This is a genomic window from Amycolatopsis deserti, from assembly GCF_014653945.1.
Lineage (GTDB): Bacteria > Actinomycetota > Actinomycetes > Mycobacteriales > Pseudonocardiaceae > Amycolatopsis_E > Amycolatopsis_E deserti.
In genome coordinates this window covers 394428-509037 of the sequence record NZ_BNAU01000004.1, presented here as the reverse complement: position 1 = coordinate 509037, position 114610 = coordinate 394428, and the positions used below count along the sequence as shown (strand labels likewise).

Genomic DNA, 114610 nt, shown 5'->3' with positions numbered 1-114610 from the left:
TGGGGACTCACCCCTGGCCGCGGCCGCAGGGCCCCGCTGCGTGGCGCACCAGCGACCCAACTCCCCGCGGCGGTCGCATACGGGACGGTCGCGATCCGATTCCTTGCCGCAGCCGCAGCCGCAGGCGCAGCCGCAGCCGCAGCCGCAGGCTCTTTGGCGATGCGTCAGCTCTGCCAAACCCCGGTCCCCGGCCAGCTTCCCCGCCCAGGTGCAGTCGGGTGCTTCCGGGGAAGTGCGAATCCCGGTCCCGGCCTAGTTTTGCTGCCCAGGTGCAGTCGGGTGCTTCCGGGGTAGTGCGAACCCGGGCCGCGGCCTAGTTTTGTTGCCCAGGTGCAGTCGGGTGCTTCCGGGGTAGTGCGAACCCGGGCCGCGGCCTAGTTTTGCCGCCCAGGCGAACCCCGGTCCCGGCCTAGTTTTGCCGCCCAGGTGCAGTCGCGTGATTCCGGGGAAGTGCGACGCTCCCAGCGCACCTCCCCGGGACCGCGCGACCTCAGGTCGTCGCGCAGGCGAGCAGTGCCTCCCGCACGTGCCCACCGTTCGCGGCCAGCATCTCGGCCGCCGTCGCCGCGTCGACCCCGCACAGCAGGTGCACCAGCGCGACCTTCAGGTCACCGCCGGCCTCGGCGAGGGCTTCGGCGGCCTCCCGCTCGTCCGCGCCCGTCGCCTCCATCAGGATCCGCAGCGTCCGGCCGCGCAGCTTCGCGTTGGTCGCCCGCAGGCTGACCATCAGGTTCGAGTACGTCCGGCCGAGCTTGATCATCGTGGCCGTGGAGAACGCGGTCAGCAGGATCTTCTGCGCCGAGCCCGCCTTCATCCGCGTCGACCCCGCGATCACCTCCGGCCCGGTGTCCACCGCGATGAACACGTCGACTCCCGCCGGCCGCACCGCACGCGCGTTGCCCGACACCAAGCCGGTCGACGCGCCGAGCCGGCCGGCCGCCTGCAGCGCACCCAGCACGAACGGAGTGCGGCCGGACGCGGTCAGACCCAGCACGAAGTCGCCGGCCCGCACCGAAGCCGCCATTTCCGCGGCGCCCGCCGCCGCGTCGTCCTCGGCGTTTTCGACCGCTTCACGCAGCGCCCGGTCGCCGCCCGCGTGGTGCGCGACGAACCAGTCGGCGGGCACGTTGAACGTCGGCACCAGCTCGGCGGCGTCCAGCGTCGCCAGACGACCGGACGTCCCCGCGCCGACGTAGTGCACACGATGGCCGGTGCGCAGCGCCTCCACCGCGTGATCGACCGCGTCCGCCAGCTCGGGCAGGATCTTGGCGACGGCATCCGGGACCCGGCGGTCCTCGTCGTTGATCATGGTCAGGATGCCCAGCGTCGACATCCGGTCGATCTCGGTGGTGCGGGGGTTGCGCTGCTCGGTCGGGGAATCGACGTGGACCACCTGACTCGGCACCGTCATCATGCGTCTCACCGTTTCCTTCGTGCTCACTTTCCGGTCTCTCGCGGACGCCTCCGGCCGTCCGGTCGCACGCCGAGGCGGTGGCCGCCGACGGCGTCGCGAGTGGCTTCCAGCGCGGCGGACGCGCTCTCCATGTGGCGCTGCGCGACCCCGATGAACAGGCAGTCGATGACCGTGAGCTGGGCGATCCGGCTCGCCGTCGCGCCCGAGCGGAAGGTCGTCTCGCGGGCGGCGGTGGTCAGGACGTAGTCGGCGACCTCGGTGATCGGCGAACGCGGGAAGTTGGTCAGCGCCACCGTGGTCGCGCCGTGCTCGCGGGCCACCCGCAGCGCCTCGACGGTGTCGGTGGTCGCGCCCGTGTGCGAGACGCCGATGGCGACGTCGCCGGCGCCGAGCACCGCGGCCGAGGTCAGCATGATGTGGGTGTCCGACCAGGCGAAGCAGACGCGGCCGATGCGGTGCAGCTTCTGCTGCAGGTCGGCGGCGACGAACGCGCTCGCGCCCACGCCGTAGACGTCGGTGCGGCCGGCGTTCGCCAGCAGGTCGATCACGCGCTGCAGGGTCGCGATGTCGAGCTGGTCGGCGGTTTCCTCGACCGCGCGCGCGTCGGCGAAGCTGACCTTGCCGACCACCGCGGCCAGGTCGTCGTCCACGGCGATCTCGCCGCCGAGGTTGCGGGTGGACCGCGCCTCGGTGCGGGCCGTGTCGGCGGCCAGCGCGATGCGCAGCTGCGGGTAGCCGCCCACGCCGACGGCCTTGCAGAACCGGGTCACCGTGGTCTCGCTGGTGTTCGCGGCCAGGGCGACCTCGGTGATGGAGCGGCGCGCTACTGCGGACGGGTCATCGAGGACGACCTTGGCTACGCGCTGTTCCGCCCGGGCCAGCCCGGGCAGCAGCGAGCGGATCCGGACCAGGGGGCTGGTTTCGGACTCGCGTGCGGCCGAACCGATCCCGTTCGGTGCCTGCTCGGTTACGGAATCGGTATCCGTTTCCGTGGGAAAGTTACTAACCGTAGGCATTTGAGACAAGGTTACCCACATCCTTAGGGATGATCGCAACTCGTCCGCCCCTGCACGGCCGAGTCGCGGTGACTCAGTTGCCCGGAAAGTCGCCAACTACGTCGTGGTTGTTAACGTCATCAAGTTAACGACTTGGCAACTTCCGGTGGTTCCCGAAACAGCCGACGATCGCCGGTGGCTCCCGCTCGCGTCCCAGTGATAGGGACTCGTCTGCCTCGATGGTATGACGCGAGACGTCACACTTTCAGTACCGATGGAGCAGCCGGCAGGTAGCTCAGCGTGATGGACGCCGGTGTCCGAAATTCGTTGGTGCTGGTTACTCGCACACCGACCGGTTACCCGGGGCACGTCGCTCGCGCAAAGATCACCTGTCCGGCCGCGGGCAAATCTGCCGACAGCCGGCGCTCACATCGCTTCGGCCAGCGCGCTCGCCCACTTCTCGCGGGCCGGGTTGATCGAACCCCAGTTCCGAGTCGGGTGGACGCGGTTGGTCAGCAGGATCGCGAACGACCGGGACACCGGGTCGATGACCAGCGAGGTGCCGGTGAAGCCGGTGTGACCGGCGGTCGTGGGTGCGGACAGCGCGCCCATGTAGAACCGCTGGTCCAGCTCGAACCCGAGGCCGTGGGCGTGACCGGGGAAGGCCTGGTTGTAGTCGGTCAGCATGTCCCGCACGGTTTCCGGGCGCAGGATCCGGGCGCCGCGGTAGGCGCCGCCGTTGAGGATCGCCTGCGCGAGCACCGCCATGTCCGGTGCTGTGGAGAAGATCCCGGCGTGACCGGAGACCCCGCCGAGCGCCCACGCGTTCTCGTCGTGGACCTGGCCGCGAACCATGCCCCGCGGCGGATCCGCCTGGAACTCGGTGGCCGCGATCCGGTCGAGCTTCTCGGCGGGCGGGTTGAACGCCGTGTCGGTCATCCCGAGCGGCTGCGTGATCCGGTCGCGCACCACGACGTCGAGCGGTTGTCCGCTGAGCCGCTCGACGAGGAAGCCGAGGGTCATCAGGTTGATGTCCGAGTAGAGGTACGTCGTGCCCGGCTGGTTCGTCAGCGGGCTGTCGAGCACGGCCTTCCGGCGGGACGGAATGTCCGGGTAGCCCTGCCACAGCGACGGACGCGGGTCGGCGGCCAGGCCCGAGGTGTGCGTGAGGAGCTGCCGCACGGTGACGGACTGTTTGCCGTTCGCCGCGAACTCGGGCAGGTACTGGGCGACCGGCCGGTCCAGCGCGACCTTGCCGTCCTCGACGAGCTGCATCACCGCGAGCGAGGTGAACAGCTTCGTGATCGAGGCCATGTCGAAGATCGTGTCGGCGCGCATCGGGACCTGCTGTGCTGGCGGCAGCTCGGCGCCCGCGGCGTCGGCGTACCGGAGCGCGCCGCCGGCCACGGTCTCGTCGACGATCACCCCGTCGTGCGCGAGGATCCCGACCGCGCCGGCGAAGTGCGGGTGCCCCGTGGCCGGGTCCGGCTTGGTCCAGTCGGTCACGAACTGCTCGGCGGCGCGCAGTGGCGCGGGATCGAGCCCGACGTCGCCGGGCAGCCCCGGACGCAGCACCGTGTCGGGCGGTGCGAACTCGTACTGCGGACGATCGATCCGCCCGGTGTAGGCCTGCTCGGTGATGGTGGTACTCGCTCCGGGAACGGTCAGGGCGGATACGGTCAGCACCGCCGCGACCAGTAGTTTGCCCGTTCGCATGCCGCCCTCACCAGTAGAGCAGGTGGGGACGGCGGCGGACGGTGAACTCGTCGAGCTCGGCCTGCCAGGACCCGACGATCTCGTCCACTCCGGCGCCGCGGTCGACCATCGTGCGCACCCGGTCGGAGCCGGTCAGCTTGTCGATCCCGTTGTCCGCGCGCCAGCCGAAGATGTCCGGGTGCAGCTTCTTGGCCGTCACGAGCATCCCGACCGCCGTGCGGATGGCGTCGAACGCGGCCGGGTCGGTGACTGTCACCTGCACGCCGCCGCAGGTCTGGTTGACGAACTTGCTGAACGTCGGCACGAAGTAGGTCTCCCGGAACCGCACGCCCGCGAGCCCGAGCGCCGTCAGCTCGTCTCGCCACCGCCAGTCGATGCCGGGCGCGCCGATGATCTCGAAGGGCCGGGTCGTGCCACGTCCCTCGGAGAACACCGTGCCCTCGAACATGCCCGTGCCCGGGTAGACCAGCGCGGTGTCCGCGGTGGGCATGTTCGGACTCGGCGGCGTCCAGGTCAGCCCGGTACCGGCGAAGAACGTGTCCCGGCGCCAGCCCTCGACCTGCACCACCTGCAGGTCGGCCAGCCGCACACCCTCGGCGGGCAGCAACTCGGCGGCGAAGTACTTCGCCAGCTCGCCGACGGTCATGCCGTGCTGCTGCACGATCGGTTTGAGCCCGACACCGGAGGCGAACTCCGGGCGCAGCATCGGGCCGTAGGCCTTGCCGCCGATAGGGTTCGGCCGGTCGAGGACGACGAAGGCGGCCCCGGTCCGGCCGGCCGCGACCATCGCCGTGTACATGGACCAGATGTAGGTGTAGAAGCGGGCGCCGACGTCGGCGATGTCGAAGACCACCGTGTCCACACCGGCCTTGGTGAACATCCCGGCCAGCTTCGCCGCGTCCGCGCCGTACGCGTCGTACACCGGGATGCCGGTGCGCGGATCCGTGTAGTCGCCCTCCGAGCCGCCGGCCTGGGCGCTGCCCCGGAACCCGTGCTCCGGCCCGAACACGGCGACCGGCCGGACACCGGCGGCGATCATCGAGTCGACGATGTGATCGCCGTTCTCCAGCACACCCGTCGGGTTCGACAGCACCCCGACCTTGCGCCCGGCCAGGGAGCGCCAGCCCCGCCGGGCGAGCGCGTCGGCGCCGGTGACGACCGGTCCGCGCGCCCCGGACCGGATCGCGGGCGCAGGTTCCGCGAGAGCGGACCCGCCGGTCAGCAGGGGTGTCGCGAGGGCGCCGGTGACCAGGAACCCGCGCCGGTTGAGCCTCACCATGTCAGTCCTGTGCCGAAGGGGTAGCGGATCTGGCCGGCGTCGTCGCCCGCCGGGACGTCGACGGGCAGCTTGCCCTGTGGTGCGATCTCACCCTTGAGCACCTTGGCCAGCGAACCCATCGTCACATCCCGCCAGTCGTACGTCGCCACCCAGGTCGGTACGTCGGCGTAGCCCGGGTCGTACGGCTCCTGGATGCTCACGGCGATCACCGGTTTCCCGGTCGCGAGCAGTTCACGCACGAGGTCACCCTGGCCGGTGTCGCTGCGCAGGCCGTTGGTCAGGACGACGACCGTGTCCGCTTCGCCCGCCGCCGCGACCGCCTCGGCGATCTTGGCCGCGGTCGGCTTGGCACCCGTCGAGACGGCCGTGCCGCCGAGCCGTTCGGCCAGCGCCCGCACCGGCTCCGCCGGGTAGCCGGGGTAGTTCGGGTTGTTCCAGCCGGTCACCAGGACCTTCCCGGGGTTGCGCAGGGGGAGCAGTCCGGCGTCGTTGCGGAGCACGGTGGTGGTGCGGTCGGTGAGGGCCTGGACCTTCTCGCGGTTGGCCGCGCTGCCGACGACCTGCTTCACGGCTCGCGTGTTGACCAGGGGGCTGGCGACGATGCCGCGCTTGTCCTTGAGCTTGAGGATCCGCAGCACGCTCTGGTCGATCCGGTCTTCGGTCAGCCGCCCGTTCTTGACCGCGTCGAGCACGCTGTTGATCGCCAGCGCCAGGTCCGGCGGCATCAGCATCTGGTCCACCCCGGCCTCCAGCGCCAGCACGGGGATCTCCGCGTCGCTGTGCATCTGCCGCACCCCGGCCATCTGCAGCGAGTCGGTGACGACCACACCGTCGTAGTGCAGCTCGTCGCGCAGGATCCCGGTCAGGATCGGCTTGGACAGCGTCGCGGGCTCGCCGGAGGGGTCGAGGCTGGGCACGGTGATGTGCGCGGACATGATCACGTCGGTGCCCGCGTCGATCGCCGCCCGGAACGGCGGCAGGTCGATCTGCCGCCACTGGTCCGCGGTCCGGTTGATGACGGGCAGCCCGGTGTGGCTGTCCGTGGCGGCGTCACCGTGGCCGGGGAAGTGCTTGGCCGCGGCGGAGACGGTCTCCGTCGCCGGCCCGGAGTTCTGGTAGCCGTCGACCTCGGCTGCCACCAGCTCGCTGGTCAGCGCCGGATCGGCCGAGAACGACCTGGAGCCGATGACCGGGTTGAGCGGGTTGGAGTTGACGTCCGCGTCCGGCGCGAAGTCCTGGTTGATGCCCATCGCCCGCAGCTCGTGACCGTTCACGGTGGCCAGCGTCCGCGCGTCTTCGGCGCTGCGACCGGCGCCGACGGCCATGTTCGAGGGGTACTCCGTGGCCGGCGCGGCGATGCGGGTGACCCGGCCGCCCTCCTGGTCCGTCGAGACGATCAACGGGACCTTCGCGCCCGAGGCGAGCGCGGCTCGCTGCAGTCCGTTCGAGAAGCGCGCGACCTGCGCCGGGTCGTCCACGTTGTCGGTGCCGGAGTTGTTGAAGTAGATGACGCCGCCCGGGTGGAACCGCTGGACGACCTCCGCGGGCGTGTCCACCCCGTACTTCTTGCGGTTGCCCTCGTCGGCCTGGTCGGCGGACTTGCCCCAGACGTCGGCGACGAAGAGCTGCCCCACCTTCTCCTCGAGCGACATCCGCCGCAGCGTCTGCTCGGCCCAGCCCTCCTGCCGTCCGCCGGGTGCGGCGGAGGCCGCGCTGACCGCGCTCACGCCGAGAACACCGACGACGATCGCGGCAAGCACATGATTCCTCCGGCGCATCGCGAAACCTCCCCTGAAGACGATCACCGGCGGATGGAGCCGGCATTGGGGGAAGCTACTCAGTCGCTCCGGAGCAGGTCAACGATTGCCTTACTTTCGGAGGAGCCCGAAAGTGGCTTTCGGCCGCTGTCACTCTGGCGGGCTAATCCCTTGGACATAAAAATGTGCGGGCGCCGCCAGCGACATCGCTAGCGGCGCCCGCCCGCGCGGACCGCTCGGGTGACCAAGCTGCAACTCATGTCGTACCCACGGGGACTCGGCGTCCGGCGTCCCGGTACGCAGTCCCTCGACGACAAGCCTCCCGCGGCGCGCTGCGCGTGGGTGCCCGGAGTCCGCGCACGGAGGTCTTCGGGGAGGAACGAGACTTCTCTTCGTCTCATCCTTGGCCGAACAACGTCCGCACTTCACTTTGTACCCAGTGACCGTCGTCACTTCAAGGGGTTGGACGGGTGCACCGGTACAGACGCTCGATCCGGTGATGCGGGCACCCTGAGCGACTAGACTTCTATGCTCCGCCACGGCGTTTGCGCGTCAGCCCGTACCACGTCACGCCCGCGGCGGCGACCGCCCCGAGGCCCAGGCCGACCGCCAGAGTCGCCGGTGTCGGCGCCGGGAAGCGGCTCCGCAGCGAGACCGGCTTGCTGAACTCCAGCACCGGCCAGCCGCGCTCGAGCGCGGTCCGGCGGAGCAGCCGGTCCGGGTTCACCGCGTGCGGCTTCCCGACCGTCTCCAGCAGTGGGACGTCCGTGCTGGAATCGGAATAGGCATAACACGCGGCGAGGTCGTACCCGTTTTCCGCGGCCAATTGTTTCGCGGCTACCGCTTTTTGTTCGCCGTAGCAGTAGAAAGCGATTTCGCCGGAATAGCGGCCGTCCACCACGCCCATTCTCGTCGCGACGCTGCCGGTCGCGCCGAGCATCGCCGCGATCGGGGTCACCACCTCGTCGCCTGCGGCCGAGAGCACGATCACGTCGTGGCCCTCCGACTGGTGCCACGCGATCAGCTCGGCGGCCTCGGCGTAGACGAGCGGGTCGACGATGTCGTGCAGCGTCTCGTTCACGATCGCCCGCACCTGGGCGACGTCCCAGCCCGTGCACAACGCGGAGATCTCGGCGCGCATCCGCTCGGTCCGGTCCTCGTCCGCGCCGGAGAGCGAGAAGACCAACTGCGCGTACGCGCTCTTCAGCGCCGCCCGCTTGCTGATCAGCCCCTCGCGCAGCAGCGGCTTGCTGAAGGCCAGCGCGCTGGAGGACGCGATGATCGTCTTGTCCAGGTCGAAGAAGGCCGCGACACCGGTTCCGGTCGCGGCGGGCTGTTCGCTCGGCGGCGAGCTGGGAGGTTCTGCCACGGCTTCAGGATAGGAGCAGGCCGTCCGGCGGGCGGTGAGGTGACCACCAATGGTGTCGTCCGGTCGGAAATTCGTTGCCGGCGCGGGAAATCGATTGCCTGGGCCGTTACCGAATTGTGGGTGCCGCGGGAGGAGTTCCGGGCCGGTTCCCGGAGTTACAGTGGAGCGCATCCGGTGTTCCCACCGGCGGTTCAGTCCAACCCCCCGGGGCTGAACCCTCGGCGACCCCCGCCCCTCCCCCCTGGCGGGGGTCGCCCCTTTCTCCGCGCGCGGGCGCGGATCCTGCCACAGCGCACCGACGATTCCGCTCGCCCGAGCCGATCCGGGCGCGAGTTGTCCACATGACCCCAGTTGTCCACAGGCGCCGCCGGAGCTCCTTGTCGCGGCACGGCGCGAGCACGACCGTGGAGTCAGGTCAATCACCGATCACTCCTGGGGGCCGTCATGGACCACGCTCGACCGCTCGTCGTCGCCCACGACGAAGTCATGCTCGACGAAATCCTGCGCGTCGCCGCAGCCGTGGGCTGCGAGACCCAGCGCGAACCCGACCTGCTCGCCGCGCGGCCGCGCTGGCCGGACGCGCCGCTGGTGCTGGTCGACGAGCAAGCCGTCGACGGTGACGTCGAGCTGCCACGGCGTCCGGGCGTCCTGCTCGTCACCAAGGGCGCGCCGGATTCCCGTACCTGGCAACGAGCTTTCCGGGCCGGTGTCGAGGGTGTCGTGTCGCTGCCGGACGACGAGACGACGCTGGCCGCCGCACTCGCCGACGTCGTCGACGGGCCGGGGCTGCCGGGCGGGCGGATCATCGGCGTGCTCGGCGGCCGCGGCGGTGCCGGGGCGTCCGTCCTGGCGGCGGCCACCGCGCTGGCCGCGTGCCGCACCGATCCCGGCGGACTGCTGGTGGACTGCGATCCGCTGGCCGGCGGCATCGACGCGTTGCTCGGCGCCGAGAACACCGAGGGGCTCCGCTGGCCCGAGCTGCGGCCCGGAGCCGGGCGGCTGTCGATGCCCGCGCTGCTGAAGTCACTGCCCGAGTTCCGGTACCGCGGTGCGCGGTTGCCGTTCCTGTCCTGCCACCGCAACGGTGACGGGCCGACCGGGCAGGGCGTGGCTGCGGTGATCGAGGCCGGGCGCCGGGCCGGGCGGACGGTGGTGTGCGATCTGCCGCGCCACCTCGACGGACCGGGCCTGGCGGTCATCGCGCGAGCGGACCTGGTGGTCGTGGTGATCCCGGCGGAGATGCGGGCCTGCCTGGCCGCCCGGCGGGTGGTGAAGCAGCTCGGTGATCCGGCCGGCCGCGTCCGGCTCGTCGTGCGCGGACCGGCGCCGGGCGACCTCGAGCCCGGCGTCGCGGCCGGGGCGGTCGGGCTGCCGCTGCTCACCTCCATGGCGGCCGAGCGCCAGCTGGACCGGGAAGTCGAACGGGGCAACTTCAACCCGCGGCCGGGCGGTGCGCTGCTGGAGACCGCGCGGCTGATCCTGGCGCAGACCCAGCCGAAGCAGGTGCTGGCGGCGTGAACACCGAGCTGGTCGAACGGGTCCGTCATCGGCTGGCGGGTGCCGGTGCCGGCATGGACCCGGTGACGGTGGCGGACGCCGTCCGCGCCGAGGCCGGACGTCCGATCGGGCACACGGAACTGCTCGAAGCCCTGCGGCTGGTCCGGCAGGAGCTGGCCGGCGCTGGTCCACTGGAACCGCTGCTCGCCCTGCCCGGCGTCACCGATGTGCTGGTCACCGGCCCGCACGAGGTGTGGGTCGACGGCTCGACCGGGTTGCGCCGCGTCGACGTCCACTTCTCCGGCGAGGAGTCGGTGCGCCGTCTCGCGCAGCGGCTCGCGCTGGCCGCCGGGCGGCGGCTCGACGACGCCCAGCCCTACGTCGACGGCTGGCTTCCGGGGCTCGGGCCGCACGGCCGCGTCCGCCTGCACGCCGTGCTGCCCCCGATCGCGGCGGACGGGACGTGCGTGTCGCTGCGGATCCTTCGTCCCGCCGTGCATGACCTGGCCGCGTTGCGAGAGCTGGGCACGTTCGGGGCCGAGGGTGCGGAGCTGGTGGAGTCGGTGGTCGCCGCCCGGCTGGCGTTCCTCGTCACCGGCGGCACCGGGGCGGGCAAGAGCACCCTGCTCGCGGCGATGCTCGGGGCGGTGTCCCCGGGCGAACGGATCGTGTGTGTCGAGGACGCGGCCGAACTCCAGCCCGCGCACCCGCAGTTCGTGCGGCTGACCGCGCGGCCGCCGAACGTCGAGGGCGCCGGCGAAGTCAGCCTGCGGGACCTGGTGCGGCAGGCGTTGCGGATGCGGCCCGACCGGCTCGTGGTCGGTGAGGTGCGTGGCCACGAAGTGTGTGAGCTCCTCAATGCGTTGAACACCGGTCATGACGGCAGCGCCGGAACGCTGCACGCCAACTCCACGGCGGAGGTGCCCGCCCGCCTGGAAGCGCTTGCCGCGCTGGGTGGTCTGTCCCGCTCCGCCCTGCACAGCCAGCTCGCCGCCGCGGTTCAGGTCGTGCTCCACATGCGCCGGTCCGCGTCGGGACAACGGGAGCTGGCCGAGGTCGGTGTGCTGAGCCGGAGCGACAACGGCGATGTACGCGTGCTTCCCGTTTGGAAGGACGGCGGGTGGACCAAGCGGCGGGTGCTGTTCTCCGCATTGCTGTCCCACGGAGGCGGGCCGTGCTGACCCAGTCTCTGGCCTGCGCTGCCGCGGCTGCCTTGTGCTGGCCTCCGGTGAGGGGCTCGGTCGTCCGGCTGCGCGCGCTCGCTCCGTCGGTGCGGCGCCGCGGCATGCCGAAGCCGCGGAAGGCTTTCGCCCTCGGGCTGGTGCCACTGCTTTTCGTCATGCCGCCGATGGTGTGGGCGGCAGGCGCCCTGCTGGGCTGGGCCGGCTGGCGCCACTGGCACGCACGCCGGCGATCGAAGTCCGGCCTGGCGATACGGCGCGCGATGGCTGAGGCGCTGCACGCGATGGTGGTGGACCTCCGCGCCGGCGCCCCACCCGCACTGGCCGCCGAGTCCGCCGCGGCCGACGCAACCCGCCCGGTCGCGGAGATCCTCGACGCGGTGGCCGGTGCCGCGCGCCTCGGCGGGAACGTCGCGGAAACGCTGGCAACGGTCCCGACGGCCGAGCCGTTGTCCGCGGCCCGGGCGCGACTGGTGCGGGCGTGGTCGCTGAGCCAACGGCATGGCCTCCCACTGGCCGACCTGCTCGACGCGGTGCGTCGGGACATCGTCGCGGAGCTGAGGTTCACCAGCCAGGCGGAGGCAGCGATGTCCGGTCCCCGCGCGAGCGCGATGGTCCTCGCCGCCCTACCCGGATTCGGGCTGCTGCTCGGCGAAGGCATGGGCGCCCACCCGGTCCACGTCCTGTTCGCCACCAGCAGCGGCAACGCGCTCCTCCTGCTCGGCACCGCGCTGATCATCGCCGGCAGCACGTGGAGCGCGCACCTCACAAGACGAGGAGCCCTGCGATGAACACATTCGCCCGCCTTGCCCCCACTGCCGGACGTAGCACCGACCGGCCGAGACGCCCTCTCTTCCGCCACAACCCTTCTTCGCCCCGAGCGCTGCTGCCTTCATTCACCACCGCGAGTGCCGTCGCACAGATCGTGAGCCGGGGAGTGCGGCGATGAGCACGGCCGCCGTCGTGGTCGCGTTGCTCGGCGCGGCCTTGCTGACCTTGCCGGGCAGGCCGATCCCCGGTCTGCGGCTGGCCCACCTCTTCCCGTCGCCGAGAGCGCCCGCCCGGATCCGCTCGCGCCGGCCGAGAAGCGATCCGCTCGACCTGGCCGCGACGTGGGACCTGCTGGCCGCCTGCCTGCGGTCCGGGCAACCCGTGCCGGCCGCGCTGCGCGCCGTGACCGACGACGTGACAGGTCCGGAAGCAGACGCACTCCGCGCCACAGCCGGCCTGCTCGAACTCGGCGCTGACGCGGCCGAGGCATGGGCCCCCGCGCTCGACTGTCCCGGGACGGCGGAGTTCGCGCGTGCGGCCAAGCGAACCGCGCGCAGCGGAACCACCCTCGCCGACGCGGCCACCGGCCTCGCCCGGGGAATCCGCGCCTCCCTCGGCGACCGAGCCGAGGCGCGGGCGCAGCGCGCGGGCGTGCTGATCGCCGGCCCGCTGGGGCTCTGCTTCCTCCCGGCCTTCGTGTGCCTCGGGGTCGTCCCCGTGGTCCTCGGCCTGGCCGGACGTCTCAACGTGTTCTGACCCTCCACAACAGACAAAGGAGAACTCTCGTGTTGTTCCGCACCAAGCCCACCGGCCGCCACGCCGCCCCGGCCCGCCCGCGGTGGTGGCGCCGCTGGTTCCGTCCGTTCGTGGCCGCTGACGACGGCATGAGCACCGCCGAGTACGCGATCGGCACGATCGCGGCCGCGGCGTTCGGCGCTTTGCTGTATTCCGTGGTCACCGGAGACTCGGTCGTTGCGGCGTTGACCGGGTTGGTCGAGCAAGCGCTGACGGCGGAGTTCTGATGACCACCCGTCCCCGGGCCGGCCCGGGGGACCGCGGAGCGGTGACCGTCGAAGCGGCGATCGCACTGTGTGCCCTGACCGTCGTGGTCGGACTGGTGCTGGCGGGCTTCACAGCCATCGCGAGCCAGCTCCGCTGCGCCGACGCCGCCCGGGAGGCCGCACGCCTCCTCGCCCGGGGCGAACCCCAACTGGCCGCGCAGGCCGTCGAGCAGATCGCCCCACCCGGCGCGTCGCTCGCGGTGAAGACAGAGGGCGAAAGCATCACCGTCGAAATCCGGGCCGCACCGGCGGGCGGCTTCCTCCCCGGCCTCCACCTCACGGCCAATGCGTTCGCCATCCTCGAACCAGGAGTAGCCGATGCACCTCCCTGACCTGATCCGAACGCCCGGTCAAGGGGAAGGCGCCGCCCCGAGCAGCCCGGACCGGCCCCGCCCGAGCGAGGCGGGGATCCCGCCACGAACAGAAGGGGAAGGCGCCGCCCCGAGCCCGGACCGGCCCCGCCTGAGCGAGGCAAGGATCCCGCCACAAACGGACCGAGGTGCGGCGACCGTCTGGGCCGCCTGCGCCATCGCCGCGCTGGTGGCCGTCGCGGGGTTGCTGTGGGGACTCGGCTCGGCGGCGATCGCCCGGCACCGGGCTGGCGGGGCGGCCGACCTCGCGGCCCTCGCGGCCGCCGGACAGGCCGGCCACGGAACCGACGCAGCCTGTGGGCGGGCCCATTGGGTCGCCGACCGGATGGGGGCGCGGATGGTGAGTTGCCGCTTCGAGGGGTGGGACGCCCTCGTCGAGGTAACCGTCGACACCGGCCTCGGCCCCGCAGCAGGGCGAGCCCGAGCCGGCCCCTGAGAACGGCTCGGCCCGGCGGCGGGGCTGGCCCGCTCCGGCTCCTGAGGACGGCTCGGCCCGCGGGGCTGGCCCGCTCGGGGCCCTGAGGACGGCTCGGACTCGTGCGGGTTCGCATGGGTTTAAAGGGTGCGTTCCTACACCCTGCGCCTTTGAGCCCTGCGGCCCTGGGCCGTGCGCCTCTGCCCCCTGGGGCCAGTGCGCCCCTACGCCCCTGCACCTCTGGGCCCTGCGCTTCTGGGTCCTGCGGCTCTGGGCCGTGCGCCTCTGGCCCCTGGGGCCTGTGAGGCCTTGCAGCCCTGCGCTCCTGGGGCTCTGGGCTCTGGGGTCCTTGCGGCCCTGCATCCCCTGCGGCCCCCGCCCCCTCGGGCCCTGTGCCCCTCCGCCCATCCAGCGCTGCGCCCCCAACCCCTCGCCCCTGTGCCCTCACTCTCCAGCCCTGCGCCTCTGCGGCCCTCAACGGGCCGGCTCCCGCCGGGCGCCGAGGGGCCTGCCGGGCCGTGGTGCGACGAGCGGTCGGTTCCGCGCCGAACGGTCGGTGTGCTGCCGGAGGTTGGGCGGTCGCCCTCGCGCGCCGAGCGGTCACGGCGCGTGTTCGGGGCTAGGGGCGATCCCGGGTCGGAAACCGTTGGTATGCAGGAGAAACGTGTGCTGGAGATCACGATTGACGATCAGCCCGGTCGGCCGCTCGTCGTCCGGCGTCATCCGCCGAGCGGCGTTCGGCCGGGCCGAGCAGGGGCTCGTCACTCGTCGCCTCGGAGCGGCCGGTTGTCGCGCGGCGGGTTCCGGCACTTTGCAACTTGCCGTTTATTGGACACCAGACAGCCACCCGGAGCGGTGGAACGAGCAAGGAGTTGTGGACGGAAATGTTGGACACGGATTGGTCGGACAGCTGGCGGGGCGCCTTCCGCATCGAGCTACGTGCGGAGGCCATCGGTCTCGCCTGGCACGGGTGGCCGGTGCTGCCCGGCACCTTTCCGGCGCAGGCGGACGCCGCGGGCCCCTGGACCGGCCCGGTGCCCGTCCACGAGGACTGGGCCGACCGGCTCGGCGCCCACCCGAACGAGGTGGCCGGCTGGTGGACCGGTCAGCCCTACAGCCTGCTCGTCGCGACCGGCACCGTGCTGGACGCCGTCGAGGTCCCGGATGAGCTGGGCAAGCGCGCGGCCCGGCTGCTCCGCGCCACCGGCCACCCCGCGCCGATCGTCGCGACGCCGGATGGTCGCTGGCTGTTCCTGACCACGGTCGCCGACCGCATCCCGGAGGAGCTCGTCACCGACGGCGAGGTCCGCTGGCACGGCCAGGGCAGCTGGATCCCGCTCCCGCCCACCCCGTTCCAGCACGGCGTCGTGCACTGGCGGGTCAAGCCGGACGTGTGGGGCTGGCGGCTGCCGTCCGCCAAGGCCGTGCACTCCGTGCTCGCCCGCGCGCTCGACCAGCGGGGTGCCGACCGGACTGCCCTCGTCGGCGCCGGTCAGTTCGCCGCAGCCTGAGCCACCCCGTGGTCGTGCCGGGCACTGTGACGACTCACCGCCCCGAGCACGGTTTCCAGCACGGCCACCGCCCCCGCCTTGTCCAGTGGGTCGTTACCGTTCCCGCACTTCGGTGACTGCACACAGGACGGGCATCCCGCCGGGCACTCGCAGGAGATGATGGCCTCCCGCGTAGCGGCCAGCCAGGGGACAACAGCAGCGAAACCGCGATCGGCGAATCCCGCGCCTCCGGGATGGCCGTCGTGCACGAACACCGTCGCCTCCCCGGTGTCAGCGTGCAACGCGGTCGATACGCCGCCGATGTCCCACCGGTCGCACGTAGCGAAGAGCGGTAGCAGGCCGATCGCCGCGTGCTCGGCGGCGTGCAGGGCGCCGGGGATGCGCGCCGGATCCAAACCGGCGCCCCCCGGCGCCCCGCCGACCTCCCAAGTCCCGGCACCCTCCGACGGGGCCTCCGGCACCCCGCTGGCTACCCGGGCGCTGGTGGCCCGGCGCCCCCCGCTGGCTTTGCGGGCGGCGGAGACCTGCCGCGCCGCGGGGGTCTCTCGGGCGCTGGTGGCTTCCCGCGCTTCGGCGATGGCAGAGGGGCCGGGGAGTTCTCCGGTCCCATGGGGTTGCTGGGAGTTGGTGTCTTCCCGCGGCAGGCTGGTTTCCCGGGCGTCGGCGATTTCTGCGGGCGGGGAAATCTCGCTCGCTTCGGCGATAGCCGAGGGCTCGACGGCTTCTCCGGCCCCGCGGGAGTCTTGGGAGTTGGTGCCTTCCCGGGGCCCGCCGGCCTCCCACGCACCGGTGGCTTCCCGCGCTTCGGCGATGGCCGAGGGGCCGGAGAGTTTGCCGGCCCTGCGGGCCTTTTGGAAGCTGGCGCCTTCCCTTGTCCCGCCTGCCTCCGAGCCGCCGCTCGGCCCGCCAGGCTCTGGTGCCCCGGCGATTTGCGGAGGGCCGGCTACCTCTGGTGCCCGGCGGGCTTCGAGGAGCTCGGGGCTGATTGTGTACCAGACCGCCCGCGTTTCCAGCGTTTGCGCCGGTAGGTCCAGCGCTACCTGGTCCAGCACCTCACCCGAGGGGCGGCGCCGCAGGTAGCCCACCACCTGCGACGTCACCGCGACCTCGCCCAGGCACACCGTCACGCCGCCGTAGTCCAGCCTCTCCTGCGTGTTCAGCACCGCGATGTCCGCGACCTCCCTGGCGGACGTCGTCCACTCCGGGTCTTCCGCGTGCACCAGCGCGATGCCCGCCTCCAGGTCCAGCTCGTCCACCACGTACGACGAACCCTGGTGCAGGTACACCGCCCCCGGGTGCACCGTCGTGCACGCCGAACCCGGGTCGACCGTTCCCAGCAGCCTCGACGTGTCCGCCTCGACCACCGCGATCTGCTCGCCGCCCGAACCGCGGATGTCCACCTCGTAGTGCGGGCGGTCCCGCGACGTCCAGTACCAGCCGCTCGGCCGGCGGCGCAGCAACCTGTCCGCCACCAGCCGGTCCAGCACCTCGCGCGCCGCCGCGCCGCCGAACGTCTCCAGCTCGCCCGTCGTCAACGGCAACTCCGCCGCCGCGCACGCCAGCTGCGGCGCCAGCACATACGGGTTCGACGGGTCAAGCACCGCCGCCTCCACCGGCCGCTCCAGCACCGCCTCCGGGTGGTGCACGAGATACGTGTCCAGCGGATCGTCCCGCGCCACGAACACCACCAGCGCGTCGTCACCCGACCGGCCGGCCCGGCCCGCCTGCTGCCAGAACGACGCCAGCGTGCCCGGATACCCGGCCAGCACCACCGCGTCCAGCCCCGCGATGTCCACCCCCAGCTCGAGCGCGTTCGTCGTCGCCACGCCCTTGAGCTCGCCCGACAACAGCGCCCGCTCCAGCGCCCGCCGCTCCTCCGGCAGGAACCCCGCCCGGTAGGCCGCCACCTGACGCGGCAGCTCACCGTCCACTTCAGACAACAACCGTCGCGCGCCCAGCGCCGTCAGCTCCGCGCCCCGCCGCGACCGCACGAACGCCAGCGTCCGGGCGCCCTCGATGACCAGCTCCGCCAGGATCCGGCTCGCCTCCGCCCCGGCCGACCGGCGCACCGGCGCGCCGTGCTCCCCGCGGTGGTCCTCCATCAACGGCGGCTCCCACAGCGCCACCGTCCGCGCCCCGCGCGGCGACGCGTCCTCGACCACCGGCACGCAGTCCGCGCCGACCAGACGGCAGGCGAACTCGCCCGGCTCGGCCGTGGTCGCCGACGCCAGGATGAACACCGGCGACGACCCGTAGTGCCGCGCCACCCGCTGCAGCCGCCGTAGCAGCAGCGCGACGTGCGACCCGAACACGCCCCGGTAGCTGTGGCACTCGTCGATCACGACGTAGGAGAGCTTGCGGAACAGCCGCGCCCACCGCGAGTGCGCGGCCAGGATGCCGCGGTGCAGCATGTCCGGGTTCGTGAACACCCACCGTGCGTGCGCCCGCACCCAGTCGCGCTCGGCCATCGGCGTGTCCCCGTCGTAGGAGGCCGCCCGCACGCCCGGGATGTCCAATGCGGACACCGACCGCAGCTGGTCGGCACCCAGCGCCTTGGTCGGCGACAGGTACAGCGCGCACGCTTTGTCGTCGGCCGCCAGCGTCGAGAGCACCGGCAGCTGGTAGCACAGCGACTTGCCCGAAGCCGTGCCCGTGGACACCACGACGTGCCGCCCCGCGAAGGCCAGCGACGCCGCCTCCGTCTGGTGCGCCCACGGCCGCTCCACCCCGCCCGACCGCAGGGCATCCACCACGCGCGGATCCGCCCACGACGGCCACTCGGTGTGCCGCGCCTCGCGGGCGGGCAGATCGGCCACGTGGGTCACCGGGTTCTCCGGGATCCCGGCGGTGACCCGGTGCAGCAACCGCCGCGCACGCTCGGTTTCCGCCATGACTTCCACGGTATCCAGCTTCGCACAGGTGTACGACAGAACCGCTCTCGTGTGAAAAGATCATGAACCGTGAGCAGGCTCACATGTACCCAGCGTGATCGTTACGGGACGCCCTGACCGCGCCGGATCCAATACCAATACACTCCGGGCAACCGGCACCACTTGTGGTGTAGATCCCATGCCAGCGTCGGCACGGCTTCCCCTAGGCGGGCTGTCACTGGCGACAGGAACGTTTCCAGGAGGACGGATGTCCCGGCAGACCCTCGCGGAGGGCCTCGAGTTTTCCGGAGGTGACTACGGCATCGCGGCCGTAGTCGCCGTCATCGCCCTGGCCGCTCTGGTCATCGGCTGGTTCCTGCTCAAGGAGGTGCTGGCCGCCGGCCAGGGCACCACGAAGATGCAGGACATCGCCAAGGCCGTGCAGGAAGGGGCGGCCGCGTATCTGAAGCGGCAGCGCAACACCCTCTCGATCTTCGGTGTCGTGGTGTTCCTGCTGCTGCTCGCGCTCCCGGCGGAGGACTGGAACGAGCGCATCGGCCGCTCGCTGTTCTTCCTGGTCGGCGCGGTGTTCTCGTTCCTCATCGGCTACACCGGCATGTGGCTGGCGACGCGGGCCAACCTGCGGGTCGCCGCCGCCTCCCGGGAGCCGGGCGGCCGGGAGAAGGCGATGCGCGCCGCGTTCCGCACCGGTGGCGCGGTCGGCATGTTCACCGTCGGCCTGGGCCTGTTCGGCGCCGCGGTCGTCGTGCTCGTCTACACCGGCCAGGCGCCGAAGGTGCTCGAGGGCTTCGGCTTCGGCGCCGCGCTGATCGCGATGTTCATGCGTGTCGGTGGCGGCATCTTCACCAAGGCCGCCGATGTGGGCGCGGACCTGGTCGGCAAGGTCGAGCAGAACATCCCCGAGGACGACCCGCGCAACGCGGCCACCATCGCCGACAACGTCGGTGACAACGTGGGTGACTGCGCCGGCATGGCGGCCGACCTGTTCGAGTCCTACGCGGTGACCCTGGTCGCCGCGCTGATCCTGGGCAGCACCGCCTTCGGTGTGGACGGCCTGCTGTTCCCGCTGATCGTGCCTGCCATCGGTGTGATCACCGCGGTCATCGGCGTCTACATCACGCGGGCCCGCTCCGGCGAGAACGGCCTGGTCACGATCAACCGCTCGTTCTACATCTCCGCCGGCATCTCGGCGGTGCTGTGCGCGGTCGCCGCGTTCGTCTACCTGCCCGGCTCGTTCGCCGAGTTCGGCGCGGACCAGGCCGGCATCGACGGCAACCCGGCGCTGATCGCGTTCATCGCGGTGATCATCGGCATCGTGCTGGCCGGCGTCATCCTTAAGCTGACCGGCTACTACACCGGCACCGAGCACGGCCCCGTGAAGAACGTCGGAGAGACCTCGCGCACCGGCGCCGCGACGGTGATCCTGTCCGGTATCTCGGTCGGTTTCGAGTCGGCCGTCTACACCGCGCTGGTGATCGGCGCGGCGGTGTTCGGCGCCTACCTGCTGGGCGGCACGGTCGCGCTGTTCGCGGTCGCGCTGGCCGGCACCGGCCTGCTGACCACGGTCGGTGTCATCGTCGCGATGGACACCTTCGGCCCGGTCTCGGACAACGCGCAGGGCATCGCGGAGATGTCCGGCGAGGTCGACGAGAACGCCGCGCAGATCCTGACCGAGCTGGACGCGGTCGGCAACACCACCAAGGCGATCACCAAGGGCATCGCGATCGCGACGGCCGTGCTGGCCGCGACCGCGCTGTTCGGGTCCTACCAGGACTCGATCTCCAAGGCGCTGGCCGACATCGGCGAGTCCGCCGCGGGCGTGAAGTCGTTCGTGGACACGATCGTCAGCCCGAACACGCTGGTCGGCGTCATCGTCGGCGCCGCGGTGGTCTTCCTGTTCTCCGGTCTCGCGGTCAACGCGGTGTCCCGTGCCGCGGGCGCGGTGGTGTACGAGGTGCGCCGCCAGTTCCGCGACATCCCGGGGATCATGGAGGGCACCACGCGGCCCGAGTACGGCAAGGTCGTCGACATCGTCACCCGCGACTCGCTGCGTGAGCTGGCCACCCCGGGTCTGCTCGCGGTGTTCGCGCCGATCGCCGTCGGCTTCGGCCTCGGCACCGGCGCGCTGGCCGGGTACCTGGCCGGCGCGATCGCGACCGGCACCCTGATGGCGATCTTCCTGGCCAACTCCGGTGGCGCCTGGGACAACGCGAAGAAGCTGGTCGAGGACGGCTACCACGGTGGCAAGGGCTCCGAGGCGCACGCCGCGACGGTCATCGGCGACACCGTCGGCGACCCGTTCAAGGATACCGCGGGCCCGGCGATCAACCCGCTGATCAAGGTGATGAACCTGGTCTCGGTGCTGATCGCGCCCGCCGTCGTGCAGTTCTCGATCGGCCCGGACGCCTCCGCCGGTGTGCGGATCGCGATCTCGCTGGTCGCGGTGGCGATCATCGTCGCCGCGATCGTGGTGTCGAAGCGCCGCGCGAGCGTCATGACCGAGACGCCGAGCGAGGACGCCACCCCGGCGAAGACCGCCTGATTTCTCCCGGAGGGCCGGGCTCGTCGCGCACGGAGCGTGACGGGTCCGGCCTTTCCCATGCCCGGCGGTTGCGATCCGCAATCGTCTCGGTACCGTCGGGAAAGAGCTTCGCGTCGGCAGCTGGAGGTGTGTGGGTGCGGCCCGGGCAGTCCGTGTTCCTGGTGGTACTGACCGGGCTCTGCGTGAGCCTTTCCGGATGTGGCCAGCAACCCGCGAGAACCGTCGAGCCGGGCGGCCCCGGTCTGTCGCGCGAGGAGGTCCAGCTGCAGGACGCCGCCGCGCGGTGGGCCGACGACTACTGCGTCGCGGTCGGCTCGCTCGTCCAGGGGCTGGCGACGATGCCGAGCGTGGACCCGAGCAGCCCGCAGCGCGCCGTGCGCACGTCGAGCGAGCTGCTCGGGTCGGTGATCAACGGCCTGGACCGCGCCCTGGACGGGCTGCACCGGCTGCCGCCGTCCCCGGTTCCCGGGGGTGACCAGGTGCGCGCCCAGGCCGTGACCGACTTCCAGGGCGTGCGTGACCGCGCCTCCGCCGCCCGGCAGCGGCTGGATTCGACCGAGCCGGGCGCCATCGACGAGGCCACGCTCGGGCAGGCGCACGGCCCGCTGGACGAGGTGGCCCGCCTCGACCTGCTGAACCGCTTCGACGCCGTGCCCGAGCTGGCCACCGCGGTCGCGCACGCCCCGGTGTGCCGGCAGCTCACCGTGCAGGCGACCGCGGCGCCCCGCTAGCTCATGCGGGCGCGGGCGTAGGCGGCCATGGCGTCACGCAGGTACTCGGCGAATCCGGGCTGGATGGCGTCGTACTGGCTGCGGAAACGCTCGTCGTCGGTGTACAGGCGGCCCAGGCCGGTGTAGGACGCGGCGTCGGGCGTCCAGAAGTTCTCCAGCCAGGCCCGGTGCGCCGCGACCGCGTCGAGCGCGCGCTCGTCGTCGGCCGGGACGCCCTCGCGGGCCAGTTCGGCCAGGCGCTCGGCGGCCTCGCCGCCCTGCCGCTTGACCGCGGCCCACTTCTCGTCCGACCAGCGCTTGCTGCGCTCGTGCGACGCCACAGCGTTCTCACCCCAACGTTCGGCCGCTTCCTGTGCCAGCCACTTCGCCTTGTCCGAGTGCGGTGAAAACCCCTCGAACAGTTCCTTGGCGGACATGTGTTCCCCTCCTTCCAGTTCTTCGATGGTCCGGGCGACGGTGGCGGCGAGCCGGTCCAGCCGATCGCGCTCCGCCAGCAGCCATTTCCGGTGCAGCCGCAGCGCCTCGGCCCTGGACACGGATCCGTCGAGGATCTCGCCGATCGTGTCCAGGCCGAGGCCCAGTTCCCGCAGCAGCAGGATCTGCTGCAGCCGGATGAGCTGTTCCCGCTGGTAGTAGCGCCTCCCGCTGGTGTCGGCGAAGGCCGGTGGCAGCAGGCCGACGTCGTCGTAGTGCCGCAGGGTCCGGGAGGTCACCCCGGAGGCCTTCGACACCTGAGCGATCGACAGCGGTTCGTCCATCTCGTCTCCGTTCTCGCCCGTGAAAACCACGGTAGAGGTTGACGCCGCGTCAACTTCAAGAACTTTTTCGACGCGACGACTCGCGGGAAATCGAACGGGTGTTCTACCCTGTCCGCTGTGGATCAGATGTCGCTCTTCTCGGCGGAGGCGAGCGGCCCGGACATCGCCGACCTGAGCGGCGTCCTGTGCGGGCAGGGCCAGATCACCGGCTTCGCGCGCACGGCCGCCCGCCTCACCGTGGAGGTGGACGAGGTGTGGCGCGCGCGGGTGCTGGCCGCCGAGTTCGGCAGGCGCGGGGTGTCCGCCGAGCTGGGCCGGACCGAGGACGGCAGGCCGATGATCCGCACCGCATTCCGGTCCGATCTGATCGGGCTGGCCAGGGCGTGGCTCGACGACGAGGGGAAGTCGCTGCCGGGACGGTTCCGGCTGACCGGTGCGGCCCTGCGGCTGTGGGCGCTGGCGGCGGGCCGGCCCGGCGTCCAGGGGTACCTGCTGGCCGTCGACGAGCGGGCGCCGGACACGCACGAACCGCTCGCCGAGGCGTTCCGGCAGCTCGGCGTGCCGGCGCAGCTGGTCGGGCCGAAGGGCGGCGGGCCCGCGGTCCGGGTCACCGGCCGCCGCAGGCTCGCGACGCTGGCCGAGCTGATCGGCATGCCGCCGCCGGGCGCCGAGCCGGTGTGGCCGCGGCACGCACCGGCCCGGCAGGCGGTGTGATCAGGCGGGGATGGGCACCGGAACGGGCAGCGCGGCGGCCGGCTTGGGCAGCATGCACCCGTCCCGGACCAGGCTGAGCTGGTTGTTCTTGGCGAAGCAGGCCGGGATCCGGTAGGTCTGCTGGCCGTAGGTGAGGCCGCGCCGCGCGAACACCACGCCGTTCTCGTCGACCTCGCACGGGTTGTTGAACGTGCAGACCTCGCCGTCGTCGTTGCCCGTGTTGTTGATGCCGACGATCTCCCGGCTGCCGTGGTCGATGATCGGCGAGCCGGAGGTGCCGTGGATGGTGTCGCAGCCGGGCGCGTACCGGATCGAGTCCTTCCAGGTCCAGTCCGCCTCGCGCACCGAGTACACGACCCGCTCGATCGAGCAGTTCCACGTGCGGGTGAAGAAGCCGGAGACGACGCTGACCGGCGTGCCCACGTCGGCCGGCGAGGCCGCCAGCGTCAGCGGGTGGCCGCCGAGTTCGCGGGCGATCTGCCGGTAGGACGAGTCGAGCGCGTAGAGCGCGACGTCGGTGTCGGTCATCGTGGCGTAGACGAGCTTCGTCGCGCGGATGCCGCCCAGCTCGCGGCCGTCGGCGCCGAGCAGCACCATCTTCCGGTTGGCCGGCTGGTTGACCAGGACCTCGCCCGCCTCCGGCATGCCCGACTCCAGGCAGTGACCGTTGGTGAGGACGAGCGCCCGGTCGGACTCGTCGGACTGGGGCAGCCGGACGAGCGAACCGGAGCAGTTGCTGAGCTTGACGATCCCGCTGTAGTCGGCGGCGGGAGCGGCGGACGCGGTGCTGACCCCGGCCAACGCGGGACCGGTCAGCAGGACGGCCAGGACTGTGAGCAGGCGGCGGAACATAGCGCGGAGCGTAGCGGAACGGCTACTCACAAGCCCCGCGAAGCATGTGTCCGGCATCACGTGCTAGGTGTGGAAAGGGGGAGATGACGCACGCCGGCGCCCATCCCGGACGGGAAGCGCGGCGGCGTGTTACGTCACCTCGGGGGACATTACCGGCAGGCAACGTGCACACTTGCTGGTTGAACAGGCGCCGCTGCTTTGGCGGCGGGACGAAGCAGGAGAGCGGACAGCGTGGCTGGATCGACGAAGACGAAGAAGAACGACGCCGGGGCGAACGGCGCCGGTCGTCGACGGTTGGTGATCGTCGAGTCGCCCGCCAAGGCCCGCAAGATCGCGTCCTACCTCGGTCCGGGTTACGTCGTGGAGTCCTCGGTCGGGCACATCCGGGACCTGCCGTCGAAGGCCGACGACGTCCCCGCCAAGTACAAGGGTGAGCCCTGGGCGAAGCTCGGCGTGAACGTCGACCACGACTTCGAGCCGCTCTACGTCGTCTCCGCGGACAAGAAGTCCAAGGTCACCGAGCTGAAGAGCCTGCTCAAGGACGTCGACGAGCTGTTCCTCGCCACCGACCCCGACCGCGAGGGCGAGGCCATCGCCTGGCACCTGCTGGAGACCCTCAAGCCGAAGGTCCCGGTGCGCCGGATGGTCTTCCACGAGGTGACCGAGCAGGCCGTCCGCGCGGCCGCCGAGGACACCCGCGAGCTGGACGGCGACCTCGTCGACGCGCAGGAGACCCGCCGCATCCTGGACCGGCTCTACGGCTACGAGGTTTCGCCGGTGCTGTGGAAGAAGGTCATGCCGCGGCTGTCGGCGGGCCGGGTGCAGTCGGTGGCGACGCGGCTGGTCGTCGAGCGCGAGCGGGAGCGCATCAAGTTCACCTCGGCCTCCTACTGGGACATCTCCGCCACGATGGACGCCGGCGAAGACGCCTCACCGCGGCAGTTCCCGGCGCGTCTGGTGTCGGTCGACGGCGCGCGCCTGGCCACCGGCAAGGACTTCGACGCCGCCGGGCAGCTCAAGGCGAACTCCCAGGACGTCCGGGTGCTCGAGGAGGCGGCGGCGCGGGCGCTGGCCGAGGGGCTGCAGCAGCGCGACTTCAAGGTCACCAGCGTCGAGGAGAAGCCGTACACGCGGCGGCCGTACGCGCCGTTCATGACCTCCACGCTGCAGCAGGAGGCCGGCCGCAAGCTGCGCTTCAACGCCGAGACGACGATGCAGATCGCGCAGCGGCTGTACCAGAACGGGTACATCACCTACATGCGTACCGACTCCACGACGCTGTCGGAGTCGGCGCTCGCGGCGGCCCGCAGCCAGGCCACCGAGCTGTACGGCAAGGACTACGTCTCGCCGACGCCGCGGCAGTACACGCGCAAGGTGAAGAACGCGCAGGAGGCCCACGAGGCGATCCGTCCCGCCGGTGAGGTGTTCCGGACGCCCGGCCAGGTCGCGGGCGAGCTGCAGGCCGACGAGTTCCGGCTCTACGAGCTGATCTGGCAGCGCACGATCGCCTCGCAGATGGCCGACGCCAAGGGCACCACGATGTCGGTGCGCATCACCGGCACCGCGAGCACCGGCGAAGAGTGCGTGTTCGCCGCGTCCGGCCGCACGATCACCTTCGCCGGCTTCCTCAAGGCCTACGTGGAGGCGGTGGACGCCGACTCCGGCGCCGAGGCCGACGACAAGCAGAGCCGTCTGCCGCAGCTGGTCAAGGACCAGGCGCTGACCGCGTCCGAGCTGTCCCCGGACGGCCACGCGACCACGCCGCCGGCGCGCTACAACGAGCCGAGCCTGGTCAGCAAGCTGGAGGAGCTGGGCATCGGCCGCCCGTCGACGTACGCGTCGATCATCAAGACCATCCAGGACCGCGGGTACGTCTGGAAGAAGGGCTCCGCGCTGGTCCCGTCGTGGGTCGCCTTCGCCGTGGTGGGGCTGCTGGAGCGGCACTTCGAGCGGCTGGTCGACTACGACTTCACCGCGGCCATGGAGGACGAGCTCGACCGCATCGCGGCCGGGAACGAGCAGCGCACCCGCTGGCTGTCGCGGTTCTACTTCGGCGGCGAGCAGGGCGTGGACGGCTCGGTGGGCCGCCTGGGCGGGTTGAAGAAGCTGGTCAGCGGCGGGGTCGAGGACATCGACCCGCGCGAGATCAACTCCATCCCGATGTTCGAGGACGGCGAGGGCCGCACCGTGCACGTGCGGGTCGGCCGTTACGGCCCGTACCTCGAACGCGAGGTGGACGGCAAGCCGCAGCGCGCGAACCTGCCCGAGGACCTGCCGCCGGACGAGCTGACCGTGGAGATCGCGGAGCGGCTGTTCGCGACCCCGCAGGAAGGTCGTGACCTGGGCGTCGACCCGGTCACGAACCACCGGATCGTCGCCAAGGAGGGCCGGTTCGGCCCGTACGTCACCGAGGTGCTCGAGGAGCCCGAGGAAGCCGAGGGCGGCAAGAAGACCAGCAAGGCGAAGAAGCCGAAGCCGCGCACCGGTTCGCTGTTCCAGTCGATGTCGATCGAGACGGTGACGCTGGAGGACGCGCTCAAGCTGCTGTCGCTGCCGCGCGTGGTGGGCAAGGACCCGGAGTCCGGCGAGGAGATCACCGCGCAGAACGGTCGCTACGGGCCGTACCTGAAGAAGGGCACCGACTCGCGGTCGCTGTCCAGCGAGGACCAGATCTTCTCGATCACGCTGGAAGAGGCGCTGAAGATCTACTCCGAGCCGAAGCAGCGCGGCCGGCGTGGTGCGGCGAAGCCGCCGCTGAAGGAGCTGGGCGAGGACCCGGTGTCCAAGAAGCCGATGGTGGTCAAGGACGGCCGGTTCGGTCCGTACGTGACCGACGGGGAGTACAACGCGACCCTGCGCAAGGGCGACAGCATCGAGGGGCTGACCCCGGAGCGGGCGTCCGAGCTGCTCGCCGAGAAGCGGGCGAAGGGTCCGGCGCCGAAGAAGAAGGCGCCGGCGCGCAAGGCCCCGGCGAAGAAGGCGGCCGCCAAGAAGTAGACCTCGAACAGCAGTTCGAGCAAAACTGTCGTACCCCCGGGGCACACTGCCCCCGTGACGACGATCGACGAACTGCTGACCGAGGCCGCCCGGCCGGTGCTGGACACCGTCCCGATGCGGGCCAGCACCTGGGACCTGTACGCGCCGTTCGCGACGGACGAGGACGTCGAGCGGATCCGGTACCCGCTGAGCCGCTCGAGCGATCCGGCCGACCTGGTGGCCGAGGTCGAGGAACACAACGCGTGGATGGCGCAGCTGCGGGACTCGCCGTTCGTCGAGGGCGGCGACCTGACCGACGACGCGATGCGGGCGTTCGCGCTGATGCTGCGCGGGCCGATCCGGATGGTGCTCACCGGCGTGCACGCCGGGCTGCCCGGGCCGCTGGACGTGCGGGTCTACGCCGACACCGCGGCCGGCGTGCTGTGGAGCTGGCGGCCGGACACCACGCAGGTGGGCGGCTGGGGCTTCCGCGAGCTGCGCACCCTGTTCGACCAGGTGGTCGGGTTCGTGCCCGAGCAGCGCCGGGGCCGGTTCGAGTCGGTGATGCTGCAGGCCGGCCCGTCCGGCGAGGTGACCGGCCGGGACGCCGAGCAGGCGGCGCGGGTGCGGGAGTTCCTGCGGCGGCCGCGCACCGGCACCACGGTGGTCGACCTGATGGCGTTCGACCGCCGCTGCGCGCAGTTCCCGCGGCTGGGCTACGTCGTGGTGGACAACGACCTGGGCCGCCACGTGCTGGCCACGGTCACCGAGCCGGGTGAGGGCACCCAGCTGTTCCTGGTCCCGTCCGACCGCGACCGGCTGGCTCAGTGGATGACCGACGCGGTCGAGGCGGCGATGACCTGTGCCTGATCCGGTTGCGCACAGTGATCGTGAGGTTGCCCGGATGGGCGCGTGCGAGCCGCGAAATGCCCACTACCCTGGGTCGAGGTGTTTCCGAACGCACGGGAGTGGTCACCATGAGTCCGGCGAAGGACGACGGGCGCTTCGACGGGGACGGCACGCAGTCCGGCCTGCCGCCGCTGACGTTCAGCGACGCCGTCTCGGGGTCGGTCAGCGATTCCGAGGGCTACCAGCCGTTGAAGGTGGCCAAGCCGGTCGAGCCGGACCCGGAGAAGGTCCGCCAGATGATCGAGGCGATGTCCGACAAGCCGGCCGCGCCGGCCGAGGTGCCGGTGGACGACACCCCACCCGCGGCCCCCGCCCCGGCGGTGCCGCCCGCGCCGCCGCTGGGCATCCTGCCCCGGCAGCGCACCTGGTCCGGGCGCAAGAAGCTCGCCTCGTGGTCGAAGCCGTCGTTCCGCCTGCCGCGGCCGGGCCAGGTCGGCTCGGTCCGCCGGGCGAAGCCGTCCAGCGGGTCGACGGCGTTCCTGGTCGCGATCCTGCTGATGGTCGTGTTCGGCGTGCTCGCGATCCAGTTCCTGTCCAGCCTGATCGACACGCTCAGCGGCATCTTCGACTAGCCCCCGACGGGACGATCTTCCCATTCCGGACACGTACTGCCCACCACGACGGGCACTCTCCGACCGGCAGAGCTACCCTGGCCCCACGGTTGGGGGATACCGGTGTGTCGCGCGAGGGGTTCCCCAGCGCCACGGGAGTGAGTGGGGTGGGTCCGATCAGCGAGGTCGTGCACGTGGAACCCGGCGCAGGAAGTGAGGCGCCGGCAGGGCGTGACGCCTCGACGATCCACCGGGCGCGTCGGGTGCTGGCGATCCGGCCGTTCCGGCGGCTGTGGGGGGTCACGTATCTCTGCAGCGTCGCCGACTGGCTGACCATCCTGGGCCTGACCAGCCTCGCCACCCAGCTGACCACGAACTACACCGCGCAGAACTTCGCCTTCACCGGCGTCCTGCTCTCCGCGCTGCTGCCCGGCCTGATCTTCGCGCCGCTGGGTGGCCTGCTCGCCGACCGCTTCGACCGGCGCAAGGTCATGTTCGTCGCCGACCTGTTCCGCTGCGGTTTCCTGCTGTCGGTGGCGTTCGTCGGCACGTCCTGGTGGCTCTACATCGCGAACTTCCTGGCCAGCGCGAGCGCGATGATGTGGATCCCGTCCAAGGAGGCGGCGGTCCCGAACCTGCTCAAGCGCCCGGACCAGGTGGAGACGGCCAACCAGCTCGGGCTGGTGATGACCTACGGGCTCGCCACGGTCACCGCGGGCGGTCTCTACGCCGTGGTGACGCGGATCGCGGCGTCGGTGGGCCTGCCGTCCGGGTTCTTCGGCGAGCTGGGCGTCGCCAAGGTCATCGTCGTGCTCATCGCGCTGCTGTACCTCGCCAGCGCGATCCTGGTGCTGACCCGCATCCCGGAGCTGTCGATCCGCAAGCCGCGCATGGCCGGGATCTCGCACGAGCAGGCCGAGAAGGCCGCGAAGCCGGTCAAGGAGGCGGACCAGCCTGGCCTCGGCACGCTGATCAAGGACGCCGGCAAGTACGTGCGGAGCACGCCCCTGGTCCGCGGACTGCTCATCGGCGCGGCCGGGGCGTTCGCCGCGGGCGGCGCGGTGGTCGGTTCGGCCAAGCCGTATTCGGCGAGCCTGCTGGCCGGCGACTCCGCGTGGGGCCTGCTGGTGGTGGCCGTGTTCATCGGCCTGGCCACCTGGATGGGCGGGGCGCCGAAGCTGGCCCGGCGGTTGCCGCACGACCGGCTGTTCGGCATCTCGATCGTGCTCGCCGGGCTGGCGTTGATCCTGGTGGCGCTCTCGCCGCACCTGACCGTGTCGCTCGTCGCGGTGGCGATCGTCGGCGCGTGTGCCGGTGCGGCGTTCCTGACCGGGGTGACGATCATCGGCTCGCAGGTCGACGACGCGATCCGCGGCCGGATCAACGCGATCTACCAGTCGATGATGAAGATCATCGTGTTCGGGTCGGTCTCGGTGGTGCCGCTGCTGATCGGTCTGACCAAGCCGCGGACGATCATGGCCTGGGGCAACCCGATCATCATCGACGGCACCCGGCCGGTGATGCTCGGCGGCGGCGCGCTGGCCGCGGTCGTCGGCATCATCGCCTACCGGCAGATGGACTCGCGCCGGTCCGAGCCGATCATGGCCGACCTGCGCAACGCGATCCGGCGCCGCCCGCGCCGGGTGAACGGCCTGCTCATCGCACTGGAGGGCACCACGGCCGCGGACACCGCCGTGCAGGCGTCGAAGCTCGCCGAGTGGCTGCGGTCGGTCAGCCCGCGCCCGGTGGTGCTGGCCGCGGATCCGGCGCTGGACGACGAGCGCCTGGCCACGATCATCGGCAACGCCTCGCTGTCCGGGGCGCGGGCGCAGGCGCTCGCGGCCGCCGCGGTGCGCGCCGACATCGTGGAGCGCAACGTCAACCCCGCGCTGGACGGCGGTTCGATCGTGGTGATGGAACGCTTCGTCGACTCGCCGCTCGCGCACCTGTCCGCCGTCGCCGGGCTGGACGCGAAGGAACTCGAAGGCCTCGCCGACTGGGCCACCGGCCGCCTGCGGCCCGACGTGACCGTGCTGCTGGACGCCGACCCCGGCGCCAACGTGCCCGGCCCGATCTCGGTCGAGGACCAGTGGCGCGTGCAGAACCTGCTCAGCGAGATGGCCGCGGCCGACCCGGACCACTACGTCGTGGTGGACGCGGACGGTCCCGCGGACGAGGTCGGCGACCGGGTGCGCACCGCCGTCGCGGCCGTGCTCGCCCAGCGCAAGCTCGGGCTGGCGCCGCTGGCCGAGGAGGCCAGGTGACCGCTGTCGTCGCGCCGGCCGGGGTGTGGGCCCAGCTGGTCGGCCAGGACCACGCCGTCGACGTGCTGTCCTCCGCCGCCCGCGCGGCGGCGCAGATCGTCGCCGGGGAACCGGCTCCGGCGGGGGCGATGACGCACGCGTGGCTGCTCACCGGCCCGCCGGGTTCGGGCCGGTCGGTGGCCGCCCGGGCGTTCGCGGCGGCCCTGCAGTGCATCACCGGCACCGGCTGCGGCCAGTGCCCCGGCTGCCGCACCGCGATGCACGGCACCCACGCCGACGTCCGGCTGGTCATCCCGGAGGGGCTGTCGATCTCGGTCGCCGAGATGCGCGCGCTGGTCCAGGCCGCGGCCCGTCGGCCGACCACCGGCCAGTGGCAGGTCGTGATCATCGAGGACGCCGACCGGCTGACCGAGGGCGCGTCGAACGCCCTGCTCAAGGCGGTCGAGGAGCCGCCGGAGCGGACGGTGTTCCTGCTCTGCGCGCCCTCGGACCACCCCGAGGACATCTCGGTCACCATCCGCTCGCGGTGCCGTCTGGTCACCTTGCGGACGCCGGCCGCGGAGGCGATCGCCCGGGTGCTGGTCGACCGGGACGGCGTCGATCCGGAGCTGGCCGAGTGGGCGGCGTCGGTGTGCGGCGGTCACGTGGGCCGGGCCCGGCGCCTGGCCACGGACGACAACGCCCGCAAGCGCCGGGCCGCCGTGCTGCGGATCCCGCTGGGCCTGTCCCGGCCCGGCGACGTGTTCCGGTGCGCCGACGACCTGATCGCCGCGGCCGAAGCGGACGCGACGGAGGAGAGCAAGGTCCGCGACGAGGCCGAGAAGGCCGAGCTGCGCAACGCGATGGGCGGTGACGCGACCGGCAAGGGCGTCGCGGGCGCCAAGCGGGCGGCCGAAGCGGCGGTCAAGCAGCTGGAGAAGCGCCAGAAGTCCCGGGCGACCCGCACCCAGCGCGACACCCTGGACCTGGCGCTGGTCGACCTGGCCGGCTTCTACCGGGACGTGCTGGTGGCGATCAGCGGCGCCGACGCCCGCTACAACCACCCGGACCACGCCCAGGACATCGAACAGGCCGCCCGCCAGTGGACGGCCGAATCCACGCTGAAGCGCCTGGAAGCCGTGCTCGCCTGCCGCGAAGCGATCCTGTGGAACGTCAAGCCGCGGATCGCGGTGGAAGCGATGCTCACGGCCCTGCGCCACGGCTGAAAAAAAGGGGGGCGGTGCCGCGGCACCGCCCCCCTTCATCGTTCGAGTGTCAGTTCCGCGGCCGCGGCGACGGCTTCACCGGAACCGCCTTCATCCGCTTGCGGGCCGGGAACGCCGCCACGAGCACGACCCCGAGCAGCAGCATCGCGGTGCCGGTCCAGAACATCGGCACCGCCGAGTAGGCGCCGGCCGTGTAGGCGAGCTTCTGCGGCACACCCGGGGGAGCCGCGTTGCCCGCCGGCGGCGGGGTCGTCGTGGTGCCGCACACGACACCGCCCTCCGGCGCGTACGCCCGCCCGATCTGCTCGCCCAGGGAGAGCTGCGCCAGCGACGACGGCAGGGAGTCCTTGCCGTCCGGGAGCAGGTCCTTCAGCCCGGCCGTCGGCAGGATCTGCAGGTCGAGCATCCGCGCGGAGGCGCCCAGCTGGTAGCCCTGGAACGGGTCGGTGAGGTTCTGGCCCTTCTGGGTCAGCTCGGCGATGCTCAGCCGCAGGACGCCGAGGTCGAGCACCTTGCCCGCGGTGTCCGAGACCGGCTGCAGGCCCTTCTGCGCGGTCGCGACCAGGCCGCCGACCACCGGCAGGTCCTCCAGCGGACCGAACTGCTGGGACAGGCCGGACAGCGGCAGCCCGATCGGGATGTCCTTCGTCGGGTTGGTCGCGTCGAGCGTGTAGAGCACCTTGCCCTGCCGCTCGATCGTGATCACCGGTGCCGTGTACTCGACCTTGGAGGTCTTCTCGTCGCCGGTCGAGGTGACCTTGAGCGTCGGCTGGCTGACGACCTTCAGCGTCAGCTCGAGCGGGGTGCCCTTGAGGATCTCGATGTCGGCGGCCTGCAGCGTCGAGATCGACTGGACCGCCTTGTTCGGCGAACCCGGGATGTCGACCAGCTGCACCACCGACCGCGAGGACAGCGTGTTCGGCAGGCTGAGCACGGCGTTCGTGCCGTCGGACTTGGTCTGGGCGCCGCCGCTGAGCAAGCCGCCGAGGGTCTGCAGGCCCTTGGTCGGGTCGAAGCCGTCGGCCAGCTGCACGTTCTGCAGGTCCAGGCCGTCGATCGGCAGGTTCGGCAGCGACGGGATGACGTTGAGCAGCGACAGGCTCGCCACGGAGGTGCTGGCGTCGGCGATCGTGCCGACGCACGGGCCGAGCGTCGGGCTGTAGCGCGCGTGCACCTTGCCGTTCAGAAGGCCCACGTTGAGCAGCGGGTTCTCCGGCCCGTTGAGGCCGCCGGTGAGCGGCTTCTCGTTGTCCGGCAGCGCGGTCTGCACCAGGCTGCCCGGCGCCTGCGGCGCGTTGCCGCCCACCGCGAGCCCGAACGGGGAGGACTGGGCGATCGCCTTCTCGTAGCTGAGCAGCGCCTCGGAGTTCGCCTGCGCGCTGGACAGGCCCATGCCGGCCTCGAGCGCGGACTGCTTCGGCAGCTGGTCGCCGTAGCCGGGCAGGATCGTGCTGGTCGGGACCGAATTCGGCAGCAGGCGCAGCACCCCGAGCGCGGCGGCCGCGTCGGCGACGGCGTGGCCGAGCGGCTGCGGGCCCTCCTGGCCGATGAACGGCGGCTGCCCCGGGTTGGCCGGCTGCGGGGTCGGGGTGGTGGGGATCGTGCTCTGCGCCACGGCGGGCGTGGCCGACAGGACGAGCACGGCCGCGGCGACCGGCAGCGCCAGCGCGCGAGGCATGCGTCGACGCATGTGGAAGGTCCTCCCAGTACGACGGGCCGATCCCGTGTGATCGGCGTCGCACAGCCTAACGACGCGGGGGGTGCTCAAGTGACGCGAGAGGGGTCGCTACACTAGTTCGTGTTGCCGCCTTAGCTCAGTCGGCCAGAGCGGCTCACTCGTAATGAGCAGGTCAGGGGTTCGATTCCCCTAGGCGGCTCCGGCAACGGTCGGGGGCTCTCCACTCGGAGGGCCCCCGACGTCGTTCCCGGCCTAGGCTCTCCGGCCATGGCCCGTGGCTCCGAGACGATCAGTCCGACCGCCCACTACACCGGTTACGTGTGGGTGCGGCACGGGCTCTCCGATCCCGCCTTCGCGACCGGCGAGGGCCGCGTGCTGCACCGGCTCCTGCGGCCGTTCATGGCGGTCAGCGGCGCGCTCGGCGGGCCGACGCTGGAGGGGTTCCTGCTGGCCCGGCACCGCCTGATCGACGACCTGCTCACCGGCGCCATAGAACGGGACGGGATCACCCAGGTCGTCGAGATCGCGGCCGGGCTGTCCGCCCGCGGCTGGCGCTTCACCCGCCGCCACCCCGGCCTGACCTACCTCGAGGCGGACCTGCCGGCCATGGCCGAGCGCAAGCGCCGCACCCTGCGCCGCGCGAGTCCCGCCGGGCCCGGGCACCGCGTGACCGAACTGGACGTCCTCGACGAGACGGCCCTGGACCGGCTGGTGGCCGGCCTCGACCCGGCGCGTGGGCTGGTGATCGTCACCGAGGGGCTGGTCAACTACTTCGACGAGCCGACCGTGCGGGCGATGTGGGCGCGCTTCGCTCGGGCGCTGCGGCGCTTCGACCGCGGCCGGTACTTCTCCGACCTGCACCTGGCGACCGCCGACCTCCCGGTGCGGGCGTTCGTCCAGGCGCTGTCGGCGTTCGTGCGCGGCCGCGTGCACCTGCACTTCGCCGACGAGACCGCGGCCCGCGAGGCGCTACTCGCGGCTGGGTTCGGCCGGGCGGTGCTGCACGTCCCGCCGGCCACCGGGCTCGTCCGGGTCGTCGAGGCCGCGTCCTAGCAGCCGGTCGAGCAGCATCGCGCCGAACGCCAGCGCGAGGAACAACACCGCGATCACCAGGCAGTTCACCGCCACCCGCGGGTACCCGAGGGCGGTCACGTCGATGAACGGGTACGGGTAGAAGCCGTCGATCGCGCCCCGCACGAGCGTGAACGCCACCCACGCGAGGGGGTAGACCACCGACCAGCCGATGATCCGCGGGGAGATCGCGCCGCGCGGCCCGAACAGCAGCCAGCCGAGCACGCCGAGCAGCGGGGACACGGTGTGCAGCAGCAGGTTCGCGACCCACGCCAGCCCGGTGAGGTCCTGCAGCCCGGCCAGCACCAGGTGGAACACGATGCCGGTGACCGCGATCGCGAGCACCCCGTCCAGCCGCAGCGTCCGGAACGGTGTGGACGTCCGCAGTGGACGGATCGCCAGCAGCAGGCTGGTGAATCCCACGATCAGGTTGGACTGGATGGTGAAGTAGGCGAACACGTTCGCCATGCGCGCGGCGGCCGACTCGTAGCGGCCGCCCATCACGCCGGAGGTGACGAACAGCTGCATCACCACGCCGGCCAGCACCACCAGGGCGTGCAGCCCGAACCACCCACGCGCGATCTTCATGGCAGGACGGTAAACGTCCCGGCCCCGGCCCGCACCCGAGCAGGCCGTTGGGACAGCGGTCCTGACAGGTAGGCTGACCGTCCGCAATCCCAGTCAGGAGGACATCGCAGTGGCCGTCACCCCGCCGGGGCAGCGCGAGCGGCTCTCTCCTAACCAGCTCGCCAAGCAGGAGCAGATCGTCGAAGCCGCGCGCCAGGTGCTCGCGCGGGACGGACTGGCCGGGTGCACGGCACGGGCGATCGCCGACGCGAGCCCGCTCACCAAAAGCGCCATCCACTACTACTTCACCGACATCGACGTGCTCGTCGACCGGGCGATGGCCGCGCACGTGACCGCCTTCCTGGACGAGCTGCGCGAGGTCGCCGCCCGGCACGCGGATCCGCGGGAGAAGCTGTGGGCCGTCCTCGAGGCCTACCTCGACAGCTTCGCCAAGGAGGCCGACTCGGCGTTCCTGTGGTTCGAGTACTGGATCGCGGTCAGCCGCGCCGACCACCCGGAGGCGATCGAGGCGATGCTCCGCTCGGTCACCGAGCTGCTCACCGAACTGCTCGCCGGGGTCGGGGTCATCGACCCGCGGGCGCGGGCCAGGGCCCTGATGTCCTACCTGCTCGGCGCGGTCGTGCAGCAGCGCGTCCGGCGGCGCCCGTTCGCGACCCTCCGTGAGGAGATCGAGTCGCTCTGCCTGGCCTAAGGTTCCGGGTATGCCTCTGTTCTCCTTCGAGGGCGTGAGCCCCACCGTGCACCCGGACGCCTGGATCGCGCCCACCGCGACCCTGATCGGCGACGTCGTCATCGAAAAGGACGTCTCCATCTGGTACGGCGCGGTGCTCCGGGCCGACTTCGGCAAGATCATCGTGCGCGAGGGCGCCAACATCCAGGACAACTCCGTCGTCCACGTCAACACCGGGGTGTGCGAGATCGGCCGCAACGTCACGGTCGGGCACATGTGCCTGGTGCACGACTGCACGGTCGGCGAGCAGGCCCTGATCGGCAACGGCTCGACCGTGCTGGACCAGTCGGTGATCGGCGAGCGCGCGCTGATCGCCGCCGGTTCCACGGTCACCCCGGCCACCCAGGTGCCGCCGGAGGTCATCGCGATGGGCAGCCCGGCCAAGAAGTTCGTCCCGCTGACCGACTCCGCGCGGGGCTGGGTCGACCACAACGCGGCCATCTACCAGCAGCTGGCCCGGCGGCACGCGGAAGGTGTCGCACCCGTCGACTAAGCTGGGCGCACAGCAACTTGCGACTGGCGCCGTAGAGGTGGAGCACCACCGGGAAGCGACCGACGAGGCCGGCACCGCGCGCCTGGGTGTGGCCAGTGTCAGGAGTAGGAAGATGACGCACCAGCCAGCCATCCCCACGCTCACCGCGGCCGACCCGCAGATCGCCGGTCTCGTCGAGGACGAGGCGCGCCGCCAGGCGGAGAAGATCCGCCTCATCGCCTCGGAGAACTACGTGTCCGAGGCGGTCCTGGAGGCCACCGGCTCCGTCCTCACCAACAAGTACTCCGAGGGCTACGCCGGCAAGCGGTACTACGAGGGCCAGCAGTTCATCGACCAGGTCGAGCAGGTCGCGATCGAGCGCGCCAAGGCGCTGTTCGGCGTCGACCACGCGAACGTGCAGCCGTACTCCGGCTCGCCCGCGAACCTGGCCGCCTACCTGGCCTTCGCCAGCCCCGGCGACACCGTGATGGGCATGGCGCTGCCCGACGGCGGCCACCTCACGCACGGCTGGTCGGTCTCGGCCACCGGCAAGTGGTTCAACCCGGTCCGCTACGGCGTGCGCAAGGAGACCGGCCGCGTCGACCTCGACCAGGTCCGCGAGCTGGCGCTGGAGCACCGGCCGAAGCTGATCTTCGCCGGTGGCACCGCGATCCCGCGCACCATCGACTTCCCGGCCTTCGCGGAGATCGCCAACGAGGTCGGCGCCGTGCTGGTGGCCGACATCGCGCACATCGCCGGCCTGGTCGCCGGTGGCGCGCACCCGTCGCCGGTCGGCCACGCGCCGGTCATCACCACCACCACGCACAAGACCCTGCGCGGCCCGCGCGGCGCGATGATCATGACCGACGCCGACCACGCGAAGGCGATCGACAAGGCGGTGTTCCCCGGCCTGCAGGGCGGCCCGCACAACCACACCACCGCCGCGATCGCGGTCGCGCTGGGCGAGGCGTCCAAGCCGGAGTTCCGCGACTACGCCCACGCGATCGTCGCCAACGCCAAGGCGCTGGCCGAGGCCCTGATCGAGCGCGGTTTCGACCTGGTGTCCGGCGGCACCGACAACCACCTGCTGCTGGTCGACCTGACCAGCAAGCAGATCGGCGGCAAGCCGGCCGCGCAGGCGCTGGACCGCGCCGGCATCGAGCTGAACTACAACACGGTGCCGTTCGACCCGCGCAAGCCGTTCGACCCGTCCGGCATCCGGCTGGGCACCGCGGCGATCACCACGCGCGGCCTCAAGCCGGAGCACCAGCCGCAGATCGCCGAGTGGATCGACCGCTCGATCGCCGCGGCCGCCGCGAACGACGAGGCCGCGATCAGCAAGATCGCCGGCGAGGTGCGCGACCTGCTCGCCGCCTACCCGATCCCCGGCTACCGGGCCTGATCAGAACGAGAAACGCCCCTTCCCCGCGCGGGGAAGGGGCGTTCTTCGTTGTGCGCACTCAGTGGTGCTCGCCGCCCTCGGCGGCCTCCTTCGCGAGCCGGTCGATCTCACGCTGGTAGGAGCGCTTGATCTCGGCCTCCGCCTCGGTGCGGCCCACCCACTGCGAGCCCTCGACGCTCTTGGCCGGCTCCAGGTCCTTGTACACCTGGAAGAAGTGCTCGATCTCCAGCTTGTGGAACTCGTTCAGGTGGTGGATGTCACGCAGGTGCTCCAGCCGCGGGTCGTCCGACGGCACCGCGAGGACCTTGTCGTCCGGCCCCTTCTCGTCCGTCATGCGGAACATGCCGATCGCGCGGCAGCGGATCAGGCAGCCCGGGAACGTCGGCTCCTGGACGAGCACCAGCACGTCGAGCGGATCGCCGTCCTGTCCGAGGGTGTCGTCGATGAAGCCGTAGTCGGCCGGGTACTGGGTGGCCGTGAACAGGGTCCGGTCCAGGCGGATGCGGCCCGTCTTGTGGTCCACCTCGTACTTGTTGCGCTCCCCCTTGGGGATTTCGATCGTGGCGTCGAACTCCACGGCGTCCTCGCTGACCTCGTCTTTTCCCGCCGGAATCGGCGGCTTACGGTATCGCTAACTTGTTCTCACTAGTGTGGACCACGCGCCGTTGGGAAGTCGCACTGATGTCGTCTTGACAACAGTGAGTTTGCCCGGCGGCGTGTCGCCGGTGAGGAGGAGGGGTGCGTGCCGAGCAACGACCAGCCCGAGTGGCCGTCCGAAGACGCTGACGTCGCTGACGTCTCCGCCGAGGCGAAGCCCACTGACGGTGGCGCGACGGCCCAGCTGCCGGTGCCCGGCGAGGTCTCGCTGCCCGAGTCGCCGACGCTGTTCGTGCCGGTGCCGAAGCCGCCCGAGCCGGACGCCGAGAGCACGCAGGTGATCGACCTGCGGCAGGAGCAGAAGACCGAGCCGCACCAGCTTCCGAAACCGGAGCCCCGGCCGGCCCCGGCGCCGCCCGAACAGGCCGCACAGCCGGAGCGTCCCCGCCCGCAGCCCGCCGCGCCGAACCCCGAACGCCGGCAGAGCCCGCAGCCCGCGCCGAACGCCGAGCACCCGCAGGGCGAGCCCAGCCCCCGGCCGCAGCCGGTGCCACCCGCCGCGGCTCCGCTCATGCAGCCGATGCGCATCGAGCCCAGCGGCGAAATCCACCCCGCCGAGGCGACCACCGGCGAGGAGAAGCCGCCGGCCGAGCCCGAGGCGAAGCCCAAGCGCCGCCGCAAGCGTGTGCTGGTCAGCAGTGCCCTGGCACTGATCCTGGTCATCGCGGTGGGCGCCGCGCTCGCCACGCCGTACGTCTCCAACCGCCTCGGCCTGCCCTGGGCGCCGAACCTGCCCAAGGGCGACACCCCGGAGCCGGTCCCGGTGGCCCTGTCGCTGAAGGCGCCCAGCGAGTCGGCGCCCCAACCGTCGTCGTCCGGGGTGTCCGGGGCGCTGGCCGGTCCCGCCGCCAGCCCCGCACTGGGCACGCTCACCGGCGCGGTGATCGACCCCGAGACCGGCGAGCTGCTGTGGGACCGCAACTCCGGCCAGTTCCGCACCCCGGCCTCGACCACCAAGCTGCTGACCACCGCCGCCGCGCTGCTCGCGATGGACCCGGGCACGCAGCTGAGCACCAAGGTCGTGCAGGGCGCCTCGCCGGACACCGCGGTGATCGTCGCGGGCGGGGACATCACGCTGTCCTCGCTGCCGGCCGGGCGGCAGTCGGTGTACTCCGGCGCCGCCCACCTCGACGACCTCGTCGCGCAGGTCGAGCGCGCCAGCGGTGGCGCGATCAAGAAGGTGCAGATCGACACCTCGATCTGGTCCGGTGCCCAGACCGCACCGGGCTGGGCGCCCGACGACGCGCCGATCTACACCGCCGCGATGACGCCGGTGATGCTCGACGGCGGCCTCACCGACCCGGCCAACGACCACTCGATGCGCGTCGCCCAGCCGGCGAACACCGTGCTGCAGACCTTCGCCCAGCGCCTCGGCGCGAGCGCGGCCGGTCCGGCGAAGGCGTCCCAGGGCGCGAAGGTGCTCGGCGAGGTGAAGTCGGCGCCGCTGAGCGAGCTGATCGCGCACGCGCTGGAGGCCTCGGACAACACCCTCGCCGACGCGATCGGCCGGATGACCGCGATCGCCACCGGCGCCGAGGCGTCGTTCGCCGGCGCCGCGCAGGCGACGCTGTCCGTGTTGTCCCAGAACGGGTTCGACGTGTCGCAGGTCAAGCTGAGCGACAACAGCGGACTGTCCCCGCAGAACAGCGTCCCGGCGAAGCTGCTCGCGCAGGTCCTGGCGGTCGCCGCCGGGCCGGACGACAAGGACCCGCGCACCGCGAAGCTGCGCCCGATGCTGGCCGGGCTGCCGGTGGCCGGCGGCAGCGGCACCCTCGCCGGCCGCTACAACGCGGCGAACTCCCGCTCCGGCAAGGGGTGGGTTCGCGCGAAGACGGGCACTCTGTCCGGGGTCCACACGTTGGCAGGGGTAGTGCTGGACGAGGACGGCCGGGTCCTGGTGTTCGCGTTGATGTCCGACGGCGCCGACCAGGATCCCGCGCGGGCGGCACTGGACGTCGTCGCGGCCTCGCTGCGGGGCTGTGGCTGCCGATAGCTTCGGAAAGGTGTGAACACCATGAGCGAGGTCGCGTCCCGGCCGGTCGTGGACTGGTCGCTGGCCGCCGCAACGGGCGCGTTCCTCGCCCGCGGCGGGCCGGTGGTCTCCCGCGAGGAGGCCGGACTGGCCGTGACCGAGCTGCGTGAGCTGACGGTCGACGCCGAGGCCCACGTCCGCGACCTGACCGGGCTGGGCGCCGGGCTGCCGCTGCTCCCCGGTGACGTGGTGGACCGGCCCGGCTGGGTGCGCTCGGCCGCGGCCGGGCTCGACGCGCTCACCGCGAAGGCGTTGCCGCCGAACCCGGCCGGCCCGCTCGGGCCCGTCCTGGCCGGTGGCGCCGGCGTGCAGACCGGTGTGGTGCTGGCCTTCCTGGCCTCCCGCGTGCTGGGCCAGTACGACCCGTTCGGCGGGCCGGACGGCGCCGGGCGGCTGCTGCTGGTGGCGCCGAACGTGGTCACCGCCCAGCAGGCGCTGCAGGTGCCGGGCCGCGACTTCCGGCTGTGGGTGTGCCTGCACGAGAGCACGCACCGGCTGCAGTTCACCGCCGTGGACTGGCTGCGCGACTACTTCGCCGACGAGGTGGAACGGCTGGTCAGCGGCCTCACCAGCGACACCGACGGGATGACCGACCTGCTCGGTCGTCTGCCGGACGCGCTGCGCGAGGCCCGGCGCGCCAAGGCCGACGGGCTGGTGGCGGTCGGGCAGCTGCTGCGCTCGCCGGAGCAGCGTGAGGTGTTCGACCGCCTGCTGGCGCTGTCCACCCTCCTGGAAGGGCACGCGGACTACGTGATGGACGCGGTGGGGCCGAGCGTGGTGCCCAGCGTCGAGACCATCCGCGCGCGGTTCACCGAGCGGCGCAAGGGCGGCGGCCTGCTGGACCGGCTGCTGCGGGCGCTGCTCGGCGTGGACGCCAAGATCCGCCAGTACGCGCAGGGCGCGGCCTTCACCCGGCACGTGGTCGGCCGGGTCGGGATGGCCGGGTTCAACGCCGTCTGGACCTCGCCGAACACGCTGCCGACCCGGGCCGAGATCGCCGATCCCGAGGCGTGGGTGCGGCGCGTCCACCCGTGACCGGCCCGCACCCCGCGGTCGCCGCGGTGCGCCGCGCGGTGCGGAACTTCCTGGCGGGGTGCCCCGAGGTGCCCGCGATCGACGTCGCGTTGTCCGGTGGGGCGGATTCCCTGGCGCTCACCGAGGCCGCCGTCTTCACCGGGCGAGCGCTCGGGCTGCCGGTGCGCGCGCTGGTCGTGGACCACGGGCTGCAGCCGGATTCGGCACGCGTGGCCGCGGAGGCGGCCGGGGTCGCGCGCAAGCTCGGGGTCGACTCCGCCGAGGTGCTGACCGTCGAGGTGACCGGCCCGGGCGGGCCCGAGGCGGCGGCCCGGAACGCCCGGTACGCCGCACTGCGCGCGCACCACCGCGGGATCGTCCTCCTCGGGCACACCCGGGACGACCAGGCCGAGACCGTGCTCCTCGGGCTCGGCCGCGGCTCCGGCCCGCGCTCGATCGCCGGGATGCGTGCTGTGGATCTCCCGTGGGGTAGGCCACTTCTCGACCTGCCCCGCGCGACCACGCGGGAGGCGTGCCACGCGCTCGGCCTGACCCCGTGGGAGGACCCGCACAACAGCGATCCGCGCTACACCCGGGTGCGCCTGCGCACGGAAGTGCTGCCACTGCTGGAAGACGTCCTCAACGGCGGGGTCGCGGCCGCGCTCGCCCGCACCGCCGCCCAGCTCAGGGAGGATTCCGAGGCGCTCGACTCGCTCGCCACGGACTTCCTGGCGCGGCACGGAAAACCGGACATCGCGGCCCTGTCCCCGCTGCCGGCATCCCTCCGGCGGAGGATCCTGCGGAACTGGCTCACCGCGCACGGCGCGCGCGGCCTCACCGACGCCCACCTGCGGTCCGTCGACGCGTTGGTCGGCGACTGGCGTGGTCAGGGCGGAGTTTGGCTACCCGGCGGCTTGGTGGTGACCCGGACGCATGGCAGGCTTGCCATGAATCCACCGGAAACAAGAGGGGACTGACCCGTGTACGAAGGCGAGATCGCCTCCGTCCTCATCACCGAGCAGCAGATCAACGACAAGATCACCGAGCTCGCCAAGCAGATCGCCGCGGACTACGAGCGCGAAACGACTGCCGGCGACCTGCTGCTGGTGGGGGTGCTCAAGGGCGCCGTCATGTTCATGACCGACTTCGCCCGGGCGCTGCCGATGCCGGCGCAGCTGGAGTTCATGGCCGTCTCCTCGTACGGTTCGTCCACGTCGTCCTCCGGCGTGGTGCGGATCCTCAAGGACCTCGACCGGGACATCACCGGGCGGCACGTGCTGATCGTCGAGGACATCGTCGATTCCGGACTCACCCTGTCCTGGCTGCTGAAGAACCTGGCGAGCCGCAACCCGGCGTCGCTGGAGGTCGTCACGCTGCTGCGCAAGCCGGAGGCGGTGAAGGTGGACGTGCCGGTGCGCTACGTCGGGTTCGACATCCCGAACGAGTTCGTCGTCGGGTACGGCCTGGACTACGCGGAGCGCTACCGCGACCTGCCCTACATCGGCACGCTTGATCCGAAGGTGTACGGGGCCTGAACACGGTGCGTGAGCACCGGAAATTCGTGAACCCGAACGTGCCGGAACGCGTCATAACCGTCGGTGCGGTGCGTTAACCTACGCGAACGAGGGTGACGCGCCGCGATGCGGTACGGACGTGGGGTAGGGAGAACTGATGGGGAGCTACGCGGACGCCGCGGCGTTCCGGAACGCCGCCGTGAACGGTCAGCTGGGGGTCGACCCGGACGCCGCGCAGACGGTTCTGAAGAAGATCCGCCTCGGCAAGGACCAGGTGGAGAACCTGCTGCGCAACGCCGGAGCCCTGGCCGAACCGCCGAAGCTCGGCAACAACCCGGTGGGCAACGCCATCGCCGCGAAGTTCGTGCAGCGCGCCGACGGGGGCGGCGAGTCGTACGCGACCGCGCTGCGCAACCTCTACAACCAGTACCAGCAGGCCGAGGACGCCATCGTCGCGGCGATGAGCCACTACGACAAGATCGAGCAGGCCGCCGAGGACGCGCTGGCGTCCGGGCGTCAGGTCTGAACCCGGGGGGACGATCACGATGACTTCTCCGAGCAGCGAGCCCAGAGTCGACGCCGTCCAGCTGGGCGACAACGGCGAGTCCGCCGCGCTGGTGCAGCAGGCGCGCAACAGCGCGGGCGGGTTCACCTACGGCGGCGACCGGGCCATCGGCAGCCCGCCGAACTGGGCCTCGCAGGAGAGCAACCAGCTCTACCTCGGCGCCACCCAGAACAACGACCCGGCCACGGCCGAGGCCACCGGACGGCAGTGGCAGTCGCACGGCGACAGCCTGCACCAGGCCGCCGACGACCTGTACAACGCGATCACCGAGCTGGGCAACGCGTGGATCGGCCAGGGCGCCGGGTCCGCGCAGGGCGCGCTGGTCGGCATCGCGAACTCCAGCAAGCAGGCCGGCGACGCGGCGCACACCATGTCCAGCCGCATGGCGCAGCAGGCCGCCGCGGCCGCCGAGGTCAAGAAGATGCCGGCGCCGAAGGAGTTCGACCCGGCCAAGCAGACCGCGGCGATGCTCGCCGGCGGCCCGGCCGCGATGGTCGCGGACATGAAGGTGCAGGCCGACGAGGCCCGCGCCGTGCACGCGCAGCAGGTCCAGTACTTCAACGCCTACACCCAGGCGATGTCCGAGGTGGACAGCGCGACCCCGAGCTTCGGCCCGGAGTCGCTCGGCCTGCCCGCGGACGGCCGCTTCGGCAGCACGTCGGCGCAGTCCGTCGGCGCCGGTTCGGGTGCGGTTCCCGGTGGTCTCGGTTCGGTCGGGATCGGCCCGGTCGGCGGTGTCACGGCCGGGATCCCGGGTGGCGGCGCGGCCGGCTTCGCCACCGGCGGCCAGCCCGGTGGTGTCCCGGGGCCGCACGGTGTTCCCGCGCCGCCGGCTCCGGCGCCCGGCTCGGTCTCCGGCGCGGGCCAGGTGGCGGCGCCGACGTCGTCCGGCGGTGGCGGCTCGGCGGCGCTGGGCGCGGCGGTCGGTCTGGGTGCCGCGGGTCTGGCCGCGGTGGGCGGCAAGGCCGCGCTCGGCCGGGGCAGCAAGTCCGGCGCCAAGGAGCGCCCGGCCGCCGACGAGACGGCGGCCAGCTCGGACCAGTCGCAGCAGGCCCACGGCGCCACGCAGCAGCAGGCCCAGCAGAGCCTGATGAACACCGGTGGCACCATCGGCGGGGCGGGCACCCCGCCGCCCGCCTCGGGCATGGGTGCCGGCGGCGCGCAGGGCGCCGAGGACGAGGAGCACACGCGGGCTTCCTTCCTCGTCGAGGCCGACCCGGACGAGGCGTTCGGCGCCAACGTGGCGACCGCGCCGCCGGTCATCGGGGCCTGGAACGACGAGGACGACCGCTGATCCGGCGCAACCGCGCGAACCCGGAAAGAGGGACTTGATGGTGCGAGCGGAGCTGCTCACTCCGCTGGAACTGGACTTCCTGTGGGAGTCCTTCGGAGCAGGGGAACTGCCGTACCCGCTGGAGGTGCGCTCGCACGGCGCGACGATGGACGAGCGCGCCCAGCTGCGGCGGCAGACCCTGGACCGGCTGGCCGCGCGCGGCGCCGTCGACGGCCGGGGCCGTCCCGCGCCGCACGTCGAGGAGTTCTTCGAGGTGCTGTCGGGGTCGGAGACCAGCCTGGACAGCGTGCACATCACCGCGCCCGACGCGCGGCCGCTGCTCGCCGTGGCGGCGGCGCTGGCCGGGCGCGGTGTGCTCGCGGTGCACGACGAGCGGGGCTTCCACTTCCAGCCGATGCCGGCGGACGGCCTCGCGAGCGCCATCGTGTCGCTGCTGCCCGCCGCGCCGCGGGGCACCGAGAAGTCGATCACCGTGCCGCTCGAGCAGCTGATGACGGCCACCGGGGCCGACTTCCTGCAGCGCCGCCCCGCGGGCGGCGACCGCACCGGCGCGGACGACGACCGCAAGGCGCTGGCCCGGCTGCAGGCCCAGCCGCGGCTGCGTGGCGGGCAGATCGGCGCCAACGCCCGCAGCCGCAGCGGCGCGAAGACCCGCCCACCGGTGCTGAGCTGGTTCGACACCGACGGCGGCCGCTACTTCACGCAGGCGAGCCGCGGCCACGACGGCCGCGACTGGATCACCATCGCCCCCGCCGACGCACCGACGCTGCGGCACCGCCTCGGCGAAATGCTGGTCCGGGCCGCCGGCGAGACCCTCATGCCGGGGGGTGCCTGGTGAACCACCTGATGGAGGCTGGTCGCGGTCGCGGTCGGCTCGCCCCCGCTGGGGTGGCAATTCCGCGGACGCGGGCCGCCGGCGAGACCCTGACGCCGGGGGGTGCCTGGTGAACCGCCCCGAGTTCTTCACCCCGATGACCTTCGACTTCCTCTGGGAGGCGGCCGGCATCGGCGAGCTGCCCTACCCGCTGCAGGTCCGCTCGCACGGCGCGACCATGGACGAGCGTGCCAAGCTGCGCCAGCGGGCCCACGACGAGCTGAAGGCCCGCGGGCTGCGCGACCACTACGGCCGCCTCGACCCGCGGGTCGAGGACTGGTTCCGGGTGCTGTCCCAGCCGACCACCAGCATCGACGCCGTGCACATCCCGGACTTCCAGGTGCCGCCGGTTTCGATCCTCGCCGCCACCGACGGCACCCTCGGCGTGGTGGCGATCCAGGACGCCGACGGCATCTGGATCCGGCCGGCCTTCCCCGAGGGCCTGGCCTCGACGGTCGTCGACCTGCTGCCGCCGGGCACGCGCGGCACCGAGGCTTCCATCACACTTCCGGTCGACGAGGCACTGCGCATCCCGCCGGCCAGGGCGGCCGTGCCGGTCGGCGGCGACCCCAAGCCGCGGCGCCGGTCGCTGTCCGAGGGGCCGTCGGACCCGCGCGAGGCCTACGCCCGGCTCGCCGGCCAGCCCCGGCTGCGCGGTGGTCAGCTCGCCGCGAACAGCCGCTCCGAGGTGAACGGTCGTCGCAGGTCACCGGTGCTGGGCTGGTTCGACACGGCCACCGGCCGGTACCTGAGCCTGTCCCGGCCGGGCGCCGACGGGCGCGAATGGGTGACGGTGTCCTCGGCGGACGCCAAGACGCTGCGCACCAGGCTCGGCGAGATGGTGGCGAGCGTCACATCCGAGCCGGGCTACTGACGCGAACCGCCCCGGGGAACCAGACCGCGACACCGGCCGTTGACCTGCTTGAGACTCGTGCAGGTGCCCATGTCGGCCGGACTGTACCCTGGATGGACGGGGTGTTCCTCGCACACCGCAAGTTGTTGTCTACACCGTGACGGCGGCTGTGACATCTAACCGCCTAGCCAGGGAGGGTCGAGGCCGAACGGCCGAGGCATATGGACCGGAAGCGCCTGCTCAGGAACCCGCTGCTGTGGATCGTCGCGGTTGTGTTGATCTTCCTCGCGGTCAACACCCTCTTCGACAGCGACCGTGGTTACACCCAGGTCCCCACTTCACAGGCGATCGCCCAGATCAAGGGCAACAACGTGAAGGAAGCCAACCTGGAGGACAAGGAGCAGCAGCTCAAGCTGTCGCTCACGAACAAGATCGACGTCGACGGCCAGCAGGTCGACCAGGTCATCACATCGTTCCCGTCCGACGGGGCGCGACCGATCTACGACCTGCTGATCGACAAGCCGAACGTCAAGTTCACCACCACGGTGACCCAACAGGGCTTCTTCACGCAGATCCTGTACTACATCATCCCGCTCGGCCTGCTGCTCCTGCTGCTGATGTGGATGATGAACAACGCCCAGGGCGGCGGCAACCGCGTCCTCAACTTCGGCAAGTCCAAGGCCAAGCAGCTGAACAAGGACATGCCGAAGACGACGTTCAACGACGTGGCGGGTGCCGACGAGGCGGTCGAAGAGCTCTACGAGATCAAGGACTTCCTGCAGAACCCGGCCCGCTACCAGGCGCTGGGCGCGAAGATCCCGAAGGGCGTGCTGCTCTACGGCCCGCCCGGCACCGGTAAGACGCTGCTCGCGCGCGCGGTCGCCGGTGAGGCCGGCGTGCCGTTCTACACGATCTCCGGTTCGGACTTCGTCGAGATGTTCGTCGGTGTCGGCGCCTCCCGGGTGCGCGACCTGTTCGAGCAGGCCAAGCAGAACGCCCCCTGCATCATCTTCGTCGACGAGATCGACGCGGTCGGCCGCCAGCGCGGCGCCGGCCTCGGCGGTGGTCACGACGAGCGCGAGCAGACGCTGAACCAGCTGCTCGTCGAGATGGACGGCTTCGACTCGCGCGGCGGCATCATCCTGATCGCCGCGACCAACCGCCCGGACATCCTGGACCCGGCGCTGCTGCGCCCGGGCCGCTTCGACCGGCAGATCCCGGTGTCCGCGCCGGACCTGGCCGGCCGCCGCGCCATCCTCGAGGTGCACTCGAAGGGCAAGCCGCTGGCGCAGGGCGTCGACCTGAACGCGCTGGCCAAGCGCACCGTGGGCATGTCCGGTGCCGACCTGGCCAACGTCATCAACGAGGCCGCGCTGCTCACCGCCCGCCAGAACGGGCACGTGATCACCGACGCGGCGCTGGAGGAGTCGGTCGACCGGGTCATCGGCGGGCCGGCGCGCAAGAGCCGGATCATCTCCGAGCAGGAGAAGAAGATCACCGCCTACCACGAGGGCGGGCACGCGCTCGCCGCGTGGGCGATGCCGGACCTCGAGCCGGTCTACAAGCTGACCATCCTGCCGCGCGGCCGGACCGGTGGGCACGCGCTGGTCGTCCCCGAGGACGACAAGCAGCTGATGACCCGCTCCGAGATGATCGCCCGGCTGGTGTTCGCGATGGGTGGCCGCACCGCCGAGGAGCTGGTCTTCCACGAGCCGACCACCGGCGCGTCCTCCGACATCGAGCAGGCGACCAAGATCGCCAAGGCGATGGTCATGGAGTACGGCATGAGCGCCCGCCTCGGCGCCGTGAAGTACGGCCAGGACCAGGGTGACCCGTTCCTGGGCCGCTCCGCGGGGCGTCAGGCGGACTACTCGCTCGAGGTCGCGCACGAGATCGACGAAGAGGTCCGCAAGCTCATCGAGACCGCGCACACCGAGGCGTGGGAGGTGCTCAACACCTACCGCGACGTGCTCGACGACCTGGTGCTGGAGCTGCTGGAGAAGGAGACGCTCAGCCGCAAGGACCTGGAGCGGATCTTCGCCACCGTCGAGAAGCGGCCGCACATCACCGTCTTCAACGAGTTCGGTGAGCGCACCCCGTCGGACAAGCCGCCGATCAAGACCCCGGGCGAGCTGGCGATGGAGCGCGGCGAGCCGTGGCCGCCGCCGGAGAAGAAGCCGGCGCCGCGTCAGGTGCCGACCCCGGTCGGGACCGCGCCGGGCGGCGGTGACCTGCCCGGTGGCCCGCCGTACAGCCAGCCGGAACCGCCGTCGAACCCGTACGCGCCCCCCGGTGGGGGCGGCAACAACTACCCGCCGCCCAACGGTGGCGGCCGCCCGTACGGCCCGAACGGCACCGGCCAGTGGCCGCAGCCCTACGGCGGTGGCGGCCAGTCCGGCCCGCCGAACTACGGTGCGCCTCCGGGCTGGACCCCGGCGACCCAGCCGGGTGGCCAGACGCCGTGGCGCCCGAACCAGGGCGAGCAGCCGCGGCAGGGTGACTGGTTCGGTGGTTCCGAGGAGGGCCAGGGCCAGCACCGGCGGAATTCCGACGAGCAGGACGGTCAAGATCGACAGTGAGCTGACGCCCGGGGAGGGACCGGTCTTCGATCAGGCGCGCGCCGAGAAAGCGGTGCGTGAACTGCTGGAGGCCGTGGGCGAGAACCCGGACCGGGAGGGCCTTCGGGACACCCCGGCCCGGGTCGCTCGTGCCTACCGGGAGATGTTCGCCGGGCTGTACACCGACCCGGCGGAGGTGCTGGCCCGCACCTTCGACGAGTCGCACGAAGAGCTGGTGCTGGTCACCGACATCCCGATGTACAGCACGTGCGAGCACCACCTGGTGCCCTTCCACGGCGTCGCGCACGTCGGCTACATCCCGAACAGCCACGGCAAGGTCACCGGCCTGTCGAAGCTGGCCCGGCTGGTCGACCTCTACGCCAAGCGCCCGCAGGTGCAGGAGCGGCTGACCTCGCAGATCGCCGACGCGCTGGTGCGCAAGCTCGAGCCGCGCGGCGTGATCGTGGTGGTCGAGGCCGAGCACCTGTGCATGTCGATGCGCGGCATCCGGAAGCCGGGCGCGCGCACCACCACATCCGCGGTGCGCGGCATGCTGCAGACGTCGGCGACCTCCCGGGCGGAGGCGCTGGAACTGATCAAGGGCCGTCGATGACCACCGGGGTGCCGGACCGCTGTCTGGTGATGGGCGTCCTGAACGTCACGCCGGACTCGTTCTCCGACGGCGGCCGGTACCTCGACCTGGGTTCCGCGCTGGCCCACGCGCACGAGATGTGGGAGCGCGGCGCGGACATCATCGACGTGGGCGGCGAGTCCACGCGTCCCGGTTCGTCGCGAGTGGACGCCGAGACCGAGATCGCCCGCATGCTGCCCGTCGTGCGCGCGCTGGCGGCCGACGGCCTGCGCCTCTCGGTGGACACCACGCGCGCGGCGGTCGCGGAAGCGGCGCTGGACGCGGGTGCGGAGATCATCAACGACGTCTCGGGTGGCCTGGCCGATCCGGACATGGCGAAGGTAGCCGCGACCAGCCAGGCGCCGTGGGTGCTGATGCACTGGCGCGGGCACAGCAAGGACATGAACGCGCTCGCGCGGTACGACGACGTGGTCGAGGACGTGCGGCGCGAGCTTCGGGCGCGAGTCGACGCGGCGCTGGCCGCCGGGGTCGCGGCGGAGAAGATCGTCATCGATCCGGGTCTGGGGTTCGCCAAGCGAGCCGAGCACGACTGGGCGCTGCTGAACGGGCTCGAGACGTTCCTCGGCATGGGGTTCCCGGTGCTGGTGGGCGCCTCGCGCAAGCGGTTCCTGGGCAGTCTGCTGGCGGACGCCGACGGTGAGCCACGCCCGCCGGACGGCCGGGAGGACGCGACGGCGGCGGTGTCGGCGATCGCGGCGGTGAAGGGGGCGTGGGGCGTGCGGGTGCACAACGTGGGTGCGTCGCTGGACGCGGTCGCGGTGGCCGCGGCGTGGAGGCGCGGGCGTGCCTGACCGGATCACGCTCACCGGGCTGCGTGTGTTCGGGCGGCACGGGGTGTTCGAGCACGAGAAGCGGGACGGGCAGGACTTCGTCGTCGACATCGTGGCGTGGCTGGACCTCGCGCCCGCCGCCGCTTCCGACGACCTGACGCAGACGCTGCACTACGGCGAGCTGGCCCAGCTGGCGGCGGACATCGTCGGCGGCGAGCCGTACGACCTGATCGAGAGCGTGGCCGGCCGGATCGCCGACGAGGTGCTCAAGGATTCGCGGTTGTCCGCGGTCGAGGTGACCGTGCACAAGCCGTCCGCGCCGATTCCGTTGAACTTCCAGGACGTGGCCGTGACCGTGCACCGGGAGCGTGTGTGAGGGCGGTCCTGTCGCTGGGCTCGAACCTCGGCGACCGGTTGGCGTACCTGAAGTCCGTGGTGGACTCGCTGGGTTCCGCCGTGGTCGCGGTGTCCAGTGTGTACGAAACGGAACCGTGGGGTGTGGTGGACCAGCCGGACTTCCTGAACGCGGTGTGCATTGTGGACGATCCCGAGCGGGACGAGTGGGCGTGGCTGCGGGCGGGCCAGGAGCTGGAACGCCGGGCCGGCCGGGTGCGCGAGGTGCGGTGGGGGCCGCGCACGCTGGACGTCGACGTGGTGACGGTGGACGGAGTGCGCTCGGACGACCCGGAGCTGCTGCTGCCGCATCCGGGCACGCCCGAGCGCGCCAGCGTGCTGATCCCGTGGCTGGAAATCGACCCCGACGCGGTGCTGCCCGGCCACGGACCGGTCCGGGACCTGTTGCGGGCTCGCCCGCAATCCGACCGCAACTCGGTCCGCTTGCTGCACCCCTTCCCGCGCTGACCCTGGCGTCAGGCGCGCAGCGCCGCCGTCAGCCACTCCACCGCGGGCACCCGTGTCGGCACCTCGGGCCAGCCGTTCATGATCGCCATCAGCTGCCAGTACCGCTCGGCCCGCCGATCGGTCCCGACCGCGATCCGGTCCGCCACCGAATTCCGGAACGCGCGATCACCCGGATCCTGCCCCTCCGCCGCCCACGCGCGCGCGATGTCGTCGGCCAGCTCGCGCCCCTCCGGCGAATCCGGCGGCAGCCCGGCCTCCAGCGCCTTGTGCGCCCGCTCGCTCCACTCGATCCACTCCGACTGCGCCGGCACGGTCGCCGTGCCGGCGCGCAGGTCGTCGGCGTGCCGTTCGCTCATCCGCCGGGTCACCGCGCGGAACTCCGGATCCTGGATCAGCTCGGCGAACTCGATCCACGCCTCCAGCTGCTCGGGCGACGGATCGTCGGGCAGCGCGGGCTTCGCCGTGCGCATCCGCTCGTAGAACTCCGCGTCGACGGGCAGGCCCTCGGTCACCTCGTGCCAGAACTCGTCGAGCAGGCGGGCCCGCTCTTCGTCGGACATCGCCGCCAGCCTGTTCATCAGCTTCACTTCCTCCAGCTCGGATTCGCGTTTCACGACCGCACGCAGGACCGCGCGCCGCAGCCGCAGCCTGCGGATCTGCTCGTCGAGCGCGTCGATGTGCCGGCGGGCCAGGCGGGGGACGCTCGTCTCCCGCGCCAGCACCGCCGACACGTCGGCCAGACCCAGGCCGAGTTCGCGCAGCGTCTTGATCAGTTCCAGCTGGGCCATCGCCGTGACGTCGTAGAGCCGGTAGCCGGAACTCGTGCGGTCGGCGGGCGGGAGCAGCCCCTCGTCGGAGTAGAACCGGATGGTCTTGACCGGCAACCCGGTCCGCCGGCTCAGCTCGCCGATGGTGAACGTCCCGTCCGCGCGTCCCATGCTCAACCCTCCAGCCAGTGGAGAGTCAACTGTGCCACGATCACCTGGGTACCGTGGCGGTATGCACTTCACCCGGCCCCGTGAACTGGTGATCGCCGGGCTGATCGGGCTCGTGGTGGCGTACCTGTTGTTCCGGTTCGCCTACGGGGATCTGCCCCGCGTGCCCCGGCCGGTCGGCATCACGTTGTTCGTGCTCGCGGTGATCGAAGTCGCACTGGCGTTCACGATGCGGTCCCGGGTCCGGTCCGGCCGGCTCGTCAACGCGGTCTCGGCGGCGCGCACGGTCGCGCTCGCGAAGGCCTCCTCGCTCCTCGGCGCGATCATGCTCGGCGCGTGTGCCGGGATCGCCGGCGCGCTGATCCCGCGGGCGTCGGAGCTGGCCGCGGCGTCGAGCGACCTCCGCAGCGTCGCCATCGGGGCGGTGTGCGCGGCCATGTTGATCGCCGCGGCGCTGTGGCTGGAGCACTGCTGCCGCACGCCGGAAGACGACGAAAGTGATCCCGATCATCACCCGACCGGTTAACGCGGGGAACCGACCGCTCGAAGTACCAACTAGGTCTCAGACGCATAACTAGCGGGTACGGTGTTGGTCATGACTGGCGAGGGTGACGAGACGCGCGGCCGCGTCGTGGGCGGGCCGTGGTTTCTCATCGGCCTCGTCCTCGCGGTCGGCGCCACGATTCCGCTGGTACTGGCAGACGACGTCCGCTACATGCGGCTGGGCATCGTCGCCGCGTTGTGGGCAGCGCTGATCGGCGCCTTCCTCGCCGTGCGCTACCGCCGCCAGGCGTCGACCACCGAGGAGGCCGTCGCGCAGGCGCAGGAGGTCTACGAGCTGGAGCTCGAACGCGAGATCGCCGCGCGGCGCGAGTTCGAGCTGGAGGTCGAAGCCGAGACGCGGCAACGGATCGAGTCCGAGTCCCGCAGCGAACTGGACGCGTTGCGCTCGGAAATCGCGTCCCTGCGGGACAATCTGCAGAGCCTCTTCGGTGGCGAGGTGCTGCTGGAGCGCGTCGCGCTGACCGCGCAGGCGACCCGGATGCGGGCGCTGCGCGAGGAGCAGCGGGTCGTCGAGTCCGGCACGAGCCAGCCGCCGCAGCTCACCGCGGCGAAGAAGCGGGAGATCACCGACCGGCCGACCGAGTTCATCGAGCGGGTGCGGGAGAAGGAGCCGGTGCGCACCGGTGGCCGTCCGAGCGCGCCGGAGCCGCGGCGGCCCGAGGTGTCGATGGACCTTCCCGTCCGCCGGGTCGCGGGCGCCGAGCCGGCCGATCCGGAGCGCACACGCGTCCAGCCGGCGGCGAAGAAGGCGGAACGCCCGCAGGCCCGGCCGGTCGAGCCGAGCCGTCCCGCGCCCAGCCGGCCCGAGCGGCTGCGCCCGGCCAACGCGACGGCGCCCGTCAAGCGTGAGCCGCCGCGGGTCGAGCAACCGACGCAGGTGGCGAAGGCGGTCGCCCCGGACTGGACCCCGCGAGCCGAACGCTCGGCGAGGGACCTGTCGGCGGCCTTTCCCACGCGCGTGACGCGACCGGTGAAGCCCGAGCCGGTGGGTGTGGAACCGCCGGTGACGCCCGAGCCGCCGCGTGCGGAGACGGCGCGCGTGGAGCCGGTGGTGAAGCCTGAGCCGCCGCGCGCGAAGCCGGTGGTCGAGCCCGAGCCGGTGGTCGCGGTGCCGGAGGACCACCCCGTGGTCAACGAAACGTTGCCGGTCGAGGTCCGACGGCTGGCGCAGCAGGGCAGGCCAGGTGGCCGTCGCCGACGCGCGGAGGAGGACGAGGCGCCCGCCGGCCGCCGCTCGGCGGGTGCTCCGGCCGGGGACGTGGAGTCCGCGGGCCGCCGCTCGGCCGCGAGTGCTGGGCTCGGCGGGGACCAGGTGCCCGCCGGCCGCCGCTCAGCGGCTCCTGCCGAGACGGTGGAGTCCGTGGGCCGCCGCTCGGCCGCTGCGCTGGGCGGGGACGAGGTGCCCGTGGGCCACCGCTCGGCCGCAGGCTCTGCTGGCGGCGACGAGGAGTCCGTGGGCCCCCGCTCGGCGACGGGTGCGTTCGGCCGGGATGAGGAGTCCGTGGGGCGCCGCTCGGCGGCGGGTACTGCTGCCGGGGACGAGGAGCCCGTGGGGCGCCGTTCGGCCGCGGGTGCCGCGCTCGCCGGCCGACGGTCGGCCGAGTCGAGCGGGTACCGCTCCGCCGCCGCGATCTCGGGGCGCCGCTCGGCCGAGGCATCCGGCTCGTCGGGCCGCCGCCACCGCCCCGAGGAGGAGCCACCGTCCCCCACGAGCACCGGCCGCCGGGCGAAGCCTGAGCCGGAAACCTCACGCGGCCGCCGCGCCGCGGTGGAGGAGGACACCGGATCCCACTCGGCGGGCCGTTCGGTGAGCGAACTACTGGCGGCCAACGGCAAATCGGCAACCCCCCGACGCCGCCGCCGAGCCGAAGACTGACGCGGCAACCACCGGGCAGGGAACTTTTGCCCCGGCTGCCGGGAAGGTTCCGCGCCGAGGCCGCGGATCTGTGGTTGCCCGGAGGGGCCGAGCTGCCACGCCGATAGCGAAGGTGACAGCCGGGCGGGAACGCTTTGCGCCCGGAGCCGCCGATCTGTGGTGGTTGCCGGAAGCGCGGCTGCCGCGCCGGGCTGGCTGCCGCCGGGCTGCCGCGCTGCCGCGCCGGGCTGCCTGGCCGCCGTGTCGCCGCGCTGCCGCCGCGCTGCCGCCGTGCGACCGCGCTGCCGCGCCGGGCTGCCTGCCGCCGTGCCGCCGCGTCGCCGCCGCGTCGCTGGGCGCGGTCATGCGTGCGGTGTGGCGCCCCCGCCCACCGGCGACCAACCTCGCTGCGCCCCCCGCCAAGCCCGGGCGAGGTGGGGCCCGCCCGCGGAACCGGTCACCGTAAAGTGCCGGGCTGTGACGGCACCCCCTCGCAGGCTCACCGTGCTCCTGCCCGTGCTCGGCCTCGTCGTCCTGGCCGCGTGCGGGCTGACCGTCCTCGGCCTGGTCACCGTGCAGGTCGGGCCCGTCGCGGTGGCCATCGGCGTCGCCGCGGCGCTGGGTCCCGTCGCGGTCGTCGTGGCGACCATCCTGTGGGCCGACCGCTGGGAGCCGGAGCCCGCGAAGTTCCTCCTCGTCGCCTTCTGCTGGGGCGCCTGCGTCGCCGCGATCACCGCCCTGCTGATCAACAACACCGCCGAAACCGTGGGCGACCTGCTGCTCGGCGAAGGCGGCGGCAGCAAGCTCAGCGCCCTCCTGTCCGCCCCGCTCGTCGAGGAGGCCGCGAAGGCCTCGTTCGTGCTCGCGATCCTCCTCCGCCGCGCCGACGAGTTCGACGGGATCATCGACGGCGTCGTCTACGCCGGCTTCACCGCCGCCGGCTTCGCGTTCACCGAGAACATCTACTACTTCGGCCGCGCCTTCGCCGACTACGGCTTCGGCGACGCCACCAGCACCGGCGTGATCGCCGCGTTCGTGCTGCGCGGCGTGATGTCACCGTTCACGCACCCGCTCTTCGCCGCCATCACCGGCATCGGCCTCGGCTACGCCGCCCGCGCCGACAACCGCACCGTCAAGATCCTCGCCCCGCTCGGCGCCTACCTCGCCGCCGTCCTGCTGCACGCCCTGTGGAACGGCGCGGCGGTCCTCGGCGGCGCACAGACGTTCCTCAACGTCTACTTCCTGATCATGGTGCCGATGTTCATCGCCGTCGTGCTGCTCGTCCTCCTGCACCGCCGCCGCGAACAACGCATCGTCACCGCCGCGCTGCCCGCCATGGTGCAGGCGCGGCTGATCGCGCCGTCCGAGGTCGAGCTGCTGTCCACGCTCGCCGGCCGCCGCGAGTGGCGCCGCCAGGCCCGGCGGCAGTCCGGGCGGGACGCGGCGAAGGCCGTCGCCCGCTACCAGGCCAGCGTGACCGAGCTTGCGTTCCTGCGCCGCCGCAAGGCGACCCCGGACCACGAGCAGCGCAAGCGGGAACTGCTCGACACGCTGCGCACTTCCCGCGCCGACGCGGTCCGGCTGGCGGGTGAAGGCAGTCATACCGGGTGAACCGGGTCGGGTGAAGCTGGTCACCTGCCGCCGACCCGGGGCGTTTCCGCGAGCTACCCTCGCCCCGTCGTCCGGTACCCGCGCCAGGAGCGGGACTGGAACGAGCTGAGGAGTTCTGCTGCCATGAGCGTCCACAGGGGCACGCCGTGAGTCGTCCCGCCAGGCTCGGCGTCGGGGTGATCTCCGCCGGCCGCGTGGGCAGCGTCGTCGGCGCCGCGCTGGCCCGGTCCGGGCACACCGTGGTCGCCGCCTCCGCTATCTCCGCCGCCTCCCAGGCCCGCGCCGAGCGCATGCTGCCCGGCGTCCCGCTGAAACCGCCGGACGAGGTCGCCGCGACCGCCGACCTCGTGCTGCTCGCCGTGCCCGACGACGAACTCGCCGGCCTGGTCCGCGGCCTGGCCGCCACCGGGTCCTGGCGGCCCGGCCAGATCGTCATCCACACCTCCGGCGCGCACGGTCTCGACGTGCTCGCCCCGGCCGCCGAAGCCGGCGCGCTGCCGCTGGCCCTGCACCCGGTCATGACCTTCACCGGCCGCTCCGAGGACCTGGACCGGCTGACCGCCTGCAGCGTCGGTGTCACCGCCACCGCCGGGGACGAGGCCGCGTGGAGCGTCGGCGAGGCGCTGACCGTCGAGATGGGCGCGGAACCGGTGCGCGTCCCGGAAGCCGCCCGCGCGCTCTACCACGCGGCGCTCGCGCACGGCGCCAACCACCTGATCACGCTCGTCGACGACTGCGCGGACCTGTTGCGTGGCGCGGGAATCGGCAACGCCGAGCGCATGCTGGGCCCGCTGCTGTCGGCGGCGCTGGACAACGCGCTGCGCCACGGCGACCGGGCGCTGACCGGTCCGGTCGCCCGCGGTGACACCGGTACGCTGCGCAAGCACCTCGGCGTGCTCGAAGCCACCGAGCCCGCGATCGTGCCCGCCTACACCTCCCTCGCCCGGCGCACCGCGCAGCGAGCCGAAGCGGCCGGCCTGCTCGACGCCGGTGCCGCCGCCGAGATCACCGAACTCCTCGAAAGGCCGGAACACCCGTGACCACACCGAAATTCAGCCGCGGGCAGCTGAACACCTACCAGACGCCCGGCGACGTCCACCGGGTCACCGCGGCGCTGCACTCGGTGGGCCGCAAGGTCGCGCTGGTGCCGACCATGGGCGCGCTGCACGCCGGCCACCGCGAGCTGATCCGCCGCGCCAAGCGCCTGCCGAACACCGTCGTCGCCGTGTCGATCTTCGTCAACCCGCTGCAGTTCGGCGAGGGTGAGGACTTCGACGCCTACCCGCGGCCGCTGGAGCGCGACCTGGAGATCCTCGCCGAGGACGGTGTCGAGATCGCGTTCGTGCCCAAGGTCGGCGACCTCTACGCCGAGGGCCACGCGGTGACCCTGCACCCCGGCCCGCTCGGCGACGAGCTGGAGGGCGCCCACCGCCCCGGCCACTTCGCCGGTGTGCTGACGGTGGTGGCGAAGCTGTTCCACATCGTCACGCCCGACTACGCGTTCTTCGGCGAGAAGGACTACCAGCAGCTGGTCCTGATCAAGCGGATGGTGCGCGACCTGAACCTGGACGTCCGGGTGATCGGCGTGCCTACGGTGCGCGAATCCGACGGGCTGGCCCTGTCCTCGCGCAACGTCTACCTTTCGCCGGAACAGCGGGAATCGGCCGTGGTGCTGTCCGCGGCGCTGGCGGCGGGCGGGCACTCCGGTCCGAAGGGCGCGGACGCGGTGCTCGCGGCGGCGCGCGAGACGCTGGCCGCCCGTCCCGAGGTCGACGTCGATTATCTGGAGTTGCGGGGAACCGATCTCGGTCCCGCACCCGTCGATGGGGAAGCACGGTTGCTGATCGCCGCCCGCGTGGGGCGGACCCGGCTGATCGACAACGTCCCGGTGGTGCTGGGCGCGTCGGAGGAAGAGGGATAACCATGTACCGCACGATGCTGAAGTCGAAGATCCATCGCGCGACGGTCACCCAGGCCAACCTGCACTACGTCGGGTCGGTCACGATCGACGAGACGCTGATGGAGGCGGCCGACCTGCTGCCAGGCGAGCAGGTGTCCATTGTGGACGTCACGAACGGCGCGCGGCTGGAGACCTACGTCATCCCCGGCGAGCGCGACAGCGGCGTCATCGGGATCAACGGCGCGGCCGCCCACCTCGTGCACCCGGGCGACCTGGTCATCCTGATCTCCTACGGGCAGATGGACAACGCCGAGGCCGCCACTTACCAGCCGCGGATCGTGTTCGTCGACGACGAGAACCGGATCAAGCACTCCGGCAGCGACCCCGGCCACGCACCCGCGGGCTCGGGCCTGGTGAGCGGCAGCATCCCGATCGCGTCGCCGGACCGGGAGAACCCGTTCCCGGTCGCCGAGACCGTCGACGCGGCGCGCCTGGACGCACTGCTGCACACCGAGAGCTGACCGCAGGTGCTCCTGACGATCGACGTCGGCAACACGAACATCGTGCTCGGCCTGTACGAGGGCCGGGGGGACGCGGCCAAGCTCGTCGGTGACTGGCGGATGCGGACCGACGCGCAGATGACCGCCGACGAGCTGGCGCTGACCATGCGCGGCCTGCTCGGCGAGCACGCCGACGCGATCACCGGGATCAGCGCGCTGTCGACCGTGCCCGCGGTGCTGCGCGAAATGCGGGTCATGCTCGCGCGCTACTACGCGCGGGTGCCGAAGGTCGTCGTCGAGCCCGGCGTGCGCACCGGCGTCCCGCTGCTCGTCGACAACCCGCGGGAGGTGGGCGCGGACCGGCTGGTCAACACGCTCGCCGCGCACCACCTGTACCGCACGGCGTGCGTGGTCGTGGACTTCGGGACCTCGACCAACGTCGACGTCATCTCCGCGAAGGGCGAGTTCCTCGGCGGCGCGTTCGCGCCCGGCATCGAGATCTCGGTCGACGCGCTGGCCGCGCGGGCCGCGGCGCTGCGCAAGGTCGAGCTGGCCCGGCCGCGGTCGGTGATCGGCAAGAACACCGTGGAGTGCCTGCAGTCCGGCATCGTGTTCGGGTTCGCCGGTCAGGTCGACGGTCTGGTGCGGCGGATCGTGCGGGAGCTGACCGAGCGCACCCACGAGCCGGTCACGGTGCTCGCCACCGGCGGCCTCGCGCCGCTGGTGATCGGCGAGTCGGAGACGATCACCGAGCACGTGCCCGACCTGACGCTGCTGGGCCTGCGCCTGGCCTTCGAACGCCAGACGCGTTAACGGCGGACCGCGCGCAGCACGGTCGTCACCAGCGGCAGGTCGAATTCGCCACCGGCGGTGTCCGGGTGGGTGCGGAGGAATTCCAGCAGCTGCTCCCGCGTCCGCGTGCGCTCGTCCGCCTCGGCGACGATCAGGTGGGAATGCGTGGAGATCGTTTCGACCAGGCTTTCGGGTGTGCGCCGGTGCGCGTGCCGGAAAGTCTTCTCCTCGAACGGACCGAACGCCGGGTGCTCGCCCAGTTCGGCCACCCACCGGGCGCGCCGGACGAAGCCGGCGAGTCGCGCCATTTCGGCGACCCACGGCACGGAATCGTCGTTGCCGTTCCACAGCCCGGCCACCACGCCGCCAGGCCGCAGCACGCGGGCGATCTCGGTGAGCGCGGCGTCGATGTCGAACCAGTGGAACGCCTGACCGGCCAGCACCGCGTCGGCGCTGGCATCGGGCAGCGGGATCCGTTCGGCCGTCCCGTCGAGAACCGCCACGTCCGGGTGGTGCCGGGTGAATTCGGCACGCATCCCCGGGTCCGGCTCCACCGCCGTCACGTGCAGGCCGAGCGCGCGCAATCCGCCGGTGAGCTTGCCGGTGCCCGCGGCCAGGTCGACCACCTCGGCGGCCTGCGGCGGCACCGTCCAGCGCAGTGCGTCGAGCGGGTAATCCGGACGGTGTTCGGCATACGCGTCCGCGCGTCCCCCGAATGAGCGGGACCGCCGGTTCCAGAGCTCACGCTCCGCGGATGAAGTGGCTTCGCTCACTCGCGCGATGCTATCGACGAACATGCGCTGGTCGATACAGGTAATCCGGTTGGCCTAGTCGGAACGGCCTTGAATACCCTGTCCGCATGACGGATTCCCCCTCCCCGGAGCGCCCGGTGCCCGCTGACGACCTGCCCGAGCAGATGCGGGTCCGTCGGGCCAAGCGCGACCGGCTGCTCGCGGAGGGCGTGGAGCCGTACCCGGTGGAAGTGCCGCGCACCCACACGCTCGCCGAGGTGCGCGCGGCCCACCCGGACCTGCCCGCCGACACGGCCACCGGCGAGGTCGTCGGCGTGACCGGTCGCGTCATGTTCTCGCGCATCGGGGGAAAGCTGTGCTTCGCGACCCTGCGCGAGGGCGACGGCACCGAACTGCAGGCGATGATCAGCCTCGCGAACGTCGGCGAGGAGGCGCTGGCCGCCTGGAAGTCCGACGTCGACCTCGGTGACCACGTCTACGTGCACGGCGAGGTCATCACCTCCAAGCGTGGCGAGCTGTCGATCATGGCCGACGAATGGCGGATGGCCGCGAAGGCGCTGCGCCCGCTGCCGGTCGCGCACAAGGAGCTGGCCGAGGAGACGCGCGTCCGCCAGCGTTACGTCGACCTGATCCTGCGCCCGCAGGCCCGCGACGTGGTGCGCACGCGCGCGTCGGTGGTCCGCTCGCTGCGGGATTCCTTCCACCGCCGCGGTTTCACCGAGGTGGAAACGCCGATGCTGCAGACGCTGCACGGCGGCGCGTCCGCCCGGCCGTTCGTCACCCATTCGAACGCGTTCGACATCGATCTGTATCTGCGGATCGCGCCGGAGCTGTTCCTCAAGCGGTGCGTGGTCGGCGGGATCGAGAAGGTCTTCGAGATCAACCGCAACTTCCGCAACGAGGGCAGCGACTCCTCGCATTCGCCGGAATTCGCGATGCTGGAGTACTACGAGGCCTACGCCACCTACGACACCAACGCGGTGATGACGCGCGAGCTGATCCAGGAAGCCGCGCAGGCCGTTTTCGGCGGTCTGGAGGTCACGCTCGCCGACGGCACGCCCTACGACCTGTCCGGCGAATGGACCTCGCTGAGCATGTACGACTCGTTGTCGGACGCGCTCGGTGAAGAAGTGACGCCGGAAACGTCGGTCGAGAAGCTGCGCGGGTTCGCATCGGCGCGCGGTCTGGAGGTCGATCCGAAACTCGGCCACGGCAAGCTGGTCGAGGAACTGTGGGAGCACCTCGTCGGCGATCACCTGCACGAGCCGACTTTCGTGCGGGATTTCCCGATCGAGACCTCGCCGCTGACCCGGCAGCACCGGACCAAGCCCGGTGTGGCCGAGAAGTGGGACCTCTACGTCCGCGGATTCGAGTTGGCCACCGGATACTCCGAGCTGGTCGATCCGGTGATCGAGCGGGAAAGATTGCTGGATCAGGCCCGGCAGGCCGCGGCCGGCGATAGCGAAGCGATGCGCCTCGATGAGGATTTCCTGCGTGCGCTCGAGTACGGAATGCCACCGAGTGGTGGCGTGGGAATGGGCATCGATCGCTTGCTGATGGCCCTGACCGGCCTGGGCATCCGGGAGACCATCCTCTTCCCCCTGGTACGCCCCGAATAGCAGGCAGGAACTGGTCACGGTATCGGTAACGTGATTTGCGTGCTGCCCTGATTCCGGGTATTAATGTCCTAGTCAATGGCTTCTGGTCAGGGCGCCTGCCCCTGCCCGATCATTCGTGGCTGGCCTAAAACAGGAGGAAACACATGGCACAGAAGGTGCTGGTGTCGCTCATCGACGACATCGACGGCTCGGAGGCGGACGAGACCGTCGAGTTCGGACTGGACGGCATCTCGTACCAGATCGACCTGTCGGCGGAAAACGCCGAGGAGCTCCGTGACGCGCTGGCCCAGTACGTCGAGCACGCGCGGCGTGCCGGTGGCCGCAAGCGGGGCACGGCGGGTCGTCAGCCGGCGGGCAAGGTGGCGGGCCGTTCCGCGTCGGTCGACCGCGAGCAGAACCAGGCCATTCGGGCCTGGGCGCGCAAGAACGGGTACCAGGTTTCCGACCGCGGGCGTATCCCGTCGGAGGTCGTGGAGGCCTACCACAAGAAGAACTGAGCGCAGTTCGGGTAAAGAGGGGCGTGAAGAGCCGCCGGGGATTCCCGGCGGCTTTTTTCATTGTGCGGCAGGTTGTACATGGTTCTGTCCCGGCGGGTCATTCGCGAGCGGCTGTCGCTTTTGTTCAAGACGGCGGCGCCGCGATTCGGCTGAATGGAGGCATGACCGACCTTCGACCGATGCTGGAGCGGGCTGCGCGCGAGTTCACCGCGCTGCTCCGCGCCATCGAACCAGCCCAACTGGACAACCGGACGCCCTGCACCGAATACGACGTGCGGGGCCTGCTCAACCACCTGCTTTATTGGGGGCCGTGGATGGCGGCGGCCCTGCGACGCGACCCGGCGCCCGAGGCCGCCGGCGGCGAGCGGGACACCGATCTCACGCAGAGTGACTGGCTGGGCGAGCTGTGCACGCTTGTGGATGGAATTGTGGATGCCTGTGGACGGCCGGGGGCGCTCGAGGGCACCACGAAGTTCGGCGGTTCGGAGATGCCGGCGCCGATGATCGCCGAAATGGCGCTCACCGAATGGGTGGTGCACGGATGGGACCTCGCCCGCGCGACGGGCCACCCGCTGACGGTGGACCCCGCGACGGCGGAGGCCCTGTTCACCTCAGCCCAGGCGACGGCGGAGCAGGCGCGGGAGATGAAGATCTTCGGACCGGAGGTGCCGTGCTCGGCGGAGGCGCCGCCGCTGGACCGGCTGGTGGCGCTGACGGGCCGCGATCCGGGCTGGCGGAGCTAGGGGCGTTCCGGTGTGGGGTTGCCATCGGGTGGTGCACCACGTGCCACCCGGTGGTCGTGCCCCGGCGGCGTGCTGGCGATGGCTGAGTGGTGCACGACGTGCCGCCCATTGGCCGCGCCCGGGCGCCGCGCGGCGACGGCCGAGCAGGCGCGGGAGATGAAGATCTTCGGGCCGGAGGTGCCGTGCTCGGCGGAGGCGCCGCCGCTGGACCGGCTGGTGGCGCTGACGGGCCGCGATCCGGGCTGGCGGAGCTAGGGGTGTTCCGGCCGCGGGGCGCACGATCGGCGGCGGCTGCCGCCGGACCGACCTGCGGCCGGCGCCCACCGGCGCCTTCCGGCTACGGGCCCGTCGCCGGGTGCAGCCCCGAAACCCGCCCCACCCCGATCTCCGAAATCCGCCGTGTGGTGAAAGTCACCGGCGGCAGGTGCGCGGGCAGCCCTCGCAGAGAGGCTGCTCCGGCAGCAGGTACGAAAAACAGCAGCTCTCCCGCCGCCGGGCCCACCCGTCCTCCGTCTGCCTAAGCCGGGTCGACGCCGTCAGCGGCGGGTAGCGCTCGTCGAGCACGAGCTGCGCGTCCGCGACGCCCGCCTCCTCGTCGCCGGCGTACAGCCCGGCCCACCACAGCGTGCTGTCCAAGGCATCCGTCGCCGCCGCCCAGAGCATCCGGCGCCCCAGCCGGCTGACCGGGGCGTAGGCCTGCACGAACTGCGCCGCGTGCGCCGTGTACCGGGCGCGCAGCACCGCGGCCAGCGCCTTCTCGTCCGCGACCACCGTCGCTTCGGGCAGGTCCGCCGCCGGGTCGCCGGGCAGGCAGTAGAACTCGTGCCCCAGCACCGCCACACCTTCGGGGTGCGGACGGTCCGCGCACAGGCGGAAGGCGAGTTCACCCGGCCGCAGCATGGGTACTCGCCGTTCGTGATGGAGCAGCAACGCACCGGTGAAGGCCGGCACGTGCAGATACCACGACATGACGAATCCCGCGGTCGTCCGGTCGGGTGCCTCGCCGAAGTTGGCCCGCAACCACTCACCCAGGAGCTTGCGCCACACGTCGAACCGCGCGGGGTCAGCCAGCAGGTCGCCGCAGCGCAGCCAGGTGCCCGTGCCGGGCAGGTCGGTGCGCACTTCCATGCGGTCCTGCAGGGCGGCCACCCTCGTGACTGACGCGTCGAGAGCGCCCAGCGCGGTGTCGATGGCGGACCTCCCTAGTTGGTTAGGTTGGCCTTACCTTACTCAATCCGGGCGGAAGCGTCAGCCCCGTCCTCCTGACGGGGGTGTTCGCGGTGAGCGGACAAACCGGGGCTCGCGGAATCGCGGGGAGAAGTCCCGCGTTGGACCCTTACGTCAGCTACCAGCGCAGACTCATCGCCGGGAGATTCCGGCATCTACATCAGCTGTGACCTAATCCGCCCCAGTGGTAGTCCGGTGGGACCGCATGGCTACTACAGTGGACTCACGGTGCTGAATCCATCGCGAAGTGATGGGTGCTCACCGCCGGCGCAGCAGTCGAGGGAGTGGGAATGTTCGAGAGGTTCACCGACCGCGCGAGGCGGGTGGTCGTCCTGGCCCAGGAAGAGGCCCGGATGCTCAACCACAACTACATCGGCACCGAGCACATCCTCCTGGGCCTGATCCACGAGGGTGAGGGTGTCGCCGCCAAGGCGCTCGAATCGTTGGGTATCGCGCTGGAAGGCGTCCGCCAGCAGGTCGAGGAGATCATCGGCCAGGGCCAGCAGGCGCCGAGCGGGCACATCCCGTTCACCCCGCGTGCCAAGAAGGTGCTCGAGCTGTCGCTGCGCGAGGCGCTGCAGCTCGGCCACAACTACATCGGCACCGAGCACATCCTGCTCGGCCTGATCCGCGAGGGCGAAGGCGTCGCCGCGCAGGTGCTCGTCAAGCTCGGCGCGGACCTCAACCGGGTGCGCCAGCAGGTGCTGCAGCTGCTGTCCGGCTACCAGGGCAAGGAGCCGGCCGAGGCCGGCGCCGGCCGTGGCGAGGGCACCCCGTCCTCCTCGCTCGTGCTCGACCAGTTCGGCCGCAACCTCACCCAGTCGGCGCGTGAGGGCAAGCTGGACCCGGTCATCGGGCGCGGCAAGGAGATCGAGCGGGTCATGCAGGTGCTGTCCCGCCGCACCAAGAACAACCCGGTGCTGATCGGCGAGCCCGGCGTCGGCAAGACCGCCGTCGTCGAGGGCCTGGCCCAGAACATCGTCAAGGGCGAGGTGCCCGAGACGCTGAAGGACAAGCAGCTCTACACGCTGGACCTGGGCTCCCTGGTCGCCGGCTCCCGCTACCGCGGTGACTTCGAAGAGCGCCTGAAGAAGGTGCTCAAGGAGATCAAGACCCGTGGCGACATCATCCTGTTCATCGACGAGCTGCACACGCTCGTCGGCGCGGGTGCCGCCGAGGGCGCGATCGACGCCGCGTCGATCCTCAAGCCGATGCTGGCCCGCGGCGAGCTGCAGACCATCGGCGCCACCACGCTCGAGGAGTACCGCAAGTACATCGAGAAGGACGCCGCGCTGGAGCGCCGCTTCCAGCCGATCCAGGTGGGCGAGCCGTCGCTCGAGCACACCATCGAGATCCTCAAGGGCCTGCGGGACCGCTACGAGGCGCACCACCGCGTGTCGATCACCGACTCCGCGCTGGTCGCCGCGGCCACCCTGGCCGACCGGTACATCAACGACCGGTTCCTGCCGGACAAGGCGATCGACCTGATCGACGAGGCCGGCGCCCGCATGCGCATCCGGCGCATGACGGCGCCGCCGGACCTGCGCGAGTTCGACGAGAAGATCGCCAAGGTGCGCCGCGACAAGGAGTCCGCGATCGACGCGCAGGACTTCGAGCGCGCCGCCCGGCTGCGTGACGAGGAGAAGAACCTCCTCGCGCAGAAGTCCGAGCGGGAGAAGCAGTGGAAGGACGGTGACCTGGACGTCGTCGCCGAGGTCGACGACGAGCAGATCGCCGAGGTCCTGGCCAACTGGACCGGCATCCCGGTGTTCAAGCTCACCGAGGAGGAGACCACGCGTCTGCTCCGCATGGAGGACGAGCTGCACAAGCGGATCATCGGCCAGGAGGACGCCGTCAAGGCCGTCTCCCAGGCGATCCGCCGCACCCGCGCCGGCCTGAAGGACCCGAAGCGCCCGTCCGGCTCGTTCATCTTCGCCGGCCCGTCCGGTGTCGGTAAGACCGAGCTGTCCAAGGCGCTGGCGGAGTTCCTGTTCGGCGAGGACGACGCGCTCATCCAGATCGACATGGGCGAGTTCCACGACCGCTACACCGCCTCGCGGCTGTTCGGTGCCCCTCCGGGGTACGTCGGCTACGAGGAGGGTGGCCAGCTGACCGAGAAGGTCCGCCGGAAGCCGTTCTCCGTGGTCCTGTTCGACGAGATCGAGAAGGCCCACCAGGAGATCTACAACACCCTCCTGCAGGTGCTGGAGGACGGCCGGCTCACCGACGGTCAGGGCCGCACGGTCGACTTCAAGAACACGGTGCTGATCTTCACCTCGAACCTGGGCACGTCGGACATCTCCAAGACCGTCAGCCTGGGCTTCTCTTCCGGTAACGACGAGGGATCGCGTTACGAGAAGATGAAGCAGAAGGTCAACGAGGAGATGAAGAAGCACTTCCGGCCCGAGTTCCTCAACCGGATCGACGACATCATCGTGTTCCACCAGCTCACCCAGGAGCAGATCATCGAGATGGTCGACCTGATGGTGACGCGGGTGGAGAAGCAGCTGAAGGCCAAGGACATGGCTCTCGAGCTGACCGACAAGGCGAAGGCGCTGCTGGCCAAGCGCGGCTTCGACCCGGTGCTCGGCGCCCGTCCGCTGCGCCGGACCATCCAGCGGGAGATCGAGGACCAGCTGTCCGAGAAGATCCTGTTCGGCGAGGTCGAGGCTGGTCAGATCGTGATCGTCGACGTCGAGGGCTGGAGCGGCAACCCGGAGGACCGCGACGACGAGGCGCGGTTCGTCTTCCGCGGCGAGCCGAAGCCGGCCGACGTCCCCGACGCCCCGCCGGTGAGCATCGGCGCGGGCACCCACGAGGACGACGCCGAAGGCGAGCGCTGACCGAGTAGACCGCTGAAGCGAGTGCCCCCAGGGACTGGTTCCCTGGGGGCACTTCACGTTTCCGGAGGGGCGGCGAAACACCGGAGTGGCCGGTGACGACTCACCTGGGGGCACTTCTCGTCCGAGACTCCCCGATAGTGTGATCGTGGGCGAGGGGAGGCTCATGAACGTCCTGTCGATCGACCTGGGTACGTCGAGCACGGTGGCCGTCCTGTCCGCTTTCGAGCGCGGGCCGCGCGTCATCGAGGTCGACGGGTCGGTGACGATGTCGTCCGCGATCTTCGCGGGCGAAGACGGCACGCTGGTCGTCGGGCAGGACGCGGAGCGCCGGGCGCGCCTCGACCCGGCCCGGTTCGAGCCCAACCCCAAGCGCCGCATCGACGACGCCACCCTCCTGCTCGGCGACACCGTCGTCGAGGTCACCGACGCCCTCGCCGCCGTCCTGCGCCGCGTGGCGGAGGAGGCCCACCGCCAGCTCGCCGGGCAGCCGCTCGACCAGGTCCGCCTCTCCCACCCCGCTCGGTGGGGCGCCACCCGGCAGCAACTCCTCCGCCAGGCCGCGACCAAGGCCGGCCTCGGCCCGAACCCGGTCCTCATCCCGGAACCGGTCGCCGCCGCGGCGCATTACGCCTCCCTCGGCCGCACCCTCGCACCCGGCAGCACCCTGGCCGTCTACGACCTCGGCGCCGGCACGTTCGACTGCGCCGTCGTCGGCGTCACCGACCGCGGCTTCACCGTGCTCGCCGACAACGGCCTGCCGGACCTCGGCAGCCTCGACATCGACCAGGCCCTCCTCGAACACGTCGGCCGCCAGGTCTCCCACACCGACCCGGCCCGGTGGCAGCGGATGCTGCGCCCGCGGAGCCTCGCCGACCGCCGCACCCGCCGCGCGCTCCTGCAGGACGTGCGCGAGGCCAAGGAGACCCTGTCCCGTCACGCGCACACCGAAGTGCCGATGCCGGAACCGTTCGGCGACGTGCTGGTCACCCGCGCCGAGCTGGAGGCCCTCGTCCGGCCCAACCTGCTGCGCAGCGCCGAGATGCTCGCCGCGACCATCCGCGACGCCGGCCGCACCCCGCAGCAGCTCACCGGTGTCTACCTGGTCGGTGGGCCGAGCCGGATGCCGCTGGTCGCGACCCTGCTCGCCGAGCAGCTCGGCGTCCTGCCGACCACCCAGGACCAGCCGGAGACCGCGGTCGCCTTCGGACTGCACCACGTCCCGGCCGGCCCACCGCCGACGCCACCCGCGACCCCCGCGATCGACGGCCGCACCGTCCCCGCCATGGCCCCGGCCACCACGCCCGCCGCCTGGCCGCCACCGCCGCCCCCGGCCAAACCCAAGGGCGTGCGCAAACCGCTGCTCATCGGCGCCGGCGTCGGGGTGCTGGTCGCCGCACTGGTGATCACCCTGCTGGCCGTCACCCGCGGCGGCTCTGGCGATCCGGTCGCGGCCGGGACCAGCGGAAACGCGGCCCAGGTCTCGACGCGACAGGTCGCCGGGAGCTGCTCGCCCGGCGGTGAGCCGGACGCCGACGGCTTCACGTCCTGCCTGCGCCGGCTCGCCGGCACGGTTCCGGACGTCGGGACGTGCGAGAGCGGTGGCGCCGGTTCGCCGATCCAGGAGGCGGGCGCCGAGAACGTGGTGACCTGCACGTTGCCCAGCGATTCCACCACCAGCGGCCGGTCCGTCATCTACTACGAGGGCCTGTCGTTCGACGTGCTGAAGCTGGGCATCGAGTCCCAGCTGGTCGATTCGGCCGGCGCGCTGGAAGGCACCTGGAACGGGGCGGGCCTGACCGGCAAGTACCTGGCGGGCACGATGACCGGAACGGGGATCATGGTGTTCGGCGCGGACGACGCGGAGATCTGCGGCCTGCTGGTCTGGGTCGACTTCGGCGCCGACAGCCCGACACCGCAGGACATGGTCGACTACTTCGAGCAGAGCCTCAAGCCCGGCGCCTGATCTGGAACAGTGGTAGCCGTGCGGGTGGCACTGCTCGGCCCGGTCCGGGCCCAGGCGGACGACGGCACGCCGATCGACATCGGCGGCCCGCGTCTGCGCATGCTCCTGGCCCGCCTGGCGCTGGACGCCGGCCGGACGGTCGGCGCCGACACGCTGATCGACGGCCTGTGGGGCGCCGAACCACCCACCGACGCGGCCAACGCGTTGCAGTCCCTGGTGTCCCGCCTGCGACGGGCGCTGGGCGGCGCGGGCACGATCGCGTCAGGTTCCGGCGGCTACACGCTCGACGCCGACGTGGACGCCCAGCGGTTCGAGGAGCTGGCCGCCCGTGGCCGTCGCGGCCTCGCCGCCGGACGGGCCGGCGAGGCCGCCGCGGTCCTCGGTGAAGCGCTCGCGCTGTGGCGCGGCGACGCGCTGGCCGACGTGCTCGACGCGCCGTTCGCGCCGGCCCCGGTCGCGCGGCTGGAGGAGCTGCGGATCGCCGCGGTGGAGGACCGCTTCGAGGCCGAATTGGCGCTCGGGCGGCACGCCGAGGTGCTGGCGGACCTGGACGCCGCCGGGGAGGCGCACCCGCTGCGGGAACGGTTGGCGTCGTTGCGGATGCTCGCCCTGGCCGCGAGCGGCCGCCAGGCCGACGCCCTCGCCGTGTTCGAACGGATCCGCGCCACGCTGGCCGAGGAGCTGGGCGTCGACCCGTCCGCCGAACTGCGCGACGCGCACCTGAAGGTCCTGCGCGGGGAGGTCGCGCCGCCGCGTGCCGAGCCCACGCTCCCGGTGCGGCTGACCAGTTTCGTCGGCCGGGAGCGGGAACTCGACCAGGTGGCGCGGGCGTTGTCGGCGTCCCGGCTGGTCACGCTGGTCGGGCCCGGCGGGGCGGGCAAGACCCGCCTGGCGACCGAAGCGGCGGAACGCCACCCGGCGCGCGCGTGGTTCGTCGCGCTCGCGGGCGTGCGCGACGCGGACGACGTGCCAGGCGCGATCCTGGGTGCGCTGGGGCCGCTGGACCTGCGGGTGACCAGCGCGCCGAAGGTTCCGGTGGACGCGATGTCGCAGATCGTGGCGCTGCTCGACGGCGGCGACGCGGTGCTGGTGCTGGACAACTGCGAGCACGTCGTCGACGCCGTGGCCGACGTGGCCTTCGAACTGCTGGCCCGCGTGCCCGGGCTGCGGATTCTGGCCACCAGCCGGGAACCGCTCGCGATCACCGGCGAGTCGCTGTGCCAGGTCGGCCCGCTCGAGGTTCCCGAGGCGGTGCGGTTGTTCACCGAACGGGCGGTCGCGGTGCGGCCGGGCTTCGTGCTCGACGAGTCCACTTCGGACGCTGTGGAGGAGATCTGCCGCAGCCTGGACGGGATGCCGCTCGCGCTGGAGCTGGCCGCCGCGCGGCTGCGGTCGATGACGGCGGACCAGATCGCGCGGCGCCTGGACGACCGCTTCCGGCTGCTGAACTCCGGCAGCCGCACCGCGATGCCGCGGCAGCGCACGCTGCGGGCCGTCGTCGAGTGGAGCTGGGACCTGCTGGAGAAGCCGGAGCGGATCCTGGCCCGGCGGCTGTCGGTGTTCCCCGGCGGCGCCACGGTGGCCTCGGCCGAAGCGGTCTGCGCCGACGAGCTGCTGCCGGCCGAGGACGTGCTGTACGTGCTCGGCTCACTCGTCGAGAAGTCCATTGTGGATGCCGGATCGACCGGCGGTGAGCCGCGGTACCGGATGCTGGAGACGATCCGCGCCTACGGCGCCGAGCGGCTCGCCGAGTCCGGCGAGCAGGACGACGTGGTGCGGCGGTTCACCGGGTTCTTCGCCGATCTGGCCGAGGAGAACGACCCGAAGCTGCGCGGCCACGATCAGGTACACGCGCTGGAGACCTTCGGCGCCGAGCACGACAACATCATGGCCGCGGTGCGGCGCGCCCTCGACGACCAGGACTCGGGCACCGCGGCGCGGCTGGTCCTCGCGACGCTCTGGTACTGGGTGATCCGCGGGTTCAACGCCGAACCGGCGCCGCTGCTGGAGGAGGTGCTGCGTCACGACGGCCTGCCGGACCACGCCCACGCGTGCCTGGCCGTGATGCACACCCTGATGACGAGCCTGCCGTTGGTGCGCCGCGACGATGTGCCGGAGCTGGCCGTCGAGTGCGTGCGCAGCGGCGCGGTGGAGCGGTACCCGATGCTGGCGCTGGCCCTGCCGATGACCTGTTTCCTGGGCGGGCACCGGGACCTCGCCGAGCGGGAGGTGCAACGCGTGCTGCGGGGCTCGGACCCGTGGATGATCGCGTGCGCGAGCTGGGCCGAGGGGTTCCTGGCCGACCAGGACGGCGATCTGGACCGCAGCGGACGAGCCCGGGACCGTGGGCTGGCCGGGTTCCGCGAGTGCGGGGACCGCTGGGGCACCTCGATGACGGTCGCGATGCAGGCGGAGGCGCATTCGCTGCGTGGCGACCACTCCGCGGCCATCGCCGGGTTCGAGGAGGGCCTGCGGATGGCCCGCGAACTGTCCTCGGCGGACGACGTGGTGCAGCAGCTGACCCGGCTGGCGGAAGAGCGGCTCCGGGCCGGGGACGCCGAGTCGGCCTGGCGGGACATCGCCGAGGCCGAGCGGCTGGCGGGGGACAAGGTCGACCGCCGGGCGATGGTGGCGCTGCGGAAGTTCGACATGGCCCGGCGGTGCGGTGAGCTGGAGGTGGCGCGCGCCGAGCACGCGTGGCTGACCGCGAACGCCGCGCGTGTCCCGTTCCCGGTCGACATGGCGGGTGAGCTGGTCGCGACCACCGGAGCCTCGCTGCTCGTCACCGAGGGGCGGCCCGCGGAGGCGTGGCCGCTGCTGCCGGGCCCGCTGCGCTCGGCGAGCGAGCGCAGGGACCTGCCGGACGTGGCGAAGACGGTCGTCGTGGTCGCCCGGGCGTTCCACGCGGAGGGCGACGCCGAACGCGCCGCGTGGGCGCTCGGCCTGAGCGCGGCCATCCGCGGCGTCTTCGACGCCGGCGACCCGGAACTGCGCGCGGTGATCGATTCCCTGCGGGAGAGCCTCGGCGCCGACGCCTACGAGGAGGCCTACCAGCGGGGCGCGCGGCTCACCGGCCCGCGGGCGATCGCCGCGATCAAGTCCGCGGTCGCCGATCGAGTCCGGTGACCGGGTCTCCGCCGACCCCCATCGGCGGAGACCCGGCTCGTCAGGCCACCCGGCGCCGGTAGGCGCGCATCGCCAGCGGGAAGAACACCGCGACGATCCCCGCCATCCAGGCGAGCGCTCCCAGCAGCGGGCCGGTGACCGGGCCGCCGTTGAGCAGGCCGCGCATCGCTCCGGTGAGGAGGCTGACCGGGCTGACCTCCGACCACGCCCGCAGCCAGCCGGGCATCGTGTCGGACGGGACGAACACGTTGCTGCCGAAGGTGATCGGCATCATGATCGCGACCATCACGCCCTGCACGGCTCCCGGACTGCGCATCAGCATCCCGACGAACACCGCGATCCAGCAGAAGCACAGCCCGGCCAGCAGCATCAGCGCGACGCCCACCAGCAGCGAGCCCGGATCGGTGTGCAGCCGGTAACCCATGATCGTGCCGGCGACCAGCAGCACGACCAGCGCCACCGCGTACCGCACGACGTCCGACACCACGGCGCCGATCAGCGGCGCGGACCGGGCGATCGGCATGGCGCGGAACCGGTCGAACACGCCCTTGGTGACGTCGGTGTTGAGCGAGGTCCCGGTCGCCATGCTCGCGAACACCGTGTTCTGCACCATCAGGCCGGGCACCAGGACCTGCAGGTAGGCGCTCGTGCTGCCGGCGATCGCGCCGCCGAACAGGAAGCCGAACATGAGCAGGAACAGGATCGGCTGCAGCGTCACGTCGGCCAGCTGCTCGGGGTTCTTGCGGATCTTCAGCACGCCCCGCCAGGCCAGGGTGAACCCGTCCTGCAGGGCCTTGCCCGGGCTGATGCGCCGGGGCAGGTCGAGCGTGGTCACACCAGGCTCCCTTCACGTGTGGTTTCTTCGGCCGGCTTGCCGGTCAGCGCCAGGAAGACCTCGTCGAGGCTGGGCAGGCGCAGCGCCAGTTCGTCGGCAGTGATGCCGGCTTCGTCCAGTTTGCGGACCAAAGTGGACATCAGGACCGGATCGCCCACGGGTGCGGTCAACAACCCGACATCCGTGTCGCGAGCCGGCTCGAACCCGGTCAGATCGGTCAAAATCCGCGCCACCGCGTCGAAATCGGCCCGCGAGGTCGGCCGGACCTGCACGGTCTGCCCGCCCACGCGGCGCTTCAGCTCGTCCGGGCGGCCCTCCGCGACGACCCGCCCGTGGTCGATCACCGTGATCGTGTCCGCGAGCTGGTCGGCCTCGTCCAGGTACTGCGTGGTCAGCAGCACGGTCGCGCCGTCGTCGACGAGCCGCCGCACCACCTGCCACACCTCGTTGCGCGCGTGCGGGTCCAGCCCGGTGGTCGGCTCGTCGAGGTAGAGCAGCTTGGGGTGGCCGACCAGGCTCGCGGCCAGGTCCAGCCGCCGCCGCATGCCACCCGAGTACGTCTTCGCGGCGCGGCCGGCGGCGTCGGACAGCTCGAACTGCTCCAGCAACTCCGCCGCGCGCGCCTTCGCCTCAGCCCGGCCGAGCCCGAGCAACCGGCCCAGCAGCACCAGGTTCTCGGTGCCGGACAGGTCCTCGTCGACCGACGCGTACTGGCCGGTCAGGCCGATCAGCCCGCGCACCCGCACCGCGTCGCGCACGACGTCGTAGCCGCCGACCGTCGCGTGACCGGCGTCCGGCCGCAGCAGCGTCGCCAGTATCCGCACCGTGGTGGTCTTGCCCGCGCCGTTGGGGCCGAGCACGCCGACCACCTTGCCGGTCGGCACCTCGAGGTCGACCCCGTTCAGCGCGGTGGTGTTCCCGAACCGTTTCACCAGGCCCTCAGCCTGGATCGCCAAGGTCATGACATCCTCCTCCTGTGTCGGAACCGACTCTTCCGGGGGAACCTGACAGCGCGCGCACAGACGACTGTCAGCCGCTGCCGAGGCGTGACAGGAAAACTGGACGCGTGGTGTTCTTCGCCGTTCTCGCCGCGGTTTTCGTGGTGTTCGCCGCGATGCGCCTGTTCGGCGTCGACGGCGGGCGGTTGACCGCGTCGCTGATCGCGTTGACGCCGTACTGGATCGTGTGCGGCCTGCTGCTCGCGGTTCTCACCCTCGCGCTCCGGCACTGGTGGATCGGCGGGATCGTGCTGGTGCTCGCACTCGTGCTGGGCGGGGTGGTGGTGCCGCGCGCGTTTTCCTCGGCACAGCCCCAGGTGCACGGGCGGACGCTGCACGTGATGTCGTCGAACATGTACTACGGCGAAGCCGATCCGCAGACCCTCGTGCGGCTGGTGCGCGAAAACCAGGTCGACGTGCTGAACCTGCTGGAGCTGACGCCGCAGGCGGTGACGGCGCTGGAGGCGGCCGGGCTGTTCGAGTTGCTGCCGCACCGGGTGCTGGAGCCGGGGCGGCGTGGCGCCGGGTCAGGGCTGCTGTCGCGGTATCCGGTCACCGAGCTGTCCCTGGCCGGGCCGTCGATCTTCGCGCAGCCGAGCGCGCGCGTGGACCTCGGCGGCGGGGTGTCGGTGGAGGTGGTGGCGGTGCACCCGACCGCGCCGGTCGCCGACGCGGGGGCGTGGAAGTCGGAGATCGCCGGTCTGCCGCACCCCGATCCGGACGGCCCGGTGCGCATCCTCGCGGGTGACTTCAACGCCACGCTCGACCACGGGACGCTGCGGGACCTGATCGCGACCGGTTACGCGGACGCGGGCAACGCCACCGGCGAGGGCTTCACCTCGACCTGGCCCTCGAAGCTGTTCCCGCCCCCGGTCGCGATCGACCACGTCCTGGTCGACCAGCGCGCCGCCGTCACGGCCTACCGCGTGTTCCCGATGCCGAACTCCGACCACAAGGCCGTGTTCGCGTCGATCACGCTCCCGTGAGCTGGGCGTGCCGGACGAACCGCGCCACGTCCGGCGAGGTCGCGGTGGCCGCCCACACGACGTGCAGCTCGCTGGGTGACAGCCCGTGCACCGGCACCACGCTGATGCCGGTGAGCGGCAGTTCCGGCAGCAGGGTCCGGGGCACGAACCCGATCGCCTGACCGAGCCGGACCGCGCTCGCGTACTCGGCTCCGTTGCGCACCAGCGGCCCGGGTCGCCAATCGTGCGCGACCCGGTCGGTGCCGGTCCAGAACGCCGTTTCGGCCGGCGGCATGTCGACCCACCGCGGGAACGCCTCGCCCGCCAGTTCGGCCCGGTCGATCGAGTCCCGGCCGGCCAGCGGGTGCGACCGCGGCAGCAGGGCGACCCGCTCGTCGATCCGCACCGGATCGCTGTCCAGGCCCGGGTTCTCGAACGGGACGCGCAGCAGACCCACGTCGGCCGCCCCGGCGCGCAGCTCGTCCGCCTGGACCCGCCAGTCCGCGACGGTCGCGACGGCGTGCGGTTCGTACTGCGCGTTGTAGGAGTCGACGAGCGCCTGCAGCGTGGCCACGTCACAGGCCCGCGCGGTCACCCGCAGCCTCGGGCCGCCCTGACCGAACCGCGCCACCCGGGCGATCGCCGCGCGGGCGTACTCGTCGATCCCGCGCGCGTCCTCGGCGAGCATCCGCCCGGCGGCGGTCAGCTCCGCGCCCTGGTGCCCGCGCGCGAACAGCGCGGTCCCGACACCGTCTTCGAGTGCCCGGATCGCGCGCGACAGCGCCGGTTGCGTCATGCCGAGGCGCTGCGCGGCCGCGGTGAAGGTGCCCTCGCTGGCGACGGCCAGGAAATACCGCAGGTGCTTCAGATCCACTCCGACAGGCTGCCATGCCGGGCGGGCATGGACCCATGTCCGCGCGGCTTTGGACGGATTCCCGCCACTGCGCTGAGCTGAACGGCATGACACAGAAGGCAATCGTGACCGCGGGCACCAGGGGACTCGGCTTCGAGGTGGCCCGCCAACTGGCCCGACTGGACCACGACGTGGTGATCGTCGGACGCGACCCGGAACACGGCGCGGCGGCCGCACGGGCGATCGGCGGCCGGTTCGTCCAGGCCGACCTCTCGGTGCTGGCCGAGGTTCGCGCGCTCGGCGAGCGGCTCGCCGCGGAGGGACCGTGGCAGTTGCTGGTGAACAACGTCGGCGGCATGTGGTCGAAGCGCTGGGAGACGGCCGACGGCATCGAGGCGAGCTTCGCGCTGAACCACCTCTCGCCGCTGGTGCTGACCGAGGCGCTGCTGGACTCGCTGCGCGCCGGCGCCCCGAGCCGGATCGTCGACGTCACCTCATCCTCCATCCAGGCCGCGCTGACGCTGGGAACCCCGTCGTACGCCGAGGTCGAGCCCGGCGAGTACTACGGAATGGCGGCTTCGGGGCGCGCGAAGCTCGCGCACCTGGCGTACAACCGCGAGCTGGCCGAGCGGCTGCGCGGCAGCGGGGTCGCGGTCCACGCGGCCGACCCGGGCCCGGCCGCGACGCCGAACGCCGCCGAGATGACCCCGGAGATCCTGCCGCCCGCCCTGCGCCCGCAGTGGGAGCAGATCCGGCAGGCGGTGCGGCGCCCGGTGGCGGAGGCGGCCCGGTCGGTCGTGCTCGCGGCGACTGAGCCGTCACTGGCGAGCGGCGTGGTCCTGGACCCGGAGGGCAAGCCGTCGGAGGAGTTGACCGGTGCGCTCACCGACGACCTGGTGGCGGCCGCCGGTGACCTGACCGAACGCGTCCTGAAGCAGTAGCGGCGCGTACCGGATCCGGCCGTTCGGGGGGCGTGACGGCCGGATCCGGTATGCCGGACGACTGCGAGGAGCACGGTGGCGCCCGTGCGACCGCAGCCGTCTGGTTAGAGGGGCCGACGGCCCGAACGGGACGCGTGGAACCCTCACGTTCACCGGATCGAGTGGTCCGGTCCGTAGTCCTTGACCGAGTACGACGCCACGACCTGCGCGAACTCCGCCACTCCGGTCTCGACCAGGACCTCGGCCGCCGCGCTCGCGTCCTCGGCCTCGCCGGACTGGGCGCGGCGCTCACGCAGGTTGACCACCGCCATCTCCTGGTTCGCACGGGCGTAGTCCCGCAACTCCTTCTCGTACGCCGCGAACGCCGCCCGGTGGTCGCCACCGGCCGCGGCCAGCTCGCCGGCCAGCACGTACGCCCCGATCAGCGCCATGCTGGTGCCCTGCCCGGACATCGGCGAACCGCAGTAGCCGGCGTCGCCGACCAGGACGACCCGGCCACGCGACCACGAGTCCAGGTGGATCTGGGCCGCGGAGTCGAAGTAGAAGTCCGTGGCCGCCCGCCCGTACTCGACCAGCCGCGGCATCTCCCAACTGTCCCCGGCCAGCGCCCTGGCCACGATCTCCTTCTGGCCCGCGACGTCCCGGTGGTCGTAGTCCACCGGCTCCGGGGTGTCGAACATCAGGTACGCCCGCGCCTCGGTGTTGTCCCGCGCGCTCATCACCATCGCGCCGCGCATGCCGCCGTCCGGCATCTGGTGCATGACCTGCCAGTGGTCCAGGCCGAGGAAATTCGGCACGGTGCACACGGCCATGCTGATGCCCAGGTGCCGGATGAACCGCTCGGTCGGCCCGAAGACCAGGCGGCGCGTGTTCGAGTGCAGCCCGTCCGCGCCGGCCACCAGGTCGAACGTGCGCTCCAGCCCGGACTCGAACACCACGCGGACCTCGTCGGCATCCTGTTCCAGCGCGGCGATCGAGTCGCCGAACAGGTACTCGACGTCGCCGCTCGTGGCGTCGGTGATGATCCGCGCGAGGTCGTCGCGCAGGATCTCGACGTCCGGGCTGTCCAGGTCGCCGCCGCTGACCGTGCGTTCCTCGGTGCGGTAGATCTCGGTGCCGTCGGCGTCCACCACCGACATCCCGCGCATGCCGGTGCTGTGGGCGCGCAGCGCGTCCAGGATGCCCATGCGCTCGGCGACGTCCAGCGCCGGCCCGCGGACGTCGATCGCCTGCCCGCCGGGCCGCGGGGCGGGTGCCCGCTCCACGACCGTCACGGCGTAGCCGTAGCGGGTGAGCCAGTGCGCGAGGGCGGGCCCGGCGATGCTGGCGCCGGAGATGAGGATCTTGGTGTTGGTCATGCCGTCACCGTGCCGGGCGCCGCTTACCGGCCGCTGACCGTCGGCTGTCAGCGATCGAGCAAGGCGGTCAGCGCGGGCAGCGCGGCGTGGGGGAGCGACACCCCGCGGCCGTGCCGGACCTCCGGTTCGCGCGGGTTGATGCGGATCAACGCGCCGGTCGCGGCGGAGGCCAGTTCGGCGTAGCGGCGCACGGTGGGCACCGCCCGCCCGGCGCCCACCTCGACGACGACCGCGTCCCGGTTCGCGCGCCGCCACTCGTCGAGCGCGCGCATCTGCGCGTCCGTGCGGGCGGACAGCCAGTCGAAGTCGCCGAACATCAGGATGTTCGGCCGCGCCAGGCCGCCGCAGTTCGGGCAGGACGGCAGCGGCGGGCGGGCCCGCATGGTCGATTCGTCGACGTCGGGGGAGAACTCCGCGGGCCAGATGTCCGGGCCGCACGGAACGGTGCACTGCAGGTGGTGGATCGAGCCGTGTGCCTCGGCGACCAGGCCGAACCCGGCCCGCTGGAACTGGCCGTCCACATTGGATGTGAACACCGCGACGCCGCCGGGCAGCCGGGAGCCGTGCCGCAGCAGCAACCCGAACCCGGCGTGCGGTTCGGTGCGGCGGTACATCTCGAGCCGGTGCCCGTAGAAACCCCAGGCCAGCTCGGGATCCTCGGCGAAGTGACGAGGGTCGGCGATTTCGGCGAAGCTCAGCCCGAGCCGCGCGTACGGCGGATAGGCCCGCCAGAACCCCTCGTTCCCGCGGAAGTCCGGGAGCCCGGAGTCGACGCCCATGCCGGCGCCCGCGCACACGAGGAGCGCGGACGCGCCGGCGAGCATCTCGGCGGCCCCGGCCAGGCCGTCGTCGGACATCAGTCGAGCGGGACGACCTCGAACTCCAGCAGGTTCGCCCCGCTGGCGACCGGCCGCGAGCTCTGGCCGGCGTGCGCCTCCTTGGCCGGGCCGCCCGCCCAGGCCTGGTAGGCCTCCTCGGACTCCCACTTCGTGTAGACGAAGTAGCGGTTCTCGCCGGCGACCGGGCGCAGCAGCTCGAAGCCGAGGAACCCGGGCTGCCCGTCCACCGAGTGGGCCCGGTTCGCGAACCGCTTCTCCAGCTCGGGGCCGGCGCCCTCGGGGACCTCGATCGCATTGATCTTCACGACTGCCATGACCTCAGCCTACCCAGCCCGCGTCGCTGTGCTCGAGACCGCGCAGGCGGCGGACCCGGTCGCTGCTCGGCAGCTGATTCAATGGGCGCCGTGAGCGTCGTGGACTTCGGTGGCGAGGGCCGTCCGATCGTGTTGCTGCACGGGCTGATGGGCCGGGCGCGCACGTGGTGGCGGGTGGCCCAGTGGCTGCGCCGGTACGGGCACGTCGTGGGCCTGGACGCGCGCGGGCACGGGCGCGGGCCGCGGGGCGGGCCGTGGACGACGGAACGGTTCGTCGCCGACGCCGCCGAGGTGGTGCGGTCGCTGGGCGAGCCGGCCGTGGTGATCGGGCACTCGATGGGCGGGCTGCACGCGTGGGCGCTGGCGGCCGCCGAGCCGGAACTCGTGCACGCTGTGGTGGTCGAGGACATGGCGCCGGACCAGCGCGGCAAGACGGTCGAGACGTGGCGCGGGTACTTCGAGTCGTGGCCGGTGCCGTTCCAGTCGCTCGCGCACGTGCGGGAGTTCTTCGGCGAGACGGGCGAGTACTTCACCGAATGCGTGGAGGAACGCGCCGACGGCTATCACCTGATCGCGTCGCTGGACGATCTGTACGAGATCGCCGCGGAGTGGGGGCGGCGGGAGTACTGGTCGCTCGTCGAGGCCGTGAAGTGCCCGATGCTGGTCGTGGAGGCCGAGCACACGTTGATGCCGCCCGGGCAGCAGGCGGAAATGGCGCGGCGGGCCCAGCGGGGCCGGCACGTGGTGGTCCCCGGGGCGGGGCACGTCGTGCACGACTCGCAGCCGGAGATCTACCGGGGCGCGGTCGAGGCGTTCCTGTCGGAGGTTCTGGGGCGCTGATCTACCGGTGCTCGCCCGGCAGTGCGAACCGGCCGTCCGCGGTCTGCTCCACCAGGCCGTCCACCAGCAGCGAGTCCAGGCAGCGGTCCCGCTGGCCGGTGTCCGACCAGACCACGTCCAGGCTCGCCTTCCACACCGGCTCCGGCGTGCCACGCAGGACGTCCAGCAGCAGGCCGCGCACGTGGCGGTCCGTGCCAGCGTACTTCTGAGTCGCCTTGGCAGGGCCGTTGTACGCCGGGCGGCCGGCCTTCTGCCAGGCGCAATCCGCATACACCGGGCAGTCCGCGCAACGCGGCGACCGCGCGGTGCACACCACCGCGCCCAGCTCCATCAGCGCCGCCGAGAACCGCGCCGCCCTGGCCTCGTCGTGCGGCAGGATCGCCGAAACGTCGGCCATGTCGCGGGTGTTCGACGGCGGGCCCGCATCGCCCGCGCCGTGCACCGCCCGCGCCACCACGCGCCGCACGTTCGTGTCGACCACCGGCGCCCGCTTGCCGTAGGCGAACGCCGCCACCGCCCGCGCCGTGTACGCCCCGATGCCGGGCAACGACAACAGCGTGTCCACATCGGACGGCACCACGTCGCCGTGCTCCGTGGCGATCGCCGTGGCCGCCGCGTGCAGGCGCAGCGCCCGCCGCGGGTAGCCGAGCTTGCCCCACGCCCGCAGCACCTCGCCCTGGCTCGCCGCGGCCAGCGCGGACGGCACCGGCCACCGCGCCAGCCACTCGTGCCAGATCGGCTCGACCCGCGCGACCGGCGTCTGCTGCAGCATGATCTCGCTGACCAGCACACCCCACGCGGTGCACTCCGGTCGCCGCCACGGCAGGTCCCGGGCGCACGAGTCGAACCAGTCGATCAGCAGTTCGGAGTCGATGGGCACGCGCCCAGGTTAGTTGTCCGAAACCTCGGAGATCTTGCCGGTGTGCACGTCGTAGACGAACCCGCGCACCTTGTCCGTGTGGGGCAGGTACGGGCTGCGGCGCACCCGGCGCACCGACCGGCGCACGCTGTCCTCGACGTCGCGGAACGCCTCGACCGACCAGGTCGGCCGCACGCCGCACTCCGACTCCAGCTCGTCCTTGAAGTCGTCCTCGGTGACCGACGAGACGCCGCACGCGGTGTGCTGCATGATCAGCACCTCTTCGGTGCCGAGCTTCCGCTGCGACAGCGCGAGCGAGCGGATCACGTCGTCGGTGACCACGCCGCCGGCGTTGCGCAGCACGTGCACCTCGCCCTCGCCGAGCCCGAACACGTCACCGACGCGGATGCGGGCGTCCATGCAGGTCAGGATTGCGACCTTGAGGCCGGGCCGGGCGTCCGAGCGGTCGCCGACGGTCTCGGGGTGGTCCTGGTTGCGCTGGAGCAGGGTGTCGATCGCGGTCAAGAAAGCCTCCCGGGAGATTGTCCGGATTCATTCCACCGGACCCATCAACGCCCCGCAATGAGACAGATCACGGCCCGAACCAGTGCTGCTCCATCGTGCGCGGCGGGGCGGACGTCGTGCCGATCCGCAGCTGCGTGTTGAGCGTGATGATCCGTGGTTTGACGTGGTCGCCGGAGGACAGCAGCAGCTTGCCCGCCGCGCGGCCCTTCTCCAGCACCGGCTGGTGCACGGTGGTCAGACCGGCGCGCTCCGCCTCGGCGATGCCGTCGAACCCGGTCACCGTCAGGTCGGCGGGCACCCGCAGGCCGCGCCGGTTCGCCTCGGCCAGCGCGCCGAGCGCGAGGATGTCCGAGGTGCAGATCAGGGCGGTCACCTGGGGATGCGCGTCGAGCAGGTGGCGGGCCGCGGCGGCGCCGTCGTCCACGGTGTGCTCGAACCGCTCCACCACCGGCACGGTCGACCAGTCGACACCGACCTTCGCGAACGCCTTCGCCAGCGCCTCCAGCCGGGCGCGCTGCACGTGGAAGTGCGCGCTCTGCTGCCGGTCCAGGTAGGCGAACCCGTCGTTGCGGTCGCGCGCCAGCCGCATGCACAGCACGCCGACCTGCCGGTGCCCGAGCTGGATGATGTGCTCGGCGAGCGCGGTGACGGCCGTCGTGTCGTCCGGGCCGACCCGGTCGACACCCTCGATGCGCGGCTGGTCGATGATCACCGTCGGTACCGGGCGGGCCAGCACGGCGCCCAGGTGCGGGTCGTCGTCCGGCACCGAGTAGACGACGAAACCGTCCACACCGGCGCGGTGCACCGCGGCCACGTCGTCGCGGCCGGGGCTGGCCGGCACCAGGTGCAGCCCGACGCCGGCGTCCTCGCAGGCCAGCGCGAGGCCCTCGAGCACGCCGATCGCGGCCGGGTCGCGGAAGGCGTAGGACAGGTTCTCGGTGAGCAGCAGGCCGACGGCGCCCGCCTTGCGGGTGCGCAGCGACCGCGCCACCGGGTCGGGGCCGGGGTAGCCGAGGCGGCGGGCGGTTTCCAGCACGCGCTTGCGCAGTTCGGGTGACAGCTGGTCCGGGCGGTTGTAGGCGTTGGACACGGTGGTCCGAGACACGCCGAGCTCCGCGGCCAGCGACGCCAACGTCGCCTGTCGCCTCATGCGCATAGGACGCCCCATGAGGGAACCGTAACGGTTCAGAACGAAGTCGTGAAGTCGGACGCCGTCCGTGCGGCGTGTGCCACTGCGCAACGTCACGTTCAAACGGGAGTAACCGAGCCGGTGAGATCGTCACCCGTTCAGGTAAGGTGAACTCGAAAACCGTTTCCAATAGCCCTGACCAAGCGTCCCACCTCGTACTTCAGGAGTGCTCGCGATGAGTTTCCCCCGCCTGATCGGCCTCGCGTCCGCCGCGACGGCCCTCGTCCTCGGTCTCACCGCCTGTGGTGGGGGTAACACTGCGAGCGACACCGGCGGCAAGATCAACGTCGTCGCCTCGACCAACGTCTGGGGCAGCGTGCTGTCCGCGGTCGGCGGCGACCAGGTGGCGGTCACCTCGATCATCGACGACCCGAGCGCCGACCCGCACTCCTACGAAACCACCCCCGAAGACGCCATCGCCGCGCAGAACGCGCAGCTGACCCTGGCCAACGGCGGCGGCTACGACGACTTCTTCGGCAAGCTGGCCGACCAGGCCGCGAACGCCCGCAAGCTCAACGCGTATGAGATTGCTGCCATCGGTTCCGATCAGAACGAGCACGTCTGGTACAGCTTCGCCACCGTCGCCCAGGTGGCCGACCAGGTCGCCGCGCAGCTCGGCCAGATCAAGCCGGACGCCGCGCAGACCTTCACCGCCAACGCCACGAACTTCAAGTCCCAGCTCGACCAGCTCACCACCAAGGCCGCCCAGATCGGCACCACCCACCCGGGCACCAAGGTCCTGGTCACCGAGCCGGTCGCGCACTACCTGATCGAGGCCGCCAAGGTCACCGACGCCACCCCGGCGGAGTTCTCCGAGGCCGTCGAGGAGGAGACCGACGTGCCGCCGGCCGCGCTGGCCGAATTCAACTCGCTCATCACCGGCAAGCAGGTCAAGGCCCTGATCAACAACGAGCAGACGGTCACCCCGGTCACCGAGCAGGTCGTCGGCGAGGCGAACAGGGCCGGCATCCCCGTGGTGGGCGTGACCGAGACGCTGCCCGCCGGGACGACGGACTACATTGCCTGGATGACCAGCGAAGTCGACGACCTGGCGAAGGCCCTGAACTCTTGAGCCCTGCGGTGGAGATCTCCGGCGCGACCCTCGCGTTCGGTTCGCGCACGCTGTGGTCCGGTCTGGACCTCACGGTCGAGCCCGGCGAGTTCGTCGCCGTGCTCGGCCCGAACGGGTCGGGCAAGACCAGCCTGCTGAAGGTGCTGCTCGGTCTGCAGCACCTCTCCCGCGGCAGCGTGCGCATCAACAGCGATCACCCGGTCGGGTACGTCCCGCAGCAGCGGGCGATGGCCGAGGCGCTGACGCTGCGCGGGGTCGACCTCGTCGGGCTGGGGCTCGACGGGCACCGGTGGGGCACCGGGCTGCGTGGACTGGCCGAGCGACGGCGTCGGGTGTCCGCCGCCGTCGCCGCGGTCGGCGCCCAGTCCTACGCCAAGCAGCCGGTGGGCAAGCTCTCCGGCGGCGAGCAGCAGCGGCTGCGGGTCGCGCAGGCGCTGGTCGGCGAGCCGGACGTGCTGCTGTGCGACGAGCCGCTGCTGTCGCTGGACCTCGCGCACCAGCGCGCGGTGAGCGAGCTGATCGACGCCCGCCGCCGCGAGGCCGGCACCGCGGTGCTGTTCGTGACCCACGAGATCAACCCGATCCTCCCGTACGTGGACCGCGTGCTCTACCTGGTCGACGGCCGGTTCCGGATCGGCCCGCCGGAGGTCGTGATGACCTCCGCGACGCTGTCCGAGCTGTACCGGGCGCGCGTGGAGGTGGTCCGCGTCGGCGGCCAGATCCACGTCGCCGGCGCCCGCAGCGCGGTCTGCGAGGACGAACCCCACCACCTGGACGAGCGCGTTTCGTGAGCACCGAAGGTTCCCGCTGAACATGGACAAGCTCTTCGACTTCGGTCTGACGGCGCAGCTGCTCGGGCTGCCGTTCGTGCAGACCGCCCTGCTCGCCGCGGCCGTCCTCGGGCTGGTGGCGGGGGTGCTGGGCCCGCTGATCGTGACCCGGCGGATGTCCTTCGCCGTGCACGGCACCGCCGAACTGGCCTTCACCGGTGCGGCCGGCGCCCTGCTGCTGGGCGTCGGCGTCGAGTTCGGGTCGCTGGCCGGCGCGGTGATCGCCGCGCTGCTGCTCGGCCTGCTCGGCGGGCGGGAGTCCGATCGCGACTCGGTGATCGGCGCGATCCTGTCCTTCGGGCTCGGCCTCGGCGTGCTGTTCCTGTGGTTCTACCCGGGCCGCGCGGCCAACAAGTTCGGCATCCTGGTCGGCCAGATCGTGTCGATCGAGACGACCAACCTCATCGTGCTGGTCATCGCAGCACTCGTGGTGCTGCTGATCCTCGCGGTTATCTACCGGCCGCTGCTGTTCGCCAGCGTCGACCCGCACGTCGCGGCGGCGCGCGGCGTCCCGGCGCGCACGCTGTCCGTGGTGTTCGCCGTGCTGGTCGGCGTCGCGACGGCGCTCGGGGTGCAGATCGTCGGCGCGCTGCTGGTGGTCGCCATGATGGTCACCCCGGCCGCCGCGGCCGCGCGGCTCACCGCGAGCCCGTGGAAGGCGACCGTGCTGGCCGTCGTGTTCGCCGAGACGGCCGCGCTGGGCGGCATCGTCCTGTCGCTCGCGCCGGGCGCGCCGGTCAGCGCGTTCGTCACCGCGATCGCGTTCACCATCTACCTGGTCTGCCGCCTGGTCGCCTACCTGCGCGACCGGGCCGCCCGCGTCACCGAGGACTCGCCTGCAGTTGCGCCTGCAGCGCCGTGAGGAACTCGTCGGTCAGGAACGGCAGCTGACCGCCGGAGACGCTGCGCTCCACGGTCTCCAGCACGATCACGTCCGAGTTGACGAACATCCCGATCGCCTGGTCCCGGCTCGTCTTCGGGGTGAAGTAGGCGAGCATCGTCAGGTTCGCGAACCCGGCCGCCAGGTAGCGCGAGGACGCCTTGGTGAACGAGTCGCCGTAGAACAGGGTCTTCTCGTTCACCGTCGAGGACATCGGTGAGGCGAACCGGTAGGACGGCGTCTCGATGTCGGAGATGGTCTGCCCGGCCCGGTCGACGATGCCGTCCGGGCGCAGGTCGTAGAGCACGTTCGTCTTGTCGGCCTTCTTGCCCAGCAGCGGCGGCAGGTCCGCGGCCACGGTGTAGGTGCCGATCCGCTTGCTCTGCCAGGTCGCGGTGATGCCCGGCCGCACGGCCTCGGCGACCGCGCGGGTCATCACCAGCGAGCCCTCGTCGGTCCAGTGCGTGTCGTTGGACGGGTAGACCGGCCGGTTGACGCGCCGCGCCTCCGCGGTCAGGGCCGGCCGCAGGTCCACCGCGCCGGCCGCGTCGATCTGCTGCCAGGTGGGCGCCTCCGCGGCCCGGTGGCACTCCCGGCCCGGGTAGCTGGTCGGCAGGTTCTCCGGGACCATCGTGGACTTGTCCGGCGCCACGACCCAGACGAACTTGCGGCCGGACGCCTCGATGATCGTGCGCAGGCGGTTCATCCGCTCCAGCGTGTCGGACAGCATCCGGACCGGGGAGCACTTGGCCTCGGCGTCGTAGCCGAAGTACAGCCAGCCGTCGCGGCCCTCGATCACCTGCCGGTAGCCGGCCTGGTCGACCGGGCCCGAGGTGGTCGGCTGGTCGTCCTCGCCCTGCGTCTGGGTCGGTGGCGGGCTGCCGGGCAGGGGACCGGTCTCGGTGGTGCCGGCCTGGTCGCGCGGTGGGGTCTCGCCGAAGAAGGTGCGGCTGACCCAGTCCGCGGCGTCGATCGCGGCGCTGCGGAAGGTGAGCTGGTCGGTGGCCCAGCCGGGCAGGCTGGTGAAGAACGCCCAGCCGTCGCCGATGCTGGGGAAGCTCGCGAGGTGCCGGTTCTCGATCTCGGCCGGGCGGGCGCCGAACACCCACAGCAGCGCCGGGGTCGTGAAGAACACGATCGCGCTGATCAACGCGGTGAGCTGCCGTCCGCCGTGCCGGGGCCGGTGCAGGGAGTGCTCGCGGGGCAGCCACGCCTCGTGCACCGCGGGGAGTTGCTGCGGTTCGTGCGCCACGCGGCAACGTTAACCGTTCACCTAGTGCAGCATCAGCAGAACCTGCAACTCACCGACCACGAACCCGATCACACCGCCCACCGCGATCAGCTTCCACTCCTCCTGGCGGAACGCCGGGCGCAGCAGGTTCTCGTAGTCCTCGGGGGTGAGCGCGAGCATCCGCCGCTCGACCAGGTTCGCCAGGTCCATCGCTTCCACCAGGTACGGCTCGGCGCTGCGCAGCAGGTACGGCATCTGCGCGCGCGCCCCGGCGGCCGCGGTCTCGGTCATCTCGCGCAGCCGCTCGCCGCCGACGGTCGCGGACACCAGCGGCCGGATCAGTCCGACCTGCTCGTCGACGGCCCGCGCCACCACGCGCCGCACGAGCGCGGCGAGCCGGTCGGCCCGCGGGCCGGTGAGCAGCTCGTTGAGGAGGTTGGGGACGGTCAGCACCTCGCGGGCGATGATCTCGCCGTACTGGCGAGCCACCTCGGCCTTGCGGCGCTGGAACTTGCCCTGCAGGGTGATCGGTCCGATCTTCACCGGGCGGCGCGGCAGGAAGATCATCTTGATGGCGAGCCAGTCGGTGAACAGCCCGATGGCCCCGCCGAAGGCGGGCAGCACCCACGGGTTCTTCGTCAGCGCCCACACCACCGCCTGGACGACGCCCAGGACGAACCCGAAGTAGATGCCGCAGCGGGCGATGAACGCCATTTCCGGCCGGGAGGTCTCCCGGATCAGCCGCACCAGCAGCGCGCGGTCGCGGGTCAGCCGTTCGACCGTCATGTGCTTGACGTCCAGCACGCCGTCCAGGTTGGTGCGGATCTCCTCCAGCAGCTCCCGCACCAGCTTCGGCGAACCGGCCTGCAGCTGCTTGACGATCAGGTCCTGCGCCATCGGCGGCAGCGACTCCCACAGCCGCGGGTGGTGCCGGGCGAGCACGTCGCGGGCCAGGTCGTCGATCGCGCGCAGCAGCGGCTGCTCGATCTCCCGCACGAGCCGCTCGGGCTGGATCCGGCCGATCACCTCGCCCAGGTCGATCAGGTTCTTGGTGAGCAGGTCGGTGGCGATCGCCGCCATCCGGCCGCCGTGCTTGGGCACCACGCCCTGCCAGCCGAAGACCGGGCGGATGCCGACGAACTCCAGCGGGCGGAACATCATCTCGATGGCCACGCGTTTGGTGACGTAACCGATGAGGGCGGCGATGAACGGGATGGCGGTGTAGAGCGGCCAATGCTGCGCGAAGTCGGCCAGCACCGCGTCCATCCGGCCACCCCCTCGGAAATCCTGGCCGCGAGATTAGTGGAGGAGCAGGATCGCCTGGAGCTCGCCCACGAGCCCGCCGATGATCGCACCGACGGCGATCAACTTCCACTCGTCCTGCCGGAACGCCGGCCGCAGCAGCTCCTCGAACTCCATCGGGGAGAGCTGGCGCATGCGGTCGACGATGGTGTTCCGCACGTCCAGGGCGTTGACCGCGTACTCCTCGGCGTACCGGATCGTGTCCGGCACCCGTTCGGCGGCCTTGAGCGCGGCGGCGTGCTTCATCTCCTGCCACTTGCGGGTGCCCACCGCGGCCGCGACGAGCGGTTTCACGACGCCGGCCTGCGCGTCGATGGTCCGCTGCACCTCGCGGCCGATCAGGTGGAACAGCCGGTCGGCCTTCGGGCCCTTGAGGATCGCTTCCAGGAGGTTCGGGATGGTGATGATCTCGCGGGCGATCATGTCGCCGTAGTCGGCGGCCACCTGGTCGCGGCGTTTCTGGAACACACCCTGCCAGGTGTAGAGGCCGAAGAACTCGCGCGGCTCGCGCGGCAGGAAGATCATCTTGAGCGCGAGCCAGTCGGTGAACCAGCCGATGCCGAGGCCGAACAGCGGCATCACGATCGGCGACTTGGTCACCGCCCAGACCAGCAGCTGGACGCAGCCGAGGGCGAAGCCGAACACCAGGCCGGAGTTCGCGATGAACCGCATCTCGGGGCGGGAGATGTCCCGGATGAGACGGTTGAGCAGGCTCTTGTCACGCACCAGGTTGGTGATGACCATGCTCTTGAGGTCGAGGACGTCCTCGATGTTCTCCGACAGCTCCCGCATGATCTTGGCGATCACCTTGGGCGCCTCGGCCTGGACGCGGCGCAGCAGCAGCTCCTTGGCGCCGCTGGGCAGGGCCTCCCACAGCCGCGGCTGGTACTGCTCCATGACCTCCTCGGTGATCTCCTCGACCACCTGCAGGAGGGGCTGCTCGATCTCCTTGGCGAGCTGTTCCGGGTCGAGCCGGGCGAAGATCTCCTTCGGGTCGACCAGGTTGTTGGTGAGCATGTCGGTGGCGGTGGCCGCCATGCGTTCGGCGTTGGCCGGCAGGACGCCCTGCCAGCCGAGGAACGGCTTGATGCCGATGAACTCGATCGGCCGGAACATCATCTCGATGGCGACGCGCTTGGTCACGTAGCCGATGAGCGCCGCGATGAACGGCATCGAGACGTAGAGCGGCCAGTGTTCGGCCAGGTCGGCCACGATCTCCTGCAGTTGCACCGGCCCCTCCTCGCGACTCCCGCCGAACCGTATCCCAGCCGTTGTGAGGGAGGCGCGGACCGGATTCAGTTGATCTTCGATAATGTGTCACCCGAAAGTATGGAAACCCAGGTCCAATAGCACTAAGGTGCCCGCATGCCTCCTGCCGAGTCCCAAGATCCCATCGCTGGTAATCCCCTGTTCCCGCTCGTGTTCCGCGGCTACGACCGGCCGCCGGTGGACGAGAAGTTCGCCCAGCTGACGGCCGAGCTGAAGGAGACGTCCGTCTCCCGTGACGAGGCGCTGTCCTCGGTCGCCGAGCTGACCCGCGCCCTGTCCTACGCCCAGCAGGAGCTGAGCGAGGCCAAGCAGGCGCTGTCGCGGATGGCGAGCGACCCGTCGAGCGCCGCGACGATGACCGAGCGCGTGCGCACGATGATGACGCTCGCCGAAGAGGAGATCGCCGAGCTCAAGAACCGCGCCGAAGCGCAGGCCGACGACATCCGCGCCGCGGCCGACAAGTACGACCTGGACACCCGCAAGGCCGCCGACAAGATGGTCGCCGAGCGCGAGGCCGAGCTGGCCAAGCGGCGCGACGACCTCGAGCTGGAGTTCCAGGAGCGGCACACCGCGCTGACCACCGAGCACGAGAACCTCATGGCTCAGGGGCGTGCCGAGATCGCGCGCCTGAACGAGGAGGCTGCCGAGGAGCGGGCCCGCCTGGACGCCGAAGCCGCCGACGCGCGGGCCAAGGCCGAGCGGGAAACCGCCGAGGCGCTGGCCCGCAAGACCGAGGAGGTCGAGACGGCGCTCGCGCGGAAGACCGAAGAGGTCGAGACCGCGCTGGCCCAGAAGACCAAGGAGGTCGAGGAGCGGCTGGCCAAGGACACCCGGGAGACCGAGGAGCGCCTGGCGAAGCTGGTCGCCGAGACCGAGGCCAAGATCGCCAAGGACACCGAGGAGACGGAGTCCCGCCTGGCGAAGATCACCGCCGAGACGGAGTCGCGCCTGGCGAAGCAGACCTCGGAGGCGGAGACCCGGGCGAGCACCCTGGTCGCCGACGCGGAGCGCCAGCTGTCCGAGGCGCAGCAGGCGCGCACCGAGGCGTTCGAGTTCCGCCGCGAGGTCACCGAGCGCCTCACGGCCACGCACTCGGCCCTGCAGGAGGCATTGGAAACACTGGTTCCGGCGGACGACCGCACCCCCGTCGCCTAAGGGATCGGAGGAAAGCGCTGGCGCGGAGAGCGCGCCAGCGCTTTTTCTTTTGTGCGGCGCGCCAGCGCCGTGCCCTGAACAAAACCCGGAGCTGGGTGGTCATCCCGTCGCCTGACACCGCAACGATCACTTTGAGCCAGGCCCGCAACCCAGGCACTCGCCGGCGGCCGAACATGCCAACCTTGCGGGTCTGGCTCAAAGTGATACACACAAACCGGAAGGCGACGGGATGACCACCCAGCTCCCACCCTGCCAGGGTGAGATGAGGGGCTTTTCCGTCATCCCGGAGCCTGCCCGTCCGGCGAGGACATCTCTTGATCTTTAAACCGGCGCCACCTTCGGCAGGCGAAGAGCCCGCCCTGCGGGCGGGTCGCCCTGCGGGCGGTTAACGCCCTTCGGGCGGACGTCGCCCTTCGGGCAAAAGAGCGCCTTACGGCGCCGAAAGGTCACCTTGGGCGACCTCCCCCGCCCCCGCTCTTTGATTGTGTTTCGGTCGCCGAGCAGGGTTGTCAAGGCGGGAAAGAGTACCTTGACAACCCTGGTCGGCGACCAAAGATCGGCTGTGGATCGGGGGCGGGGGAGGTCTGGGGCGTAGTCGGTCTTCTTGCGTTGCCGGCCGCCGGATCGCTGGGTGGTCGCGCGGTCGCCTGATCGCCCGCCGACCCCACTCGCGTTTCCCCTACAAACCCCTCTTCCCTATCTCAAATCCACCCTCTGCTCTTCAATTCCCCCTTGAACCGCTGGTAATTCTCTTCTAGCGCGTCCCGTTCCGCGGGGTCCGGCTCGATCAGCGTTTCCTCTCCGCTGATCATTTCGGCCGCCTCGGTCAGTCCTCCCGGCAGGACCGCGGCCGCTGCCAGCATCGCCGCCCCATAGCCTGTCTCGGCCTGTGGCGAAACCCGTAATTCCATTCCGGTGACCGTCGCCCGGATGCGTGTCCACAACGGACTCCGGCTGCCCCCACCGGCGGCCACCAAGGGGCCGCTGACCGGCACCCCCAGCTCCCGCAGCCGCTCCAACGCCAACCGCTCGATGAAGGCCACGCCCTCCAGCCGCGCCCGGTGCAGCTCCACCTCGTCCCGTGGTTCGCCCAGGACGAAGCCTCGTGCGTTCGGCGTGACAAACGGAAAACGCTCTCCGGAGCGCTTCAAGGGGTACGCCACCACCCGCGCCGGCCCCAGCCGGGCCGCTGCCTCGTCGAGCGCGGAGAGGTCAGAAGCTCCGGCCACCGCCTCGCCGCCGGTGTTCGACGCTCCGCCCGGGAGCCACCAGCCGTCCGGGTGCCGGTGGCTGTACATCGCGCCCGAGGGGTCTCGCACCAGCTGCTCGGTGACGCCCTTCAACACGTACGTCGTGCCGAGGATGCCCACGAACCGGCCCGGCGTCACCGCGCCCGTCGCCAGCTGGCCGGCACAACCGTCGGTCATACCGGCGACCACCAGGCACCCCCGGGGCAGGCCGGCGACCGCGCGGGGCAGCTCGCCCAGCACGGTCGTCGGCCGCACGACCTCGGGGAGCCAGTCCACCCCGAAGTCGAACACCTCGGCCGCCCACTCCTCGCGCAACGGGTCGTACCCGCTCTTCAGGGCATGCGAGGAGTCGGTCGCCACCGGGCGGCCGAGGAGCTTCTCACCGATCAGATCCGGCGTGTGCCGGACACCGGCCGCATCCGGGAACGCGCGCCGCAGCCAGTTGATCCGGCCCAGCGCCGCGGTCGGGGACACGCTCATCCCCAGCTCGCGCCACCGCTGCGCGCCCACCGCCGCCGCCTTCGCGTTGTCGTCCGCGCCGCGCCGGTCGTCGTACATCAGCGCCGGGCCGAGCGGCTCACCCCGATCGTCGACCGCGACGATCGTGCCCGACGTGGCCGACACCGCGACCGCCCGCACCGGCCCGGCCTCCGCGGTCACCCGGCGCAGCACGGCCTCGACCGCGGGCCACCACGACCGCGCGTCCTGCTCGCTGCGGCCGGACTCGTCCCGGACCGGGGCGGGCAACGACGCCGAAGCCGTCGCCCGCACCGATCCGTCGTCGCCGACCGCGAAGGCACGCACCCCCGCGGTCGCGACATCGACACCGACAACCGTCACGGGCGAGCCACCGTCACGTCCTGCAGACTGGCGTCCTCGTCGATCGCCTTCCGCGTGGTCTCCGGCAGCTTCAGGAACCGGGTCAGCACCGCCGCCACGATGTAGAGCGCCGCGAAGATGATCACCACGCCCGCCGCCCCGGCCGGACTGAGGAACAGCGACACGATCGCCGGCCCGACGAACGCCGCGGCACCGGCGCCGAGGTTCAGCAACGCCATCGCACCACCCTTGTTCTCCGGCGCGAGCGAGGGCAGCAGCGCCGAGATCGGCACGAACCCGGCCAGCGTCGCGCCGTAGAGCGCGCCGACGAGCAGGGCCACGCAGTAGTAGTCCGCGCCCAGCGACGTCGGCACGAAGTACAGCAGCAGGATCGAGATCGCGCAGCCGATCGCGCCGAACCAGAAGATGGTCCGCTGCCAGCCGATCTTGTCCGAGGCCACGCCGAAGATCAGGTTGAAGAAGATGTTCGTGCCGTAGATGACCGACACCAGCAGCAGCCACCGGCCCTCGCCGAACCCGATCTGGTCGGCGAAGATCGTCGGGAAGAACACCAGCATGCCGAACTCCGGCGCGGTGTTGATGATCCGCACGATCATGCCGACACCGACGCGCGGGTTCTTCCACGCGATCGACACGCTGGACACCAGGCTCTGCACGGGCTGGACGCCCTCCGGCGCGAGCCGGGTGAAACCGGTCCGCTCCCGCACCCCGAGGACGCACAGCAGGCCACCGAGGGCGAGGATGCCGACGGACAGCCACAGCGTGCCGTAGTGGCCGAGCACCGGGTTGGTGAAGCTCGCGACCAGCGAGCCGAGCGTGGGCAGGCCGCCGGTGAACGCGAAGTAGAACCAGCCGACCGCGGCGCCGAGCCGGGCGACCGGCGCGACCGCGGTGATCCACACCAGGAACCCGAACGCGAACATCGGGTAGCCGAAGCCGCGGATACCGTAGGTGATCAGCATCAGCGGGTAGTTCTCGCTGGGCACCGCCACCGCGAGGAACAGCACGTCGAACACGAGCCAGATCGCCAGGCCGATCCACATCACCCGGCGCGGTCCCCACAGTTCCGACAACGCGCCGGACAGCCAGGACGCGAGCATCACCGCCACGCCGTACGCGGTGATCACATAGGACGCGTGAATTTCGGTGCCCGCGCCGTTGTCGGCCATGAACGGGGCGATGAACCCGGACTCCACGCCGTCGCCGACCATGAACAGCAACAGGCCGACATAGCCGAGGAACAACGGGGCCGGCAGCCCCCACCTGGTGAGAAGCCCCCGGAACCCCCTGTCCGGCTGGGACAACCTCGATGTTGCCGTCTGCGTCATCACGCCTCCATGAGAGTGTTCGAACTCAAGTTATCATGGAGCACGTGAAATTAACACGCAAGGGTGTGATGCGATCAGACCTCGGCGACGAGCACGTTCGTCTGGTCCTCGTACTGGTCGAGCAGGTACGCGGACACGGCTGAGTCGACCACGAGGTGGTGGAAGTCCTCGATCTCGGCCAGCCGGTGCAACGCGGTGCGCGGCATCTTGCTGGAGTCCATGAGCAGCACCCGGATCTCCGCGCTGGCCAGCATCGCCCGCTTGACCATGACGATCTCGGGCTCCTGGTGGAACGTCATCTCGGCGTTCATCGCCGAGGTCGACACGAACGTCACGTCCACGGTGAGCCGCTCGACGGCCTCCAGGCACGGCATGCCGAGGAACGAGTCGTGGGTCGCGGAGTAGTCGCCGCCGAGCCCGATCAGGCGCACGTCGTCGACCTGCTTGAGCACCTCGATGATCCGCAGGTAGTTCGTCGCCACGGTGAGCGGTGTGACCTGGTGCAGCAGCTTGGCCAGGGCGAGCGCGGTGGTCGAGTCGTCGAGCAGGATCGACATCCCGGGCTCGACCAGGGACAACGCCTTCTCGGCGATCGCGGCTTTCGCCTCGACGTGGGCGTTGAGCCGGTACTCGGTGTTGCTCTCGAACACCGTCGAGGGTTGCGCGGAGACCCCGCCGCGGTACTTGCGCAGCAGGCCGCGCCGGGCAAGTTCGTCCAGGTCGCGGTGCACGGTCATCACGCTCACGCCGGTCAGCTCGGCCAGCTCCGCGGCGGAGGCCTGGCCCTTCTTCACGACGTAGTCGGTGATGCGCTGCTGCCGGATGTTACGAGAACGGGCGCTCCCGCTGGACTTGTCTTCCACGGGACAAGGCTAGGACGTGGGCAGGTTGAAGCGCCGCAGGCTCGTCGCGTCGCCGTCGATCCCGATCTCGGTGATCGCCGCGTTCTCCAGCCGCGGGAACACCCGGCGGTAGTCGCGGACCGGGATGCCGAGCAGCTCGCACAGGGTGACCCTGATCAGCGTGTTGTGCGCGACGACCAGCACGCGGCCGCCGTCCTCCCGCGCCGCGATGGCCCGCAGCGCCGCCGCTCCGCGACGTGCCGCGTCGGCCGTCGGCTCGGCCCCGGGGAACGCGCCGGCCACCGGATCGGCCCGGAACGCGGCCACGACCCGCGGATCCAGCTCGGACAGCACACGGCCCTCGGCGATCCCGAAGTGCACCTCACGCAGCTCCTCGAGCACCACGGGCTCGAGGCCGAGCGCCCGCGCGGCCGGTTCGGCGGTCACCCGCGCCCGGCCCCGCGGCGAGCGGTACAGGGCCGTGACCTGCTCGTCCGCGGCCGCCAGGTACGCGGCGAGCCCCTCGGACTGGCGCTTCCCGCGCTCGGTGAGGCCCACCTCGCTGGTGCCCGCGTAGCGGTTCTCCGCGTGCCATTCGGTCTCGCCGTGGCGGACCAGCAGCAACCGGGTTCCCATCAGACCTCCCGTGACAAATCTCGGCAGCGGTGTTAATTTAACACCAACGGCGTGAAAGGGGTTGTTGCATGGGTTTCGCCGCGGTGGTGTTCGACCTCGACGGTGTACTGGTCGAGAGTGAACACCTCTGGGAGGAGAACTGGGTCGCCTACGCGGCCGCCCACGGTGTCGAGTGGACGGCCGCCGACACCGCCACGGTCCAGGGCATGAGCGCACCCGAGTGGGCCGCGTACCTGGCGCAGCGCAGCGGGACCCCGGAGACCCCGGAGCAGGTCGAGAAGGCCGTGGTCGACGGGATGATCCGGTCGATCGCGAACGGCGAGGCGCCGCTGCTCGACGGCGCCGACGCGATGGTGCGTGACGTCGCCGCGCGGGTTCCGGTCGCGCTCGCGTCCTCCGCCGCGCGCCGGGTCATCGACGCGGTGCTGGAGACGCACGGGCTGACCGGCGAGTTCTCGGCGACGGTGTCCAGCGCGGAGGTGCCGCGCGGCAAGCCCAGCCCGGACGTCTACGCCGAGGCCGCGTCCCGGCTCGGCTTCCGCGGCGAGGAGTGCCTGGGGGTCGAGGACTCCAGCAACGGCATCCGCGCCGCCGCGGCCGCCGGGCTGACCGTCATCGCCCTGCCCAACCCGACCTACCCGCCCAAGCCGGACGCGCTGGAGCTGGCCGCGCGGATCGCCGAGTCCAACCACGACGTCCGGAAGCTGCTGCTCGCCTACCTCACCGGAGAGCTGGTGCGCTCATGACCACGCTGGGAACAGCCGAGACGTTCAAGCGGGACTGGCTGGACGGCTTCGTCACCGCCTACGGCCGCGAGGTGCGCAAGGTCCCCGATGCCTATGGCGTGCTCGGCCGCAACGTGCCCCGCCAGGGCAAGGTCGCCGTGATCATCGGCGGCGGCTGCGGTCACTACCCGGCCTTCGCCGGGCTCGTCGGGCCCGGACTGGCCGACGCGGCCGTGGTCGGTGACGTGTTCACCAGCCCGAGCGCCGAGCAGGTCTACCGCACGGCCCGCGCCGCCGAGGGGGGCGCGGGGGTGCTGTTCGCGTACGGCAACTACGCCGGTGACGTCCTGCACTTCGGCCTCGCCGCGCGCCGGCTGGCCGCGGAGGGCATCCAGAGCCGCACGATCCTGGTCACCGACGACATCGCCAGCGGCCCGGCCGACGCGCCGGAGAAACGCCGCGGGGTGGCCGGCGACTTCATCGTCTTCAAGGTCGCGGGTGCCGCGGCCGAGCGTGGGGACGACCTGGACGCGGTGTACGCGGCGGCGGTCAAGGCCAACGCGAACACCCGCACGTTCGGCGTCGCCTTCGGTGGCTGCACGCTGCCGGGAGCCGATCAGCCGCTGTTCACCGTCGGCGAGTCCGAGATGGAGCTGGGGCTGGGCATCCACGGCGAGCCGGGGGTGCGGACCGTGGGCCGTCTCGGCGCCGCGGAGCTGGCCGACGAGCTGGTCGACGGCCTGCTGCCCGAGCTGCCGGAGGGCGACGGCCGGGTCGCGGTGCTGGTCAACGGCCTTGGCCGGACCAAGTACGAAGAGATGTTCGTGACCTACACCCGGATCCACGAGCGCCTCACCGCCGCCGGGCTGACCCCGGTGCACACCGAGGTCGGCGAGTTCGTCACCTCGCTGGACATGGCCGGGGTCTCGCTGTCGGTGCTGGTGCTCGACGACGAGCTGGCCGAGCTGTACGGCGCGCCGTGCGACACCCCGGGCTACCGCAGCGGCGGCGCGATCCTGGAGCCGGTCGAGCTGTCGTCCACTGTGGACAAGCAGCTGGTCAGGCCGGAGGGCGAGGGCGTCGAGGTCGTCGACCGCCTGCTGACCGCGGCCATGCGCAGCATCGAGGACAACGAGGCCGAGCTGGGCCGTCTGGACGCGGTCGCCGCGGACGGTGACCACGGCTTGGGCATGACCCGCGGGATGCGGGCCGCCGTCTCGGCCGCCCGCGACGCCGCCGGATCTTCGGTGGCCGACACGCTGCTGGCCGCCGGCACCGCGCTGGCCGACGCCGCCGGCGGGGCGTCCGGTGCGCTGTACGGCGTGCTGCTCGCCGAGACCGGCGCGGGACTGCGGGTCGACGAGATCACGACGGCCGCGGTCGCCGATGCCGTGGACGGCGCGGTGCGGGCGTTCAGCGAGCTGGGCAAGGCCGAGCTGGGCGAGAAGACCATGCTCGACGCGATCGAGCCGTTCCGGCAGGCGCTGCGCAAGCAGGCCGAGGCCGGGGCCGCGCTGCCGGACGCGTGGCGCAAGGCCGCGCAGGCGGCCACGCTCGCCGCCGAGGAGACCGCGAACCTGGTGCCCGCCAAGGGGCGCGCGGCCCGGCTGGCGCAGCGCAGCAAGGGGCACGCCGACCCCGGCGCGACCTCGTTCGCCCTGATCGTCACGGCGATGGGGGAAGCTCTGAGCAAGGAGGGGAACTGATGCGGGTCGTGGTGGCCGCGGACAACGCCGGCGTGCTGCTGAAGAACGAGGTGCGGGACCTGCTGAAGACGGACGAGCGGGTCACCGAGGTGATCGATCTCGGCGTGGACAGCCCGGACGACGACCGCGCCTACCCGATCTTCGGACTGGCCGCCGCGGAGAAGATCGCGAACGGTGAGGCCGACCGGGGCGTCCTGGTCTGCGGAACCGGCATCGGCGTGGCGATCTCGGCGAACAAGGTGCCGGGCGTGCGCGCCACGGTCGCCCACGATTCATACTCGGCCGAGCGGTCGGTGAAGTCGAACAACTGCCAGATCATCACCTTCGGCGCCCGGGTCATCGGGCCCGAGCTGGCGAAGAAGATCGTCACCGAGTGGCTGGGATACACGTTCGACCCGGGCTCGCCCAGCGCGGCCAAGGTCGCCCACATCACCGAATACGAACAGGTTCACGCGGCCAGCTGAGGCCCGGCGGGTTCAAGGAGGAGCCAAAAGTGCGCGTTCTCTGCGCGGGAGACGAGTTCGTCGGCAACAACCTGCTGGCCGACGCGGTCCGGGCCGAGCTGGCCACCGAGGTCGAGTTCAGCGAGCTGTCGCTGCCCTGGCCGGTCGAGCCGTTCGGGCCGGTCGGCGGGGTGCACGAGGCGAGCGGCACCGAGGAGCAGGTCATCGAGGCGCTCGCCGGGGCCGAGGTCGCGGTCACCCAGATGGCGCCGTTCACCAAGAAGGTGTTCGCCGCCGCGCCCGAGCTGAAGCTGGTGTCGGTGTGCCGGGGCGGGCCGGTGAACGTGGACCTCGCCGCCGCCACCGCGGCCGGCGTCGCCGTCACGTACGCGCCGGGCCGCAACGCGACCGCCGCGGCCGAGTTCGCGATCGGCATGATCCTCGCCGCCATGCGCCGCATCTCGACCTCCTCGGCCGAGCTGCTCGGCGGCACGTGGCGCGGCGACTACTACGCCTACCCGAACGCCGGCCTCGAGCTGGAGGGCACCACCGTCGGCCTGGTCGGCTACGGCGCCATCGGCTCGCGGGTGGCCAAGGTGCTGGTCGCGTTCGGCTCGAAGGTGCTGGTCGCCGACCCCTACGCCAAGCCGGAGCAGATCGCCGCGGACGGGGCGGAGCTGGTCGAGCTGGACGACCTGCTGCGCCGCAGCGCGGTGGTCAGCCTGCACGCCCGGCTGACCGACGAGACCCGCCACCTGATCAACGCCGAGCGCCTGGCTCTGCTGCCCGAAGGCGCTGTGCTGGTCAACTCCGCCCGTGGCGGCCTGTTGGACTACGCGCCGCTGCCCGAGCTGCTGAAGTCCGGTCGGCTGGGCGCCCTGGCGCTGGACGTCTACGACGTCGAACCGCCGCCCGCGGACTGGGCCTTGCGTGACGCGCCGAACGTCATCGCGACGCCGCATCTGGCGGGTGCCAGCCGCCAGACCGCCGAGCGGGCCGCGTGGATCGTGGCCGCCGAGGTGGGTCGCTACGCCCGTGGGGAGAAGCTGGCCAACGTCGCCAACCCGGATGTGCTGCGATGATCATCGGCGTCGACATCGGTACTTCACTGACGAAGGCCGTCGTCTTCGACGAGGCCGGGGTGTCGCTGCACCAGGCCTGCACGCCTTCCGAGGTGCACCACCTGTCCGGCGGCCGGGTCGAGCAGGACCTCGACCAGGTCGTCGGCACGGTCGCGACCGTCGTGCGCGAGGTGGCGGCGAAGCTGGACGCCCCGGTCACCGCGCTCGCGTTGACCGGTCAGGGCGACGGCGTGTGGCTCCGCGACGAGGACGGCAACGCGGTGCGCCCGGCCATCTCGTGGCTCGACGGCCGGGCCAACGCCCTGCTCGCGAAGTGGCAGGCCGACGGTGTGTCCCGGGAGGTGTTCCGGCGCACCGGCTCGGGCATGTTCCCCGGCTGCGCCGCCGCCATCCTGTCCTATCTGGACACCCACGAACCCGAGGTGCTGGACCGGGCCGTGGTGGCCGGGTACTGCGTGGACGCCGTCGTGCAGCGGCTGACCGGCGAGATCACGGTCGACGTGTCCGACGCGTCGCTGCCGTTCCTCGACCCGAAGACCCGCCGCTACGACGAGGATGCGATCGCCGCCGTCGGGCTGTCCCACCGGCGGAACCTGCTGGCCGAACCGGCGCCGCCGAAGGCCGTGTTCTCGCTGAACCGCCGCGGCGCCGAACTCCTCGGGCTGCCCGAGGGACTGCCGGTCACCGCCGGCCCGTTCGACCTGCCCGCCAGCGCGATCGGCGCCGGCGTGCGCTCGCCGGGCGATGGGATCCTCACCGCGGGCACCACACTGGCCTGCCAGGTGCTCACCGACAACGCCGAGTTCGACGGCGAGGGCGAGCCGGCCGGGATGTTCCTGTCCACGCCCACGCCCGGCGAGTACCTGCACGCGATGCCGGCGATGGTCGGCACCGCGAGCATCGACTGGATCTGCCGCCTGCTGGGCATCGAGGTCACCGAGATCGGGTCGCTGCTCGCGCAGAGCCCGCCCGGTGCCGCCGGGGTGCGGGCACTGCCGTTCCTGTCCGCGTCCGGCGAGCGGGCGCCGTTCGTGGACGCGTCCGCGCGGGCGCAGTTCGCCGGGCTGAGCCTGGAGCACGGGCGGGCGGACGTGGTGCGCGCGCTGTGTGAGTCGATCGCGTACGCCGCGCGGCACTGCTTCGAAGCCGCCGGACTGTCTGGCCGGTTGTACGCGTGTGGCGGCGGGGTGCGCTCCGCCGAGTGGACGCAGATCTTCGCCGACGTGCTCGGCCGCCCGATCGTGATCCCGAGCGATCCGGGCGTCGGGGCGCGGGGTGCCGTCCTGGTCGCGGCCGAGGCGCTGAACCAGCCGTACGACGCGGAGCTGTGGGCGAGCAGCTCGCGGACCGTGTCGCCGGTGCCCGAAAACGTCGAGTTCTACCAGGGCGGTTACGCGGACTACCAGGCGTCGCTGACCGCCGCGCGAGGGTTGTGGCGACTGTGATCCTGGCCGACGAACGGCGAGCGGTGTGCGAGTACGCGCGGCGGTTGACCGCCGACGGGCTCGTGGTGGGCACCTCGGGCAACATCTCCGCCCGCTCGGGGGAGCTGATCGCGGTGACGCCCACCGGGGTGGACTACGGCGTGCTGACGCCCGAGGACATCCCGGTGGTGTCGCTCGACGGGTCCATTGTGGAGGGCAAGCTGCGGCCCACCAGCGAGATGCCGATGCACCTGTCGGTGTACACGAAGGCGACCGATCCGGACGGCGCGCCGATCACCGGGATCGTGCACACGCACTCGGTGCACGCGACCGCGGTGTCCACTTTGGTGGACGAGGTGCCCGCGGTGCACTACATGCTGGCGGCGATCGGGCCGTCCGCGCGAGTCGCCCGCTACGCGACGTACGGCACGGAGGAGCTGGCGGAGTCGATGCTCGCCGCCCTGGAGGGCCGCCGGGGCTGCCTGCTGGGCAACCACGGGACGATCACCTACGGCGACGGTCTGGCGGCCGCCTACAGCCGGGCCGAGCAGCTGGAGTGGCTGTGTCACGTGTGGCTCCTGGCTCGTTCGGCGGGCACCCCGCGGCTGTTGCCGTCCGAGGAGATCGCCCACGTGGTCGAGAAGTTGCGGGGGTACGGGCAGAAATAGGTCGCGCGGCCGGGGCGCGGGCGGCATGCTGGCCCGGGTGGAGGAGATCGTCAGCCATCTCGAAATGACCAGCCCCGCCGACCTGCGCCCGGCGCCGCCCGTGCCGGAGGTGTCGGTCGAGCCCGTGCCCGCCGACTCCCCGCTGGTCCGCCCGACGACCGTGCGGATCGGCAAGCCGTACAACTGGCCGAGCTCCCGCTGGTCCGACGACGACTGGGCTTCGTACCTGGCCCGCGAGGGCCGGCAGTGTGTGCTGATCCGCTACCTGAGCGAGGTCGCCGGCCTGGCGGACTACCAGTCCCATGGCGACGGCGAAGTCGAGATCACCACGTTCGGCCTGGTGCCGGAGTACGTGGGCAAGGGCATCGGCGGCTATGCGCTGACGCTGGCGATCGAGCAGGCGTGGCAGTGCGGCCCGGACGTCCGCCGGGTGTGGCTGCACACGTCGGACCTCGACCATCCGCACGCGCTGCCGAACTACCACCGCCGAGGTTTCCGCACGTTCCGCACCGCGCGCGGACAGCGCTAACCGTCCTCCCGGCCCGGCAGCGGCTCGCCCCGGAGGAAGGCCTCGTAGGCTTCGCGTGCGTCCGCTTCCACCTCGGGCTGCCCGGGCCCGTAGCGGGTGTCCGTCCGGTCGCGCTTCGGACCGGAAATCCAGTACAGCTCGTCGGTCTCGACGTCGGCGAAGTTCGCGCTGGGCAGCCCGGTCCAGCGACGCAGCGTGCGGCCGCGGAAGTAGGCCGTCTGCCACGCCCGGGAAAACCGAACCCACCCAATCCACGACGGCCCCCGATCGGTGTCGAAGCCGGTCTTCAATTGGACGAACATGATCCGCTCGGGCACGGCATCCCCTAGAACTGGTAGTACAGGAACGGGCTGAACGTCCCGTTCGCCACCAGGATCGCCGCGTAGAGGGCGCCCGCCGTCATCACGCCGATGCGCAGTCCCACCGCGCCGCGGGTTCGGGCCGACTCCAGCAGCGGTCCGGTCACCGGGTGGGCCGGCAGCGCGAAGATCGCCAGCGCGGCGATCAGGATGACCACCCGCTGGTTCGTCAGCGCCGCCTCAACGACGTCGGTCAAGCCGTCGAAGTCGGGGACCAGCATGTGGCCGATCATGGTGAACGCGTGCCCGATGTCGGCCGACTTGAAGAACACCCACCCGAACACCACGAGCACCAGCGTCAGGATCCGCCGTCCGATCCGCGACGCCACCGCCGACGGTGTCCGGTCCCAGCCGAACCGGCGCTCGATGATCAGCAGCAGCCCGTGGTAGCAGCCCCACACCAGGAACGTCCAGTTCGCACCGTGCCAAAACCCGGTCAGCACGAACACGATGCACAGGTTCCGGTACGTCTTCGCCGCGCCGGTGCGGTTGCCGCCGAGCGGGATGTACACGTAGTCGCGGAACCAGCGGCTCAGCGACATGTGCCAGCGCCGCCAGAACTCGGTCACCGTCACCGACGAGTACGGCCGCGCGAAGTTCTCCGGCAGCCGGAACCCGAGCATCCGGCCCAGCCCGATCGCCATGTCGGAGTAGCCGGAGAAGTCGAAGTACAGCTGCAGCGTGTACCCGACCGCGCCGAGCCACGCGATCGCGAACGTCATGTCCTCACCGGAGGTGGCGAAACACGCCTCGACCATCGGGCTCAGCGAGTCCGCGATGATCGCCTTCTTGCACAGCCCCAGCGCGAACCGCGGGAAGCCGGCGGCGATGTCGTCCAGGCGGTGCGACCGCTGCTGCGGCAGCTGGTCCGCGATCTCCCGGTACCGCACGATCGGGCCGGCCACCAGCTGCGGGAACATCGCGATGTAGGTCACGAACGACACCGGGTTCCGCAGCGCGCGCCGCTCCCCGCGGTAGATGTCGACGACGTAGGAAATGTGGTGGAACGTGAAGAACGAGATGCCGATCGGCAACGCCAGGTGCGCCACCGGGAACGAGCCGCCGAAGAGCTGGGTGAAGTAGTCGATCTGCTGCGTGGCGAACCCGGCGTACTTCCAGACCACCAGGATCCCGACGTCGAAGCAGATGACCGCGATCAGCAGCGAGCGTTTGCGGCTCGAGCGGGGTTCCCACCGGTTCGGTTCGAGCGCGGTGCCCGCCGCGAAGTTGACCACCATGCAGGCCAGTAGCAGCAGGGTGAACGCGCCGGCGCCGCTGGCGTAGAAGACCAGGCTGGCGACCGCGATGATGCCGTTCCGCCAGCGCCTCGGCAGCACCAGCACGGCGAGCAGCGTCGCCGGCAGGAAGTACCAGAGGAACAACGGTGAAGCGAACGACATCGACCTGGGGTCCCCCTGTGCAACCGGATCAGCGCACTGACCTTAGCCGACGAGGTTGGCCCGAAGGAGTGAAACTCACCGCTTCGCGAGGCGCGCCCACGCACCAGGCACCACAAAACGAGGGCGCCGGAGCCCGTCCGGACCCGGCACCGCTCAAGCAGGCACGATCAGACGCGGCCGGTGAGTCGGCGGCGCCTGGCGACCTCGGCCAGCAGCACGGCGGCCGCGACGGAGGCGTTCAGCGACTCGACCCCGGCGGCCATCGGGTGGACACTGTTTCGTCGCAGGTTTCCCGCAGCAGGCGGGACAGCCCGCGGCCCTCGGAGCGCCGGACCGGCGCCGTGGCGTCGGCGGGCTGGCCGAGGGTCAGACGCGGCCGGTGACCCGGCGGCGCCTCGCCACCTCGGCCAGGAGGACGGCGGCCGCGACGGAGGGGTTCAGCGATTCGACCCTGGCGGCCATCGCGATGGACATCGCAGGTTTCTCGCACCAGGCGGGACGGTCCGGCGGGCCTCGGAGCTGCCGGACCGGTGCCGCTCAAGCAGGCACGATCAGACGCGGCCGGTGACTCGGCGGCGCCTGGCGACCTCGGCCAGCAGCACGGCAGCCGCGACGGAGGCGTTCAGCGACTCCACCCCGGCGGCCATGGGGATGGACACCGTCTCGTCGCAGGTTTCTCGCACCAGGCGGGACGGTCCGGCGGGCCTCGGAGCGCCGGACCGGCGCCGTGGCGTCGGCGGGCTGGCCAGGGTCAGACGCGGCCGGTGACCCTGCGGCGCCGGGCGACCTCGGCCAGCAGCACGGCCGCCGCCACGGAGGCGTTCAGCGACTCCACCCCGGCGGCCATCGGGATGGACACCGTCTCGTCGCAGGTTTCTCGCACCAGGCGGGACAGTCCGCGGCCCTCGGAGCCCACCACGACCACCAGCGGGTCCGTCGCCAGGGACAGATCATCGATGCCCACCGAGCCGTCGGCGTCCAGGCCCGCGATCATCAGGCCCTCCTCCGCCCACAGCTTCAGCTGCCGCGTCAGGTTGGTCGCGATCGCGATCGGCATCTTCGCCGCGGTGCCGGCACTCGTCCGCCACGCGACGGCCGTGATGCCCGCGCTGCGGCGCTGCGGCAGCAGCACCCCGTGCGCCCCGAACGCCGCCGCCGACCGCACCACCGCGCCCAGGTTCCGCGGGTCGGTCACGCCGTCCAGCGCCACCAGCAGCGGCGGCTCCCCCGAGTTCTTCGCGATCGCCAGCAGGTCGTCCGGGTGGCTGTACTCGAACGGCGGCACCTGCAGCCCGAGCCCCTGGTGCACCGCGCGGTTGGTCTTGCGGTCCAGCTCCTCGCGCGGGATCTCCAGGATCGAGATGCCCTTGTCCGCCGCCAGCCGCACCGCCTCGGTCACCCGGTCGTCGGCGTCGATGTTCAGCGCCACGAACAGCGTCGTGCCCGGCACGCCCGCCCGCAGGGCCTCGACCACCGGGTTGCGGCCGGCGATGATCTCCGGCCCCTCGCGGCGGTCGCGGCTCTTCTCCGCCCGCGCCGCGGCGGCCGCCGCCCGCTTCTGCGCCGGGTGCCCCGGACGCATCTCCGCCCGCGGCGTCGGGCCCTTGCCCTCGAGCCCACGACGACGCTGGCCGCCGGAGCCGACGACCGCGCCCTTCTTGGTGCCGGACTTGCGAACCGCACCCCGGCGCTTGGAATTGCCTGCCATTTAAGCTTCTTTCACGGTCCACACCGGACCATCGGGAGTATCTTCGACCGTGATCCCCGCCTGGAGCAGGCGGTCGCGCACGGCGTCGGCCCGGGCGAAGTCACGCGTGGCGCGCGCCTCCTGGCGCTCCACGAGCATCGCCTCGACCAACTCGGCCAGTGCGGCCCTCGCCGGCGTCTCCGCCGCCGAGCTCTCCGCCCATTCCGGTGCGAGCGGGTCCAGCCCGAGCACACCCATCATCGCGCGCACCGAGCCGGCGGCCGCGCGCGCCTTGGCGTCATCGCCGGAGTCCAGTGCCGCGTTACCCTCGCGGACCAGGTTGTGCACGGCCGCGACCGCCGCCGGCGTGGACAGGTCGTCGTCCATCGCGGTGACGAACTCGGCCGCCAGCTCACCCGGCTCGACCGTGCCCGTCCGCTGCGCCGCGCGGCGCAGGAACCCTTCGATCCGCCGGTAGCCCTGCGCGGCCTCGGACAACGCGCCGTCGGAGTACTCGATGGTCGACCGGTAGTGCGGCTGCACCAGGTAGTACCGCAGCTCGGCGGCCCGGTAGTTGCGCAGCATCGCCTCGATCGAGACCACGTTGCCCAGCGACTTCGACATCTTCTCGCCGGACAGCGTCACCCACGCGTTGTGCAGCCAGAACCGCGCGAACGGGTCACCGGCCGCCTGCGACTGGGCGCGCTCGTTCTCGTGGTGCGGGAACACCAGGTCGACGCCGCCGCCGTGGATGTCGAACTCGGACCCGAGGTAGGTGGTCGCCATCGCCGAGCACTCCAGGTGCCAGCCCGGCCGCCCGTCGCCCCACGGCGTGGGCCACGACGGCTCGCCGGGCTTGGCGCTCTTCCACAGCGTGAAGTCCCGCGGGTCGCGCTTGCCCTCGGCCAGCGTCTCGCCTTGCTGCACCTCGTCCAGCTTCTGCCGGGACAGCGCGCCGTACTCGGGGAACGTGGACACGGCGAAGTACACGTCCCCGCCGGCCGCGTAGGCGTGCCCGGCGTCGATGAGGCGCTGCATCAGCTCCACCATCTGCGTGACGTGCCCGGTGGCGCGGGGCGCGATCGACGGCGGCAGGCAGCCCAGGACCGTGTAGGCCTCTTCGAACGCCCGTTCGTGCGTCGCCGCCCACTCCCACCACGGCCGTCCGGCGTCGGCGGCCTTGGTGAGGATCTTGTCGTCGATGTCCGTGACGTTGCGCACGAACAGCACGTCCAGTCCACTGTGGATCAGCCAGCGGCGCAGAACGTCGTAGTTCAGTGCGCCGCGGACGTGCCCGATGTGTGGGATGCCCTGCACGGTCGCCCCACACACGTACATGGACGCCGTTCCGCTACGGGCGGGGTGGAACTCCCGCACGCTCCTGGTCGCGGTGTCGTATAGGTGTAGGGCCACCCTGAAATGGTACGGGTCACCTTGACGTGGCTCAGAGCACCCCGTGCGTGCGCAGGGCCGTGAGCAGGCCGTCCGGGCGTTCGGTGGTCGGCAGCGGGTCGACGAGGGCGAACTTGCAGCCGATCGCCTTCGCGCCGCCGTCGGCCTCCTCGCTGTCGCCGACCATCAGCGTGTTCTCCGGCGCGACGCCCAGCCGGTCCACCAGCAGCCGGAAGATCTCGGGTTGCGGCTTGATGAAGCCGTGCTCGAAGGAGAGGAGGAACTCGTCGACGAAGTCGTCGTAGCCGCGCATGGCGAACGCCGGCCGGATGTCGAAGGCGATGTTGCTCAGCACACCGACCTTGACGCCCTTGGCCGCGGTGTCCTTCAGCGCGGCCTCGGTGTCCGGGTACGGCGTCCACTCCGCGGGATCGTTCAGACGGCGGTACAGCGCCTCCGCTTGCTCGGCGTTCGCCACGCCGGACTTGCGCAGCACCTCGAGGTAGACCTTCCGGTGCAGGACCGGGTCGAGATCGCGGTTGTCCCACGCGTGCTGGTACTCCGCCGACAGCTCGACGACCTGCCCGGTGGGGGCGGTCATGCGGCGCATCAGCTCGGTCTGGGCCTCGACGTCGAGCGGGGCGCCGTCGGGGGTGGTGAGGTCGGAGAGCCAGCTGGAATTCTGCTCGAGCCGGAAGAGGGTGCCGGAGAAGTCGAACATCACCGCCTGAATCGTCACAGATCACAGGCTACCGGGGATGACCTTGGGATTCGTGTGACTTATTCGGCCGGCAGCAGCAGCGCGGTGGCCACCGCAGCGATGCCCTCGCCGCGGCCGGTCAGACCGAGTCCGTCGGTGGTGGTGCCGCTGACGCTGACCGCGCCGCCGGCGGCCTTGCTCAGCACCTCCTGGGCCTCCTCGCGGCGGGTGCGGATGCGCGGCGCGTTGCCGATGACCTGCACCGATGCGTTGCCCAGCCGCCAGCCCTCGGCCTCGACCAGCCGTCGCGCCTCGGCCACGAACTCGGCGCCGTGCGCGCCGGCCCAGCGCGGATCGCTGGTGCCGAACACCGCACCGAGGTCGCCGAGCCCGGCCGCGGACAGCATCGCGTCGCACAGCGCGTGGGCGGCCACGTCGCCGTCGGAGTGACCGGCGCAGCCGTCGACGCCGTCCCAGCGCAGCCCGGCGATCCAGCATTCGCGGCCCGCTTCGATGGGATGGACGTCGACCCCGGTCCCGACCCTCAACCCTGCTCCTCGAGTAGTGCTTCCGCGACGGCCACGTCGAAGGCCGTGGTGAGCCGGAGCGCGGTGGGATGCCCGGCCACGGTCCGCACGCTACCGGGCAGGTCCGACAGCGGGTCCGCGCCGCGCGCGCACACCTTGTCCAGCACGTCGGGCCGGTAGCCGACGGGGGTCTGCACGACGCGCAGCTGGTCGCGGTCGGAGGTGCCGGCGATGATGTCGCCGGAGACGTGTTTGACGGTGTCGGTCACGGGTAGGACCGGGATGATCGCCTCTGCCCCGGCGAACACGGCCTCAGCCACCGCGCGCACGGTGGCGGGCGGCACGAACGGACGCGCGACGTCGTGCACGAGAACGACGTCGGAAGGCCCGGCGGCCTCGAGGGCCGCCCGGACGGTTTCGGCGCGATCAGGACCACAGGCCAGTACCCGGCACCGGGAACCGGCGCCGGGTACGGCCCGTATGATCACTTCACATTCCCCGAGCGCGGGTTTGGGAACCGCCACCACCAGGCGATCCGCACAACCGGAGTCCAGCACGCCGCGCACGGCGTGCCGCAGCAACGGCGCACCGCGCACAAGGGCGCACGGGTCCGGCCCCTCGGGGTCGGCGATGAGGACTGTCGCGACCTTCATCGCCGGGGTCTCACTTCGCGGGACGAGCTGTGTCTCATGAGGCACACGTAACGGATGAGCACGCCTGCCTGCTCATCTCGCGAGGTCAGCCTTGCTTTTCTAGACGGCCGCTGTTTCCAGGACCTCGTCGAGCAGGGTCTCCGCCTTGCCCTCGTCGGTGCCCTCCGCCAGGGCGAGCTCGCTGACCAGTATCTGCCGGGCCTTCGCCAGCATCCGCTTCTCGCCGGCGGACAGGCCGCGGTCCTTCTCGCGCCGCCAGAGGTCGCGCACCACTTCGGCCACCTTGTTCACATCGCCCGAGGCGAGCTTCTCCAGGTTGGCCTTGTACCGACGAGACCAGTTCGTGGGCTCCTCGGTGTGCGGCGCTCGCAGCACGTCGAAGACCCGGTTCAGACCATCCTGGCCCACGACGTCCCGCACACCGACGATCTCGGCGTTGTCAGCGGGCACGCGAACCGTGAGGTCCCCTTGCGCGACTTTGAGGACGAGGTACTGCTTCTCCTCGCCCTTGATCACGCGGGTCTCGATCGCTTCGATGAGTGCGGCACCGTGGTGCGGGTAGACGACGGTCTCTCCGACCTTGAAAACCATGTGTCCTCTGCCCCTTTCGCTGCGTCCATCTTAGCACGCGGCGAGGGGGCCCACCTAGCGGGCCGAGATCGTCGTCGCAGGTCAGGGGCCATCCGGGGGGTTGACAAACCGATAAAGTGCATGCTCATGCAGGTGGTGGGGAACCCTGTCGACATTGCCGGATAGATCCACTGTGGACGGTTTACGGGCCCCTCGGCGCACCCTCGGTGGAGAGGTTTCCGGCCATAGCTAGGATCAGGCTGCCAATGGCTTTAGGAGGGACTGAGACCGTGAGGCTGCAGAAACGTCGTGTGGTCGGCGCGAGCGTGGTCGCCGTGGGTGCCGCCCTGGCTCTCGCCGGGTGCGGGGCCGGGCAGATCACCCAGACCAACACCATGCTGCCCGCGGTCAACGGCGCCATGGCCCAGGCCGGCAAGCTCGTCCTGCGCGACGCCGGGCTGGTCAACCGCAACGACTGCCAGCAGGCGTACGAGAGCGGGGCGAGCGCCCCGCTGACGCTGGTGATCGCCAACGACGGCACCGCCGACGACGAGCTGGTCAGCGTGAGCAGCGCGAACGCCGCGAGCGCCACCATCGAGGGCCAGAAGGCCGTCGTGGCGGGCAGCAAGCTGCTGGTCGGCCCGGCCACCGAGGGCGAGTCCGTGCAGCAGCCGGAGTCCAGCTCCGCCGCGCCGACCTCCACCCCGGCCTCGGGTTCGCCCACGTCGCCGGCCTCCGCCTCGCCGTCGGCGGGCCCCACCGGCCAGCCGACCCGCATCGGCCACGCCGAGATCGTGCTGCAGGGCATCAAGCAGGTCGTGTGGCCCGGCCAGACCGTCCCGGTGACCTTCACCTTCCGCGACGCCGGCCCGGTGACCGCGCAGCTGCCGATCCAGGCGCCGACGGTCGAGCTGTCCTGCCAGCCGTCGGAGTCCGCCGGCGGCGAGGGGCACTAGAACTGTCGGTGGTGCCCGCTAACGTGACCGACCATGGTCAAGAAGGGCACCAGCTACCGCTGCGGTGAGTGCGGGTACGAGGCCGCCAAGTGGGTCGGCCGCTGCCCGGAATGCCAGGCCTGGGGCACGATCGAGGAGCGCGGGGACGCGCGCCCGGCGATCGCCCGGGTGGCCGCCGGTGCGCCCAGCGCCCCGGCCCGGCCGATCGGCCAGGTCGACATCGAGGCCGCACGCGCCCGCACCACGGGTGTGGGTGAGCTTGATCGCGTCCTCGGCGGTGGTCTCGTGCCGGGTGCGGTCGTGCTGCTGGCCGGCGAACCGGGGGTCGGCAAGTCGACCCTGCTGCTCGAGGTGGCCTACCAGTGGGCCCGCGGCGGGTCCGGCCCCGCGCTGTACGTCACCGGTGAGGAGTCCGCGGGGCAGGTCCGGCTGCGTGCCGAGCGGACGAAGAACCTGCATGAGCGCATGTTCCTGGCCGCGGAAAGCGATCTCTCGGCCATCCTCGGGCACGTCGACGCCGTCAAGCCGGGTGTGCTGATCGTCGACTCGGTGCAGACGATGGCCTCACCGCAGGTGGAGGGCGCGCCGGGCGGCGTGACGCAGGTCCGGGCGGTCACCGCCGGGCTGGTGGCGCTGGCGAAGGAGCGCGGGCTGCCGGTCGTGCTCGTGGGACACGTCACGAAGGACGGCTCGGTGGCCGGGCCGCGCGTGCTGGAGCACCTGGTCGACGTGGTGCTGCACTTCGAGGGCGACCGGCATTCGACGCTGCGCATGGTGCGCGGGGTGAAGAACCGGTTCGGGCCCGCGGACGAGATCGGGTGCTTCGAGCTGCGTGAGGACGGCATCGTCGGCGTGCCGGACCCGTCCGGGCTGTTCCTGAACCGGCGGGAGGACGCGGTGCCGGGCACCGCGGTGACCGTCACGGTCGAGGGCAAGCGGCCGCTGCTGTGCGAGGTGCAGGCGCTGGTGTCCAGTGCCGGGGCGCCGCAGCCCAGGCGGGCCGTGAGCGGGCTGGACTCGGCGCGGGTGGCGATGATCCTCGCCGTGCTGGAGAAGCGCGGTGGGATCAGGCTGGGCGACCGGGACGTCTACTCGGCGACGGTCGGCGGGATGAAGGTGACCGAGCCGGCGGTGGACCTCGCGGTGATCCTGGCGTTGTGGTCGTCGGTGCGGGACGTGGCGCTGTCGCCGCGGCTGGTGGTCGTCGGCGAGGTCGGGCTGGCGGGGGAGATCCGGCGGGTCTCCGGCGCCGGCCGACGGCTGGCCGAGGCCGCGCGGCTGGGGTTCACGCACGCCCTGGTGCCGCCCGACCCGGGAAAGCTGCCGGACGGCATCCGGGTCCTGGAGGTGGACTCGGTGGCGGCGGCCCTGCACGCGGCCAACCACGCCTGAACGACGAAGAAGGCCCCCTCCGGCAGGCGGAGGGGGCCTTCAGCAAAACCGTGCCTACGCGCCCGATAGCAGCTTCGCGCAGCGGATCAGGCCCAGGTGCGAGTACGCCTGCGGGTGGTTGCCCAGCGAGCGCTCCGCCACCGGGTCGTACTGCTCGGGCAGCAGGCCCGTCGGGCCGGCCGCGTCCACCAGCTGCTCGAACAGCTCCTCCGCCTCGGTGCGGCGGCCGGTCAGCAGGTACGCCTCGATCAGCCACGCGGCGCACAGGTGGAACCCGCCCTCGCCGCCGGGCAGGCCGTCGTCGCGGCGGTAGCGGTACACCGTGGAACCGCTGCGCAGCTCGGCCTCGATCGCGGTCACCGTGTGCTGGAACCGCTCGTCCGACGGGTCGATCAGCCCGGCCAACCCGACGAACAGCGAAGCCGCGTCCAGGTCCGTCCCGTCGTAGGCCGTGGTGAACGCCTGCACCTCGTCGTTCCAGCCGTGCGTCAGCACGTCGGTCGCGATCTCCTCGCGCAGGTCGTGCCACCCGGCCGGGATCTCGCGCCCGTAGACCTCGCCGAGCTTGATGGCCCGGTCGACGGTCACCCAGCACATGACCCGCGAGTACACCCGGTGCCGCGGCACGTGCCGCTCCTCCCAGATGCCGTGGTCCGGCTCCGACCACCGCCGCGTGACGGCCTCGGCCATCGCGCGCACCAGCTGCCAGTCCTCGTCCCGCAGCTCGCCGCGCACCTGCGCCAGCTCGGCCACCAGCTCGACGACCGGGCCGAACACGTCCAGCTGCACCTGGTGGTTCGCCAGGTTGCCGACGCGCACCGGACGCGAACCCGCGTAGCCCGGCAGCGAGTCGATCACGGCCTCGGCGCCGAGCTGGGTGCCGTTGATCGTGTACAGCGGGTGCAGCCGCTCCGGCCCGGCCAGCGTCGCCAGCACGCCGTGCAGCCACCGCAGGTAGCCCTCGGCCTCGGCCAGCGAGCCCAGCCCGACCAGCTCGCGCACGGTGAACGCCGCGTCGCGGATCCAGCAGTACCGGTAGTCCCAGTTCCGCACGCCGCCGATCTCCTCCGGCAGCGACGTCGTGGCCGCCGCCAGCACCGCGCCGGTGTCGGCGTTGCACAGCCCGCGCAGCGTCAGCGCCGAGCGCGCGACCAGCTCGGGCTCCACGTTCGGCAGCTTCAGCGTGGTCGCCCAGTCGCTCCAGTAGGCGCCCGCCCGGGCCCGACGGTCCGCTTCGGACAACTCGTGCGCGCTCAGATCCGTGGTGCCGCAACGCAGTTCGAGCACGACCGGCTCGTCCTGGGTGGGCTGGACCAGTGCGGTGGCGGTGTCGTGCAGGCCGTCGGAGGTGATCTCCCACGCCACGCCCGGCGAGCGCAGCACGATCGGCTCGGACGTGCCCAGCACGCGCAGGCCCTCGGGGTCCGGCACCAGCCGCACCGGCACGCCGCCGAACTCCGGCCGCGGCGCGAACACCACGGACGCGGCGGCCGTCCCGGAGATCACGCGCACCAGGTCGGTGCGGTGCGGCGGGCCCTCCGGCTCCAGGTAGTCCGTCACCAGCAGCCGCGACCAGCGGGTCTCGACCGTCATCGTGTTCGGCAGGTACCGCTGGCCCAGCGGCAGGCCGTTGTGGTGCGGCTTGATCGAGAAGTGGCCGGCGCTGGCGCCGCCGAGCAGGTCGGCGAACACCGCGGGCGCGTCGGGGCCGGGGTGGCACATCCAGGTCAGCCGGGCGTCCGGGGTGACCAGGGCGACCGCGCGCTCGTTGGACAGCATCGACAGCCGCTCGATCGGCGGCGCCTGCTCGCCGTAGAGCCAGTTGCGGCGCTCCTCCAGCATGAACGCGAGGACCGTGGCGACGTCGTCGGTGCTGGCCACCCGGTAGGCCGCCAGCGTCTCGCCGTCGCCGACCTTGACGCCCACGTCCGGGCCGGACAGCCGGGCGAACGCCTTCTCGTCGGTCACGTCGTCACCGAGGAAGATCGCCGCGGTGGCGCCGACCTGGTGACGCAGGGTGTCCAGGGCGCGGCCCTTGTCGGTCTGCACGACGGCCAGCTCGACGACCTCCTTGCCGTCGGTGGTCGTCACACCCTCCCACGTGCACGGTCCATTGTGGACCTCGTCGAGGACGCGGCGGGCGGCGTCGCGGTCGGCGCGGCGGACGTGCACGGCGATGCTGGCCGGCTTGACCTCCAGCGACACGCCCGGCACGTCACCGGCGATGCGCTCCAGCTCCGCCTCGACCCGCCGGTGCAGGTCACGGGCCTGCGCGTCGAGCTCGTGCACGAAGCCGATGTCGAATTCGGAACCGTGGCTGCCGACCAGGTGCACCTCGTGCGGCAGTCGCGACAGGATGGCGAGGTCGCGCAGCGCGCGGCCGGAGATGACCGCGGTGGTCGTCTCGTGCAGCCCGGCCAGCGAGCGCAGGGCGCCCACCGACTCGGGCAGCGGGCGCGCCTCGTCCGGGTTGGTCACGATCGGAGCCAAGGTCCCGTCGTAGTCGCAAGCGACCAGCAAACGCGGCGTGCGAGCGATCTGCACGATCGCACGGCGCAGCTCAGCGGGCAGGGACTCGGCGGTCACCACTCCTCCTTAAGGAGCTCAGAAGCGTATCGCTGCAGGTGGGCCACTCAGGCGGCCGGTTCGGACCCGAGTGCCTCGAGGAACGACCGTGCCCACCTGTCGACGTCGTGGGTGAGGACCTGACGCCGCAACGCGCGCATCCGGCGTCTGCCCTCGGCAGGGTCGAGCGTAATGGCCGCCTCCAGCGCGTTCTTCACCCCGTCAAGATCGTGCGGGTTGACGAGAAAAGCGCTGGTCAGCTCGGCGGCGGCACCGGCGAACTCGGAGAGCACGAGCGAGCCGCCGAGGTCGTGACGGCACGCGACGTACTCCTTGCAGACCAGATTCATCCCATCGCGTAGTGGGGTGACGACCATGACGTCGGCCGCGCTGTAGAACGCGGCCAGTTCCTTGCGGTCCACCGACTGGTGCAGGTAGT

At 71.7% G+C, this 114610-nt stretch carries 102 protein-coding genes, 1 tRNA gene, 4 pseudogenes and 1 riboswitch (1 of these 108 running past the window's edge); of the genes and pseudogenes, 64 read left to right on the top strand and 43 right to left on the bottom strand.

Going from position 1 to position 114610, the window contains the following annotated elements; genetic code table 11:
* Positions 1 to 490 precede the first annotated feature (490 nt).
* The 6 genes and pseudogenes from IE290_RS20400 to IE290_RS20375 form a co-directional block, all read right to left on the bottom strand.
* On the bottom strand, positions 491 to 1414 hold the full coding sequence (locus IE290_RS20400) for an N-acetylmuramic acid 6-phosphate etherase (RefSeq protein ID WP_191246194.1): 924 nt from the start codon (positions 1412 to 1414) through the stop codon (positions 491 to 493).
* A gap of 23 nt (positions 1415 to 1437) precedes the next feature.
* Entirely contained in the window at positions 1438 to 2430 is a 993-nt protein-coding gene (locus IE290_RS20395) for a MurR/RpiR family transcriptional regulator (RefSeq protein WP_191246193.1), read from the bottom strand.
* Positions 2431 to 2838: 408 nt separating this feature from the next.
* Positions 2839 to 4125, bottom strand: a pseudogene (locus IE290_RS20390) (serine hydrolase domain-containing protein); the annotation flags it as partial.
* 7 nt (positions 4126 to 4132) lie between these two features.
* Positions 4133 to 5401 (bottom strand): exo-beta-N-acetylmuramidase NamZ family protein, encoded by a 1269-nt coding sequence (locus IE290_RS20385; RefSeq protein ID WP_191246352.1) that lies wholly within the window; start codon positions 5399 to 5401, stop codon positions 4133 to 4135.
* A complete protein-coding gene (locus IE290_RS20380; RefSeq protein ID WP_229874616.1) occupies positions 5398 to 7182 on the bottom strand; it encodes a glycoside hydrolase family 3 protein in 1785 nt (594 codons plus the stop codon). Before IE290_RS20380 ends, IE290_RS20385 begins: the two co-directional genes overlap by 4 nt.
* A gap of 505 nt (positions 7183 to 7687) precedes the next feature.
* Complete coding sequence (locus tag IE290_RS20375) at positions 7688 to 8530, bottom strand: HAD family hydrolase (protein ID WP_191246191.1); 843 nt, start codon at positions 8528 to 8530, stop codon at positions 7688 to 7690.
* Between the two features lie 444 nt (positions 8531 to 8974).
* Between IE290_RS20375 and ssd the strand changes: the two genes are divergently transcribed.
* From ssd to IE290_RS20335, 8 genes are all read left to right on the top strand, one after another.
* Complete coding sequence (gene ssd / locus IE290_RS20370) at positions 8975 to 10048, top strand: septum site-determining protein Ssd (protein ID WP_191246190.1); 1074 nt, start codon at positions 8975 to 8977, stop codon at positions 10046 to 10048.
* On the top strand, positions 10045 to 11208 hold the full coding sequence (locus IE290_RS20365) for a TadA family conjugal transfer-associated ATPase (RefSeq protein WP_191246189.1): 1164 nt from the start codon (positions 10045 to 10047) through the stop codon (positions 11206 to 11208). Before ssd ends, IE290_RS20365 begins: the two co-directional genes overlap by 4 nt.
* 47 nt (positions 11209 to 11255) lie before the next feature.
* A complete protein-coding gene (locus IE290_RS20360) occupies positions 11256 to 11999 on the top strand; it encodes a type II secretion system F family protein (RefSeq protein WP_229874615.1) in 744 nt (247 codons plus the stop codon).
* A gap of 154 nt (positions 12000 to 12153) precedes the next feature.
* Complete coding sequence (locus IE290_RS20355; protein WP_191246188.1) at positions 12154 to 12735, top strand: type II secretion system F family protein; 582 nt, start codon at positions 12154 to 12156, stop codon at positions 12733 to 12735.
* Positions 12736 to 12764: 29 nt separating this feature from the next.
* Entirely contained in the window at positions 12765 to 13001 is a 237-nt protein-coding gene (locus IE290_RS20350) for a DUF4244 domain-containing protein (RefSeq protein WP_191246187.1), read from the top strand.
* Positions 13001 to 13372 (top strand): TadE family type IV pilus minor pilin, encoded by a 372-nt coding sequence (locus IE290_RS20345; protein WP_191246186.1) that lies wholly within the window; start codon positions 13001 to 13003, stop codon positions 13370 to 13372. Before IE290_RS20350 ends, IE290_RS20345 begins: the two co-directional genes overlap by 1 nt.
* Positions 13359 to 13847, top strand: a complete 489-nt coding sequence (locus tag IE290_RS20340; RefSeq protein WP_191246185.1) for an Rv3654c family TadE-like protein — start codon at positions 13359 to 13361, stop codon at positions 13845 to 13847. The genes IE290_RS20345 and IE290_RS20340 overlap by 14 nt, the downstream gene beginning before the upstream one ends.
* Positions 13848 to 14710: 863 nt before the next feature.
* Positions 14711 to 15337 (top strand): bifunctional DNA primase/polymerase, encoded by a 627-nt coding sequence (locus IE290_RS20335; protein ID WP_191246184.1) that lies wholly within the window; start codon positions 14711 to 14713, stop codon positions 15335 to 15337.
* On the opposite strand, the gene sftH is transcribed toward IE290_RS20335, so the two are convergent.
* Positions 15319 to 18228, bottom strand: coding sequence for a DEAD/DEAH box helicase (sftH, locus tag IE290_RS20330; RefSeq protein ID WP_191246183.1), 2910 nt, complete (start codon positions 18226 to 18228; stop codon positions 15319 to 15321). The genes IE290_RS20335 and sftH overlap by 19 nt on opposite strands.
* Before the next feature lie 247 nt (positions 18229 to 18475).
* Between sftH and IE290_RS20325 the strand changes: the two genes are divergently transcribed.
* Positions 18476 to 20770: a sodium-translocating pyrophosphatase gene (locus IE290_RS20325; RefSeq protein ID WP_191246182.1), complete on the top strand. Its 2295-nt coding sequence runs from the start codon at positions 18476 to 18478 to the stop codon at positions 20768 to 20770.
* A 134-nt stretch (positions 20771 to 20904) separates the two neighbouring features.
* Positions 20905 to 21501, top strand: a complete 597-nt coding sequence (locus IE290_RS20320) for a hypothetical protein (protein ID WP_229874614.1) — start codon at positions 20905 to 20907, stop codon at positions 21499 to 21501.
* Here IE290_RS20320 and IE290_RS20315 read toward each other — a convergent pair.
* Positions 21498 to 22259, bottom strand: coding sequence for a MerR family transcriptional regulator (locus IE290_RS20315; RefSeq protein ID WP_191246180.1), 762 nt, complete (start codon positions 22257 to 22259; stop codon positions 21498 to 21500). The two genes, IE290_RS20320 and IE290_RS20315, sit on opposite strands and share 4 nt — an antisense overlap.
* Positions 22260 to 22385: 126 nt before the next feature.
* Between IE290_RS20315 and IE290_RS20310 the strand changes: the two genes are divergently transcribed.
* Complete coding sequence (locus tag IE290_RS20310; protein ID WP_373300482.1) at positions 22386 to 22973, top strand: hypothetical protein; 588 nt, start codon at positions 22386 to 22388, stop codon at positions 22971 to 22973.
* On the opposite strand, the gene IE290_RS20305 is transcribed toward IE290_RS20310, so the two are convergent.
* A complete protein-coding gene (locus IE290_RS20305; protein WP_191246178.1) occupies positions 22974 to 23825 on the bottom strand; it encodes a trypsin-like serine peptidase in 852 nt (283 codons plus the stop codon).
* Between the two features lie 231 nt (positions 23826 to 24056).
* Between IE290_RS20305 and topA the strand changes: the two genes are divergently transcribed.
* From topA to IE290_RS20280, 5 genes are all read left to right on the top strand, one after another.
* Complete coding sequence (gene topA / locus IE290_RS20300; protein ID WP_191246177.1) at positions 24057 to 26822, top strand: type I DNA topoisomerase; 2766 nt, start codon at positions 24057 to 24059, stop codon at positions 26820 to 26822.
* Between the two features lie 54 nt (positions 26823 to 26876).
* Positions 26877 to 27671, top strand: coding sequence for a hypothetical protein (locus tag IE290_RS20295; protein WP_191246176.1), 795 nt, complete (start codon positions 26877 to 26879; stop codon positions 27669 to 27671).
* A gap of 107 nt (positions 27672 to 27778) precedes the next feature.
* The gene (locus IE290_RS20290; RefSeq protein ID WP_229874613.1) at positions 27779 to 28282 is read left to right on the top strand and encodes a hypothetical protein; all 504 of its coding nucleotides are present in this window, start codon (positions 27779 to 27781) and stop codon (positions 28280 to 28282) included.
* 146 nt (positions 28283 to 28428) lie between these two features.
* Positions 28429 to 30525 (top strand): bifunctional MFS transporter/dTMP kinase, encoded by a 2097-nt coding sequence (locus IE290_RS20285; RefSeq protein WP_191246174.1) that lies wholly within the window; start codon positions 28429 to 28431, stop codon positions 30523 to 30525.
* A complete protein-coding gene (locus IE290_RS20280; protein WP_191246173.1) occupies positions 30522 to 31730 on the top strand; it encodes a DNA polymerase III subunit delta' in 1209 nt (402 codons plus the stop codon). The genes IE290_RS20285 and IE290_RS20280 overlap by 4 nt, the downstream gene beginning before the upstream one ends.
* Before the next feature lie 49 nt (positions 31731 to 31779).
* On the opposite strand, the gene IE290_RS20275 is transcribed toward IE290_RS20280, so the two are convergent.
* The gene (locus IE290_RS20275) at positions 31780 to 33420 is read right to left on the bottom strand and encodes a hypothetical protein (protein ID WP_229874612.1); all 1641 of its coding nucleotides are present in this window, start codon (positions 33418 to 33420) and stop codon (positions 31780 to 31782) included.
* Positions 33421 to 33533: 113 nt separating this feature from the next.
* Between IE290_RS20275 and IE290_RS20270 the strand changes: the two genes are divergently transcribed.
* Both IE290_RS20270 and IE290_RS20265 read left to right on the top strand, forming a co-directional pair.
* Positions 33534 to 33607, top strand: a tRNA-Thr gene (locus tag IE290_RS20270).
* 68 nt (positions 33608 to 33675) lie between these two features.
* Entirely contained in the window at positions 33676 to 34461 is a 786-nt protein-coding gene (locus tag IE290_RS20265; RefSeq protein WP_191246172.1) for a class I SAM-dependent methyltransferase, read from the top strand.
* On the opposite strand, the gene IE290_RS20260 is transcribed toward IE290_RS20265, so the two are convergent.
* Positions 34378 to 35067, bottom strand: a complete 690-nt coding sequence (locus tag IE290_RS20260; RefSeq protein WP_191246171.1) for a Pr6Pr family membrane protein — start codon at positions 35065 to 35067, stop codon at positions 34378 to 34380. The two genes, IE290_RS20265 and IE290_RS20260, sit on opposite strands and share 84 nt — an antisense overlap.
* Before the next feature lie 109 nt (positions 35068 to 35176).
* Here IE290_RS20260 and IE290_RS20255 point away from each other — a divergent pair, with 109 nt between their 5' ends.
* The 3 genes from IE290_RS20255 to glyA all read left to right on the top strand — a co-directional run bounded on the left by IE290_RS20255 (position 35177) and on the right by glyA (position 37671).
* The gene (locus tag IE290_RS20255; protein WP_191246170.1) at positions 35177 to 35758 is read left to right on the top strand and encodes a TetR/AcrR family transcriptional regulator; all 582 of its coding nucleotides are present in this window, start codon (positions 35177 to 35179) and stop codon (positions 35756 to 35758) included.
* A gap of 10 nt (positions 35759 to 35768) precedes the next feature.
* A complete protein-coding gene (locus tag IE290_RS20250) occupies positions 35769 to 36290 on the top strand; it encodes a gamma carbonic anhydrase family protein (protein WP_191246169.1) in 522 nt (173 codons plus the stop codon).
* Positions 36291 to 36299: 9 nt separating this feature from the next.
* A riboswitch (ZMP/ZTP riboswitch) is annotated at positions 36300 to 36385 on the top strand.
* Positions 36386 to 36402: 17 nt separating this feature from the next.
* Positions 36403 to 37671, top strand: coding sequence for a serine hydroxymethyltransferase (gene glyA, locus IE290_RS20245; protein WP_191246168.1), 1269 nt, complete (start codon positions 36403 to 36405; stop codon positions 37669 to 37671).
* A 58-nt stretch (positions 37672 to 37729) separates the two neighbouring features.
* Here glyA and IE290_RS20240 read toward each other — a convergent pair whose 3' ends face one another.
* The gene (locus IE290_RS20240) at positions 37730 to 38248 is read right to left on the bottom strand and encodes an inorganic diphosphatase (RefSeq protein ID WP_094005616.1); all 519 of its coding nucleotides are present in this window, start codon (positions 38246 to 38248) and stop codon (positions 37730 to 37732) included.
* A gap of 165 nt (positions 38249 to 38413) precedes the next feature.
* Between IE290_RS20240 and dacB the strand changes: the two genes are divergently transcribed.
* The 13 genes from dacB to folK all read left to right on the top strand — a co-directional run bounded on the left by dacB (position 38414) and on the right by folK (position 51315).
* Positions 38414 to 40321, top strand: coding sequence for a D-alanyl-D-alanine carboxypeptidase/D-alanyl-D-alanine endopeptidase (gene dacB / locus IE290_RS20235; RefSeq protein WP_191246167.1), 1908 nt, complete (start codon positions 38414 to 38416; stop codon positions 40319 to 40321).
* Between the two features lie 21 nt (positions 40322 to 40342).
* Positions 40343 to 41395 (top strand): Rv3626c family coenzyme F420 biosynthesis-associated protein, encoded by a 1053-nt coding sequence (locus IE290_RS20230; RefSeq protein WP_191246166.1) that lies wholly within the window; start codon positions 40343 to 40345, stop codon positions 41393 to 41395.
* The gene (gene tilS / locus IE290_RS20225) at positions 41392 to 42351 is read left to right on the top strand and encodes a tRNA lysidine(34) synthetase TilS (protein WP_191246165.1); all 960 of its coding nucleotides are present in this window, start codon (positions 41392 to 41394) and stop codon (positions 42349 to 42351) included. The genes IE290_RS20230 and tilS overlap by 4 nt, the downstream gene beginning before the upstream one ends.
* 3 nt (positions 42352 to 42354) lie before the next feature.
* Positions 42355 to 42909, top strand: a complete 555-nt coding sequence (gene hpt / locus IE290_RS20220; RefSeq protein WP_191246164.1) for a hypoxanthine phosphoribosyltransferase — start codon at positions 42355 to 42357, stop codon at positions 42907 to 42909.
* 136 nt (positions 42910 to 43045) lie between these two features.
* On the top strand, positions 43046 to 43414 hold the full coding sequence (locus IE290_RS20215; protein WP_017985440.1) for a hypothetical protein: 369 nt from the start codon (positions 43046 to 43048) through the stop codon (positions 43412 to 43414).
* Between the two features lie 19 nt (positions 43415 to 43433).
* The gene (locus IE290_RS20210; protein WP_191246163.1) at positions 43434 to 44747 is read left to right on the top strand and encodes a hypothetical protein; all 1314 of its coding nucleotides are present in this window, start codon (positions 43434 to 43436) and stop codon (positions 44745 to 44747) included.
* A gap of 37 nt (positions 44748 to 44784) precedes the next feature.
* Positions 44785 to 45585, top strand: coding sequence for an ESX secretion-associated protein EspG (locus IE290_RS20205; RefSeq protein ID WP_191246162.1), 801 nt, complete (start codon positions 44785 to 44787; stop codon positions 45583 to 45585).
* A 106-nt stretch (positions 45586 to 45691) separates the two neighbouring features.
* Positions 45692 to 46495 (top strand): ESX secretion-associated protein EspG, encoded by an 804-nt coding sequence (locus IE290_RS20200; RefSeq protein ID WP_191246161.1) that lies wholly within the window; start codon positions 45692 to 45694, stop codon positions 46493 to 46495.
* Positions 46496 to 46695: 200 nt separating this feature from the next.
* Complete coding sequence (gene ftsH, locus IE290_RS20195) at positions 46696 to 49053, top strand: ATP-dependent zinc metalloprotease FtsH (RefSeq protein ID WP_191246160.1); 2358 nt, start codon at positions 46696 to 46698, stop codon at positions 49051 to 49053.
* Positions 49043 to 49645 (top strand): GTP cyclohydrolase I FolE, encoded by a 603-nt coding sequence (folE, locus tag IE290_RS20190; protein WP_229874634.1) that lies wholly within the window; start codon positions 49043 to 49045, stop codon positions 49643 to 49645. The genes ftsH and folE overlap by 11 nt, the downstream gene beginning before the upstream one ends.
* A complete protein-coding gene (gene folP, locus IE290_RS20185) occupies positions 49642 to 50475 on the top strand; it encodes a dihydropteroate synthase (RefSeq protein WP_191246159.1) in 834 nt (277 codons plus the stop codon). The genes folE and folP overlap by 4 nt, the downstream gene beginning before the upstream one ends.
* Positions 50468 to 50830 (top strand): dihydroneopterin aldolase, encoded by a 363-nt coding sequence (folB, locus tag IE290_RS20180; protein ID WP_191246158.1) that lies wholly within the window; start codon positions 50468 to 50470, stop codon positions 50828 to 50830. Before folP ends, folB begins: the two co-directional genes overlap by 8 nt.
* Positions 50827 to 51315, top strand: a complete 489-nt coding sequence (gene folK / locus IE290_RS20175; protein WP_191246157.1) for a 2-amino-4-hydroxy-6-hydroxymethyldihydropteridine diphosphokinase — start codon at positions 50827 to 50829, stop codon at positions 51313 to 51315. Before folB ends, folK begins: the two co-directional genes overlap by 4 nt.
* Before the next feature lie 8 nt (positions 51316 to 51323).
* Here the strand turns inward: folK and IE290_RS20170 are convergent, their stop codons facing one another.
* Entirely contained in the window at positions 51324 to 52253 is a 930-nt protein-coding gene (locus IE290_RS20170) for a helix-turn-helix domain-containing protein (RefSeq protein ID WP_191246156.1), read from the bottom strand.
* A 61-nt stretch (positions 52254 to 52314) separates the two neighbouring features.
* Here IE290_RS20170 and IE290_RS20165 point away from each other — a divergent pair, with 61 nt between their 5' ends.
* The 7 genes from IE290_RS20165 (at position 52315) to IE290_RS20135 (ending at position 59493) form a co-directional block, all read left to right on the top strand.
* Positions 52315 to 52776, top strand: coding sequence for a DUF3180 domain-containing protein (locus IE290_RS20165; protein ID WP_191246155.1), 462 nt, complete (start codon positions 52315 to 52317; stop codon positions 52774 to 52776).
* A gap of 69 nt (positions 52777 to 52845) precedes the next feature.
* Positions 52846 to 54690: a DUF6779 domain-containing protein gene (locus tag IE290_RS20160; protein ID WP_191246154.1), complete on the top strand. Its 1845-nt coding sequence runs from the start codon at positions 52846 to 52848 to the stop codon at positions 54688 to 54690.
* Positions 54691 to 55173: 483 nt separating this feature from the next.
* Entirely contained in the window at positions 55174 to 56280 is a 1107-nt protein-coding gene (locus IE290_RS20155; protein ID WP_191246346.1) for a PrsW family intramembrane metalloprotease, read from the top strand.
* Positions 56281 to 56375: 95 nt separating this feature from the next.
* Positions 56376 to 57320 (top strand): Rossmann-like and DUF2520 domain-containing protein, encoded by a 945-nt coding sequence (locus IE290_RS20150; RefSeq protein ID WP_373300481.1) that lies wholly within the window; start codon positions 56376 to 56378, stop codon positions 57318 to 57320.
* Complete coding sequence (gene panC / locus IE290_RS20145) at positions 57317 to 58201, top strand: pantoate--beta-alanine ligase (RefSeq protein WP_191246152.1); 885 nt, start codon at positions 57317 to 57319, stop codon at positions 58199 to 58201. Before IE290_RS20150 ends, panC begins: the two co-directional genes overlap by 4 nt.
* 2 nt (positions 58202 to 58203) lie before the next feature.
* A complete protein-coding gene (gene panD, locus IE290_RS20140; protein WP_191246151.1) occupies positions 58204 to 58701 on the top strand; it encodes an aspartate 1-decarboxylase in 498 nt (165 codons plus the stop codon).
* Positions 58702 to 58707: 6 nt separating this feature from the next.
* Entirely contained in the window at positions 58708 to 59493 is a 786-nt protein-coding gene (locus IE290_RS20135) for a type III pantothenate kinase (RefSeq protein ID WP_191246150.1), read from the top strand.
* On the opposite strand, the gene IE290_RS20130 is transcribed toward IE290_RS20135, so the two are convergent.
* Positions 59490 to 60245: a class I SAM-dependent methyltransferase gene (locus IE290_RS20130; protein WP_191246149.1), complete on the bottom strand. Its 756-nt coding sequence runs from the start codon at positions 60243 to 60245 to the stop codon at positions 59490 to 59492. The genes IE290_RS20135 and IE290_RS20130 overlap by 4 nt on opposite strands.
* 86 nt (positions 60246 to 60331) lie before the next feature.
* Between IE290_RS20130 and lysS the strand changes: the two genes are divergently transcribed.
* From lysS to IE290_RS20110, 4 genes are all read left to right on the top strand, one after another.
* On the top strand, positions 60332 to 61843 hold the full coding sequence (lysS, locus tag IE290_RS20125; protein WP_191246148.1) for a lysine--tRNA ligase: 1512 nt from the start codon (positions 60332 to 60334) through the stop codon (positions 61841 to 61843).
* Between the two features lie 143 nt (positions 61844 to 61986).
* Positions 61987 to 62340, top strand: a complete 354-nt coding sequence (locus IE290_RS20120; RefSeq protein WP_017985420.1) for a histone-like nucleoid-structuring protein Lsr2 — start codon at positions 61987 to 61989, stop codon at positions 62338 to 62340.
* Positions 62341 to 62501: 161 nt separating this feature from the next.
* Positions 62502 to 63083: a TIGR03086 family metal-binding protein gene (locus IE290_RS20115; RefSeq protein ID WP_229874611.1), complete on the top strand. Its 582-nt coding sequence runs from the start codon at positions 62502 to 62504 to the stop codon at positions 63081 to 63083.
* 78 nt (positions 63084 to 63161) lie between these two features.
* The gene (locus IE290_RS20110) at positions 63162 to 63338 is read left to right on the top strand and encodes a hypothetical protein (RefSeq protein ID WP_229874610.1); all 177 of its coding nucleotides are present in this window, start codon (positions 63162 to 63164) and stop codon (positions 63336 to 63338) included.
* A gap of 156 nt (positions 63339 to 63494) precedes the next feature.
* Here IE290_RS20110 and IE290_RS20105 read toward each other — a convergent pair whose 3' ends face one another.
* On the bottom strand, positions 63495 to 64232 hold the full coding sequence (locus IE290_RS20105) for a (2Fe-2S)-binding protein (RefSeq protein ID WP_191246147.1): 738 nt from the start codon (positions 64230 to 64232) through the stop codon (positions 63495 to 63497).
* Positions 64233 to 64600: 368 nt separating this feature from the next.
* On the opposite strand from IE290_RS20105, the gene IE290_RS20100 reads away from it, so the two are divergent.
* The 3 genes from IE290_RS20100 (at position 64601) to IE290_RS20090 (ending at position 72242) form a co-directional block, all read left to right on the top strand.
* On the top strand, positions 64601 to 67153 hold the full coding sequence (locus IE290_RS20100) for an ATP-dependent Clp protease ATP-binding subunit (RefSeq protein WP_020417084.1): 2553 nt from the start codon (positions 64601 to 64603) through the stop codon (positions 67151 to 67153).
* A gap of 163 nt (positions 67154 to 67316) precedes the next feature.
* Positions 67317 to 69116, top strand: a complete 1800-nt coding sequence (locus tag IE290_RS20095) for an Hsp70 family protein (RefSeq protein WP_191246342.1) — start codon at positions 67317 to 67319, stop codon at positions 69114 to 69116.
* Positions 69117 to 69134: 18 nt separating this feature from the next.
* Positions 69135 to 72242, top strand: a complete 3108-nt coding sequence (locus IE290_RS20090; RefSeq protein ID WP_191246146.1) for an AfsR/SARP family transcriptional regulator — start codon at positions 69135 to 69137, stop codon at positions 72240 to 72242.
* Between the two features lie 40 nt (positions 72243 to 72282).
* Here the strand turns inward: IE290_RS20090 and IE290_RS20085 are convergent, their stop codons facing one another.
* Both IE290_RS20085 and IE290_RS20080 read right to left on the bottom strand, forming a co-directional pair.
* A complete protein-coding gene (locus IE290_RS20085; protein WP_191246145.1) occupies positions 72283 to 73077 on the bottom strand; it encodes an ABC transporter permease in 795 nt (264 codons plus the stop codon).
* On the bottom strand, positions 73074 to 74039 hold the full coding sequence (locus IE290_RS20080) for an ATP-binding cassette domain-containing protein (RefSeq protein ID WP_191246144.1): 966 nt from the start codon (positions 74037 to 74039) through the stop codon (positions 73074 to 73076). Before IE290_RS20080 ends, IE290_RS20085 begins: the two co-directional genes overlap by 4 nt.
* A 104-nt stretch (positions 74040 to 74143) precedes the next feature.
* Between IE290_RS20080 and IE290_RS20075 the strand changes: the two genes are divergently transcribed.
* A complete protein-coding gene (locus tag IE290_RS20075) occupies positions 74144 to 75061 on the top strand; it encodes an endonuclease/exonuclease/phosphatase family protein (protein ID WP_191246143.1) in 918 nt (305 codons plus the stop codon).
* Here the strand turns inward: IE290_RS20075 and IE290_RS20070 are convergent.
* Positions 75048 to 75914: a LysR family transcriptional regulator gene (locus IE290_RS20070; RefSeq protein WP_191246142.1), complete on the bottom strand. Its 867-nt coding sequence runs from the start codon at positions 75912 to 75914 to the stop codon at positions 75048 to 75050. The genes IE290_RS20075 and IE290_RS20070 overlap by 14 nt on opposite strands.
* Before the next feature lie 86 nt (positions 75915 to 76000).
* On the opposite strand from IE290_RS20070, the gene IE290_RS20065 reads away from it, so the two are divergent.
* Positions 76001 to 76834, top strand: coding sequence for an SDR family NAD(P)-dependent oxidoreductase (locus IE290_RS20065; RefSeq protein WP_191246141.1), 834 nt, complete (start codon positions 76001 to 76003; stop codon positions 76832 to 76834).
* Positions 76835 to 77049: 215 nt separating this feature from the next.
* On the opposite strand, the pseudogene IE290_RS20060 reads toward IE290_RS20065, so the two are convergent.
* The 3 genes and pseudogenes from IE290_RS20060 to IE290_RS20050 all read right to left on the bottom strand — a co-directional run.
* Positions 77050 to 78192 (bottom strand): annotated as a pseudogene (locus IE290_RS20060) (FAD-dependent monooxygenase); the annotation flags it as partial.
* A 47-nt stretch (positions 78193 to 78239) separates the two neighbouring features.
* Entirely contained in the window at positions 78240 to 79049 is an 810-nt protein-coding gene (locus tag IE290_RS20055; protein ID WP_191246139.1) for an SIR2 family NAD-dependent protein deacylase, read from the bottom strand.
* Positions 79049 to 79345, bottom strand: a complete 297-nt coding sequence (locus IE290_RS20050) for an antibiotic biosynthesis monooxygenase family protein (RefSeq protein ID WP_191246138.1) — start codon at positions 79343 to 79345, stop codon at positions 79049 to 79051. Before IE290_RS20050 ends, IE290_RS20055 begins: the two co-directional genes overlap by 1 nt.
* Positions 79346 to 79426: 81 nt before the next feature.
* Here IE290_RS20050 and IE290_RS20045 point away from each other — a divergent pair, with 81 nt between their 5' ends.
* A complete protein-coding gene (locus IE290_RS20045; RefSeq protein WP_191246137.1) occupies positions 79427 to 80185 on the top strand; it encodes an alpha/beta fold hydrolase in 759 nt (252 codons plus the stop codon).
* Position 80186: 1 nt separating this feature from the next.
* Here the strand turns inward: IE290_RS20045 and IE290_RS20040 are convergent, their stop codons facing one another.
* The 3 genes from IE290_RS20040 to IE290_RS20030 all read right to left on the bottom strand — a co-directional run bounded on the left by IE290_RS20040 (position 80187) and on the right by IE290_RS20030 (position 82737).
* The gene (locus tag IE290_RS20040) at positions 80187 to 81065 is read right to left on the bottom strand and encodes an iron-sulfur binding domain-containing protein (RefSeq protein WP_191246136.1); all 879 of its coding nucleotides are present in this window, start codon (positions 81063 to 81065) and stop codon (positions 80187 to 80189) included.
* A 9-nt stretch (positions 81066 to 81074) separates the two neighbouring features.
* Entirely contained in the window at positions 81075 to 81569 is a 495-nt protein-coding gene (locus IE290_RS20035) for a beta-class carbonic anhydrase (protein ID WP_191246135.1), read from the bottom strand.
* Positions 81570 to 81636: 67 nt separating this feature from the next.
* A complete protein-coding gene (locus IE290_RS20030) occupies positions 81637 to 82737 on the bottom strand; it encodes a LacI family DNA-binding transcriptional regulator (RefSeq protein ID WP_027935726.1) in 1101 nt (366 codons plus the stop codon).
* Between the two features lie 196 nt (positions 82738 to 82933).
* Here IE290_RS20030 and IE290_RS20025 point away from each other — a divergent pair, with 196 nt between their 5' ends.
* The 3 genes from IE290_RS20025 to IE290_RS20015 are packed head-to-tail and all read left to right on the top strand — an operon-like array spanning position 82934 to position 85522.
* A complete protein-coding gene (locus tag IE290_RS20025) occupies positions 82934 to 83830 on the top strand; it encodes a metal ABC transporter solute-binding protein, Zn/Mn family (RefSeq protein WP_191246134.1) in 897 nt (298 codons plus the stop codon).
* Positions 83827 to 84621, top strand: a complete 795-nt coding sequence (locus IE290_RS20020) for a metal ABC transporter ATP-binding protein (RefSeq protein WP_191246133.1) — start codon at positions 83827 to 83829, stop codon at positions 84619 to 84621. Before IE290_RS20025 ends, IE290_RS20020 begins: the two co-directional genes overlap by 4 nt.
* Before the next feature lie 22 nt (positions 84622 to 84643).
* On the top strand, positions 84644 to 85522 hold the full coding sequence (locus tag IE290_RS20015) for a metal ABC transporter permease (RefSeq protein WP_191246132.1): 879 nt from the start codon (positions 84644 to 84646) through the stop codon (positions 85520 to 85522).
* Here the strand turns inward: IE290_RS20015 and IE290_RS20010 are convergent.
* From IE290_RS20010 to IE290_RS20000, 3 genes are read right to left on the bottom strand one after another with little or no spacing between them, the layout of a single operon-like run.
* Positions 85482 to 86792, bottom strand: a complete 1311-nt coding sequence (locus IE290_RS20010) for an alginate O-acetyltransferase AlgX-related protein (RefSeq protein ID WP_191246131.1) — start codon at positions 86790 to 86792, stop codon at positions 85482 to 85484. The two genes, IE290_RS20015 and IE290_RS20010, sit on opposite strands and share 41 nt — an antisense overlap.
* Positions 86793 to 86813: 21 nt before the next feature.
* Positions 86814 to 88037, bottom strand: a complete 1224-nt coding sequence (locus IE290_RS20005) for a DUF445 domain-containing protein (RefSeq protein WP_191246130.1) — start codon at positions 88035 to 88037, stop codon at positions 86814 to 86816.
* A 33-nt stretch (positions 88038 to 88070) separates the two neighbouring features.
* Positions 88071 to 89303: a DUF445 domain-containing protein gene (locus tag IE290_RS20000; RefSeq protein ID WP_191246129.1), complete on the bottom strand. Its 1233-nt coding sequence runs from the start codon at positions 89301 to 89303 to the stop codon at positions 88071 to 88073.
* Between the two features lie 135 nt (positions 89304 to 89438).
* Between IE290_RS20000 and IE290_RS19995 the strand changes: the two genes are divergently transcribed.
* Positions 89439 to 90497 (top strand): coiled-coil domain-containing protein, encoded by a 1059-nt coding sequence (locus IE290_RS19995; protein WP_229874609.1) that lies wholly within the window; start codon positions 89439 to 89441, stop codon positions 90495 to 90497.
* Between the two features lie 701 nt (positions 90498 to 91198).
* Here the strand turns inward: IE290_RS19995 and IE290_RS19990 are convergent.
* The 4 genes from IE290_RS19990 to IE290_RS19975 form a co-directional block, all read right to left on the bottom strand.
* Entirely contained in the window at positions 91199 to 92587 is a 1389-nt protein-coding gene (locus IE290_RS19990) for an FGGY-family carbohydrate kinase (protein WP_191246128.1), read from the bottom strand.
* On the bottom strand, positions 92584 to 93915 hold the full coding sequence (locus IE290_RS19985) for an MFS transporter (protein ID WP_191246127.1): 1332 nt from the start codon (positions 93913 to 93915) through the stop codon (positions 92584 to 92586). Before IE290_RS19985 ends, IE290_RS19990 begins: the two co-directional genes overlap by 4 nt.
* Before the next feature lie 74 nt (positions 93916 to 93989).
* Positions 93990 to 94778, bottom strand: a complete 789-nt coding sequence (locus tag IE290_RS19980) for a DeoR/GlpR family DNA-binding transcription regulator (RefSeq protein WP_017985392.1) — start codon at positions 94776 to 94778, stop codon at positions 93990 to 93992.
* Positions 94779 to 94787: 9 nt separating this feature from the next.
* Positions 94788 to 95393, bottom strand: a complete 606-nt coding sequence (locus IE290_RS19975; protein ID WP_191246126.1) for a histidine phosphatase family protein — start codon at positions 95391 to 95393, stop codon at positions 94788 to 94790.
* A gap of 68 nt (positions 95394 to 95461) precedes the next feature.
* On the opposite strand from IE290_RS19975, the gene IE290_RS19970 reads away from it, so the two are divergent.
* The 7 genes from IE290_RS19970 to IE290_RS19940 are packed head-to-tail and all read left to right on the top strand — an operon-like array spanning position 95462 to position 101970.
* Positions 95462 to 96139 carry an HAD family hydrolase gene (locus tag IE290_RS19970; RefSeq protein WP_191246125.1) on the top strand — a complete coding sequence of 226 codons (678 nt, stop codon included), beginning with the start codon at positions 95462 to 95464 and terminating at the stop codon, positions 96137 to 96139.
* Positions 96136 to 97824 (top strand): dihydroxyacetone kinase subunit DhaL, encoded by a 1689-nt coding sequence (dhaL, locus tag IE290_RS19965; RefSeq protein WP_191246124.1) that lies wholly within the window; start codon positions 96136 to 96138, stop codon positions 97822 to 97824. The genes IE290_RS19970 and dhaL overlap by 4 nt, the downstream gene beginning before the upstream one ends.
* Positions 97824 to 98288 (top strand): ribose-5-phosphate isomerase, encoded by a 465-nt coding sequence (locus tag IE290_RS19960; protein WP_191246123.1) that lies wholly within the window; start codon positions 97824 to 97826, stop codon positions 98286 to 98288. Before dhaL ends, IE290_RS19960 begins: the two co-directional genes overlap by 1 nt.
* Positions 98289 to 98317: 29 nt before the next feature.
* On the top strand, positions 98318 to 99349 hold the full coding sequence (locus tag IE290_RS19955) for a 2-hydroxyacid dehydrogenase (RefSeq protein WP_191246122.1): 1032 nt from the start codon (positions 98318 to 98320) through the stop codon (positions 99347 to 99349).
* Positions 99346 to 100794, top strand: coding sequence for an FGGY-family carbohydrate kinase (locus IE290_RS19950; protein ID WP_191246121.1), 1449 nt, complete (start codon positions 99346 to 99348; stop codon positions 100792 to 100794). Before IE290_RS19955 ends, IE290_RS19950 begins: the two co-directional genes overlap by 4 nt.
* Entirely contained in the window at positions 100791 to 101441 is a 651-nt protein-coding gene (locus IE290_RS19945; protein WP_191246338.1) for a class II aldolase/adducin family protein, read from the top strand. Before IE290_RS19950 ends, IE290_RS19945 begins: the two co-directional genes overlap by 4 nt.
* A gap of 37 nt (positions 101442 to 101478) precedes the next feature.
* A complete protein-coding gene (locus tag IE290_RS19940; RefSeq protein ID WP_308431365.1) occupies positions 101479 to 101970 on the top strand; it encodes a GNAT family N-acetyltransferase in 492 nt (163 codons plus the stop codon).
* On the opposite strand, the gene IE290_RS19935 is transcribed toward IE290_RS19940, so the two are convergent.
* From IE290_RS19935 to IE290_RS19885, 10 genes and pseudogenes are all read right to left on the bottom strand, one after another.
* A complete protein-coding gene (locus tag IE290_RS19935) occupies positions 101967 to 102287 on the bottom strand; it encodes a hypothetical protein (RefSeq protein ID WP_229874608.1) in 321 nt (106 codons plus the stop codon). The genes IE290_RS19940 and IE290_RS19935 overlap by 4 nt on opposite strands.
* 8 nt (positions 102288 to 102295) lie before the next feature.
* Complete coding sequence (locus tag IE290_RS19930) at positions 102296 to 103729, bottom strand: MBOAT family O-acyltransferase (protein ID WP_191246119.1); 1434 nt, start codon at positions 103727 to 103729, stop codon at positions 102296 to 102298.
* 167 nt (positions 103730 to 103896) lie between these two features.
* Positions 103897 to 104063, bottom strand: a pseudogene (locus tag IE290_RS19925) (TrmH family RNA methyltransferase); the annotation flags it as partial.
* A 217-nt stretch (positions 104064 to 104280) separates the two neighbouring features.
* Positions 104281 to 104427 (bottom strand): annotated as a pseudogene (locus tag IE290_RS19915) (TrmH family RNA methyltransferase); the annotation flags it as partial.
* Between the two features lie 53 nt (positions 104428 to 104480).
* Entirely contained in the window at positions 104481 to 105437 is a 957-nt protein-coding gene (rlmB, locus tag IE290_RS19910) for a 23S rRNA (guanosine(2251)-2'-O)-methyltransferase RlmB (RefSeq protein ID WP_094005679.1), read from the bottom strand.
* Positions 105438 to 106829, bottom strand: coding sequence for a cysteine--tRNA ligase (gene cysS, locus IE290_RS19905; protein WP_191246118.1), 1392 nt, complete (start codon positions 106827 to 106829; stop codon positions 105438 to 105440).
* A 31-nt stretch (positions 106830 to 106860) separates the two neighbouring features.
* The gene (locus tag IE290_RS19900; RefSeq protein ID WP_191246117.1) at positions 106861 to 107547 is read right to left on the bottom strand and encodes an HAD family hydrolase; all 687 of its coding nucleotides are present in this window, start codon (positions 107545 to 107547) and stop codon (positions 106861 to 106863) included.
* 41 nt (positions 107548 to 107588) lie between these two features.
* On the bottom strand, positions 107589 to 108056 hold the full coding sequence (ispF, locus tag IE290_RS19895; RefSeq protein WP_191246116.1) for a 2-C-methyl-D-erythritol 2,4-cyclodiphosphate synthase: 468 nt from the start codon (positions 108054 to 108056) through the stop codon (positions 107589 to 107591).
* Entirely contained in the window at positions 108053 to 108688 is a 636-nt protein-coding gene (locus IE290_RS19890) for an IspD/TarI family cytidylyltransferase (RefSeq protein ID WP_191246115.1), read from the bottom strand. The genes ispF and IE290_RS19890 overlap by 4 nt, the downstream gene beginning before the upstream one ends.
* 99 nt (positions 108689 to 108787) lie before the next feature.
* Positions 108788 to 109279, bottom strand: a complete 492-nt coding sequence (locus IE290_RS19885) for a CarD family transcriptional regulator (protein WP_020417039.1) — start codon at positions 109277 to 109279, stop codon at positions 108788 to 108790.
* A gap of 269 nt (positions 109280 to 109548) precedes the next feature.
* Between IE290_RS19885 and IE290_RS19880 the strand changes: the two genes are divergently transcribed.
* Together IE290_RS19880 and radA are read left to right on the top strand one after the other, a co-directional pair.
* Positions 109549 to 110214: a copper chaperone PCu(A)C gene (locus IE290_RS19880; RefSeq protein WP_229874607.1), complete on the top strand. Its 666-nt coding sequence runs from the start codon at positions 109549 to 109551 to the stop codon at positions 110212 to 110214.
* A gap of 33 nt (positions 110215 to 110247) precedes the next feature.
* Positions 110248 to 111606 carry a DNA repair protein RadA gene (gene radA / locus IE290_RS19875; protein ID WP_191246114.1) on the top strand — a complete coding sequence of 453 codons (1359 nt, stop codon included), beginning with the start codon at positions 110248 to 110250 and terminating at the stop codon, positions 111604 to 111606.
* A gap of 54 nt (positions 111607 to 111660) precedes the next feature.
* On the opposite strand, the gene otsB is transcribed toward radA, so the two are convergent.
* Complete coding sequence (gene otsB / locus IE290_RS19870; RefSeq protein ID WP_191246113.1) at positions 111661 to 114195, bottom strand: trehalose-phosphatase; 2535 nt, start codon at positions 114193 to 114195, stop codon at positions 111661 to 111663.
* 44 nt (positions 114196 to 114239) lie between these two features.
* A protein-coding gene (locus tag IE290_RS19865) for an alpha,alpha-trehalose-phosphate synthase (UDP-forming) (RefSeq protein WP_017985373.1) crosses the window boundary here: on the bottom strand, positions 114240 to 114610 show its final stretch. It continues 1072 nt past the right edge of the window; only the last 371 of its 1443 coding nucleotides appear in the window; its start codon lies off the right edge, out of view; its stop codon occupies positions 114240 to 114242.

Coding starts and splice junctions, on each gene's coding strand:
- IE290_RS20400 (WP_191246194.1), bottom strand. CDS start 1,414: ATGATGACGGTGCCGAGTCAGGTGGTCCACGTCGATTCCCCGACCGAG.
- IE290_RS20395 (WP_191246193.1), bottom strand. CDS start 2,430: ATGCCTACGGTTAGTAACTTTCCCACGGAAACGGATACCGATTCCGTA.
- IE290_RS20380 (WP_229874616.1), bottom strand. CDS start 7,182: ATGCGCCGGAGGAATCATGTGCTTGCCGCGATCGTCGTCGGTGTTCTC.
- ssd (WP_191246190.1), top strand. CDS start 8,975: ATGGACCACGCTCGACCGCTCGTCGTCGCCCACGACGAAGTCATGCTC.
- IE290_RS20355 (WP_191246188.1), top strand. CDS start 12,154: ATGAGCACGGCCGCCGTCGTGGTCGCGTTGCTCGGCGCGGCCTTGCTG.
- IE290_RS20345 (WP_191246186.1), top strand. CDS start 13,001: ATGACCACCCGTCCCCGGGCCGGCCCGGGGGACCGCGGAGCGGTGACC.
- IE290_RS20340 (WP_191246185.1), top strand. CDS start 13,359: ATGCACCTCCCTGACCTGATCCGAACGCCCGGTCAAGGGGAAGGCGCC.
- IE290_RS20335 (WP_191246184.1), top strand. CDS start 14,711: ATGTTGGACACGGATTGGTCGGACAGCTGGCGGGGCGCCTTCCGCATC.
- sftH (WP_191246183.1), bottom strand. CDS start 18,228: ATGGCGGAAACCGAGCGTGCGCGGCGGTTGCTGCACCGGGTCACCGCC.
- IE290_RS20325 (WP_191246182.1), top strand. CDS start 18,476: ATGTCCCGGCAGACCCTCGCGGAGGGCCTCGAGTTTTCCGGAGGTGAC.
- IE290_RS20315 (WP_191246180.1), bottom strand. CDS start 22,259: ATGGACGAACCGCTGTCGATCGCTCAGGTGTCGAAGGCCTCCGGGGTG.
- IE290_RS20310 (WP_373300482.1), top strand. CDS start 22,386: ATGTCGCTCTTCTCGGCGGAGGCGAGCGGCCCGGACATCGCCGACCTG.
- IE290_RS20305 (WP_191246178.1), bottom strand. CDS start 23,825: ATGTTCCGCCGCCTGCTCACAGTCCTGGCCGTCCTGCTGACCGGTCCC.
- IE290_RS20290 (WP_229874613.1), top strand. CDS start 27,779: ATGAGTCCGGCGAAGGACGACGGGCGCTTCGACGGGGACGGCACGCAG.
- IE290_RS20275 (WP_229874612.1), bottom strand. CDS start 33,420: ATGCGTCGACGCATGCCTCGCGCGCTGGCGCTGCCGGTCGCCGCGGCC.
- IE290_RS20265 (WP_191246172.1), top strand. CDS start 33,676: ATGGCCCGTGGCTCCGAGACGATCAGTCCGACCGCCCACTACACCGGT.
- IE290_RS20260 (WP_191246171.1), bottom strand. CDS start 35,067: ATGAAGATCGCGCGTGGGTGGTTCGGGCTGCACGCCCTGGTGGTGCTG.
- IE290_RS20250 (WP_191246169.1), top strand. CDS start 35,769: ATGCCTCTGTTCTCCTTCGAGGGCGTGAGCCCCACCGTGCACCCGGAC.
- glyA (WP_191246168.1), top strand. CDS start 36,403: ATGACGCACCAGCCAGCCATCCCCACGCTCACCGCGGCCGACCCGCAG.
- IE290_RS20230 (WP_191246166.1), top strand. CDS start 40,343: ATGAGCGAGGTCGCGTCCCGGCCGGTCGTGGACTGGTCGCTGGCCGCC.
- IE290_RS20215 (WP_017985440.1), top strand. CDS start 43,046: ATGGGGAGCTACGCGGACGCCGCGGCGTTCCGGAACGCCGCCGTGAAC.
- IE290_RS20210 (WP_191246163.1), top strand. CDS start 43,434: ATGACTTCTCCGAGCAGCGAGCCCAGAGTCGACGCCGTCCAGCTGGGC.
- IE290_RS20205 (WP_191246162.1), top strand. CDS start 44,785: ATGGTGCGAGCGGAGCTGCTCACTCCGCTGGAACTGGACTTCCTGTGG.
- ftsH (WP_191246160.1), top strand. CDS start 46,696: ATGGACCGGAAGCGCCTGCTCAGGAACCCGCTGCTGTGGATCGTCGCG.
- folP (WP_191246159.1), top strand. CDS start 49,642: ATGACCACCGGGGTGCCGGACCGCTGTCTGGTGATGGGCGTCCTGAAC.
- IE290_RS20170 (WP_191246156.1), bottom strand. CDS start 52,253: ATGGGACGCGCGGACGGGACGTTCACCATCGGCGAGCTGAGCCGGCGG.
- IE290_RS20165 (WP_191246155.1), top strand. CDS start 52,315: ATGCACTTCACCCGGCCCCGTGAACTGGTGATCGCCGGGCTGATCGGG.
- IE290_RS20160 (WP_191246154.1), top strand. CDS start 52,846: ATGACTGGCGAGGGTGACGAGACGCGCGGCCGCGTCGTGGGCGGGCCG.
- panD (WP_191246151.1), top strand. CDS start 58,204: ATGTACCGCACGATGCTGAAGTCGAAGATCCATCGCGCGACGGTCACC.
- lysS (WP_191246148.1), top strand. CDS start 60,332: ATGACGGATTCCCCCTCCCCGGAGCGCCCGGTGCCCGCTGACGACCTG.
- IE290_RS20120 (WP_017985420.1), top strand. CDS start 61,987: ATGGCACAGAAGGTGCTGGTGTCGCTCATCGACGACATCGACGGCTCG.
- IE290_RS20115 (WP_229874611.1), top strand. CDS start 62,502: ATGACCGACCTTCGACCGATGCTGGAGCGGGCTGCGCGCGAGTTCACC.
- IE290_RS20110 (WP_229874610.1), top strand. CDS start 63,162: ATGGCTGAGTGGTGCACGACGTGCCGCCCATTGGCCGCGCCCGGGCGC.
- IE290_RS20100 (WP_020417084.1), top strand. CDS start 64,601: ATGTTCGAGAGGTTCACCGACCGCGCGAGGCGGGTGGTCGTCCTGGCC.
- IE290_RS20095 (WP_191246342.1), top strand. CDS start 67,317: ATGAACGTCCTGTCGATCGACCTGGGTACGTCGAGCACGGTGGCCGTC.
- IE290_RS20080 (WP_191246144.1), bottom strand. CDS start 74,039: ATGACCTTGGCGATCCAGGCTGAGGGCCTGGTGAAACGGTTCGGGAAC.
- IE290_RS20065 (WP_191246141.1), top strand. CDS start 76,001: ATGACACAGAAGGCAATCGTGACCGCGGGCACCAGGGGACTCGGCTTC.
- IE290_RS20055 (WP_191246139.1), bottom strand. CDS start 79,049: ATGTCCGACGACGGCCTGGCCGGGGCCGCCGAGATGCTCGCCGGCGCG.
- IE290_RS20050 (WP_191246138.1), bottom strand. CDS start 79,345: ATGGCAGTCGTGAAGATCAATGCGATCGAGGTCCCCGAGGGCGCCGGC.
- IE290_RS20045 (WP_191246137.1), top strand. CDS start 79,427: ATGGGCGCCGTGAGCGTCGTGGACTTCGGTGGCGAGGGCCGTCCGATC.
- IE290_RS20030 (WP_027935726.1), bottom strand. CDS start 82,737: ATGGGGCGTCCTATGCGCATGAGGCGACAGGCGACGTTGGCGTCGCTG.
- IE290_RS20025 (WP_191246134.1), top strand. CDS start 82,934: ATGAGTTTCCCCCGCCTGATCGGCCTCGCGTCCGCCGCGACGGCCCTC.
- IE290_RS20015 (WP_191246132.1), top strand. CDS start 84,644: ATGGACAAGCTCTTCGACTTCGGTCTGACGGCGCAGCTGCTCGGGCTG.
- IE290_RS20005 (WP_191246130.1), bottom strand. CDS start 88,037: ATGGACGCGGTGCTGGCCGACTTCGCGCAGCATTGGCCGCTCTACACC.
- IE290_RS19995 (WP_229874609.1), top strand. CDS start 89,439: ATGCCTCCTGCCGAGTCCCAAGATCCCATCGCTGGTAATCCCCTGTTC.
- IE290_RS19985 (WP_191246127.1), bottom strand. CDS start 93,915: ATGACGCAGACGGCAACATCGAGGTTGTCCCAGCCGGACAGGGGGTTC.
- IE290_RS19975 (WP_191246126.1), bottom strand. CDS start 95,393: ATGGGAACCCGGTTGCTGCTGGTCCGCCACGGCGAGACCGAATGGCAC.
- IE290_RS19970 (WP_191246125.1), top strand. CDS start 95,462: ATGGGTTTCGCCGCGGTGGTGTTCGACCTCGACGGTGTACTGGTCGAG.
- dhaL (WP_191246124.1), top strand. CDS start 96,136: ATGACCACGCTGGGAACAGCCGAGACGTTCAAGCGGGACTGGCTGGAC.
- IE290_RS19960 (WP_191246123.1), top strand. CDS start 97,824: ATGCGGGTCGTGGTGGCCGCGGACAACGCCGGCGTGCTGCTGAAGAAC.
- IE290_RS19950 (WP_191246121.1), top strand. CDS start 99,346: ATGATCATCGGCGTCGACATCGGTACTTCACTGACGAAGGCCGTCGTC.
- IE290_RS19930 (WP_191246119.1), bottom strand. CDS start 103,729: ATGTCGTTCGCTTCACCGTTGTTCCTCTGGTACTTCCTGCCGGCGACG.
- rlmB (WP_094005679.1), bottom strand. CDS start 105,437: ATGGCAGGCAATTCCAAGCGCCGGGGTGCGGTTCGCAAGTCCGGCACC.
- IE290_RS19890 (WP_191246115.1), bottom strand. CDS start 108,688: ATGAAGGTCGCGACAGTCCTCATCGCCGACCCCGAGGGGCCGGACCCG.
- IE290_RS19885 (WP_020417039.1), bottom strand. CDS start 109,279: ATGGTTTTCAAGGTCGGAGAGACCGTCGTCTACCCGCACCACGGTGCC.
- radA (WP_191246114.1), top strand. CDS start 110,248: ATGGTCAAGAAGGGCACCAGCTACCGCTGCGGTGAGTGCGGGTACGAG.